We start from the raw sequence: 115,033 nt of genomic DNA, 5'->3' as shown, positions 1-115,033 counted from the left end.
CTCCGGGCTGGCGGCCACGCTTAACAGGCCGAGGCTGAGGGTCATGGAACGGGTAAAGGGCGCGAACATCGCGGAAGACTCCTTGTCGTCTTTGCGGCCTTCTCAGTAAGAAAAGGCCATGGCTCAAAGACGAAAGGAGAAGGGGAACTTTAGGCTTAAACGAGAATGATTGTTATCTTTCTGTTACAGATCTGGCGGTTCCTGAAGCACGACATCGGTCGGATTGACCTTCTTGGGCTTGATCAGGCTGAAGTCGATCAGCGGCTTCTGCTGGCGCAGATAGGGGTTGCCGATCATCTGCGGGCGCGGCCTGAAGTTGTCGCTTACCAGGCTTTTTGTACGGTCCAGCTCGTTGAAACTCAAGCCGGCGAGGTCCGCCCAGGTGTGGATCAACTGTGAGCTGCTGTAAGGCCGCTGCAAATCGCCCGCAAAGCTCCAGTTGTGGGTTTCACGCCATTTCGGCGAGGCGTAGGCCATGAACGGGATCGTGTACATCGGTGCCGTCGGGTTGGCTTCATTGCGACCCAACGTACTGTGGCCGGCCGAGTCGAACACGTCTTCGCCATGGTCTGACAGGTACAGCAGGAAGCCGTTCGGGTCGGTCTTGGCGTAGTCCTTGATCAGGCTCGACACCACGAAGTCGTTGTACAGCACGGCGTTGTCATAGCTGTTGTAGGTAGGCAGTTGATCGTCGCTCACACCCGCCGGTACGCCCTGGCGGTCGGTGAATTTGTCGAAGGTCGGCGGGTAGCGGTACTGGTAGCTCATGTGGGTACCCAACAGGTGCACCACAATGAATTTGCGTTCCGCCGGGTCGGCCAGGGCCTTGGAAAACGGTGCCAGCACATCACCGTCGTATTGGCGGGCGTTCTGGTTGCGGTTGTTATTCAGGTACACCTGCTCGTCGGCCTGTTCGGAAAAGGTCGTGAGCATAGTGTTGCGCTTGGTCATGGTCTGCTGGTTGGTGATCCAGTAGGTCTTGTAGCCCGCCTGTTTCATCACGCTGACAATCGAAGGGGTCTTGAGGTACAGGTCCGGGTTTTCTTCGTCGGCGAAGGTCAGTACCTGTTGCAGTGCTTCGATGGTGTAGGGGCGTGGGGTGATGACGTTGTCGAACACCGCCAGTTGGTCGCGCAGCTTGTCCAGCTCTGGCGTGGTGTTGCGCGGGTAGCCGTAGAGGCTCATGCGCTGGCGGTTGGTGGACTCGCCGATCACCAGCACCAGGGTCGACGGTTGGCCGGCCATGGTGTCCTTGAGGTTGGTCAATGGCGGAATCTGGCTGGCGCTGTCGAGCATGCCTTGCATGTTGTCCAGTTGCTCGGTGTAACGGCGGTAGGCGACGATCATCTGCCACGGCACGGCGGGCTCGATGCGCGATTCGAAGCGGTCCAGGGCATCGTCGAGGGTATCGCTGCGGGCGATCTGCTTGACCAGCGGGTAGCCGATGATGCCCACCAGGATCGCGGTCGCCGCCAGCAGTGCCTGGCCACGCGGCAGGTAAACGGGGCGTACGCGGGTCCAGAGGAAAATGGCGACGGCGGTGTGGGCAATGAACGCCAGCACGATCCACCAGGCGAAGTATTGTGTGGCGTATTCACCTGCCTCGGAGATGTTCGACTCGAACATGATGAAGATGACGCTTTGGGAAAATTCCTGCTGGTAGATAAAGAAATATCCCAGGCTGGCCATGGAGCAGGCCCACAAGACCACACCGATCAAGGCGGCGATCAAACGTGTACGACGAGGAAATATCAGCAGCGGCGCCAGCCAGATCGCGCTCATGAAGAACGCTTGGCGAAAACCACTGAAACCGGCAGTGCCGCTGAGTTGGATCAGCAGTTGGGTAATACCCGAGAAATACCAGAAAAACAGGAATAGCCAGCCAAGGCCGGCCCAATCAAAGCCTTTCGCAGACTTGGTGCTGCGTTCGAACATCGCCATCCAGCGCTCCAACCCGGTAATTTTTCAGTCGACACGCAGGGCTGCGCGCAACAGAGGCCACCCTTGCATGGGGTGGCCCTTCGGGCGGGAGTATCGAGAGGGGCGTGTGAAAACTTTGTGAGATTTGTGTAGACGTTATCTTACAAAGTGATGACCAGGCTTAGCAGAGTGCAGGCTGGGCGCCGATAGGCTGGTCCAGCTGGGCTTGGATGATGTGCGAACGCAGGCGCATGACTTCCTGCTGCAGCTGTTCGCGTTCGTCTTTCAACTGGCGCAGCTCGTCACGGCGGATGGTGACGTAGAGGGTCTGTGGCGGACGGTTCATCTGTGCAGTGCTCATTGCTTACCTCGCAAATAGCCGGTGTATCGCGGTGTGCCAGAACGCTTGAGTCGAGGTTCTCGGCAGCAGTCGGAGGTAATTCTGAATTCTTTTTGCGGGCAAGGGAACTTTTTTATTTTTGATGGTCGTGTGACTTTTTGTGCCGTGATGGTGAAACGATGGCAACTTTTTTCCATGAAACTACACGTAACCGCGCTGGACTAACCCTCATTAGCCTCATTGCGCTATAAACTATGTCACACATTTTTTAGTAGTTAGGAGCATCAGCACATGCAACTGGGGATTATCGGACTAGGCCGCATGGGCGGGAATATTGCACGGCGCCTGATGCTCAATGGGCATACCACCGTTGTTTACGACCGTAACGAAGCATTTGTAAAAGGCCTGAGCGAAGAGGGCGCCACCGGCGTCGCCGACCTCAAGGCCCTGGTTGCCGGGCTGCAAAAGCCGCGCACCGTGTGGGTCATGTTGCCAGCGGGCGCGCCCACCGAAGACACCATCAACGAATTGAGCACGCTGCTGGAAGACGGTGATGCAATCATCGACGGCGGCAACACCAACTATAAGGACGACGTTCGCCGGGCCAAGGCCCTGGCTGAAAAAGGCCTGCACTATGTCGACGTCGGCACCTCCGGCGGCGTCTGGGGCCTGGAACGTGGCTACTGCATGATGATCGGTGGCGACGCCGAGACCGTGCAGCGCCTTGATCCGATCTTCAAGAGCCTGGCCCCTGGCCTGGGCAGCATCCCGCGCACCAAGGACCGCTCCGCCAGCGCCGACCCGCGTGCCGAGCAGGGCTACATCCACGCCGGCCCTGCGGGTTCCGGGCACTTCGTCAAGATGATCCATAACGGCATCGAGTACGGGATGATGCAGGCGTTCGCCGAAGGTTTTGACATCCTCAAGACCAAGAACTCGGAAAACCTGCCGGAAGACCAGCGCTTCGACCTCAACGTGGCTGACATTGCCGAAGTCTGGCGCCGTGGCAGCGTGGTTTCGTCCTGGTTGCTGGACCTGACTGCCGACGCCCTGGCCACCGACCCGAAACTCGACGGTTACTCCGGCTCGGTCGCCGACAGTGGCGAAGGCCGCTGGACCATCGAAGCCGCCATGGAACAAGCCGTGCCGGTACCGGTGCTGTCCACTTCGCTGTTCGCCCGCTTCCGCTCGCGCCAGCAAAGCACCTACGGTGACAAAATGCTCTCTGCCATGCGCTTCGGCTTTGGTGGTCACGTGGAGACTTCCAAAAAATGACCGCCAACGGCAAGAAACCCAAGGCCGAACCCGCTCCGCCCACCACCCTGTTTCTGTTTGGTGCCCATGGTGATCTTGTAAAGCGCCTGCTCATGCCGGCGCTGTACAACCTCAGCCGTGACGGCCTGCTGGGCGACGGCTTGCGCATTGTCGGCGTTGATCACAACGCCATCAGCGATGCCGACTTCGCCAAGAAGCTCGAGGACTTCATTCGCACCGAAGCCGCGAGCAAGGTCAAGGGCAATGCCGATAACGCGTTGGACCCTGAGCTGTGGGCGCAATTGGCCAAGGGCATCAGCTACGTCGAGGGCGATTTCCTCGACGACAGCACCTATGCCGACATCGGCAAGAAGATCGCCGACAGTGGCACCGGCAACGCGGTGTTCTACCTGGCCACCGCACCGCGCTTCTTCAGCGAAGTGGTGCAGCGCCTGGGCAGTGCCGGCCTGCTGACGGAAACCGACGACAGCTTCCGTCGCGTGGTCATCGAGAAGCCCTTCGGCTCCGACCTGGCCACCGCCGAGGCGCTGAACGCCAGCCTGCTCAAGGTGATGAGCGAGAAGCAGATCTATCGCATCGACCACTACCTGGGCAAGGAAACGGTGCAGAACATCCTGATCAGCCGTTTCTCCAACGTGCTGTTCGAAGCGTTCTGGAACAACCATTACATCGACCACGTGCAAATCACCGCCGCCGAAACCGTCGGCGTTGAAACCCGGGGCAATTTCTTCGAAAAAACCGGCACCCTGCGCGACATGGTGCCCAACCACCTGTTCCAGTTGCTGGCGATGGTGGCCATGGAGCCGCCCGCGGCCTTTGGTGCCGACGCTGTGCGCGGTGAAAAAGCCAAGGTAATTGGTGCGGTACGCCCCTGGTCGCTGGAAGATGCGCGGGCCAACTCGGTGCGCGGGCAGTACACCGCCGGTGAAATCGGCGGCAAGCAACTGCCGGGCTATCGCGAAGAAGCCAATGTGGCGCCTGACAGCAGCACTGAGACCTTTGTCGCCCTCAAGGTGATGATCGACAACTGGCGCTGGGTCGGCGTGCCGTTCTACCTGCGCACCGGCAAACGCATGAGCGTGCGCGACACCGAGATCGTCATCTGCTTCAAGCCGGCGCCCTATGCGCAGTTTCGCGACACCGAGGTGGAAGAGCTCAAGCCCACCTACCTGAAAATCCAGATCCAGCCCAACGAGGGCATGTGGTTCGACCTGTTGGCGAAAAAGCCCGGGCCGACCCTGGACATGGCGAATATCCAACTCGGCTTTGCCTACAAGGACTTCTTCGAGATGCAGCCATCGACCGGGTACGAAACCCTGATCTACGACTGCATGACCGGCGACCAGACCTTGTTCCAGCGCGCCGACAACATCGAAAACGGCTGGCGTGCGGTACAGCCGTTCCTCGATGCCTGGAAGGAAGACGACGGCATCCAGGCCTATAAAGCGGGTGAAGATGGCCCGGCAGCCGCCGACGCCTTGCTGGCCCGTGATGGCCGTACCTGGCATAGCCTCGGATGAGTGACGCAGCGATTCATCCCATCCGATTTATCCTCAGTGACGTGGATGGCACCTTGCTGCATCCGGATCACAGCCTCAGCCAACGCACAGCCGACGCAGTGCGTGCGCTGCGCGACAGCGGGGTGTTTTTCAGCTTGGCCAGCGGGCGACCGCCCAAGGCTATGCTGCAGCTGGTCGAAACCTTCGGTATCGATGTACCGGTGGCGGGCTTTAACGGTGGCACCCTGATTAACCCGGATGGCAGCATCCTGGTTGCCCATCATCTGCCGGCGGAAGCGGCGCTGGTGACGCTGGCGTTGTTCTCGGGCGAGCCGGACGTGGAAGTGTGGGTGTTTGCCGATGGTGACTGGTTGCGTCGTGATCCGCCGGGGCCCATGGTGCAGCGCGAGGCTGATGGCCTGGGCTACGGACCGGTGGTGGTGGAGAGTTTCGAACCTTACCTGGACCGGGTCGACAAAATCGTCGCCGCCAGTAACAACACGCAGTTGCTGGTGGAACTGGAGGCGCAATTGCAGCCCAAGGTGCAGGGGCTGGCCCATGTGTCGCGTTCACAGTCGGTGTATCTGGACGTTACCGCGATGCTGGCCAACAAGGGCGAGGCCTTGAAGACCTTGGCCGCGCACCTGGGCGTGCCTATTGAGCAGACGGCAGCGATTGGCGATGGCGGCAATGACCCGGCGATGTTTCACGTGGCGGGGTTTTCGATTGCGATGGGGCAGGCGGAAGAAGCCGTCAAGCGCCAGGCCAGTGTGGTGACCGGCAGCAACATCGAGGATGGCGCGGCGCAAGCCATTGAACGGTTTATCCTCGCCGCCCAATAAGCGACTGACGCTCTAACACTGAACTTGCGCACCATTAATCCACGGCGCGCAAGTTACAGTGCCGACTTACTTCGGCATTACCCAGGATTGCAACTGGTGGCCATCTTTATCGAGTTCGGCGCGGGCCTGCAACAGCAAGTTTTCCAACTGCGCCGGGTCGCTATAGGTGCTCGACGACAGTTGTTTGCTGCCAATACGGGTATTGGTGCGGTCGATGACGCTCAGGCTGAGGGCGCCATTGCCATCGTGCCAGGCCACGCACTGAAAGGGCTGGAAGGCACGGTCTGCGATCAAAAGAGCTTCGTTGATGCGGAGCGGGGCGTTCATGTGGGTTCTCTCTCATTGCCCATTCAAGTGAGTGCCGGCGGTTGGGCTGACCGTGCGGCGGGTTACTTGTACTGATGCACGATGGCGGGGTACGGGTCACATGTTAGAGCAACTATTTTCGATGTTTAGTGATTAACGTCATGTAAGCGGCTGTTTTGAAAGCTGATTGAAAGTTTCGGTAACCCTGAACTCTTTTGCGCTAAGCGTGGCGAAGTGGCTTTTTGCCCAGACTTATAGCAAAACGGTACAAGGACCGCGTCAAGACCTTGCTAGTGTTAGCGCCAGGCGTCACAAACCGTTGTTTCTAAATAACTTTAACAATTTTGACGCCAAGGAATAGTCATGGTTGTTACACCTGTGCAGCGTCGCTTGCTCGTGGTCGACCCCTGTGACGACTGCCACGGGCTATTGCCCGGTTTGCGCACCGCCGGGTGGGAGGTGGACAGCTGTGCCCTGGAGGCCGTAGGCGAGCGCTCCTGCGACGTGGGGTTGCTGCGTTTGCAGCCTTACCACCTGGAGCGCCCCGAGGCGGTCAAGGAACTGATCGGCCGCAGCGGCACCGAGTGGATCGCCGTCCTCAGCCAGGATGTATTACGCCTGCAGAATGTGGGCGACTTCGTCTGTGAGTGGTTTTTCGACTTCCATACCTTGCCGTTCGATGTCGCCCGCGTGCAGGTCACCCTGGGCCGCGCCTTCGGCATGGCGCGCCTGCGGGGCAAGGGCCACACCCCCGTGGATGAGCCCGAGCATGAGTTGCTGGGAGACAGCCGGCCGATCCGCGAATTGCGCAAATTGCTGGCCAAACTGGCGCCCACCGAGTCCCCGGTATTGATCCGCGGTGACAGCGGCACCGGTAAAGAATTGGTCGCCAAGACCCTGCATCGCCAATCCCAACGCCACGCCAAGCCGTTTGTGGCGATCAATTGCGGGGCGATTCCGGAACATTTGATCCAATCCGAACTGTTTGGCCATGAAAAGGGCGCGTTTACTGGCGCCCATCAGCGCAAAGTCGGGCGTATTGAAGCGGCCAACGGCGGCACGCTGTTTCTCGATGAGATAGGCGATTTGCCGATGGAATTGCAGGCTAACCTGCTGCGGTTCCTGCAGGAGAAACAGATCGAGCGCGTGGGTGGCAGCCAGCCGATTCCGGTGGATGTACGGGTGCTGGCGGCGACTCACGTGGACCTTGAGGCCGCAGTCGAGAAGGGCACCTTTCGCGAAGACTTGTACTACCGCCTCAACGTCTTGCAAGTGGTCACCGCGCCCCTGCGTGAGCGCCATGGCGACGTGGCGATGCTGGCCAACCACTTTTCACGTTTCTACAGCCAGGAAACCGGCCGGCGCCCGCGCAGCTTCAGTGACGAGGCGCTGGTCGCGATGGGCGAACACGCCTGGCCGGGCAATGTCCGCGAGTTGGCCAATCGTGTACGCCGAGGCCTGGTACTGGCCGAAGGGCGTCAGATAGAAGCCGTTGATCTGGGATTGCATGGGCAACAGGCAATTTCGCCGCCGATGGCTACACTGGAAGACTATAAACACCGCGCCGAACGCCAGGCGCTGTGCGACGTGCTCAACCGGCACAGCGACAACCTGAGTGTCGCGGCCCGCGTGCTGGGGGTTTCCCGGCCCACGTTCTACCGGTTGCTGCACAAACACCAGATCCGCTAGGGCGGGTAAACCGAAAAGCCCCGCAACGACCCTTATCGTTGCGGGGCTTTTCCTTTTGGCTGCGGGCAATGGTGATCTTGAGGCCGCCATCGCCGGCAAGCCGGCTCCTACACTTGGAGCGCATGCCCCTGTAGGAGCCGGCTTGCCGGCGATGAGGCCCTCAAACACACCACTAGAAGTAGTACGGAAATTTCAGACTAAACGTGAAGTCTGGCGCATCATCCGTCATGCCGATCGCCAGGTTCGGCACGATCGTCAGGTTATCCGACGCAGCAATGGTCATGCCCACGTTGAAGTAGCCGGCGTTGGCATCGCTGGACACCACCGATTGCCAGTCCCCGCCATTGGGCTTGAGCTTGCTTTTACGCTGGATCAGGTCGGAGACCGAAAACGACATACTCATCTTCTCGTTCAGCGCAAAGGCCACGCCGACACCCAGTTGGAAGCTGTCACCCAGGCTGACTTTGCCGCCGACTTTCTGGTTGACGTCACTGCTGATGTCGTCGAACGACTCTTCGAAGTTGTGGGTGTAGGAGAACGAGCCAAACAGCACGGCGGGGTCGAAGGTCTTGACCAGCGAGATCCCCGGGGTGATCGACCAGACTCCATTGCCCGTCGGCAGGTTTTCAGGCACGTACAGGTTGTCGTTGGCGGTTGAGCGCACCAGCTTGATGCCGAACGGTTCTTTACCCGTCGGCGCCTTGACGCGCACCGACACCACAGCATCCGGCAGGGTGGGGGTTTCGTCGAGGAACTTGTAGGCCACACCGAAGTTGACGTCGCCGATGGTCGGGTCGCGGCTCACCGACTCTTCCGAGGTGGCGTTGGCGTTGTTACCCGCACCGCCGGACTGGTAAGTCGATTCGCGGTACACCACCGGCACGTTCACGTCGAACTGCCAGCGGTTGTCGAGGTTATAGCGACCGGTCAGGTCAAGCGTCCAGTTATCCGCCTTGATTCGATCCAGGTTGATATTGCCGAGGAAGATCGAGTCCAGCGCCAGGAAACCGTTGAGCGTGAGCTGGCGTGCATCGTAGCGCGCGTAGGTAATACCGGTTTCAAAGCTGAACTTGCCGTTGCCAAAGAAACCGCTGGCTTCGTTGTAGAGGTTGCTCACGCTCTGCGCCGGCGCCGAATCATCCTTGAGCGACTGGCCGTAAGAACTGCCGCCGCCGCCCGCACCACCGGAGGCCGCTGCCGCGCCAGTACCGGCGACGGTGGCGCCGCTGGCTTTCTGGAAGTCCGCTGGGGATTTGGCCAGGCGTTTCGGTGGTGGGGCCGCCGGTTGATCTTCCACCTGACGCACCCGTTGCTCCAATACTGCCAAGGCTTTTTGCTGCACTTCGTACCGCTGCTTGAGTTCCAGAAGCTCCTGTTTGAGAGTTTCGATATCGGCGTCCGGCGCGGCATACAGAACGGATGCGGGCAAGAGCGTACTTAAACAGACCACCGCACGTAGCGATAACGATCGATGCATGAAATAAGCCGTCCTTTTCTAATGCGTAAGTGTCGAGGGTCAGCGTAGTTCAATAACCGAGAGTGCGTAGGCCTTTGAGTTGATCAAGATTGCAATTGAGCGCCGGGTTGTTCAAACCGTTGTTCATCACCACATTGAGCTGGGTCATGTTGCTGACGAAGTTTCTATCCCCCGTCAGAACAGTGCCTTGCAGCACTTGGCCGCCGCCAATCTGCTGGAGACTATTGCCTTGGTTATGGTTGCCCTGGATCGCCATCTGCAAGCCGCCATTGTTGGCCGACACACTCACGCGGCCTGCCGCGCTATCGCCGGTCACGGTGCCGCCGGCAACCAGCACATGGCCCGATTGCACGATGTTGGAAGGGGCGAAGCCGTTCTCGGTGACGTTGATGCCGACATTGTTATAGGCAGTGTTGCCGTCGCCGGCGGTGCGCACGCTTTGGGTTACGCCCGAACCGGTGCCCAGGCCGGCCCCTCCGCTGACGTTACCCGTGCCCGTGTTGGGGTTTGTCCCGTTACCTGTCGAGCCGGTGGTCTGTACGTAGAACTGCGGGGTGATGGTGGACGAGTCGACTTGCATGCTGGCCTTGCCGGTGATGGTGTCGCCCACGGCATTGGTCCACGTACTGCTCATGACAATACCGAAGCTGATGATTCGCCCCGGCATCACGTAGCGGCCGCGCAGTTCGGCCATTTCCGAATCCTTGAGTTCGATCGGTTTGAATCCCGACGAAGCATAAGCGGGCATTGAGGCTGCCAGACACAAGACCGTCAGCCAACGGGAAGTGTTCATCTTTTGCTCCTGGAGCGTCCTGCCCCTTATTGCGCTTCTTAGAAGAAGTCGCTTTGGATGAAACCGAAGTCCATCAGCTCGGCATCGCCTACGGGCCTGAACTCATTCAACTGGTTCTTGGCGGTCAGGGGCATGGGCGGGTCGAGCAGGGCGTTGGCCTTGTCGTAACCTTCACCCAGCACGGCGAAGACGATGCCATTCCAACCTTTGATGAAGTCGTCATGTGAGTAGCGCTTGTGGCCCAGTACGGGGTCGCCGATATAGACCCAATCCTTGTCCGCGCGCTGAAGTACCACGAAATGCTTGTAGCCACGAATCTCGAGCAACACCACCACAGGGATTTTCACGGTCACCAGGGTGTCTGGCCCGATCTTGTAGCCCCGGGCACGCATGCCGATGCTTTCGAGGTAGCGCTTCATGTCCAGCATGGAGAAGCCCTGGGTACGTACCAGGTCCTGGTCTGCATTGACCAGCATGCCTTTGATGACGTGGTCTTCGTCGACGTCCAGCCAATAACCCTGGCGCAGAATGGTGGCGAGTGCCGCAGCACCGCAGCTGAAATCGGTTTTCTGTTCCACCAGGTTGGCGAACCGGCGTTCACGGATACTCTCGACCTTCTTGTAGATGACTGCACCGCCAGGCATGGCGGAGATCGCCATGGTGCCTGCCCAGGTCGGGCCGGTGAGCAGCATCAAGAGGGTGAGGGTCGCGAGGCGCATGATCGTCTGACCTGATGGACACTGAAATAAAAAGGGCCTTGTTGCCAAGGCCCCGTTGGATCAGAAGCGCACGCCGCTGGTGCAGACGGTGCAACCTTGGCTGACCGACAGTTTGTTGGCCGCTTGGTTACCCGAGCCAGATTGGAGGACTACCCCAATGTTGCCGGAGTTGCCGTTAACCGAGCTGTCGAGGCTGGAGTTGTTGGATACGTACTGAGGTTTGCTGCCATGGCCATAACCATTGCTGGTTGCAGCGGCATTGAGGTAGCTGTTGTTGAGCGAGGTTTGCTCAGTGTTGGTGGCCGCCGCGATGTTTTTGCCGTCAGCGGTAGAGATGGCCAGGCTGTTTTTGGCCTGGTTGCCTTGGCCTGCTTGGCCGACATAACCCACGTTGCCCGAGTTGTTGTTGACGGCGCCATCCAAAGAGGCATTGTTTTGCGTGCCTTTATTGATGAAGTTGTTGTGCTGGCTGCTTTGGTCCGAATCGATGACGGAGAATACGGTCAGGAAGTCGCCTTTACCGCTCATGATGGCGACATCATTGTCGCCTTGGTTACCACTGCCAGCTTGGTTGACTACGCCAACGTTACCGGAGTTGTAGGTTACCGAGCCATCGGCAGAAGCGTTGTTCTCGGTTTTAGTGTCGTCGAACTTATTGTGTTCGCTTTTTTGAGTGTCAGTCACAACCGCGGCGCCAGTGCCGGTAGGTTGAGGCGCAGGGTGCCAGCCACCACCTGCTTGAGCAGCAGCAGCCATGAGTGCGGCGAGAGCGAAAACCATTGGTTTCAGGGCCATTTGAGGTTTCATGGTGTTTCTCCTTGCTTCTAATTAGTTGGTTAAGTGTTGGTACGGTCTAACTAGTGCTACCAAGCGGTTACTTGATAGTGATGCCCAGGGTGTTAGCCACTCGGTTCCCCACCCCAGCACTCTGGTTCACCTGAATCACTCCTCGGCTGCCGGTGAAGGCCTGGTCGCTTGTCACGACCTGGCGGCTGCCAGTGGTGGAGGTGAGCCCTGAGTCGGTTGCCAGCGTCGTCGTGTTCTGTTGCAACAGGACGCTGTCGTCGATGCTTTGCGGGCCAGGGTTGACGCTGATCCGCACCGCATTGACTGATTGGTTATTGGCCCCGGCCGATTGGTTGATGCCCAACATGCCGTTGCCATTGGTAAAAGAAGTGCCCTCGATTGCCGCCTTGGCGTTCAGGGAGGGGTCGACCTTGCCGTCCATCCGCTGGATATTGCTGGTGGTCGCCTGGCCACCGAGCGCAACGGCGCGGTTATTGGCGGTCTGCTGCTGGTTGCCGGCTGCCTGGTTGATCATCAGGTTGCCGTTGTAGGCTTGGCCGCTGTTGTTCATCACAGCGGTGTTGTCTGCCATAACCGAGGCGCTGCCCAGCAGGGCCAGCAAGAGAAGGGAACGGTTCATTATTTGCCCCCCATCATGCTGCCGATGTTGTTGAGGGGCGCCAGGCCACGCTGGATCGAGTCGCTGATCTGACCACCCATGCTGCCGCTGCCCCCCGAGCGGCTGGCGGCTGCGCCAGCCCCCAAGGTAGACATGCTGTTCTGTGTGGCACTCAAGCCGGTGAGGTTGCCGTTGGGCTGCATGGCCCGAGTGATGCCCAAGCCGCTATTGATGTTTCCGAAGTCACGGTCACTCAACTCGCCCGACAGGGCGCCAACGATTTCTCGGCTGGGATTGGCATTGGCGGTCTGGGGATAAGGGTCGGGGCCGAAGGAGGCTCGGCCATACATGTGGCCTTGTACGTCGCGGCCTGTCACGATCACGCCGTCACCTGCCAGGGTCGGAAGACTGATACTGGCGCTGAGTACACAGCTGGCCAGCAGTACGTTCATCGAACCTTGAGTGAGTGTGATCACGGCGGCATTCCTTATTCTTCACGCTGACCCTAAACAGCGTTGTCAGAGAAAGAGCAGAAGCCGTGCCGCTTTTGATTTATTGTTGTTATTCAAGCGGTTGGGATTAACACAAGGCAATGTGATGGCAACCCTGTATCAACGGTGAGACAACACGCCCTCAAGCCACGCCTGCCGCGCCATTGCGCAACCGCTTCACCTCGCTGTATCAGCGTTGAAACACCGTGCATGACAAAACGATGAACGCGCCCACCGTGGGCGGTTCAGGGCAGGGGGGTGTAAAAAAATCGGACACTTCGGGCGTGCAAAAACCCGTGCCCGCTGGCAAGGGCTCAGCCTTTTGGGGTTTTACGCGGGATCGCGTTGAGTACAGGGTTGCCATCCTGGTTCTGGGTCAGGTAGACCGGCAGGACCTTGGGCAGGGAGGGCACGAGGTTGCTGACCTCGTTGATGTTGTAGATACCGCCGATGCGAATCGTGCCGGTGTTGGCGTCGGCCAGCATCACTGGTTTGCTCAGGTAGCGGTTGATCAGCGGCAGTGCGTCGGCCAGGGCCAGGTTGTCGAGAATCAGCTTGCCCTGGCGCCAGGCAAGCGCGGTGTCGTTGGGGTTGATCGCCTGGACGCGCGGCGTGGCGTCACCCTGCTGGAAGCTGGCTTGCATGCCGGGGGTAAGCGGCACGCTGCCATGCACCTTGTCGCTGGCGATCTGCACTGAGCCTTCGAGCAGCATCACGCGCACCTGGTCTTCGTACTTCCACACGTTGAACTGGGTACCCGTGACCCGCACCTGACCTTCGCCGGCGTGCACGATAAACGGGTGGGTCGCGTCATGGCTGACTTTAAAGAACGCTTCGCCTTTCTTCAGGGTCACGCGGCGCTGGTCTTTGTAATGGCTGTAGACCAACTCAGTGCCCAGGTTGAGTTCCACCTGGCTGCCATCGCCGAGCGTGACCTGGCGCAAACCGCTGGCAGCCTCGAAACGCTCATAGGAACTGGGCAGCCAGCCCGCTTCCCAGCCAGTGAACGCGGCCAGGGGCAGGGCGGCCAGGCAGATCGCTGCCGCGACCGCGTAGGTGCGCAGGCGACTGCGTGGCTTCTTGAAGGGCGCTAGCACCGGCGTGGGTTCATGGCGCGGCAGGTGGTCGGCGACGTCCCAGATCTCCAGCATCGCGGCGTATTCAAACGCGTGCAGCGGGTGGGAATCATGCCAATGCGCAAAAGCCTGACGTTCACCGGCCGTGCAGTCGCCCGCGTGCAGCCGCATGCACCAATGCGCGGCGGCGTCGGTGATGGCGTCATATTCGGCTTCTGAAAGGGACTTTTCGCTCATTAACTCATCCTGATTTCCCACATTCTAACCTCCCAGGGCGGGCGGCGAGAACAGCCATCATGGCGATTGCACATCAATTGGAACTTATTCTCGTTTGGGGCGACCTAAAAAATTCAGGACATCAGTCAGTCAATCCCCAATGGAGTACGAAAATGCTGAAGAAAACATTAATCGCCCTGTGTGCAACCTCTGCGTTGATGAGTGCCGGTGCAGCCTTGGCCGATAAACCGGGCGCGGGCTGGATCACCATTGAAAAGGCGATCGAGGTGGCCAAGACCAAGGCCGGTTATATCGAGGTTTACGCCGCCGAGGCTGATGACAACGGTTACTGGGAAGTCAAAGGCCGCAAATCCGATGGCACCGTTTATGAAGCGCGCATCGATGGTGCATCGGGCAACATCCTGCGTGACCAGAAAGACTGATCACCCAGGTTTCGAGGGTGCCGTTCAGGCGCCCTTGTCCAGCTCTCGTCCCAATTGCGTGATCAGGTAGGTCACGGAGTCTGCGTTCGCCAGGATGATGTCCATGCGTTTGTCTTCGTTGCTCATGAAGATCTTACGCGCATCGTCCAGCGTCTTGGCCCCGGTGAGTTTCAACACTCGCTCCTTGACTGGGCGGGTCAAGTGGCGGTCTCCGAGGTCTTCCCAGCTTTGCGAATAGGCGTCCCATGCCTTGAACAGCATGACGTCCGGGGTGAGCGTGGACAAGGCTGAACGGCGCAGTTCGGATAGATCGGAGCTGAGCGTCTGCGCGCCTTGAATATCGACGTTGATCAAGTCGTGGAACGGCCGCATGCTATCCAGATAGGCGATGTCTTCCGTGTCCGAGCTCAAGTGGGTGATCTCGTGGATCAACGTCGCCGCACGGGCGTGGGCCGAGAGGTCGAAGGGCGTGCTCAGACGGTTCTGATACACATCCACCATCGGATCGAAGAAACGGTCCACCAAATAGATTTTTTTCTCACTATCAGCCGGCAGCGTAAACCCGTAGGTATCTTCTGACCCCCAGCGGCTAGTGCCGGTGACAAAGCGCATCGAGTCGGGGTTTGTCAGGGTGTGGTCAACCAGCTCATTGAGCACTTCATCGATCCTTTTCTCTATTCGCGTGACTTGCTCAGCGGTCACCGTGTGTAAACCGAACAACTCGTTGAAAAAACGCCCCAGGCGACTGGCCGGGTCTCGCGTATCGGCGAACTTCAAGAGGTTGCGCTTGCAGTTGACCGTGTAATAGGTCGCCACATTCAGTGCTTCATTGATGCATTGGGCCTTCCAGCTCGACAGTGCGCCGATTTGCGCCATGCCTACCGCTTCGATATTGATGGCCTCGCGCTCGGCCAAGCGGGTATTCACGCGCATTGCGAAACGCGAAATGGATTTGCCGAAGCGGGGGTGATGGCGGTCGAGGTCGAGCACCCATTTATCCTGGGCATTGCGCTGTACATAGGGCCCCTCGTGCGGCGTGCGGTCCAGGCGCCAACGCTCGCCAGCCCGCTTCACCGGGTAGACTTTGCCTTCCACCGGCACGTAGAAACGCCCTGTCGCGGCGTGCTTGAACACGTGGCTCAAGGCACTTTTTTCCAGATCGGACAACGCTACGCTGTGATCCTCGAACACCTGCAATCCAGTACGCAACGGTTGGGTAAGGTCCATCGTTGCCAGGGTGGCGGCGGCGGGCGGCGGGGTGTTCAGCCATTCATCCACGGTGGGTTGGGAGGCCGATAGCACGGGTGAGTCGAGCAGCTTATCGAGCTCCTTGCGCAACGAAGCGAGACTGGCCACGCCCCGTGCGAAAGCCTTGAGCGCGGCGCCCCATTGGTGCTGCTGAAGATGCTCGGCGGAGTCCTTGAACAACTGGTAGCTGCGCCATACCACCAAGGGGTAAGCCAGCTTGCCCGCCATGAATTGCACTGCGTTGGGAATCCCTTTACCTACCATGCCAGTGAAGCGCTCCCACTGGGCTTGCCCCTCGGCATCGAATTGGCTTTCGAGCATTTTGCCCAGCATCACTCGGTTATCGTTGAACAGACGCAAAAGGATATTGCCGCGTACCGGCGACGTGCCAAAGCGTAACTCCGACGGCCCGGAGCGGGTCGGTCGTTGCCATAGGTTGCGATAGGTGGCCTGGTGCGCAGAGTCAAGGTGGCGCAGCACCCAGTCCTGCAGCGCCCCAGGGTTGCCGAGCTCGTGAAGCAGGTCATCTTCCGAGACGTATTCCTGCAGGGCCTGTTTGGGGCGGTAAGGCGTGTACAACACCAGTGGTCCGCTGGCGCCGGCCTTCGGGCTGATAAGGTACAAGCCTATGGCCGGCGCCGCCGTGGCCCCGGGCGTGGCGATCAGTTCCAGCGGGCGGATCATCGCGGTCACTCCGCTCACAGTGTCGCGCGCCAGCGCGTCGGGCATGTCGAAGATCTGCTGGATAAGGCTCCACGCGCTGCTGGACAGGCGTTCTTCCAGCCGTTCCTCGTGGGCATGACACAACAGTTGCCAGGGCAATTGCCGGCAGAACAATGCGCGCCGCTGCCTGGCGTCTTCAGTATCGGCATTGAGGTGGGTGTCGAACCAGTCGCGGTAAACGCTTTTGAGATCGAGCTGACGCACTAATTGCTCCACGGCGCTGCTGTCCAAGGCGGCGGGGAGGGCCACAGCCGTGCTTGAGCGTGGCTGGACATCCCCGGCGCTGAAGTCGGGCAAATGGCACATGGCCAAATCAACGAGTGTCTGTATCGGACTGGAAAGCGCCTGTCTTGCCGAAATCAGCACATGCTCGGGGTTGACGACGGCACTGGCGAAGCGAGCATTAAGCAAGGTGGCCAGGGCGCCCACGACATGTTCGCGCAACGGCGGGATGCCATGCAGGTAATCCTGCTCGTCCGGCGCGCTGAGACGGTATTGCTCCAGCAGTTCGGCGTGCAGGCGCTGCTCCAGCGGCGCGGCCATACCCAGCCAGGCCGGCAGGGCTTCCTGCTGGATGATTGACTGCGCGATGCCAGCGGCTCGGCGCAGGTTGAGGGGCGCCGGTTGGCGCATCAGGCTGTCGAGGCTGTCTTGCAGCCTTCGCGCGCCCAGGCCCATGGTCAGGCGGTAATCGATACTGTCGAGAACGTAGTCACGGTAAGAGCGCTGCCGGTTGTTCACCAGGTGGTCGTCAATGCGTTGCAGCGGTGCCAGTCGATAGGCCTGGTGTGGCGCGCGTTGGCGCACGGGCAGGTTTTCAAGCAGGTGCATTCGCCCGTCCGGGTGGGCCAAGTACTGTTGGAGCGTGGTGTACAGATGGGCCACCGACGCAAAGGGTTGGAACCCCAAGCGCGGCGTCCATAACAGTGCCTTGCCGGACAGTTGCGGATCGGTGCCGCCGCGTTCGGTGATGACAAAGCAGTTGGCCAGGGCATGCAGGTCAGTCTGGGCGCCAACGTGCAGCGCCAGGCTGAACACGTCGGGCAAAAAACCGTTCAAGCCATGGCGCGTCAGGCGGGTGAGGCTGTCGCCTTCAAGCACGGTGTGGATGATGGCATGGCTGCGTTCGTCGAGCGTGTTGCTCAAGTGTCGCAGCCGCGCCTCACTGCGCAGGCCCTCGAGCATGCCTTGGCTGAGCTTCCCCTGGTGGGTGTCCAGGAACAGGCCAGGCAACGTGCGCACATCATGCTGGACAAAGGGCACCATGGCCTGCTCGATCACCTTGTTGAAAATTGCCGGGGTCAGGCTGTTCAAGCGAAATACCCCACCTCGCTCACGGAGCCCATAGAAACCGAGGTGTGTACCCTTCATCACCGGGACGGCTTCCCCTGTGAGGCGCTCGAGAAAATGCTCGACCATATTCAGCGACACTTGCGGTTCGCGCTCTTCAAACTGCTGGGCTGCGCTGGCGTAGGTGTTGATATTCACCTCTTCAGCCTTCAGATCCAGTTCGTTGCTATCCAGTTGCGTGTTCAGCGCATGGGCCGCCAAATGCCGCAGTGTCGAGTGATTAGCCCGCTCGGTCGCCAGCGCTGCCTCGATGGCGCGCAGCGTCGGCAGCTCCTGTTTGGCGCGTTCTGCCTTGACCGTAGAGGGGTGGCCGTCGTGGCTGGCGATGGGGTTCAGGCTCCAGCGACCTTCGGCATCCAGATCGAGCAGGCGCGGGTCGAACAGACTGCGCACATCCAGGGCGCAGTCGAGCAGGGCCGCCAGGTCGACTGCGCCATCACTGCGCCGGAACAGCGCCAGGGCATGTTCCAGATTACTCAGTTGCTTGACGGCGATGTCTGCAGCAAGGGTGGCAAAGACATTTCCGTTTATCGGCACGCCGCTGATCTGCAACGGGTCCAGGCCAATAAACACCGTGCGTTCTTCTCGCGAGAGGAAGTTGAGCAATTCGTCCTGGTGGCCGGCAGCCTTGAGCATGCTGATCAGCGTGTCCTTGAGGTCATCCTGGTCCTTGAGCACTTGCAGGCCGCGCGGCTGGGTGTACAGGTAGGCATTCTGGTCGGTAATCATCAGTGTGCCGGCCAGTTCAACGTGATGTTGGTAGGGCGCATGAATACGTACTTTGTCGATGTGCAGCAGGCGCTCGGGGTTCGTCACTACCGCGGGGTTTGGCAGTAACACTGCGAGCAGGTGCTGGCTTTCGTCGGAGCTGATTATGCCGGCCTGGCGCTTGAGCAGCAGGTCGGTGCGGAATGTGTCGCGCATCACTTGGGCAAAAAACGCCAGGCGCGACTGACCGTCGCGGGCATCGGCATTCCAATAGGTCTTGAGCAGGCTGCCAAGGACCTTCGACAGTACGCCACTGGCTTGTTCAACCAGGCTATGCCAGTGCGCCAGGTCCTGGGCCAGTTGCTCTGGGCTGAACCCCGTGGTGACGTGGCGCGGGTTGAAAAAGGTGCGGGTTTGCCCGCTGGGCCAGGCTTGACTGAGGTAAAACTGCAGCAAGGTTTCGCTTAGCGTCAGCGACGCTACCCAGCGCTGATCCTGTTGCGACGCAGTGCCTGGCGGGGCATCGGCGTAGCAATTGACGCGGGTGTCGCGTTGATCCAGCTTAGGAAAGTACGTGCGCGCCATAATGCCCAGTAGGGTTTGCAGCATCCACTCGAGTGTCGGCGTCTGGCGCAACTCGTTGAGCAAGGCCAGCAGATTTTGCTGTTGGGCAGCCAGGATGGTCTGTTCTTGAAATTCCAGTACCGCGCCGTCGATGGTGAAGTGGGTGAGTGACAGTGCCGTATCCGCCTGCAATGCCTTGCGCGAATCTATTGACAAAAAACTAAACAAATCATTGCCTTGAGACTTGTTATTAATGCGATTTATAAGTTCTTGCATGGCGGAATCACGACCGTCGAATACCTCCATGCCGCCATACGGTGTATAGAGCACTGCCTTTTGCCCGTCCGGGCTGGGGCTCATCAAGAACACCCCGGCCAGTGCTGTGGTGGGCTGGTTGGCTCCTTTGATCGTGAAGGACTCGACGACCATGGGCGCCGCGCGCAGTTGGGCATTCTGGCGTGCATGGTCGGTGGCGTAGTACAGCGTGTGCAGCCAGTCGAGGTCCTTCAGGGACAAACCCAAGGCGCGTTCGCGTGGCGACGGCTCGTCACGGCGCACCGGTAACAAAAACTCATCAAAGAAATACGGCGGTGTGACCCGGGCCATCGTGTGCGTCCTTGACATCAAAAAGGTCTCACAGGCTAGGTGCGACTGGCTCGAGACAGGGGGTACATAGCTGATACGCATCAATCACCGATTGACAGTGGCAGCAGGCTGCGTTGTTTAATCAGCGGGCTGGATTCACGCTGTTTGCCCCTTCCAATCATAAAATCGGAGCTTCAGATGCCTGCCCAGTCTTTTTCTGGTGAAAGCCCTGTCACTGCAATCGGCTTTGCTGAATTGGTGGCGTTGCTGCACTCGATATTTGTCAGTCACGGCACGTCGTCGACGGTTGCGCAGATCCTGGCGCATAACTGCGCCAGCGCCGAGCGCGATGGTGCCCACAGCCATGGCATTTTCCGCATTCCGGGTTACCTCAGCACGTTGGCCAGCGGCTGGGTCAATGGTAAGGCCGAACCCACGGTCACCGATGTGGCGTCGGGTTTCGTGCGGGTGGATGCCGCCAATGGCTTCGCCCAGCCTGCGCTTGAAGCGGCGCGGCCATTGCTGGTGCAGAAGGCGCGCAGTGCCGGCATTGCCTTGCTGGCGATTCATAACTCCCACCACTTCGCCGCCCTGTGGCCGGACGTCGAGCCCTTCGCTGAAGAAGGCCTGGTAGCCCTGAGTGTCGTCAACAGCATGACCTGCGTGGTACCCCACGGCGCCGACCGCCCGCTGTTCGGCACCAATCCCATCGCCTTCGCGGCACCCCGCGCCGACGGCATGCCCATCGTGTTCGACCTGGCCACCAGCGCAATTGCCCACGGCGACGTGCAAATCGCTGCGCGCAAAGGTGAATTGCTGCCGCCGGGCATGGGCGTCGACAGCCTGGGGCAGCCGACCCGCGACCCCAAGGCTATCCTCGAAGGCGGCGCATTGCTGCCATTTGGCGGGCACAAAGGCTCGGCGTTGTCGATGATGGTTGAGCTGCTGGCGGCGGCATTGACTGGCGGCAACTTCTCTTTTGAATTCAATTGGGCCGACCACCCCGGCGCGCGTACGCCCTGGACCGGCCAGCTGTTGATCGTCATCGACCCGAGCAAAACCGCCGGGCAAAGCTTTGCCGAGCGCAGCCAGGAACTGGTGCGGCAGATGCATGCGGCGGGGTTGCGACGGTTACCGGGGGATCGACGTCATCGCACGCGGGTGCGTTCGGACGAGCAGGGCATCCAAGTGGATGCGCAGGAACTGGCAGGGCTGCGTAAGTTAGTCGAGCAATAAGACAGGCTGCGCCAGTGCTGGCGCAGCCCGGTTCGATCAGTTACGGCGACCCAGCAGCAGGCCAACGACCAGGCCGAAACCTGCGGAGATCGCGACGGTCTGCCATGGGTGGCCACCGATGTAGGTCTCGGTGGCATCCACCACCGGCTTGCTGCGTTCACGAACGTTGGACACGGAGTCCAGCGCTTGCTTGAGTTTGATGGCGACCTGCTCGCGCAGGGTTTCACCTTCTTCACCGACCAGGGAGGCGCTGCTTTTGAGCAGTTTGTCCGACTCTTCGATCAGCGCGGTGAGTTCGCTGAAGGCTTGGTCCTTGATCTGGTCTTCGACGGCTTGGGCAGCGGTTTTGCGGGCCATTGTGTGACTCCTTGCGAGTGAATGTGACAGTGAACAATGGAGTATCGGCGTGTGGCAAAAGTTGCAGTTTTTTTGCTGCCGCCGCGTCTGGAGCGAAATCCAAATCAGGAAATTTCGACCTACAGTGTAAGATGTCGCCTATTTGTGCAGCAGGTAAATCAACATGAGCTTCAATCTGGCCAACAAGACCCTCGCCGAACGCGCCGAGCTGGAAGATGAAAAGTCCCGTCTCTATGACCTGTGGCAAACCAACCTGGGCAAGGCCAAGGGCGAAGCGGCACGCCTGTTCGGTGAGCGCGCCAAGCGCAAGGGCAAGTGGGCCGAGTGGGTGCGCGCGGAACTCGACGGCATGTCGCCGCCGGAGTTCTCCAACATGGTGCGCAGTGAGGTCAACAAGTTGATGGCCGCGGCTAAATAAAGCTCGCCACAATCGCCTCACGGACTTTCAGCAACATCGGATCAAGCTGCGCCTGGGTTCTCCAGCCCAGCTCCACGGGGTAGTGTGGCAGGGGCAGCGGGCAAGGCAGCACACGCAGGCCGGTCATGTCAGCGATGGCCTGCGCCGCGTGCCCCGGAATGGTCGCCACCGCCTGGCTGCCCTTGAGCAAAAAGGGCAGTGCGGCGAAGTGGCTGGTCGACGCGCACACGTGGCGGCTCAGCCCTTGCGCGGCCAAGCCTTCGTCGGTAATCCCGATAAACCCGCCTGAAGACACCAAGACATGGTCGCGTGCGACGAATTCTTCGAGACTGATGCGTGTCTGGTCTGAATCAACCAGGCAACGATAATCACCTTCCCCCAGCACTTGGCGGCTCAACCGAATGTGTGCGAACCCACCGGCGGTGATCGCCAGGTCCAGCGTGCGATCAAGCAAGGCGCCGGCGACGATCTGGCTGTGAGTCTGACGGAAGATCACCCGCAACTTCGGCGCTCGCTGGGCGATTTCAACGATCAGCCGGCGGCCGTAGGCAATCTCGAAATCATCGGATAACCCCAGCACCACCGACCGACCCTGGTACTGCTGGTTATCCGGGTTGACCAACGCCAGGCTTTGCCGGCAGCGGTCCAGCGCCTCACTGATCAACGGCTTCAACTGATTGGCCCGCAATGTCGGCGCCAGGCCGCGCCCGGTGCGCACGAACAACTGATCGCCATACACCTCGCGCAAGCGCCGCAGACCGGCGCTGATCGCCGATTGCGTCACGCCCAGGCGCACCGCTGCGCGGCTGGCGCTGGACTCGTCATGCAGGGCTTCAAAGGTTTTCAGCAGGTTGAGATCGACCTGGGTGATATTGATTGGGTTCATATCATTCAATCATGAGGAGGGCTTTATTCATGATCGAGGCTGGCGGGAGAATGGGCAACCCCCCTTACTCGGAGTCATCACGATGCCTGTCTCAATAGTGGCAGCCCTGCAAATCGGTTCCTTGCCCGGTGGCAAGGATGAAACACTGGCGCAAATCCTGGCCTATGAAGACGAGATTTCGCGCAGCGGCGCGCAACTGGTGGTCATGCCGGAGGCGCTGCTCGGTGGTTATCCCAAAGGTGAAGGCTTCGGTACGCAACTGGGTTACCGCCTGCCGGAAGGGCGTGAAGCCTATGCACGGTATTTCGCCAATGCCATCGACGTGCCGGGTGTCGAGACCGATGCATTGGCCGGTCTGTCCGCACGTACGGGGGCCAGCCTGGTACTCGGCGTGATCGAGCGCAGTGGCAGTACGCTCTACTGCACCCTGTTGTATTTCGAGCCAACGGGTGGCTTGGTGGCCAAGCACCGCAAGCTCATGCCCACCGGCACCGAACGGCTGATATGGGGCAAGGGCGACGGCTCGACCTTGCCGGTGATCGACGCAGCGGTCGGCCGTATCGGCGGCGCGGTGTGCTGGGAAAACATGATGCCGCTGTTGCGCACGGCGATGTACGCCAAGGGCGTGCAAGTGTGGTGCGCGCCAACGGTGGACGAGCGCGAGATGTGGCAGGTGAGCATGCGCCATGTGGCCCATGAGGGGCGGTGCTTCGTGGTCAGCGCCTGCCAGGTGCAGGCGTCGCCCGAAGCCTTGGGCATGGAAGTGGCCAACTGGCCGGCGGACCGCCCATTGATCGCGGGAGGCAGTGTGATTGTCGGCCCGATGGGCGACATTCTCGCCGGGCCGCTGTGGGGCGAAGCCGGGCTGCTGACGGCGCAAATCAACACGGATGACTTGGTGCGCGCCCGGTACGACTATGACGTGGTGGGCCATTACGCCCGGCCGGATGTTTTCGAATTGGTAGTGGATGAACGCGCCAAGCCAGGCGTGCGCTACATCACCGACTAGAACACGGTAACCCCGTAGGCGCCCGGCTTGCCGGCGATAGCGGTGTACCGGCCCACAGATGCAGTGGCTGACTGGCCGCCATCGCCGGCAAGCCGGCGCCTACAGGGGGTGTGTGGCCAGCCATTCCTTGCGGGTCATTTCCCAGATGTCGCGTGGGAATGTGCCTTCGACGAAGTCGCCTACATCCGTCCTGATCAACCGCATGCCCGTGCGCTCGGATATCCGCCGCGACCCCAGGTTCGGCGCAGCCTTGGGCACGCGCATCACAGGTCGCTTGAGTACGCCGAACCAGTAGTCGGTCACCGCCGCGCTGGCTTCGGACATCAACCCCTGGCCCTGCCACTGTGGGCCCAGCCAGAACCCGCGGTTGTTATCCACCTCATCCATCAAGCTGACATTCCCGATCAACTGCCCGGGCGCGCTTTTCAGGCGGATCGACCAGTGCCACTCCTCGCCACGGGCCATGGCGGGCAGGGCAACTTCTTGCAGGTAAGTGCGCGCGCCGTGAGCCGGGTAGGGCCAAGGCACCAGGGCGTTGAGGTAGCGCACCACGTCCCAGTGAGGAAATTGCTGCTGGACCCCCTCGGCATCGTCCAGGGTCAGTGGGCGCAAAATCAGGCGCTCGGTAAAGAGTGTCGGTTGCATGGCGGTTACCACGTGACGGTATTCGGCAGGTCCAGCGTGCCACGGTCCACAAAGCGCATCGTGCCGAACAGGCCACCCGCGAGTTTGCCCCGCAGCACGTAGGGCAGGTTGTTCAGGCTCTGGGTCTGGCTCAGGCCCAGGGTCTGACGCAACACAGAAAATGCCGAAACACTCACCGGCACCATCAGCACGGCCTCGGAAAAACGTGGGATGGATCCGCTTTGATCACTCACCCCAGAGGCCAACGGCCGGCCATTGACCTCCAGGTCCAGGGCCACGCCGTTATAGTCGATCGCCGTTTCATTGGGGTTCTGCACCCGCAGCTTCACGGCGAAGCGCACTTCCAGGTCCTGGCTTTGCAAGGGCTCGATGCCCACTACGTTGATATTCACCGGGTCGCGGTTGGGGAACAGGGCGCAGGCGCTCAGGGTCAGCAGCAACAACGATAGAACCATGAGCTTGCGCATGTAAACAGTGCTCCTATTTCGTGACGTCCGGGTCCTGCATCACTTTGAGGGTAGAGGACTCCGGATCAAATTCATCTTCTTCCAGTTCTATGAACTCTTCCGGCAGGAAAATGTTCAGCAGGATTGCACAGAACGCGCCCACGGTGATTGGCGATTCAAAGATGTTATGCAGCGCCTTTGGCAGGTCGCGCAGTACTTCCGGCACGGCGGCAACGCCCAGGCCCATGCCGAGGGAGATCGCCACGATCAGCACATTGCGTCGGTGCAGCCCGGCTTCGGCGAGGATCTTGATCCCGGCCACGGCCACGGTGCCGAACATGATCAGGGTCGCGCCGCCCAGTACCGGCTTGGGCATCAGTTGCAGCACCGCGCCGATCATCGGGAACAGCCCCAGCAGCACCAGCAGCCCGGCGATAAAGTACGCCACATAGCGGCTGGCCACGCCGGTCAACTGGATCACGCCGTTGTTCTGGGCGAAGGTCACCATCGGCAGGCTGTTGAACGTCGCGGCCATCGCCGAATTGAGGCCGTCGGCCAGCAGGCCGGACTTGATGCGCTTGATATACAGCGGGCCCTTGACCGGCTGTTGGGAAATCATCGAGTTGGCCGTCAGGTCACCGGCCGCTTCCAGGGGCGAAATCAGGAAGATCACCGCCACCGGGATAAACGCCACCCAGTCGAACGAGAAACCGTACTTGAACGGCACCGGCACGCTGATCAATGGCACTTGGGGCAACGCCGCCATGTCGACACGGCCCATCAGCCAGGCCACCACGAAGCCCAGGGTCAAGCCGATCACAATCGAGCCCAGGCGCAGGAATGGGTTGTTGAAGCGGTTAAGTACCACGATGGTCAGTAGCACCAGTGCGGCCAGGCCCATATTGCTGGCGGCACCGAGGTCGCTGGCACCAAAGCCGCCGGCCATGTCGGTGACGGCCACCTTGATCAAAGACAAGCCCATCAACGTGATGATGGTGCCGGTGACCACCGGGGTGATCAGCTTGCGCAGCTTGCCGATGAACTGGCTGAGCACCACTTCGATAAACGCCGCGAAAAAGCAGATGCCAAAGATCGTCGAGAGGATCTCATCGGTGCCGCCGCCCCGGGACTTGACCATGAACCCCGCGCTGAGAATCACGCTGATAAAGGAAAAACTCGTGCCCTGCAGGCACAGCAGCCCCGAACCGATCGGGCCGAATGTGCGCGCTTGCACAAAGGTGCCGAGCCCCGACACAAACAGCGCCATGCTCACCAGGTACGGCACTTCGCTTTCCAGGCCCAGCACACCGCCGACGATCAACGTGGGGGTGATGATGCCGACGAAACTCGCCAACACATGCTGCAACGCGGCAAAAATCGCCGCGGTGAAGTGCGGGCGATCTTCCAGGCCGTAGATCAGGTCGGATTTATAGCGCGGGCGGGGGGCTTGAGCGTCAGACAAAATACGGGCTCGGGTCAGAAAATGGAGGCGCAGGATGCCAGAAACCTCCGGTCGTCAGAAGTGTAAAAAAATATTTATGAATGCCCTGTGGGAAACCTTTGACCCTGCCGATACCGAGGATAGGCCCACAAATCAATGACAACAGTGGTGGCCAAGGTCCGAGCAGCGCGTTGACGCTGACAGATCGTTTCGCAGCAGGGACGCTCGCAAACACTACTTCTGAGAGCACCCCCTTATGTCCCTCCGCCAGTTGAATATTGCTCCTCGAGCGTTTCTCGGTTTTGCGTTCATTGCGTTATTAGTGGTTTTACTGGGGGTGTTTGCGGTCAATCGCATGACGCAGATCCGCCAGTCTTCGGTGGACATGAGCCTGACTCAACTGCCCAGCGTGACGTCACTGGCCGTTATCACAGAAAACGTGCTGCGCCTGCGCATCCTGTCTTTCCGTGTGCTAGTCAACCGCGAGCCCGCCAGCCTGCAGGAAGCTGAAACCCGCATGGGCGTGCTCGCCGACAAGGTCAAGAGCGCCCAGGCCAGCTACGCGGCGCTGCCTGCGGGCCCGGAGGAAGCGGCGTTGTACAAGACGTTCGTCACCACCCTGGACAATTACTTCAAGGCCCAGGCCGACATGCTGGCGCTGTCCAAGCAGGGCAAGGTCGATGAAATGCGTGCCCTGATCAACAGCCGCATCAAGGACGGTACCGACCAGATGGGCGAGCAGTTGAACAAACTGATCGCCATCAACGCGGCCGACGCCAAGCAAGCCGATGATGAAGCCGGGCAAAGCTACCAGGGCGCTATCACCGGTGTGATCGGCGTGTCGGTCGCCGCCGCATTGCTCACCGTATTGCTGGCCTGGCTGCTCACCCGCAGTATCGTCACGCCGCTGCGCAAGGCCGTGGAAGTCGCCGAAACCATTGCCGGTGGCAACCTCAGCAAACTGATCGAAGACGATGGCAAGGACGAACCTGCGCGTTTGCTCAGCGCCTTGTCGACCATGCAGGCTAATCTGCGCCAGACCATCCAGCACATTGCCGGCTCGGCGACGCAGCTTGCCTCAGCAGCGGAAGAGTTGAGCGCGGTGACCGAAGAAGCCTCCAAAGGCTTGCAGCAACAGAACAATGAAATCGACCAGGCGGCGACGGCGGTCAATGAAATGACGGCGGCGGTGGAAGAGGTGGCGCGCAACGCGGTGTCGACCTCCGAAGCGTCCGGGCAGTCCAACCAGGCCGCGCGCGAAGGCCGCGACCGCGTGATGGAAACCGTCGGTGCGATCCAGACCATGACCCAGGACGTGCAAAACACCGCCGCAATGATCGAAGGCCTGGCCACGCAGGGGCGCGACATTGGCAAGGTTCTGGACGTGATCCGCGCGATTGCCGAACAAACCAACCTGCTGGCGCTCAACGCCGCCATCGAAGCCGCGCGTGCCGGTGAAGCTGGCCGTGGCTTTGCGGTGGTGGCCGACGAAGTGAGGGCGTTGGCCCATCGCACCGCGCAGTCGACTCAGGAAATCGAGAAAATGGTCGCCGGTATCCAGAACGGCACCGGTGAAGCTGTGCAATCGATGCAGCAGAGCAACCAACGCACCCAGACCACCCTGGAAATGGCCCGCGCCGCCGGCGTTGCCCTGGAGCAGATCACGCAATCCATCAGCCTGATCAACGAACGTAACCTGGTGATCGCCAGCGCTTCGGAAGAACAGGCCCAGGTATCCCGCGAAGTGGACCGCAACCTGGTCAACATCCGCGACCTGGCGACCCAGTCGGCGGCGGGTGCCAACCAGACCAGCGCAGCCAGCCATGAACTGTCGCGCCTGGCGGTGGATTTGAACGGGATGGTGGCGCGGTTCGTTATCTGACCTGAAATGAGGTCAACCTGTGGGAGCGGGCTTGCTCGCGAATGCAGTGGATCAGTCAAGGAGTCTATCGACTGACACACCGCATTCGCGAGCACGCCCGCTCCCACATTGGTTTTGTGGTGTGTGAGGAATCAGCGGTTCCAGGCGTTGGCGTTCACCAGGTTCTTCGGTCGTTCACCGGCCAACGCCTGCAACAGATTGTCCACCGCACACTGGGCCATCGCTTCCCGCGTCTCATGGGTCGCCGAGCCGATATGCGGCGTGGCCACCACATTGTTCAGGCGCAACAACGGTGAGTGGTGATCCAGCGGCTCCCGCTCGAACACATCCAACCCCGCCGCCCGGATGGTGCGCTGTTGCAGCGCCTCCACCAAGGCAGCTTCGTCCACCACCTTGCCCCGCGAGATGTTGATAAAGATCGTCTCCGGGCCCATCCGTGCGAATTGTTCGGCGCCGATCAGCTTCTCGGTTTCGGCGGTGAGTGGCAGCGTCAGGCAGACAAAATCGGCTTGTTGCAGCAGGTCGTTCAGGCTTCGGTATTGCGCGCCAAAACGGGCCTCTACCGCCGGCTTGGGCGAATGGCTGTGGTAGATCACCGGCATGCCAAAGCCAAAATGCCCGCGCTGGGCCAGGGCTTCACCGATGCGGCCCATGCCAATGATGCCGAGGGTCTTGCCATGCACGTCGGTGCCAAAGTGCGCCGGGCCAATGTTCTTGCTCCATTGGCCGGCGCGTACCATGTCGGCCAGCTCGACCACGCGGCGGGCGGTGGCCAGGATTAAGGCAAAGCCCGTGTCGGCGGTGGTTTCGGTGAGCACGTCCGGGGTGTTGCTGAGCAGGACGCCGCGCGCTGTCAGGTAGTCGATATCGTAGTTGTCGACCCCCACGGACACGCTGGCCACGGCCTCCAGCTTGGGCGCAAGGTCCAGCAATTTGGCATCCAGGCGCAGGCTGGCACCCAGCAGGCCCTGGGCCGTGGGCAGGGCGTCGCGCAGCTTGGCCAGGCCGGCTTCGTCCAGGGCTTCGATCAGCGTGACCTCAGCCTGTTCATGCAGGCGGGCCATCAGCGGCGCGGAGAGTTTCTTGTACAACACGACAGACTTTTTCATGAGGTCTTTACCTTCAACTCCAGGGTGGGCACCGGCGTGCGATCACTGGCGCCGGGCTTGAGGAAAATCGTCAACACCACCGACAGCATCAACGCACCGCTCATCAACAGGTACGAGGCGCCGGGCGAGCCGGTGCTGCTATTGAGGTAACCCACCAGGTACGAACCGCCGAACGAACCGAGGGCGCCCATGCTGTTGATCAGCGCCATGGCGCCGCCGGCGACGTTGGCCGGGAGGATTTCCGGGACGATGGCGAAAAACGGACCGTAAGGCGCGTACATGCACGCGCCGGCAATTACCAGCAGGGTGTAGGACCACCAGAAGTGCTCGGCACCCAGCACGTAGGACGCGTAGAACGCTATGGAGGCAACCAGCAGCGGTGGCCACACAAAGCGTTTGCGTTTTTGCAGCTTGTCCGAGCCCCAGGACACCACCAGCATGCCAATCACTGCGGCCAGGTAGGGCAACGCCGACAACCAGCCGGCCTCGACCATGTCCATCTGCAAGCCTTGCTTGAGGATCGACGGCAGCCACAACACGAAGCCGTACACACCAATGCTCCAGCAGAAGAATTGCAGGGCCAGGATGATCACCTTGGGCGAACGGAACGCTTCGGCGTAGTTTTTCACCGCTTTGATACCGACTTGCTCGGCGGCCAGCGCTGTTTCCAGGTCCTGTTTCTCGGTATCGCTCAGCCACTTGGCATCCTTTGGACGCTCATCGGCCAGTTTCCACCAGATAAACGCCCACAGCACCGCCGGCAAGCCTTCGATGATGAACATCCAACGCCAGCTGAAATGCTGCACCAGGTAGCCCGACACCACCGACATCCACAGCATGGTCACCGGGTTGCCGAGGATCAGGAAGGTATTGGCGCGCGAGCGTTCGGCACGGGTGAACCAGTGGCACAGGTACACCAGCATGGCCGGCATCACCGCCGCTTCGACCACGCCGAGCATGAAGCGGATGACGATCAGCATGTAGGCGTTGGAGACCACGCCGGTCAGGGTGGCGAGGCCGCCCCAGAGGATCAGGCTGACAAAAATCAGCTTCTTGACGCTGCGCTTTTGCGCGTAGATCGCCCCCGGCACCTGGAAGAAAAAGTAACCGAGGAAAAACAGCGCCCCCAGCAATGACGACATGCCGGGGGTGATCATCAGGTCTTCGGCCATCCCGGAGGCGGCGGCGAAACCGTAGTTGGCGCGGTCCAGGTAGGCCAGGCTGTAGGTGATAAAAACGATGGGCATGATGTACCACCAACGGCGGGTGGCGAGTTTCGCGGTGTCCATGGAGTTGCTCCTGAGCTTGTTGTAGTTGTGGCAACAGGTAATGGGTTAGGCAACGGATCGACTGGGTAACTCTGAACGAGTGGGCAGGCCTTCCATGTCGCCACGGCTCTGCACGGCGCGGCTGCCGATCCAGTTGCCGCGCTGTACCGCCTCGCGGAAGCTGAGGTTTTCCAGCAGGGCGCTGATCATGCCCACGGCAAAACCGTCACCGGCGCCGACCGTGTCCACTACGTTGTCCACGCGCACGGCGGCGACAAAGCCCTGGTCCATGTGAGTGCGGTAGTAAGCGCCGTCGGGGCCAAGCTTGATCGCCACGGCTTCGGCGCCCTGGTCGAGGTAAAACGCGGCGATGTCGGCCGGGTCATCGAAGCCGGTGAGCAAGCGACCTTCGCCCAGGCCCGGCAGGACCCAATCGGCCAGGCCGGCGAGGGCGTTGATTTCGCGAATCATCGTCTGTGGGTTGGCCCACAGCGAGGGGCGCAGGTTGGGGTCGAACGACACGCTGCGCCCGGCCTTGCGCATCTGCGTCATCAGCTCAAAGGACAGCTCGCGCGTCGCCTCGGACAACGCTGGCGGAATACCGGTGGCGTGCAGGTGTCGGGCTTGCAGCAGCGCGGGGCTGATCGCCGCGACGGACAAGTGACTGGCTGCCGAACCCTTGCGGAAGTACTCCACCTGCGGATCGTCCCCGGCTTCTTCGCGAGACTTGAGCTGAAAGCCGGTGGGGTGCAGTGGGTCGACCGCCACATGCTGGCAATCCAGGCCTTCCTTGCTCAGGGTGTCGACCACAAAGCGTCCGAGGGAATCATTGCCGACCCGGCTCAACCAGGCCACGTTGAAGCCCAGGCGCGACAGGCCGATGGCGACGTTGCTGTCGGCCCCGGCAATGCGTTTGTGAAACTGCGCCACTTGCGCCAGGTCGCCGGTCTGCTCGGCGACAAACATCGCCATGGTTTCACCAAACGAGAGGATATCGATCTCAGACATGCGCATTCTCCGCACGAGGTTGGCCCAACTGGGCGAGGGCGGCGACTTGCTGCGCGGTGACCGCCACCAGGTCATCGCCCTGCAACGGAAATTCCACCGCCCGGGTAATACCTTGAGTCATGTGCTTGAGCAGTTGTTCCCACAGATGCAAGTCGGTGGCGCCAGGCGGCAGGGCCACCAGCTTGCCGTCTGCGCGGCGAGCCACGGCCTTGCAGTGCAGGTAATCCACATGCCGGCCCAGCAGGCGTGCGGCGGTAAGGGCGGACTGGTCCTGCCACTGCCAGTTGCCGATATCGAAGGTCATCTTCACCGGCAGGCCCAGGCGTTCCACCTCGGTGAAGAAGCGTTGCATCGGCTCGATACGGCCGCCTTGCAGGGTCTGGTCGTTTTCCACCAGCAAGCGGACCGGGTGGCGGTTGAGCAGGGCATGCAGGCTTTCCAGGTCGTTGGTGTCGGTGAAGTAACCGAGGGACACCTTGAGCCAGCGTGCGCCAAAAGCCTGCGCACGATCCAGGGTCGCTGCCAGCTCGGCATTCGGTTGGGCGCGGCCGGCGACCCACAGTTCCAGGGGCGATGAGAACACCGACTCGAGGCCATGCTCGGCCGCAGCCTCGGCCAGTTCGTGGGGTTGCTCGGTGGTCAGCAATTCTTCACGCCACTCGATACGTTGGGCGCCGGCGGCCGCCAGCAGCGCGACAAAACTCAACTGGCGCTGTTGGCGGACAAGGTCGGCGCCGTAACTAGAAAGGCTGATGGAGACGGGGTACTTATGCATTGTTGTTTACCTCTGAAACCGGTTTCATTTTTATGCGCAAACCAAAACCTGTAGGAGCCGGCTTGCCGGCGATGGCGTCCTTGAAATGGACGCTTGCCTCAAGGGCCTCATCGCCGGCAAGCCGGCTCCTACACGGGGTTTGTGGAGCCTCGGATGATCAGTTGTGGCAGGAAGTCCAGAGTGCGGGTCGGGGTGGTGTCACCGCGCAGGCGCTTGAGCAAACAGTCGAAGGCGCTGGCGCCGATCGCTTCGGTTGGCTGGGCGAGGGCGGTAATGCCCGTGCCCACCAGCGGGTACCAATCAAGGTCATCCAGGGCGATCAGGCCCACGTCCTCGAACAGGTGGCAGCCCAGGTTTTTCAGCGCTCGGGTGCAGGCCAGCGCGGCGACGCCGTTGGCGCAGAACAGCGCCTTGGGGCCGGGCTTGTTCAGAAAGGTTTGCAGGTGGGCTTGCAGTCTGTCATCCAGTTCCAGCACCGCACCGGTCATCGTCGGACGGTGGGTAATTTCGGCCTTGAAGCTCTCCAGACGCTCCAGTCGCGAGCTGGTGCCATCGGTGGCTTCGCTTACCAGCAACACATCGCGATAACCCTGCTGTTGCAGATGTTCCACCGCCATGCGCACCGCTGCCGGGTTGTCCAGGCCGACGAGGTCGCTGTGCAGCGGCTCGACCTTGCGGTCCACCAGCACCAGCGGCATTTCCCGTTGCAACTCCAGCAGTTGGTCGAGGTGATGACCCAGGGTGTTCACAATCAGCCCTTCGATGTTGTACGAGCGCAGCGCCGCCAAATGCTGGCGTTCTTGCGCGTCGTCACGGTCGGTGTTGCACACCACCAGGCTGTAGCCGTGCTGGCGGCAGGCGGTCTCAACGCCGTGCATCACGGCAATGGAATAGGGGTTGCGGATATCGGCCACCAGCATGCCGATCAGGCGGGTGCGGCCGCGTTTCAAACCACGGGCCATCTGGTTGGGGCGGTAGCCAAGTGCCTCGATGGCCTGTTCGATGCGCAGGGCAATGGCATCGGAAAGCAGGGCGCGGTCGTCGCCGATAAAGCGCGACACGCTGGCTTTGGAGACGCCGGCGTATTGGGCCACGTCGAGCATGGTCACACGGCTGCGCTGGGCGGCGGAAAAAGTGCTCACGGTCATCGACCTTCTGTTTTTATTGGAATGACTGAAACCGGTTTCAGGAAACCATCAAATGAGGAAAGTCGTCAAGCTGTTGTCGGACAAAGTCGGATGGCCGGTGCGTCAAACCACCACACTCAGCCAAGTCGCCACCAGCAGCAACAGCGCCATGCCCCGGTTGAAACGCTGCATCGCCTTGGCCGAACGAAACAGCCGTGCCGACCCCACGCCCAGCAACGCCCAAGTGCCCAGGCACGGCAGCGATATCAGGAAAAATACCAGGGACAGGTACACCACCTGGCTTTGGCGCTCAGCACCGTTGTCAGCGAATACGCTGACCACCGCCAGGGCCATCATCCAGGTTTTCGGGTTGATCAACTGCAGGCTGGCGGCGCCGATCAGGCCAAGGGGCTTTTCGCTGGCTTGCACGTGGATGGCTTGGGCGGGCGCGCTGAAGATCTGCCAGGCCAGGTAACTCAACCAGGCGATGCCGATCCATTGCATGGCCATTTGCACCTTGGGCACATGCACCAACGACTGGCCAAACCCGCTGCCCACCACCAACACCAGGCCCGCAGCACCTGCGCAGGCACCCAGAATGATCGGCAAGGCCGCCTTGAAGCCATGACGTGCGCTGTTACTCAGCACCAGGATGTTGGTGGGGCCGGGGGTGATCGACGCCACAAAGGCGAACAACATAAACGGCAACATGACGGCAGACTCCAATAAACCAATCGATGGAGTCGATCTTCACAAGCCCGCTTGCTACCTGTCTGGAAGATTTGAGCAGCGCTTGCGGTAGGCCGCAGGTGTGAGGCCGTAGGCGCGTACAAACCAACGCCCCAAGTGGCTCTGGTCGGCAAAGCCCAGGGCAATCGCGACGTCCGCCGGTTGTTCGCCCCTGGTCAGCAAATGTCGGGCGCGGGCCAGGCGCAGTTGCACCAGATAGGCGTGAGGGGGCAGGCCAAATGCGCTCTTGAACGCACGGGTCAGGCGGAAACGGTCGACGCCACAGGCCAGGGCCAGTTCGTCCATGCCCACATCAACGTGCAGATGGGCGTGCAGGTATTCTCGTGCCTTGTGGGCCACCAGCGGCAGACGCGGGTCTTCGCGGTAGCGGGTGCGCCAATAGAGTTGGCCGGTGAGGCGCTCCAGCAATTGGTCCATGGCCCGCTGACGTACGATGCGCAGTTCGCCGCTGTGCAGGGTCTGGAAAGCTTGACTGGTGGCGATGGCCAGGCGCGGGTCGCTGGTCAAGGTGTTGGCGAAACTCAGTTGGCTATCGAGTGGCGCCTCTTCAAACACCGCACTCACTTCCCGCGCCAACCACTGTGGGTCGAGATAGAGCATGTGGTAAGTGAAGCCGTCGGCAGTGGGCGCGTCGCCGTCATGCAGTTCGCCGGGCTCCACCAAGAACACCTGGCCGGGCACACTGTGGTGGCGAGTGCGGCGGCAGTTGAATTGCTGCACGCCTTGCTCGGTCACGCCGATCAGGTAGCTGTCGTGCCAATGCGGGTCGTACGCATGGCCTTCGAAATGCGCGCGCAGGGTCTCGATGCCGGTGTCGGCGTCCTGGGACAGGTCGATCCAATTGTGCGCGGCCATAAAACACCGAGGCGGAATAGGTGAGGCCATTAACGCCGAGCTGGGCATAAGCGTCTAGAAGGTTTGTGCAGCCTCAACCGAACAAGCCAGCGGCGATATTGATCGAGAACCCCAGGATCGCCGTGTTGAACAGAAAACCGATCAATGATTGACCCAGCACTACCTTGCGCATGCCTCGGGTGGCAACCCCGACATCCGAGGTCTGCACCGCCACGCCGATGGTGAAGGAAAAGTACAGGAAGTCCCAATAGTTGGGGGTCTGCAAACCTTCGGCAAAGCGCAGCGCCGGCTCCTTGCCGTCCCAGGTGTAATAAAGGCGCGCGTAATGCACGCTGAAGATCACCCCGATCAGCAACCACGAACCGATCACTGTCAGCCCGGTGAAACCATAGTGCAGCAGGCGTTCCGAGGTGGCCAGGTCTTTGCTGCCCACCAGTTCGAAGGTGATGGTTGCCAGGCTGGCGAGAGCGGCGATGCACACCGTGAACAGCACCAGCCCGGCATTTTCATCTTCGATTTCGGCGATGCGCTTCACATCCTCGGCCTTGGCCCGCCGGGTCAGCCATAGCATCAGTACCAGGTAGGTCCAGACCCCGGCATTCCAGCCGATGAGGATTTTGCTGATGAGGCCGTCGGCGGGGACCAGGATACCGACGGCAAGGCCGAGCACGGCGGCGGCGGAGAGGCGAGGGTGGGTGCGGGCGAGGAACGGCATGGCGGCTCACAATGAAATGTCTCTGCGAGCACCATAGCGCATTCTTTAGTCCCTGACTGACTGCGTCGAACACTCCTTTTTGTCAGTTGCACGTCCTGGCCATCAAACATGGCGGTTACAGCCGTGCTTATTCAAAGTAACGGATAGCGCCGTCCGTGAGTTTGACTGCGGGGTAGTGCGCGACAGGAACCAAGACGGCTTCAAACGTCGCATCAAGCGTTTTACGTGTAGGGTCCCACACGAAGGTTATGCTTCCGCTACCGGCATGGCGGGTAGGATAGCCGTACCGTTCGTAGGTGAGCTGCGAAGGGTTGCCAGGACCAACCGGTATGGCTGTTCCACCATTCCCAGGGTTATTGACCGTGATGATGAATTTTCCGGCTGAGTTTCCAGTGCCCGGTGCCTCAATACGCAGCAATTGGCTCGTATGGATTACTGTTAAGTCTTCGCTGACAAAAAAACTGTTTCCAATGCCTACCGCCAGGTACCCGTTGGAAAGCAGTAAGCCTGAGTGTTCGCTCATGGGAAGCTTCTCTTTACTGATCGTTCGGATTGAACAAAGGCACACTAAAACGAAAAAGAACCCTGCGAAACTGTCAACATTGACAGTTTGTAAGGGCTCTTTTCAGTGGGCTTGCGTCGGTTGACGTCGATCAGTCGCGGCGCTTTTTAACCAACTTCATCACCACCACAAAAAACACCGGCACAAACACCACTGCCAGCGTCGCGGTGATCATCCCGCCGATAACGCCGGTACCAATCGCCTGTTGGCTTGCCGAGCTGGCCCCGGTGGCAATCGCCAACGGCACCACGCCGAGGATAAACGCCAGGGACGTCATGATGATCGGCCGCAGGCGCAACCGCGCGGCCTTCAAGGTGGCGGTGATCAGGTCTTCGCCCTGGTCGTACAGGTCCTTGGCGAACTCGATGATCAGGATCGCGTTCTTCGCCGAGAGGCCGATGATGGTGATCAAGCCGACCTTGAAGAACACATCGTTGGGCATGCCGCGCAAAGACACAGCCAGTACCGCACCGAGTACGCCCAGCGGCACCACCAGCAGCACCGAGGTCGGGATCGACCAGCTTTCATACAACGCCGCCAGGCACAGGAACACGATCAGCAGCGACAGGCCGAGCAGCAACGGCGCCTGGGCGCCGGACAGGCGTTCCTGCAGCGACAAGCCCGTCCATTCCTGGCCCAGGCCGGCAGGCAGTTGGCTGACCAGGCGCTGGATCTCGTCCATCGCCTCGCCGGTACTGTGGCCCGGTGCCGCTTCGCCGGAAATCGCGATGGCCGGGTAGCCGTTGTAGCGCGTCAACTGGGTCGGGCCCTGGGTCCATTTGGCTTCGACAAAGGCCGACAGTGGCACCATCTTGCCGGCGTTGTTGCGCACATTGATCTTCATCAAGTCCGCCACTTGGCTGCGCTGGTCGCCTTCGGCCTGCACCACCACGCGCTGCATGCGTCCCTGGTTGGGGAAGTCGTTGATGTAGGCCGAACCGATGGCTGAGGAGAGCACATTGCCCACATCGGCAAATGACACGCCCAGCGCATTGGCCTGCTTGCGATCGACTTCCAACTGCACTTGCGGCGCTTCGGCCAGCGCGCTTTCACGCACGTTGGCGAGTATCGGGCTTTTCTCGGCGGCAGCCAGCAACTCGGTGCGGGCTGCCATCAACGCGGCATGGCCGACGCCACCACGGTCCTGCAGGCGGAACTCGAAGCCGCTGGACGTGCCCAGGCCATCCACGGGCGGTGGCAGGATCGCATAGGCAATCGCGTCCTTGAGTTCGCTGAACGCCATGTTGGCGCGGTCGGCAATCGACGCTGCGGAATCATCGCTGCCGCGTTCCGACCAATCCTTGAGCGTGGTAAACGCCAGTGCCGCGTTCTGCCCCGAACCGGAGAAACTGAAGCCCATGATCATGGTGGTATCGCCCACCCCAGGCTCCTCGGCGTTATGCGCTTCGATCTGCTCGGCCACCTGCACCGTACGGTTCTTGCTCGCGCCAGGTGGCAGCTGGATATCGGTGATGGTGTAGCCCTGGTCTTCCACCGGCAGGAACGAGGAGGGCAGGCGGCTGAACATCCATCCCAGGCCGACCAGCAGCACCAGGTAAATCAACAGGTAGCGGCCGCTGCGCTTGAGGGCATACGCCACCCAGCCTTCATAGCGGTCGGTGAGGCTTTCAAAGCGCTGGTTGAACCAGCCAAAGAAACCGCCCTTGGCATGGTGTTCGCCTTTGGCGATCGGCTTGAGCAAGGTGGCGCACAGGGCCGGGGTCAAGGTCAGGGCGAGAAACGCCGAGAACAGGATCGAGGTGGCCATCGACAGCGAGAATTGCTGGTAGATAACCCCCACGGAACCGGCCATGAACGCCATCGGCAGGAACACCGCCACCAGCACCAGCGTGATGCCGATGATGGCCCCGGTGATCTGGCCCATGGCTTTTTTCGTCGCTTCCTTGGGCGACAGACCCTCGGTGGCCATGATGCGTTCGACGTTCTCCACCACCACAATGGCGTCGTCCACCAGGATGCCGATGGCCAGTACCATGCCGAACATGGTCAGTACGTTGATCGAGAAACCCAGCAACAGCATGGTGGCAAAGGTGCCCATCAGGGCAATCGGCACCACCAGCGTCGGGATCAAGGTGTAGCGCACGTTCTGCAGGAACAGGAACATCACCGCAAACACCAGCGCCATCGCTTCGAGCAGGGTGTAGACCACCTTGGTGATCGAGACTTTGACGAACGGCGAGGTGTCGTACGGAATCTTGTATTCCACATTGGCCGGGAAGTAGCGCGACAACTCGTCCATCTTTGCCCGCACCAACGTGGCGGTGCTCAGCGCGTTGGCACCGGGCGACAGTTGCACGCTGACGGCGGTGGAGGGCTTGCCGTTCAGGCGCGTGGAGAACTGGTACTCCTGGCTGCCGACTTCCACCCGCGCCACATCGCCGATACGCACGGTAGAGCCGTCCGGGTTGGCCTTGAGCACGATATCGGCAAATTCGGCCGGCGTGGACAACTGGCCCTTGACCAGGATCGCCGCGGTGACTTCCTGGGTGTTGGTACCGGGCAGATCGCCGATGCTACCCGCCGATACCTGGGCGTTCTGCGCGCTGATCGCGGCATTCACATCGGCGGGCGTCAAGTTGAAGCCGATCAGCTTCTGCGGGTCGATCCAGATACGCATGGCCCGCTCGGCGCCATACAACTGCGCCTTGCCCACGCCGTCCAGGCGCTTGAGCTCGTTCATCACGTTGCGCGCCAGGTAGTCGCTGAGCGCCACGTCGTCGAGCTTGCCGTCGCTGGAGGTCAGGGTGACCAGCAGCAGGAAGCCGGCGGAAACTTTTTCCACCTGCAAGCCTTGCTGGGTCACGGCCTGCGGCAGGCGCGGTTCCACGGCCTTGAGGCGGTTTTGCACGTCCACCTGGGCCATTTCCGGGTTGGTGCCCGGTTGGAAAGTGGCGGTAATGGTGGCCGAGCCCAGGCTGCTCTGGGATTCGAAGTACAGCAGGTGGTCGGCGCCGTTGAGCTCCTGCTCGATCAGGCTGACCACGCTTTCGTCCAACGTCTGCGCCGAAGCGCCGGGGTACACGGCATAGATTTCGACTTTCGGCGGCGCGACGTTGGGGTACTGGGCCACCGGCAACTGCGGGATGGCGAGCGCACCGGCCAGCAGGATAAACAGGGCCACCACCCAGGCGAAAATCGGGCGGTCGATAAAGAACTGCGGCATGGCGTTTGATTCCTTTCCTTAGCGGACAGAGGCCTGGGCATTCGGCGCGGGGCTGTCGTCCACTTCGACTTTTTCACCGGGGCGCGCGTGTTGCAGGCCCTCGACGACGATACGGTCGCCAGGCTTGAGGCCACTGCTGACGATCCAGCGGTCTTCGATCACTGCGCCCAACTCCACCGGCTGCTGGCTAACGGTCTGCTCGGCGTCCAGCAACAGCACCATCGGGATACCGGCGCTGTCACGGGTGATGGCGCGTTGCGGCACGCTGATGCCTTGCTTGTCGACGGCTTGCTCCAGGCGCACCCGCACAAAGCTGCCGGGCAGCAGGTCGAGATCGGGGTTGGGGAACTCGCTGCGCAGGATGATCTGGCCGGTGCCGGGGTCGACGCTGATCTCGGCAAAGAGCAATTTGCCCGGCAACGGGTAGAGGCTGCCGTCGTCCTGGATCAGCGTGGCCTTGGCCTGGTCCTGGCCGACCTGCTTCAAGCTGCCGGCGCGGAAGGCGCGGCGCAGGTCATTCAGCTCGCGGGTGGACTGGGTCAGGTCGGCGTGAATCGGGTCCAGTTGCTGGATGATCGCCAGCGGCGTGGCCTCGTTCTGGCCAACCAGCGCGCCTTCGGTCACCAGCGCACGGCCAATGCGCCCGGAAATCGGGGCGGTGACGGTGGCGTAGCCCAGGTTTAGCTTGGCGCGCTCGACGGCGGCCTTGTTGGCGGCGACTTCGGCGTTGGTCTGGCGCACGGCGGCGCGGGCGTTGTCGTAGTCCTGGCCACTGATGGCGTTGCCTTCCACCAACTGGCTGTAGCGCTGCTCTTGCAGGCGCGCCTGGAAGGCATTGGCCTCGGCCTTGCTCAGGTTGGCCTGGGCGCTGTCGAGGTCGGCCTTGAAGGGTGCAGGGTCAATGCGAAACAGCACGTCGCCCTGTTTCACGTCGTGGCCTTCCTTGAACACCCGTTGCATGACGACGCCAGCGACCCGTGCACGTACCTCGGCAATGCGCGGCGCGGCAATGCGCCCGCTCAGTTCGCTGGTGATGGACAGGGGTTTGGCGGCCAGGGTTTCGATGCGCACTTTGGCCAGCGGCATTTCCGGTGCCTCGGCGGCGGACTTGTCGCACGCGCTCAGGGCAAGGGTGAGGGCCAGCAGGCAAAACGGCGCAAACAGATTCTTCGACATGCTCTTATCCCAATATTGACCGGCGCATCCTAAAGTCACCTGCGCCGTGGTGCTGTGAAGCTGTGTAGGTGGTGTGTGAAGAAATGTAAGGTGCGGCGCGCGGGGCGCCGGGGGCGTATATCCTTGCACAATCCTGCACCACACCAACAAACCGCATTATTTGGAAACACCATGCCCAACATCCTCCTGGTGGAAGACGACGCCGCACTCTCCGAGCTGATTGCCAGCTACCTGGAACGCAATGGCTACCACGTCAGCGTGCTCAGCCGTGGCGACCACGTTCGCGAACGCGCGCGCCTCAACCCGCCGGACCTGGTGATCCTCGACCTGATGCTGCCCGGCCTTGACGGCCTGCAGGTCTGCCGCCTGCTGCGTGCCGACTCGGCGGGCCTGCCGATCCTGATGCTCACCGCACGCGACGACAGTCACGACCAGGTGCTGGGCCTGGAGATGGGCGCCGACGACTACGTGACCAAGCCCTGCGAGCCGCGCGTGCTGCTCGCCCGTGTGCGTACGCTGTTGCGCCGCAGCAGCCTGTCCGAGCCCCAGGTGGCGAACGACCAGATCATCATGGGCAACCTGTGCATCGACCTGTCGGAGCGCACCGTGACCTGGCGCGAGCAGGCGGTGGAACTGTCCAGCGGCGAATACAACCTGCTGGTGGTGCTGGCCCGGCATGCCGGCGAAGTGCTCAGCCGCGACCAGATCCTGCAACGTCTGCGCGGTATCGAGTTCAATGGCACCGACCGTTCGGTAGACGTGGCCATCTCCAAGCTGCGCCGCAAGTTCGACGACAACGCCGGTGAAGCGCGCAAGATCAAGACGGTGTGGGGCAAGGGCTACTTGTTCAGCCGTTCCGAGTGGGAATGCTGACCCATGTTTCGTGTCTTGCTGCGTCTCTACCTGATCACCATCGTCACCTACAGTGCGGCGATCTACCTGATCCCCTCGTTGGTGATCCAACTGTTCGAACACCGCTACATGGACTACAACATCGAGCAGACACGCGGCCAGCAGAAGCTGATCGTCAAGCAATACCTGCGCGCGCCGGTGGAGCGCTGGTCACAGGTGACCGAGCAACTGGGCCGTGACTTCGCGCCGCTGAAAGTGCAATTGCTGCTGCGCCAGGACGCCAGCTACACCCCCCTGGAAGAACAGTTGCTGGAGCAGGGCAAGCCGGTGGTGCGCCTGGGAGAGTGGGGCTGGATGGAGGAAATCAGCTCGCCGATCAACGAGCAATTCGTGGTCAAGCTGACGGTGCCGCCCGATCCGATGGACATGAACGTGCTGTACTGGGCGATCAACGTGCTGATTGTTGCTGCGCTGCTGGCCTGCCTGCTGGTGTGGCTGCGCCCGCACTGGCGTGACCTGGAACGCCTGAAAAGCACCGCCGGGCAACTGGGCCAGGGCAACCTGGCCGAGCGCACGCGCATTCCGGCCAGCTCCAGCATCGGCAGCCTGGCCTCGGTGTTCGACACCATGGCCGACGACATCGAACACCTGCTCAATCAGCAGCGCGACCTGCTCAATGCCGTCTCCCACGAACTGCGCACGCCGCTCACTCGCCTGGATTTCGGCCTGGCCCTGGCGCTCTCCGAAGACCTGCCCGAAGCCAGCCGCGAGCGCCTGCAAAGCCTGGTGGCGCATATTCGTGAGCTGGATGAGCTGGTGCTGGAGTTGCTGTCCTATAGCCGCCTGCAAAACCCGGCGCAATTGCCCGAGCGGGTCGAGGTGATGCTCGACGAGTTTATCGACAGCGTGCTCGGCAGCGTTGATGACGAACTGGAGAACCCCGAGATCGTCATCGACGTGGCGCTCGATTGCGCCGTGGAGCGCTTCAGCCTCGACCCGCGCCTCACCGCCCGTGCCTTGCAGAACCTGCTGCGCAATGCCACGCGCTACTGCGACAAGCGCATCCAGGTCGGCGTGAAGGTGTGTGCCAAGGGCTGTGGAATCTGGGTGGATGATGACGGCATTGGCATCCCGCTGGACCAGCGCGAACGCATCTTCGAGCCGTTCTACCGCCTGGACCGCAGCCGCGACCGCGCCACCGGCGGTTTCGGCCTGGGGCTGGCCATCAGCCGGCGCGCCCTGGAAGCCCAGGGCGGCACCTTGACGGCGTTGGCCTCGCCCTTGGGCGGCGCGCGGTTTCGCGTCTGGTTGCCCAACGTCGCCTGATCAGAGCACCTTGACTGCGCGGCCGATGGCCTGGATCGGCCCGGTGGGCTTGCCGGTCGGCGAGCCACGTGGGTCTTCCAGGGTCAGCTCGAACAGTTGGTTTTGTGTCAGCGGCGGCAGCTTGTCCAGCGGCACCGACAGCGTCTGGCCCGGCTTGACCAGGCCCAGGGACACCGGGCCTTGCCAGCCGTCGCCTTTGGTCCAGAACTGCAGGGCCTTGTCGGATGGCACTTCCATCACGCCCAACGGGATCAATTGGATTTGCTGATCATTGCTCGCCTGGATCACCCAGCCCGGCGCCTGGCTTTGCGGCGCCACCAGCACCACGACAAAACGGGCCTCGGTGCTGGGCGGGCGCGTCAGCAGCAGCGCCGCCAGTGCCAGTGTGGTCAGCAGCCCGGCACCGGCCAGGCCACGCCACACCGCCAGCAGGTCCCACCAGGGTGTACGGGCGCTGGCGGTGTGGCGTTCGATGCGTCGCCATAATTCAGGGGAGGGTGGCACCGGCTCCGCCAACGCCGTCAGGGGCAGCAGGCGGTGCTCCCAGGCGTCCACGGCGGCGCGTAACTCGGCATCGTGAGCGAGGCGTTGTTCCACGTCGGCGCGCTGTTCGCCGGGCAGGGTGCCCAGTACATATTCGCTGGCCAGTTCGTCCAGTGGGTTGCTCATGCCATGCACTCCCGCAGCGCGGCGAGGCTACGTTTGATCCAGGCTTTGACGGTTCCCAGCGGGGTGTCCAGTTTCCGGGCGATTTCGCTGTGGGAATAACCGTCGACATAGGCATGCAGGATGCAGGTGCGACGGGCCGGGTCGAGCTGCTCCAGGCAGGTGTGGACTTGCCCGGGGCGCGCGCCGAATTCAAATGAATCGGTGCTGACGGATTCGTGCTCGTCGCCCAGTGGCACTTCACGGTAGTGATTGCGCACGACATTCAGCGCCAGGTGCCGGGTGACACTGAACACCCAGCCACGGGCCGAGCCGCGACCGGGGTCGAAACTGCCGGCGCCGCGCCAGATCTTGATGAACGCATCATGCACGATGTCTTCTGCCAGGGACTTGTCCCTGACGATGCGCAGCGCCACGCCGAGCAAGCGGCTGCTGTCTTGCTCATAGAGCTGGCGCAACGCGCGTTGATCGCCACGGGCGCACGCTGTCAGACAGGCGTCGTAATCAAAATCCACATCAGGCAAGGACACGTATTTCCACCACCTTAATCACCAGCGCCATCCCCTGTAGGAACCGGCTTGCCGCGATAGCGGCGGGGCAGTCACTGATGTGTCGACTGACACGTCGCCATCGCCGGCAAGCTACAGGGGGCAGCGTAGCCGACTTTGCTCAGTTGGCCGCCCAAAAAATGTAGTCGGCCTGGTACTTGACCACTTCTTGCTTGCCCTTGTTGGCTGCGGTGCATTCACTGCTCGGCGCCACGCCACCTTTAAGGGCGACCCGCTGGATGTAGCTCACGCCACTCATCGCACCCTTGCCTTCGGCCGGGTTAGCCTTGACCAGCTGATAGGGCAGGTTGCCCGCACCGGACGGCGCTACAGCCAGCTGGGTGCCGGTGATTTTCGAACCGTCCTTGGCCTGCCACGTAGCCGGTGGGCCGAAGTAGGTGCCCACTTGCTTGCCGCTGCGGTCATTCAATACCGCCTTGGGGCCGACAAAGGTCCACTCGGTCTGGCCGGCGGCGTTGGCCTTGTCACGGCACTCATAGGTGATTTCGCCGACGCCGGTGGTTTCCAGCGCGACCTTGTGGCCGTCCGGCACCTTGATGCTGTCGGGCAAGCCGGTCTGGGCAAAGGCGACAGGTGCCGCAGCGAGCAGGGTGGTGAGGCAGAACAGTGCTTTAGCGTTCATGGGTACTTCTCCATTTCAGTAAAACAGCGGGGTGACTGAAAGGACTACCCACGGCACGCAGGATTGGATGCAGCGATTAGAAAATAAAGTCGGGAGGGCGCACACTGTGCCCCCGCTTTACCCGAGGAGAGATTGGCAATGGCTGGTGTACACACGTCTGCTCAACAAGGTTTCTCTACCCAGGCCGTCACCTACGCCCAAGGCCGGCCGGACTATCCTAGGCAACTCACCGGCTGGCTGGCCGAGACATTACGCATCGATGCCCAGTCGAGTGTGATTGACCTGGGCGCCGGCACCGGCAAGTTCACCCGTTTGCTCAGCACCCTGGCACCGACGTTGACTGCCGTCGAGCCCGTGGCGGCCATGGGCGCGCAGTTGACCAAACTGCTGCCCGATGTGCGCTTGGTCAATGGCACCGCTGAGTCCATCCCATTGCCCTGCGCCAGCGCGGACGCGGTGGTGTGTGCCCAGGCATTCCACTGGTTTTCCACCGAGGCGGCCCTGGCGGAAATCCACCGCGTGCTCAAGCCCCAAGGCCGCCTTGGCCTGGTGTGGAACGTGCGGGATGAATCGGTGGATTGGGTCGCGGCCATCACCGACATCATCACCCCCTATGAGGGCGATACCCCGCGTTTTCATACCGGGCGTTGGCGTGAAGCCTTCACCGGCAAGTACTTTTCCGAGCCCGAAGTGACCTGTTTTCCCTACAGCCATGTGGGCAGCCCTCAGGAAGTGATCATGGACCGGTTCCTCTCCGTGAGCTTTATTGCCGCGCTGGCAGATGGGCCCAAGGCCGCTGTCACCGCACAGTTGCAGGCGCTGATCGAGACCCATCCGGCGTTGAAGGGGCGGGACACGGTGGCCTTCCCGTATCAGACCCAGGCCTACGTCTGTCACCGCCTGAGCTAAAAGGCATAAAGTCAGATCATATTGATATAAGTCGTTATAAGAAAAATCGCTATCCTGCGGCCAGAAATTTATAAGGCCGCAGGTAGCTGTAATGGATGTGGGTAATGTTGGGTTTGTGGTTGCTGGCCTGATCGTTGGTTTTATCGTGGGAATGACCGGTGTGGGTGGGGGCTCGTTGATGACCCCGATCCTGCTGTGGTTCGGCATCAACCCCGCCACGGCGGTGGGCACCGACTTGTTGTACGCGGCCATCACCAAGTCCGGTGGCGTACTGGTGCACAGCAAGAACAAGAATATCGACTGGACCATCACTGGCTGGCTGACCTTGGGCAGCGTGCCTGCGGTGTTGCTGACCCTTTGGTTCCTGGCCAGCTTGCATACCGACCCCAGTGCCATGAACGCGGTGATCAAGCAGGCGCTCGGTGTGGTGTTGCTGCTGACGGCCTTGGCGATTCTGTTCAAGAAAAGCCTGTTGGCGTTTGCCCAGCGGCACGCGGGTGATGACTATCACATGAGCCCGCGCAATCTGAATGTGCTGACGGTGGTGACGGGGGCGATCCTCGGTACCATGGTGGCGCTGACCTCCATTGGCGCGGGGGCGTTGGGGACTGTGGCGTTGTTTATTCTGTATCCGTTCCTGGCTACGCGGCGGTTGGTGGGGACTGAGATCGCGCATGCTGTGCCGCTGACCCTGGTGGCGGGGCTTGGGCATGCCAGCATGGGGAACATGGACTGGCATTTGCTCGGGTTTCTGTTGATGGGGTCGTTGCCGGGGATCTACATTGGCAGTCATATGACTGGCAAGCTGCCAGATGGGGTGTTGCGGCCTTGTTTGGCGGTCATGTTGATGGCCATTGGTTATAAGTTGGCGTTTTGATTTGGGAGCATATCCGTTATTTGGGTAACGGCGGCCTATGGTTCCGCTCTTACAGCGGCTCACTTTGGAAAAGCCCCAAAGTAAGCAAAGGGCTCTTGCCCCAACACTCGGCACCTCGCTTAGGCTCGGTGTGCCCTCACTCCGGCTTGAATCCGTGGGCCGCCGTCATGGGCCATCCTTGGCCCAGGACGGCTAACCCGGCGTCCTGCCGGGTTACCCACGGATTCAAGCCTGCGTTCGGCCAGCGTGTTTGACGGGGCGCCTCAGATCAAGATCAAGATCAAGAGCGACTCGCTTCGCATCGTAGATACGCGGTCCCTGTAGGAGCCGGCTTGCCGGCGAAAAACGTGAGATCGCCGCGTTTTGTCTGGTGCCCAAGCGTCATCGTTGAAGACCATCGCCGGAAAGCCGGCTCCTACGGGACCGCGTTTGCTTCTGCCTTTGCTCTACACCACTCAAGCCGGCTGTCAGGCCGCTGTGCTTTTGCTTTTGATTTTGATCTTAGGCGCCCCGTCAAACACGCTGGCCGGAATTCGGCAGGGATTTGGGGGGTAAACCGGCAGGGATGCCGGTTTAGCCGCCCCGCGCCATGGATGGCGCGTGGCGGCGGCCCCCCAAATCACTGTCGGATTACGGGCACACCGAGCCTAGGCGAGGTGCCGAGTGTTGGGGCAAGAGCGTTTTGCTTACTTTTGCGCTGTTCAAAAGTGAGCCGCTGTAAGAGCGGAACCATAAGCCGCCGTGACCGCAGCAACGGATATACCCTCAAAACCCAGGCTCAACCCCGCCCATTCCCAATCTGCCAAACAAACGGCGGCTCAACCCCATTCACCACCCAATCCCCCACAATCCGCGCCTTGTAAATCACCGGATTGTGCGACGACACCGTCCGTGCATTACGCCAATGCCGATCCAGCGCCTTACCCTGACGCACATCCGAAGCTCCCAGTGCATTAAACAACTCACTGGTCGCACGCTGTATCAACTCCGACACCACCACCTGCGCCGTAGCCGACTCAATCTCAGCCGCCACGTTGGCCTCACGCTCCACCCCCTCATCCCCACCAAACCGCGCCACATACGCCCGTTGCGCCGGCAGCGTCGCTTTCAGCGCGCTGGCCTCGGCGGCGTACACCAGGGCAGCCACTTCGCCCACCACCTGTAGAATCTGCGAATCCTGGCTGACATGAGCCGCATTGCCATGGCTGTAGATACGCTTGCGGCTGCGCACCTGATGCGCCACGTCACGCAGCGCCGCGCGGCCGATACCGGCCAGGCTGGCCAGTAGCACCAATTGGTAAAACGCGGTCTGGTATTTGAACCGGGTAGAAAAGTCGATGACGTTGTCCGCCTCTACCACCGCATCGGTAAAGCGCGAGGTGCCGCTGCCCGTAGTGCGCTGGCCAAAGCCGTCCCAGTCGTCGCTGTGCACCACCCCAGGCTGGCGGGCGCGGGTGGCGGCGATCACGTCCGCGCCGGTGTCGCTGCGTTGGGCGTACACGTCGATCCAGTCGGCGAATAGACTGCCGGTGCTGTAGAACTTTTCGCCGTTGAGCTTCCAGCGGTCGCCGTCGGGGCTGACCTGGGTGACCACGTCGCCGATGGCCACGTTGCCGATTTCGGTCCAGGCGCAGCCGACGATATCGCCGTCCACGAAACGCTTGAACCACAGGTCGCGGCCGGCGCTGGGCGGTGCATTCAGGCGGTCTTCGGCAAAGGCAAAGTGCCCACGCAGGGCCTGGGGTACGTTGGAGTCGGCTTCGGCCAGTTCGATCAGCAGCTCGAACAACTGCGGCAGGGAGGCGCCGCCCCCGCCGTATTCCGCCGGCACGCGCACCGCGCCAAAGCCGGCCTCTTTCAGCCACTGGATCGGTGCGTAGGGCAGGGTGCGTGTGTGTTCACGCTCTACGGCGCCTTCTGCGATGCGCTGGAAAATCGGCCGGAAGCGTGCGGCCAGGGTCGGGTAGTCGACGCCGGTGGACAGCGGGTTGATGACGTGTTGTTCGGTCATGGGCAAGGTTCCTGGGCAGTGATCAATACAGGGTAGATTGCACAGTCCGTGCCGGGTGTCGGCGCCCGTGTTTGCGGGGTAAAGTCTCCAGCCACTGTTGCCCTGGCAACAGCTGATCGACAAACCAGCACAGTATGCGACATCGGCGTCGGCACCCGGCATTGCGCGCCGCGCACCTGGCACGGGCGTTTCCCGGGCCTGGCACGCTTGCTGCTCAAGCGCTAGGTACATCCCTTTGTGCGAGGTACTGTTAGATGAGTCAGCAAGCCGTGAAATTTGCCTATTGGGTGCCCAACGTCAGCGGTGGGCTGGTGGTCAGCAAGATCGAGCAACGCACCCACTGGGGCATCGACTACAACCGCAAACTGGCGCAACTGGCCGAAGCCGCCGGCTTTGAATACGGCCTCACCCAGATCCGCTTCACCGCCGGCTACGGCGCCGAAAACCAGCATGAGTCCGTGGCGTTCAGCCATGCGCTGCTGGCGGCGACCACCACCCTCAAGGTGATCGCTGCGATACTGCCTGGCCCATGGCAACCGGCGCTCGCAGCCAAGCAACTGGCGACCATCGACCAGCTCACCAACGGCCGCATCGCGGTGAATATCGTCAGCGGCTGGTTCAAGGGCGAATTCCAGGCCATCGGCGAACATTGGCTGGAGCACGACGAACGCTATCGCCGTTCCGAAGAATTCATCCGCGCCCTCAAAGGCATCTGGACCCAGGACGACTTCACCTTCAAGGGCGATTTCTACCGTTTCAACCATTACACCCTCAAGCCCAAGCCACTGGGCCAGCCGGAAGTGTTCCAGGGCGGCAGTTCACGGGCGGCACGGGACATGGCCGCACGGGTGTCGGACTGGTACTTCACCAACGGCAACACCCCGGAAGGCATCAAGGCCCAGGTCGACGATATTCGCGCCAAGGCGGCGGCCAATAACCATTCGGTCAAGGTCGGCGTCAACGCTTTCGTGATCGCCCGCGACACCGAGGAAGAAGCCCGCGCCGTGCTGGCGGAGATCATCGACAAGGCCGACCCGGAAGCCGTGAATGCCTTTGGTGATGCGGCCAAGCAGGCCGGCAAGGCCTCACCCGAAGGCGAGGGCAACTGGGCCAAGTCCAGCTTTGAAGACCTGGTGCAGTACAACGATGGCTTCAAGACCAACTTGATCGGCACACCGCAGCAGATCGCCGAGCGCATTGTCGCGCTGAAGGCGGTGGGGGTGGACCTGGTGCTTGCGGGTTTCCTGCACTTCCAGGAAGAAGTCGAATACTTCGGCAAACGCGTGTTGCCGCTGGTGCGCGAACTGGAAGCCAAGGCTGCGATCAAGCAGGTGGCTTGAAGACCACCACCGCCGCGCGCAGTTTGTTGTTGCCAAACCGGCACATGCGCTCGAACTCCCCATGGCTGACCGGCAAATGCTGGCAGTCCAGGGGTTGGCGGTGCTGGCTATGGTCCACGTCCGGGTCGTGAAGGTAGACGAAGTCTTCGTCGCAATCGGTGACCATCACCCAGTGCGGTGACTTGGACCGTGTGAGGCGGTAGCTGCTGATCAACACCAGCGGCTGGCCGCCGTCGCGCAGTACCTGGGGCAAGTCCAACGCGCCGCCGAACACTTGCTCGACACCACTGCCGGCCAATTCCTCTTCGAACGCCTCGTGTACCAGGCGCATGACGTCCTTTTTATGTGCATCACGCACACCGTCCAGAAACAGCGGCCCGCGCACATTCACCTGCATGCGCACCGCGAAGCCCCGGCGCCAGGCAGCGAGCGCCAGCCCTTGGGGGCTGCAGCCGCCATGGCCGGCGGTCATGAACACGGTGGTCGCTTCGCGCCAGATCTGCAGCTCTTCACGCCGTTGCGCCACGCGCGCAGGCACCAGCGCGCCCATGGCCATCAGTAGGCAGGCGGCGCCACAGGTGAAGTCGGTGGTCTGCTGGTAATACGGCACGCTTTGCGGGCGCGCATCCTGATGCTGGACGATGCGTTTCTCCAGGCGCAGGGCGGCGGTGTGGTCTTCGTAGTAGTCGTTGATGAGGGCGAAGCGCCGGTAGCCATTGCGCTCATACAAGGCAAGGGCGCCGGGGTTATCGGCGCGCACTTCCAGGCGCAGGTAGGCGCAGTCGTGGTCCACGGCAATGGCTTCGATGCGGGCGAGCAACTGTTTGCCCAGCCCCAAGCCGCGCGCGTGCGCGGCGATGGCGATGGAATACAGGCGCGCCAGCGAGGTGCCCCGGTGGAACAGCACCAGCGCGTAGCCAAGCAACTGCCCGTCATTTTCCGCCACCAGCAACTGGCCGTGGGCGCGGCTGATCATCCACTGGAAACTGCGCGTAGACAGCCGGTCGGTGGTGAAACAGTGCTGTTCCAGTGCCACCAATTCGGGCACATCGCAGGGGGTTGCAACGCGAAAGCAAAGAGCCATATGACCGCCGTAAAAGTTGCGTAACGAAACGGGACTTCTCTAAAAGATCGTGCTTAATAGAAAAGGTCGAGTTCTCTAAAGCGGATCAAATATTATGTCGGCGGTACAAGGTCATTGGCGTGAAGTATCCGAGCAAACGCTCGCGGCGACAATAACTAATAAAGGTTATTTTTCCGCCCCCCTCAAAGGAGCCAGTCAAGTAGTGATTATTGTCGAGCGCAAGGAAGATTGGGCCTCCTACTTCCCCAGCGAAGACATCGTCACCGCCCAGGAGTACCTGGAACAGACCCGGGAAAACGAGACCAGCAAGCGTGTACAGGTGATCAACCTGTGCCGCAGTTACAAGTACCTGGGGCACGGTTATTACTGCTCGCTGCTCGCCGAAGCCCGTGGGCACAAGGTGATTCCGTCGGTGCGCACCATCAGCGAACTGACCAGGAAGTCGCTGTACGGCCTCGCGTTGGACGACCTGGACAAGACCCTTGATAAAGCCCTGAGTCATCATCTTTACAGCAATACCGAAGGCTTTACCCTGACACTTTACTTTGGCCGGACCAATATAGAACCGTTGCAGGATCTGGCCCGTCAGTTGTTTGAGGCGTTCCCGTGCCCTATCCTGTTAGTTGATTTTAAAAAGAATAACGGCTGGCATATCGAAGGGGTCAAGTCGGGTGTGTTGCACAAGTTGCGCGATGACCAGGAAGATCAATTTGCCCACGCCCTCGACAACTTCAGCCGCAAGATCTGGCGCCAGCCACGTTCACGGCGCCTGGCCCGTTACGACCTGGCCATCCTGCACGATCCCCAGGAACAATTGCCGCCGTCAAATGCCAAGGCGTTGGAGAATTTCATCCGCGTGGGCAAGGGCCTGGGCATTGATGTGGAGTTGATCGAGCGCAAGGACTATTCGCGCCTGGCCGAATACGACGCCTTGCTGATCCGCGAGACCACCAGCGTCGACAACCACACCTACCGCTTCGCCAAGAAAGCCGAAAGCGAAGGCCTGGTGGTGATGGACGACCCGGCGTCGATCCTGCGCTGTACCAATAAGGTGTACCTCACCGACCTGCTCAACAGCCATCAACTGGGCATGCCCGCCACCGAGATTCTGTACAAGGAGCGACCGGAAGATTTCGAGCGGGTCGGCGAGCGCCTGGGGTTCCCGCTGGTGCTGAAGATCCCCGACGGTTGCTTTTCCCGTGGGGTGATCAAGGTGGAAAGCCAGGAAGCCTTGCTCAAGGCGACTGCCGAGTTGTTCGAGCATTCGGTGTTGCTGCTGGCGCAGGAATTCTTCTACACCGAGTACGACTGGCGTATCGGCGTACTCAACCGCAAGCCGATCTTTGCCTGCCAGTACTTCATGTCCAAGGGCCATTGGCAGATCTACAACCACAAGGCCATCGGCCAGGACATCAACGGCGAGTGCCGCACCCTCGCGGTCCACGAAGCACCCAAGGCCGTGGTAGAGCTGGCCGTGAAGACCGCCAACCTGATCGGTGATGGGCTCTATGGCGTCGACCTCAAGCAGTCCGGCGACAAGGTGGTGGTGATCGAGGTCAACGACAACCCCAACCTGGACGCGGGCATCGAGGACGCCTATTTGCAGGACGACCTCTACGGCCTGGTGCTGGAAGAGTTCGTGCGGCGCCTGGAGTTGAAGCGCCAGGGCCAGGTCTGGTGAGCCGGCGATGATCCAGCGCTTTGAACTGGCCGATGGCAAGCTGCGCAGCGGGGAACATGACGATGCCCCGATCCTGTTGTTCAACAACCCTGACCTGGCCGAGCGCGAGTGGCTGCGTGACCACCACAAGCTGGACGAACACGCCCTGGCCTCGGCGCTGGACCCTGACGAAGTTTCGCGTATCGAGTTTCACCCAGACAATCTGTTCCTGATCTGGAAACGCCCGGAGAACTACTCCGGTGGCGGCAACCTGGTGTTCGAGGTGTCGTCCTGCGGCCTGCTGTTTTCGCCCAGCCGCCTGCTGGTGATCGCCACCGACGAAACCCCGCTGACCGGCCTGGGCCAGCGCCGCCCGCTGCACACGCCGCTGGACGTACTGCTCGACCTGCTGCTCAACAACATCCATCACTACCTGGGCCATCTCAAGGTGATCAAGCTGGTCGCGCGGGAGTTGCAGCAGCAGTTCAATGCGTCCATGAGCAACCACCACCTGATGCAGATGTTCAGCCTCAGCGAAAGCCTGATCTATTACATCAACGCGCTGCACAGCAACGGCGCGGTGCTGTCGCGGTTGCGCAACCATGCCGAGAAGGAGCATTTCAGCGCAGAGACGCTTGGCCTGATCGATGACCTGATCATCGAGAACCACCAGTGCTACAAGCAGGCGGAGATCTATTCCAACGTGTTTTCCGGGTTGATCGATGCGCGTGGCAACCTGATGAACAACAGCATGAACAACCTGTTGCGCAAGCTGACGTTGATCAACGTGGTGTTCCTGCCGCTGAACTTGATTGCGAGCATTGGTGGTATGTCGGAGTTCAGCATGATGACGGCGGGGACGCCGTGGTGGGTGTCGTATCCGTTGTTCCTGCTGGCGATGGGGCTTGGGGCGGGGTTGATGGTGTTGGGGCTCAAGCGAATAGCCGGCGGCGCCAATGTGGTGTGAACGCTGTAGGCGCCTCAATACCCAGAAAGGAATGCGAACAACTATCTACCGTCGCCCCTGTCTTGTTGGCCGTTAACGTTGGTGCCTCAATCATTTGAGTTCCAAGGGGAACAGACATGGATATAACCGGTAACGCCTTTCTTGCTTTATTCGTACCCTTTTTTAGTTTGATCGACGCCTTTAAAACGCAGGCTGATGACAGCTGCACGCCTAATCCCGATGAGTACGACACTCAAGTTTACCAGCTTGAACAGCGTCCCGATGAAGATAATTTGAGGGTGGAGTTCAAGGTAAAAAAGAGTGTCAGACGTGACTGTAATGCATTGATGTTGTGGACAACCCTTCAAAAAACCGAGGATGGCCATTATGTGATCAAAGAACCGTCAGGTTTATCCTCTGCTGCGGCGTGCGAGTACCGCTACACGGAATTGTTCGATGTAAGAGTGAAGGACGCGGTGATTGACTATGACAGCCATGCGCCGATCGTCATTCATGCGGCAAAGGGCTTGATGGTGTCCTACGAGGTGCAAACCAAGTCGGTCACGATTGCTTCTAGCTCCACTCCGGGCGAACGGACTTTTGTTCCCGAAGTGGACAACGGATTTAAGTTTGCGTCCTCACCGGAGTGAGACCTTGTAGGGGATCGCCGGGGGGGGCGAGTGTCGTTTGAGTGTGTTGATTTGTGGACATATCCGTTATTTAGGTAACGGCGGCCTATGGTTTCATTCTTACAGCGACTCACTTTTGGAAAGGCCGGGATGCCGGCCCAGCAAATGGCCTTCGCCCCAAATCAAAAGCAGCAGCGCGGCGGCGTTCAGAGCCGACCGGTAGTGCAAGTCGACCGCGGTCAACCTGTAGGAGCCGGCTTGCCGGCGATGGCATCACTTCGGTGTACCTGATGTACCGAGGTGCCTGCATCGCCGCCAAGCCAGCTCCTACGCATACCTGCTTTTGATTCAACCACTCAGGCCGGCTCTCAGGCCGCCACTGGACAAAACCCCGCACCTGCTAACTCTGCAACGTCAACACCTCAAACCCATCCGCCGTCACCGCCACCGTATGCTCCCACTGCGCCGAGAGGCTGTTGTCCTTGGTCACCACCGTCCACCCATCCTTCAAGCTGCGCACTTTAGAACTCCCCTGGTTCAGCATCGGCTCCACGGTAAACACCATGCCTTCACGCAACTCCAACCCGGTACCAGGGCGGCCAACGTGCAGGACCTGCGGTTCTTCATGCATCTGCCGGCCAATGCCGTGGCCACAATACTCACGCACCACGCTGTAGCCGTTGGCCTGCGCATGGCTCTGGATCGCATGGCCGATATCACCCAGGCGCGCACCCGGCTTGACTTGGCGGATGCCGGCCCACATCGCTTCGAAAGTCATCTCCACCAGGCGCCGGGCCTTGGGGGCGACGGTGCCGATCATGTACATCTTGCTGGAATCGGCGATGTAGCCGCCTTTTTCCAGGGTGATGTCGATGTTGATGATGTCGCCGTCCTTGAGGATGTCCTTGGCGCTGGGCATGCCGTGGCACACCACCTCGTTGATCGAGGTGTTGATGGAGAAGGGGTAGTCGTATTGCCCCAGGCTGGCGGGGCGGGCCTTGAGGTCATTGCGGATGAAGGCTTCGACGGCGGCGTCCAGCTCCAGGGTGGAGCGGCCGGCGGCGACAAAACCGTCGAGCATGGTGAAAACCTGTGCCAGCAGGCGCCCGGATTCACGCATCACCGCCAGTTGTGCGGCAGTCTTGATCATCAACTGCGCCCCCGGATCAGGTCGGGCTTGTCCAGCAACAGTTTGTTGATCAGCTCGTTGTAGGGCAGGTGCGGATTGAGTTCGGCGAGCAGGCCGATCTTGATCCAGAATTCGGCCTGGGCGTTGATGGAGCGGTCCATCGCAGCGCTGGCCAGGCGCAGTTGTTCGTGCAGTTGGTCGGTGATCTTGACGATGCCCATGGTGTTCACTGTGTGGTGGCAATATACAAAGCGTATATGTTTCGTATATCCATAGTAAACCCCCGCCCGCTAAATGGCGCTTGGCCATTGACTTGCCCGCAGGCCGCCGGTTAGTTTCGTCACATGACATTTCAAGCCTTTCGCAGCCAGCCAAGCATTATTACCGCCATTCCTCATTTGGCGGGATAGCGCACGGCTGTACCCAAACCCGCCCTAGAGGCGGGTTTTGTTTTTCCGTCTCCAGGGTCTTTGACAAGAAGCCAGGAGACACCCATGAGCACCTGCACCGCGCCTCACACCGCCGACCCGGGACTGCTTGAACATTACGTGAAGAAGATTCTTGCCGCCCCGGTGTACGACCTGGCGGTGCGCACGCCGTTGCAGGTGGCCCCGGCCCTCTCGGCACTGCTGGGCAACCAGGTGTTGCTCAAGCGCGAAGACCTGCAACCGACCTTTTCCTTCAAGATTCGCGGCGCCTACAACAAGCTGATGCAACTTACGCCTGAGCAAAAAGCCCGTGGCGTGGTGACCGCGTCGGCGGGTAACCACGCCCAGGGTGTGGCCCTGGCGGCGCGGGAACTGGGGATCGAGGCACGCATTGTAATGCCCGCCAGCACCCCGGAACTCAAGGTGCTGGGCGTGCGTTCACGCGGCGCCGAAGCGGTGCTGCACGGCGCGAGCTTCCCGTTTGCCCTGGCCCACGCGCTGCAATTGGCAGAGTCGTCCGGGTGCACCTTTGTTTCGCCCTTCGATGACCCGGACGTGATCGCCGGCCAAGGCACCGTCGCCATGGAGATCCTGCGCCAGCAGCAAGGGCCGCTGGACGCGATCTTCGTGCCGGTGGGCGGTGGTGGCCTGATCGCTGGCGTTACCGCCTACGTCAAATACCTGCGGCCCGAGGTGCGCATCATTGGCGTCGAGCCCGAAGGTTCCAGCTGCCTGTTGGCGGCACTGCGGGCCGGTGAACGGGTGGTGCTGCCCAGCGTCGACGGGTTTGCCGATGGCACGGCAGTGGCGCAGGTCGGCGCGTATGGCTTCGAGATCTGCCGCGACTGGGTGGATGAAGTCATCACTGTCAGCAACGATGAACTGTGCAGCGCCATCAAGTTGATCTACGACGACACGCGGTCCATCACCGAGCCTTCCGGTGCGTTGGCGGTAGCGGGCATCCGCCACTACGTGGCCCGTCATCAATTGCGCGGGCAGACCCTGGTAGCGATCAATTCCGGGGCGAACATCAACTTCGATAGTTTGCGACATGTTGCCGAAAGGGTGGCGGCACAGGGCGCCGTTTAACTTGAAGCCCAGGGTTAAACGATTAATCGCAGCGGTTCGACGACGATTCCGTCGACACTGTTCAACCTCTATAACAATGCACAGTGCTTATGAGGAAAGGTTACAACGAGGGCCGTTTTTGCCGAGTAGGCTTGGGAGTTACAAGCGTCTGCCAGGGTCGGCAAGACGTGGCGGGCACGCGCCTGCCAGGTTCATAACAATCTGTTGGCAGTCTCAGAAAAGGAGAGGTTGACCATGCTTTCGGAACTAGAGCTTCGCAGCATCATTGAAGGAAGTTTCCTGCCTAAACGGTGCGAATGCACCAAAGCCGAAGATGCCTCGCTGACGATCAAGGTCTATGACGACCGCGACCGTGACCGGGTGGATTTGGAAGTCAAAGGTATCAACGCGGACAAACTCGACAGCAGTCGAGCGATTTGCAACCTGATCGCCGGGTTGCGCGAAGACCTCAAGCACACCCATGCACCCGCCCTGCAACGAGCGGGAGGGCGCAGCCTCTACTAGCTTGACGCTTGAGTGTGAGGGACCGAAGACCTGTGGGCCTGGATAAACGCCAGGCCCAATACGGTTTCTGTTGCCACCGCCAGCAGGATGCCTGGCCCCGCATTGCCATTGATCCACTCACCAAACCCCAATAGCGCCAGCACCAGGCACCCGGTGATAAACCCGGTCGTCAGGGCGCGGCGCGTGTCCGAAGGAGGCGCGTGACGGGCGCGGTAGAACATGATGCCGATGCCCAGGAAGAGCGCGGCGTTGCGGCGCGACACCATCCCGGTGGCGTTGGAATACTCCACGCTCCACAACCACAGCAGCAGGTCGGGACGCAGGCCCCAGACCAGTGCGAGGGCGAAGCACAGCAGGGCGGTGAAGGTGGCGAGGGTACGGAAACTCAACAGCATGGCGAATCCTTTCAGCCTTATGACAAGCCCGCAAGCGTACGCCTATTTGTGCGGGCCTGGCTCTATTGTTTCAACGCCTCAGTTCTGGAAGTCGCAGGCTTCGGACATTTTCCGGTAGGTCACGTCTTCCACCTTGCCTGCTTTATCCAGGAACTTGATATCCGCCTTGATGACCTTGCACTCATCAGTCGGGGTTTCGTTCATGGCCAGCACCTTGTCGATATTCATCGGCAGGCCGTAGTGGTAAGGCACGGGTTTGACGGCGGCTGTTTGATCGTCGGCCTGGGCCAGGCCAGACGCAGCCGCCAGTGCAAGGGTGGCACCGAGCATCAACGTGCGCAGTTTCATGGTGTTTCTCCGCAACAAGTGGGTACAACTTCACTCTCGGCTTGCGGGATTAACCATCGATTAAAGTTTGCCTGGCTGACAAAAGCTTCATCCAAGCTGGTGGCGATACGGCAGGTCCGGCCCGGTCTTGCCGCAGGTCAACGCCGCGGCGCGAATGGCAAAGCCCAGCATGGCGTCGATCTGTGCCCGCGTGAGCTGTTGCAGGCCCTCTACCGAGTCAAGCTGCTGCTCGGTCAGCCAGGCAATCAACGCGGCCTGGAAGGTGTCGCCGGCCCCCACCGTGTCGGCCATCACCACCTTGACTGCCGGTTGCGACCAGTTGCCGTGCTGGCGGCTGAACACACTGGCACCGTCGCCGCCACGGGTCAGGAATACCAGTTGGCAACGGTGTTGCAGCCAGCCCTGCAGCACGCTTTCCGGCGACTGGTCAGGGTAGAGCAGGTGCAGGTCTTCGTCGCTGACCTTGATCAGGTCGGCATGCTTGACCAGTTCCGCCACTCGGTCGCGCCACAGCTGGATATCCGGCTGCGGGTTGAGGCGCACGTTGGGGTCGAGGCTGATCAGGCGTTTGCCGCTTTCGCGCTTGACCAGGTTCAGCAGGGTGTCGCCAATCGGCTGCACCACCAGGGAAAACGAGCCGATATGCAGGCCGCGAATGTCAGCCCCCAGCGCGGGCAGGTGGGCGACTTCCAGCAGGCGGTCGGCACAGCCTTCGCCCCGGAAGTTGTACTGCGGTGAGCCATCGGCACCCACGGCGACCATCGACAGGGTGGTCGGTGCGGCGAACTCCACCAGGAACTGCTCGCTGACGCCCTCATCCTTGAGCACCTGCAACAAGCGACGCCCAAGGAAGTCGGTTGACAAGCCGCCGAACAAGCCCGCCTCGATACCCAGGCGGCGCAAGCCTACCGCGACGTTGAACGGCGAACCGCCGGCAATTGCCTTGTAATTGACTTTGGAAGCCTGCCCGCTGGCATCTTCCTCGCTGAAAAAATCAAACAGCGCTTCACCACACACCAGATACATAGTCGTTCGCTCTTAAAGGGTTGCCACAAGCTGCTGGTAGCGCTCGTAGGCTTGTTGATACGCACTGACACTGGCCGCTACCGGCAGCGTACGGCTGGCCGGGTCGACGCTCACGCATTTGTCGCACAGGCTGGCCAGGGGGTCGCCGGACTGGCTCCAGGCCGCCTGGATCGCCGCGCCCAGGGCGGCGGCTTCGCTTTGTTCGGTGCAGATCACTTCGGTGTTCATGATATCGGCCACCATCTGCCGCCAGACCGGGCTTTTCGAACCACCGCCGATCAGGCGGATGCTCTGGCTTTGCAGGCCGGTCTGGCGCAGCAGGTCGAGACCGTAGCGCAGGCCAAAGGTGGTGCCTTCGACGACCGCGCGGCACAGGTTGGCACGGGTCAGGTTGGTCATGGTCAGGCCGTGAAGGCTGCCGGTAGCGTGGGGCAGGGCGGGCACGCGCTCGCCGTTGAGGAACGGCAGCATGCTCACGCCGTCGGCCCCGATAGGAGCGTGTTCGACCAGCGCATTGAACGCGGCCAGGTCGAGGTCGAACAGCTCGCGGATCACCCCGGTGGCGTTGGTCAGGTTCATGGTGCAAATCAGTGGCAGCCAGCCGCCGCTCGACGAGCAGAAGGTCGCGACCGAGGCCTGCGGGCTGACGTTGGGCAGGTCGGCAAACGCATACACGGTGCCCGACGAGCCCAGGCTCATGGTGATCACGCCGGGGGCGATGTTACCGGTGCCGATGGCGCCCATCATGTTGTCGCCGCCGCCGCTGGAGACGATGGCGTTGGGGTTGATGCCCAGGCGCTCGGCGATGGCGGGCAGAATCGTGCCGACTGCCTGATCGGCCTCGATCAATGGCGGCAAGGCCCGTTCCAGGCGACCGCTCGGGTCGATGTGCTGGAGCAGTGCCACATCCCACTCACGGCGGCGCACGTTGAAATAGCCAGTGCCCGACGCATCGCCATACTCGGCGACGGCGCGACCAGTGAGCCAATAGTTGAGGTAATCGTGGGGCAACAGGATATGCGCGATGCGCGCGAAGATGTCCGGGTGCTGCTCGCGGGTCCACAGCAGTTTCGATACGGTGTAGCCCGGTGCAATGGCGACGCCCAAGCGCTCCAGGGAGCCACTCTCGCCGCCCAGGTACTCCAGCAAGCGGTCGTTCTCGGGGGCGGTTTCGGTGTCGCACCACAGTTTGGCCGGGCGCAGCACTTGGCCCTGGTCATCGAGCAGCACCAGGCCGTGTTGTTGGCCGGACACCCCAATACCGAGGATATCCTGGCCGTCCACGCCGGCCTGCTGCAGGGCGCGGTGGGTGGCTTCGGTAAAGGCGTCCAGCCACTCCTGGGTGTGCTGCTCGCGACGGCCATTGGCGCCGCTGATCAAGGTGTGCGCAGCCGCGCCGAGGCCCAGTACCTTGCCGCTGAAGGCGTCGAGGACGATGGCCTTGGTACCTTGGGTGCCGCAGTCGATGCCGAGAAACAGGTTTGTCGTTGTCATTGTGCATCTCGAATGCAAAGGCAGGCTGTTTACCTGTAGGAGCCCGGCTTGCCGGCGATGAGGTCCTTGAATTCAGCACAACATTCAAGATTGCCATCGCCGGCAAGCCGGGCTCCTACAGGTGCGGTGTGGTTCAGTGGAGAGGGGCCAGGAGTTGTTCAAGGGTTTTTGTGACGCCCTTGTCGCGCAGACTCACATAGCACCGCTCGAACGCTGCCACAAACTCAGGCGAATTGGGAATAGCCGTGCCAAAAATCTCTTCCACCCCCAGCAGCCGTTTGCTGATCAACGCCTCATCACTCACCAGCCCCTGGCAAAACTCTGCACGCGGATCGGGGATCTTGTAGCTCACGCCATTCTCGTCCACACCCTTGAGGTACAACGCCCACGCCGCTACTACCAGCGCCGCACGCTCAGTCTCGCGGCCATCGGCAATCAGGCGATTGATGGTCGGCACGGTGAACTTGGGAAACTTCGACGAGCCATCCGAGCACACGCGTTCCAGCTGGTCGGCAATCGCCTGGTTGGAGAAGCGATCCACCAGCGTCTGCTTGTACTCGGTCAAATCGATGCCCGGCACCGGCGCCAGGTTTGGCGTGACGTCCAGGTCCATGTAGGCGCGCATGTAAGCCACGAACACCGGGTCGTTCATGGTCTCGTGCACAAACCGATAGCCCTTGAGAAAGCCCAGGTAGGTCAGCGCCAGGTGGCTGCCGTTGAGCAGGCCGATCTTCATTTCTTCATAGGGCGTGACGTCATCGGTGAACTGCACGCCGACCTTTTCCCAGGCTGGGCGACCGTTGACGAACTTGTCTTCCAGCACCCACTGCACAAAGGGTTCACAGACCACCGGCCAGGCGTCGTCGATGCCGTGATCGTCGTGCAGTTGCAGGCGGTGGGCGGTGCTGGTCATCGGTGTGATGCGGTCGACCATGGCGTTCGGGAAGCTGACGTTGGCCTTGATCCAGTCATGCAGCTCGGCATTGTGCAGGGCGGCGAAGGCCAGCAGGGCCTTGCGCGTCACGGCGCCGTTGTGTGGCAGGTTATCGCAGGACATCACGGTAAATGCCGGGGTGCCGGCGGCGCGGCGTTTGGTCAGCGCAGCGCAGATAAAACCGAACACGGTTTTTGGTGCGCTCGGATGCGCCAGGTCGTGCTGGATCTGCGGCAGGTGGGCCATGAACTCGCCGTTGCTATCATCGATGCAGTAGCCGCCTTCGGTGATGGTCAGCGAGACGATACGGATCGCCGGGTTGGCGAGTTTATCGATCAGCGCCTGTGCGCCATCTTCGGCCAGCAGCATGTCACTGATCGAGCCGATCACGCGCACTTCAGTGTCGTCGGTGTCGCCCAGTTCATACAGGGTGAACAGGTAGTCCTGGCCGGCCAGGTCGTCACGGGCCTTGCGGTCTTCGGCCCGCAGGCCGACGCCGCAGATGCTCCAGTCCAGGGCTTCGCCGGTATTCATCAACGCATCGGTGTAATACGCCTGGTGCGCGCGATGGAAACCGCCGACGCCGATATGGGCAATGCCCTGGGTGGTGCTGGCAATGGCGTAGGCCGGCAGTTTCACGTGCGGCGCCAACTGGGTGAGGTTCTGCTTATTCAGTTTCATCACGACTCTCGCGAAATCAGGCGGCGGCGCGCAGTGGGCGGGCCACGGCTACACCGTCGGTGTCGAACAGGTGGCAGTGCGCCGGGTCCAGGTGCAGGTGCAGCGTCTCGCCATACTGGCTGGCCATGTCGCCGCGAATCCGCATGGTCAGGGGCTCGCCGTTGGCGGTGATGACGTGGCAGAAAGTGTCGCTGCCCAGGCGCTCGCCGACGTCGGCGGTGACGGTCAGGGTGGTTTGGCCCGGGGAAGCAATTTCCAGATGCTCCGGACGAATGCCCAGGGTCACTGCACTGCCCACGCTCAGGGTGGCGCCACTCAGCGGCAGGTTGATCAAGGTGCCAGCGTCCAACTGCACTTCGCAGCGTTGGCTTTCAACACGGGTGACTTTGCCCTTGAGGAAACCCATCTTCGGCGTGCCGAGGAAACCCGCCACAAACAGGTTGGCCGGCTGGTGATACAGCTCCAGCGGCGAGCCGACCTGCTCGATACGGCCACTGTTGAGCACCACCACCTTGTCGGCCAGGGTCATCGCCTCAACCTGGTCGTGGGTCACGTAGATCATGGTCGCTTGCAGCTCTTTATGCAGGCGCGCCAGCTCCAGGCGCATCTGTACGCGCAGGGCGGCGTCGAGGTTGGACAGAGGTTCGTCGAACAGGAAGATCTTCGGGTTACGCACAATCGCGCGGCCGATGGCCACACGCTGACGCTGGCCGCCGGACAGTTGCTTGGGCTTGCGCTCTAGCAGCGGGCCCAGCTCGAGGATGCGCGCCGCTTCGCTGACCTTGCTTTCCACCAGCTTCTTGTCGACACCGGCAAGGTCCAGGGCAAACGACATGTTTTTGCGCACGCTCATGTGCGGGTACAGCGCGTAGGTCTGGAACACCATTGCCAGGTCACGCTTGGCCGGGGTCACTTCGGTGATGTCGCGGCCGTCCAGTTCGATGGTGCCTTCGCTGACTTCTTCCAGGCCGGCGATCAGGCGCAGCAGCGTGGATTTACCGCAGCCCGACGGGCCGACGAACACCACGAATTCCTTGTCGTTCACTTCCAGGTCGATGCCTTTGATGATCGAGAAGCCTTCGAAGCCTTTTTGCAGATTCTTGATTTTCAGGTTGGCCATGATGAGCCTCCGCTAGGAATTATTATTTAACGGCGCCGAAGGACAAACCGCGCACCAGCTGTTTCTGGCTGATCCAGCCAAAAATCAGGATCGGCGCGCAGGCCAGGGTCGAGACGGCAGACAATTTGGCCCAGAACAACCCTTCGGGGCTGGAGTAGGAGGCGATCAGCGCAGTCAACGGCGCGGCGGCGGACGAGGTGAGGTTCAGCGACCAGAACGCCTCGTTCCAGCACAGGATCAGCGACAGCAACACCGTGGAAGCCAGGCCACCCTTAGCGATCGGCAGCAGCACGCGGACCATTTCCTGCCACAGGGTCGCGCCATCCAGGCGCGCGGCTTCGAGGATGTCCTTGGGGATGTCCTTGAAGTAGGTGTACACCATCCACACCACAATCGGCAGGTTGATCAGGGTGTAGATGATGATCAGCGCAATACGCGTATCCAGCAGGCCAAAGCTTTTGGCTAACAGATAGATCGGCATCAGTACGCCCACCGGCGGCAGCATCTTGGTGGACAGCATCCACAGCAGCGTGCCTTTGGTGCGCTGGGTTTCGTAGAACGCCATGGAGTAGGCGGCGGGCACCGAGATCAGCAGGCACAGGGCGGTGGCGCTGAAGGAGATCAGCACTGAGTTCCACGCATAACTGAAGTAGTTGCTGCGCTCGTTGATATGCAGGTAGTTCTCCAGCGTCGGCGTGAAGATGAACTGCGGCGGCGTGGCGAACGCGTCGATTTCGGTCTTGAAGCTGGTCAGCACCATCCAGAAGATCGGGAAGAAGATCAGGATCGCGATGGCCCAGGCCAGGGTGCCGAGCAACAGGCTTTGCAGGCGGCGGGATTGTTGAAGCGTCATGGCGCGGCCCTCAAGGCTTGTCAGTCAGGTTTTTGCCGATCATCCGCACCAGGATGATCGCCGCGATATTGGCGATGACCACGGCAATCAAGCCGCCAGCCGACGCCATGCCCACGTCAAACTGCACCAGCGCCTGGTTGTAGATCAGGTAGGCGAGGTTGGTGGACGCGTAACCGGGGCCACCGTTGGTGGTGGTGAAGATTTCGGCAAACACCGAGAGCAGGAAGATCGTCTCGATCATCACCACCACGGCAATCGGGCGGGCCAGGTGGGGCAGGGTCAGGTGCCAGAAGATCGCGATGGCACCGGCACCGTCCAGGCGCGCGGCTTCCTTTTGTTCCTGGTCGAGGGACTGCATGGCGGTCATCAGCAGCAGAATCGCGAAGGGCAGCCACTGCCACGACACAATGATGATGATCGACAGCAACGGATAGTGCGCCAGCCAGTCCACCGGCTCGGCGCCGAACAGCTTCCACACGGCGGCGAGGATCCCCGACACCGGATGGAAAATCAGGTTCTTCCAGATCAGCGCACCGACGGTGGGCATGATGAAGAACGGCGAGATCAACAACACCCGCACCAGCCCGCGACCGAAGAACTCGCTGGCTTCAAGCAGGGCGCTGATCAACACGCCGAACACCACGCTGATCAGCAGCACGCTGCCCACCAGCAACAGGGTATTGGTGGCGCCGGGCAAGAAGCCCGAGTCGGTCACGAAATACGTAAAGTTCTCCAGCCCCACGAACTGGTTTTCACCGGGGTAGAGCAGGTTGTAGCGGATCAGCGAAAAGTACAGGGTCATGCCCAGCGGCACGATCATCCACAGCAGCAGCAAGGCGACCGAGGGGCTGACAAGGAACCAGCCGGGGTTGGCCAGGCGGTTTTTGCCTGGTTTGCCCGACACGGCGGTTTGCACTTGGGCAGTGTTGGTATTCATAGGATCAGAACCAGTCAGGTACATGCAGAACTAGAGTCGAAGCGCGGTCAGTGTGGGAGCGGGCTTGCTCGCGAATGCGGTGCGTCAGTCACGGATACATCAACTGGAAGACTGCATTCGCGAGCAAGCCCGCTCCCACCTTTACAGTGGTGTACCCACTTTATTTGGGATAACCGGCCCGCTTCATCTCACGCTCGGTGGTGGTCTGCGCGGCGGTCAATGCAGCATCCACCGTCTGCTGACCGGTCAGTGCGCCGGAGAAGAATTTGCCGACCTGGGTCCCGATCGCCTGGAATTCAGGGATGGTCACCAACTGGATACCGATATACGGCACCGGCTTGAGCGTCGGTTTGGTCGGGTCCGCGACTTTCAGCGATTCGAGGGTCACCTTGGCAAACGGCGCGGCCTTCATGTACTCGTCGCTGTAGGTCGACTTGCGCGTGCCTGGCGGTACGTTGGCAACGCCGTCGGTCTTGGCAACCAGGGCGCCATATTCCTTGGAGGTGGCCCAACTGGTGAAGACCTTGGCAGCGTCCTTGGCCTTGGAACTGGTCGGGATCGCCAGGCTCCAGGAGTACAGCCACGACGTACCTTTGTCGGTTTTTTCGTGAGGGGCAAAGGTGAAGCCGACGTGGTCAGCCACTTTGCTCTGGGTCTTGTCGGTGACGAACGAGCCGGCCACGCTGGCATCGACCCAGATGGCGCACTTGCCGCTGTTGAACAGCGCCAGGTTCTCGTTGAAACCGTTGCTGGAAGCACCCGGCGGGCCGGACTTCTTCATGTTGTCGACATAGAAGTTCAGCGCGTCCTTCCATTCAGGGCCGTTGAATTCAGGTTGCCACTTCTCGTCGAACCAACGTGCACCGTAGCCGTTGGCCAGGGTGGTGATCAGCGCCATGTTCTCGCCCCAGCCGGCTTTGCCGCGCAGACACAGGCCGTACTGCTCTTTGCTCTTGTCGGTGAGTTTGGCGGCGAATTCGCCGATCTGGCTCCAGGTTGGGTGCTCGGGCATGGTCAGCCCGGCGTCCTTGAACAGGTCGGTGCGGTAATAGGTGATCGAGCTTTCGGCGTAGAACGGCAGGGCGTACAGCGAGCCCTTGACGGACAAACCGTCACGCACTGAAGGGAATACATCGTCGAGGTCGTAGGACGCCGGCAGGTCCTTCATCGGCTCCAGCCAACCCTTGGCACCCCAGAGTGCAGCTTCGTACATGCCGATGGTCAACACATCGAACTGCCCGCCCTGGGTGGCGATGTCAGTGGTCAGGCGCTGGCGCAGCACGTTTTCTTCGAGCACCACCCAATTCAGCTTAATGTCCGGATGCTCGGTCTCGAAGGTTTTCGAGAGCTTTTGCATGCGGATCATGTCGCTGTTGTTGACGGTGGCAATGGTCAGGGTCTGCGCGCCAAAGCTGACGGCGCTGAGGGTCATGCAGGTGGTCATGCAGGTCGAAACAAGCAGTGCTTTTGCTGTGAACTTCATCGCGCACTCCATTTCCGCGCCCAGGGGGCTACAGAAGGACAGTTATTGTTGTTGTGTCTTCCTACAGGTCGTCAGGAAGAGTGTGCGTTGATTACAGCCTTCAAATGGGGTTATGACAAATCCTTGGGCGCACTTGGACTGATACTTTTTTGCACTCGCGCTGCCGAGGGCTGAAACGATTCGCCCAGTGTGCCCCCTGTAGGAGCCGGCTTGCTGGCGATGGTGGTCAACGATAACGCGCAAAACCGGGTAAACGTGGCGTTTGCAGCATTTTCGCCGGCAAGCCGGCGCCTACCGTTCAAGCCAGGTTCTGTTCGGTAAGCCGCTGCACCGCCAGGCGCCGGTAGTGGGAAGGGGTCATGCCCTTGAGTTGCTGGAAACGCCGGTTGAAGTTGGAAATGTTGTTGAACCCCGACTCGAAACACACATCCGTCACGGCCTTGTCGCCATCGGCCAGCAGTTCGCAGGATTTGCTGATACGCAGGCGATTGACGAATTCGATAAACGTCCGCCCGGTCGCCTGCTTGAACACGCGGGAGAAATACGTCGGTTTCATCCCCAGGTATTCCGCCACTTCTTCCAGCGACAGCTCCCGCGCGTAATGCGCAAAGATGTAGTCCACCGCGCGGTTGGTGCGGTCGATGCTGTGTTCGTCGGCCAGTTGCGGCGTGGTCACGCCGGACAGCAACTGGTAGTCGTCACAGGCGCTCAGTACTTCCAGCAGGATAAAAAAATGCCCCAGCCGCGCCATGCCCTGGGCGTCCTCGATACGTTGCATCAAGGTCATGGCCTGGGCGATGGTTTTTTTGCAGCGGAACTCGATGCCGTATTGTGCGCGCTCCAACAACGGCGCCAGGCTCCTGAGTTCGGCAAAGATGTGGCTGCCTTGCTCGAACAGTTCATCGGTGAAGTTCACCAGCATGTCGCGTTTGGGCACCACCTCGTCTTCCTCCACCTGGCTGATCCAGTTGTGGGGCAGGTTGGGGCCGGTGAGAAATAGGCTTTCCGGGTAGAAGTTGCCGATATAATCGCCGATGAACACCTTGCCGGAACTGGCGACGATCAGGTGCAGCTCGTATTCCTTATGAAAGTGCCAGCGCACCAGCGGGCAGGGGAAACCGTGCTGGCGATAGATGATGGACAGGCCGTTATGGTCGTCCATCAGTTCGTAGGAAGGATCGGTGATACGCGTTGCTCGGGTCATGCTGCCGTCGCTTTATTGTGGTTGCTGCGTAGGATAATGCCCCCTCACGCGCAACCTCGCCAGCGCCGCTGTCTAGACGTTGCGGTTTTTCGCCTCGATCCACTGCGACATGTACTGGGTACTTTTATGTGCATGGTGGCGCAGCATGCTGCCGGTGAAGTTGTCCCGGCGATGGGCCGTGAGGTGGCTGCGGCACTGCTCCAGGCACGCCACCAACGCCGGGCCGTGGACCTTCTGGTCATAACGGCGGGCCAACAGTTGGCGACCGTCTTCCTGGGCCTGGGTCCAGCGTTCACGGTCTTGATACAAGGCTACCGCCGCCGCCGCGAGGGCAGGGGCGCTGTGTTCTACCACGCCAGGCCATGGCTGCTCGTCACCCATGGCTTCGGCGCCCATCGGCGAGGTAACGTTTGGCGTACCGCAGAGCATCGCATCGGCCAGCTTGCCCTTGATGCCGGCACCAAATCGCAGGGGGGCCAGGCAGATACGCGCGGCGGTCATCACCTGCAAGGCGTCTTCAGCCCAGTTCATCACATGAAAACCCTGCGCCGGGTTATGCAAGGCGGTGGCTTTGGGCGGCGTGTAGGCGCCATAAATGTGCAACTGCGCTCCCGGCAATTGCTGGCGGATCAGCGGCCACAGGCTGTTTTTCATCCAGAGCACCGCATCCCAGTTGGGCGCGTGGCGAAAGTTGCCGATGCTGAGAAAGTGCGCGCGGTCTTCAAAGGGGGCGAAGGGCTCGGTCGGCGGCTCCAGCATCAGCGGGCACCAGTGGAGCAGGGCAGCTGGCACCTTGAAGTGCTCGGTGAGCAGGCGGATTTCCACGTCGGAAATCATCAGGCTGATATCACAGCGGTAAATCGCCGCGATTTCGCGCTTGGCCAGGTCGGTCTCGGCCATCAGTCGGAACTCTTCCTGCAACGCCGGGGAAAACAGGGCGCTGAAGTCGTCGCTGTCGGGGTGCGCCTTCAGGTGATCCTTTAAACGCTGGTGACGTGCGTCGCGCAGGCTTTGCAGGTCGGAGGTTTCCAGCACGCGCAGGGCGTCGGGGCAGCATTTTTCGACGCGCCAGCCAAACTGTTCCTCCATCATGAAACGGTCGAACAGCACGATATCCGGGGCCAGTTCGCAAATAAAGTCATCGAAACTGCTGTTATTGAGCTCGATGGCGCATTCGGCGATACCCAGCGCGGGCAAATCGGCTTTGTGTTCGCCAATGGTCGCTGGGCTGCTGAAGGTGATGTCCCAACCTTGCGTAAGAAAACTCTCAAGGATTTGCATCATATGCCCACCTGCGGCCGAAGAGCGGGGCTCCGGCCAGACGTAACCAATGACCAGGACTTTGGTGGCAGGGGCATTCATCGACATCGTGTTCCTTGAGGGGCAGGGCGCAAAGCGCGCAATTAAACCATAACCTGCGACATGACAATTTATGTTTGGCGGTAGGTAGCGAACGCACTTTGTGGTTAACTTCGGCCTCTCGAATTCGTTAAACCCAAATCAGCATAAGGATTCCGTTCATGGCTCAAGTCACCCTTCGTGGTAACCCTGTCCAGGTTGAAGGCGAATTGCCGAAAACCGGCACCCAAGCCCCTGATTTCACCCTGACTGCCGGCGATCTGTCGGACGCAACCCTGGCGACCTTCGCAGGCAAGCGCAAAGTGCTGAACATCTTCCCAAGCGTCGACACCCCGACCTGCGCGACCTCGGTTCGCAAGTTCAATGCCCAGGCTAACGAGCTGAACAACGCTGTCGTACTGTGCATCTCCACCGACCTGCCATTCGCCCAAGCCCGTTTCTGTGGCTCCGAAGGTCTGGAAAACGTGAAGAACCTGTCCGACTTCCGTGATTCGGATTTCGCGGTGGACTACGGTGTTTCGATTGCTGATGGCCCGCTCAAAGGCCTGACCGCACGCGCCGTTGTCGTGCTGGACGAAAACAACAACGTGCTGCACAGCGAACTGGTCAGCGAGATCGGCCAGGAGCCGAACTACGAAGCAGCCCTGGCTGTTTTGAAGTAACTGTTTCGGTACGTTACTGTCGTTTTGCAGTAACACGCTTGATGCATGATTGCGGCCTGGCCTAGTCCAGGCCGTTTTTATTTGTCGGTCAGCGGCTTAGCGAAATAGCCGATGAACTAAGGTCAGAAGTTAAAAGTTGTAAGCCCAAGGTAAATAGCCGGTAAAGGCGCTTTTCTTAATGCGCCCCAGTGCTTATCTTTCAGCCTCCCAAAGAAGAAGCTCTCGCGCCCAATGGTTGATCACTCCATGCAATCCTCCCCCCGTAAGTCCCGCCGCTGGCTGTTCGCCCTGCTCGTGCTGGTGGTTATCGCCGGCCTCTGCTGGAAATTCTGGCCCGGCAGCCACAAGGACGCCACCGCGCAGGCGCCAGCCGGACGTGCCGGCAAGTCGGGGATGATGCGCCCGGGCTTTGGTGGCTCCACGGGCCCGGTGCCAGTGCGCGTGGCCCCGGCGGTACTGGGGGAATTCCCGGTGTACTACAAGGCGTTGGGCACGGTCACCGCGCTCAACACCATCAACGTGCGCAGCCGGGTGGGTGGTGAGCTGGTGAAGATCGCCTTTGAAGAAGGCCAGATGGTCAAGGCCGGCGACCTGCTCGCCGAGATCGACCCGCGCAGCTACCAGAACGCCTTGCTCCAGGCCCAGGGAACGCTGATGCAGAACCAGGCCCAGCTGAAGAACGCCCAGGTCGACGTCCAGCGTTATCGCGACCTGTATGCCCAGGACAGTATCGCCAAGCAGACCCTGGACACCGCCGAAGCGCTGGTCTTGCAGTACCAGGGCACGGTCAAGACCAACCAGGGCGCGGTGGATGATGCCAAGCTCAACCTCGAATTCACCAAGATCCGCGCGCCGATCAGTGGCCGCGTCGGCCTGCGCCAGGTAGACGTGGGCAACCTGGTGGCAGCCAACGACACCACGTTCCTGGCCGTGATCACCCAGACCCAGCCAATCAGCGTGGCCTTCACCTTGCCGGAGAACACCCTGGAAACCGTGCTCGCCCGCTACCACGCCGGCAACAAACTGCCCGTGGAAGCCTGGGACCGTGGCGACGTGAAGCAACAGGCGACCGGCGTGCTGCAGAGCCTGGACAACCAGATCGACGTGACCACCGGCACCCTGAAATTCAAGGCGCGTTTCGATAACAAGGACCAGGCGCTGTTCCCCAACCAGTTCGTCAATGTGCACCTGCTGGCCGACACCCTGCACAACGTGGTGCTGGCTCCGTCGGCGGCGATCCAGTTCGGCAACACCGGCACCTTTGTCTACGTGCTGGACGGCGACAAGAAGGTCAAGGTGCAGCCCCTGGTGGTCGGTGACACCGATGGCGACAACACCGTGATCAAAGAAGGCCTGAAGGCCGGCGACCGCGTGGTGCTTGAAGGCACCGACCGCCTCAAGGACGGCAGCGAGATCGAAGTGGTCAACGACAGCAGCGAAGTACCGACCACCCCGACCGAACACCTGCAAGGCAAGCCTGCGGCTAAAGGGGAGACCGGCACCACCGCCGGCAAGGCGCAAAAGGTCGGTTCATGAACCTGTCGCGGCTGTTTATCCTTCGCCCGGTCGCCACCACGCTGAGCATGCTGGCCATTGTGTTGGCCGGCATCATCGCGTATCGCTTGTTGCCGGTGTCGGCCTTGCCCCAGGTGGATTACCCGACCATCCGCGTGATGACGCTGTACCCCGGCGCCAGCCCGGATGTGATGACCAGCGCGGTGACCGCGCCACTGGAACGCCAGTTCGGGCAAATGCCCGGCCTCACGCAAATGGCGTCCACCAGCTCCGGCGGTGCGTCGGTGCTGACCCTGCGATTCAACCTCGACATCAATATGGATGTCGCCGAGCAACAGGTGCAGGCCGCGATCAACGCCGCCACCAACCTGTTGCCCAAGGACCTGCCGGCGCCGCCGGTGTACAACAAGGTCAACCCGGCCGATACCCCGGTGCTGACCCTGGCGATCACCTCCAAGACCATGCTGCTGCCCAAGCTCAATGACCTGGTCGACACGCGCATGGCGCAGAAAATCGCGCAGATCAGCGGCGTCGGCATGGTCAGCATCGCCGGCGGCCAGCGCCAGGCCGTGCGCATCAAGGTCAACCCCGAGGCCCTGGCGGCCAATGGCCTGAACCTGTCGGACGTGCGCACCCTGATCGCCGCCTCCAACGTCAACCAGCCCAAGGGCAACTTCGACGGCCCCACCCGGGTGTCGATGCTCGACGCCAACGACCAGTTAGTGTCGCCCCAGCAATACGCCGAGTTGATCCTGGCCTACAACAATGGCGCGCCGCTGCGCCTCAAGGACGTGGCACAGATCGTCGACGGCGCCGAAAACGAACGCCTTGCCGCCTGGGCCAATGAAAACCAGGCCGTGCTGCTGAACATCCAGCGCCAGCCGGGGGCCAACGTGATCGAGGTGGTGGACCGCATCAAGGCGCTGTTGCCGAGCATCACCGACAACCTGCCGGCCGGCCTCGACGTAACGGTACTCACCGACCGTACCCAGACCATCCGCGCCTCGGTCAAAGACGTGCAGCACGAATTGCTCATCGCCATTGCCCTGGTGGTGATGGTCACGTTCCTGTTCCTGCGCCGGGTCAGCGCCACGATTATCCCGTCCATCGCCGTGCCGCTGTCGCTGGTGGGCACCTTTGGCGTGATGTACCTGGCGGGGTTCTCCATCAACAACCTGACGCTGATGGCCCTGACCATCGCCACTGGCTTCGTGGTGGACGACGCCATCGTGATGCTGGAGAACATCTCCCGTTATATCGAGGAAGGCGAGACCCCGCTGGCCGCCGCGCTCAAGGGCGCCAAGCAGATCGGCTTCACCCTGATTTCCCTGACCCTGTCGCTGATCGCCGTGCTGATCCCGCTGTTGTTCATGGCCGACGTAGTGGGGCGCCTGTTCCGCGAATTCGCCATCACCCTGGCGGTGGCGATCCTGATTTCCCTGGTGGTGTCCCTGACGCTCACGCCGATGATGTGCGCACGCTTGCTCAAGCGTGAGCCCAAGGAGGAAGAGCAGAGCCGCTTCTACAAGGCCAGCGGCGCCTGGATCGATTGGTTGATCGCGCGTTACGGGGGCATGTTGCAGTGGGTGCTCAAGCACCAGCCGCTGACCCTGTTGGTGGCCATCGCTACCCTGGGCCTGACCGTGTTCCTCTACCTGGTGGTGCCCAAGGGCTTCTTCCCGGTGCAGGACACCGGCGTGATCCAGGGCATTTCAGAAGCGCCGCAGTCGATTTCCTTCGCGGCCATGAGCCAGCGCCAGCAACAGTTGGCCAAGATCATCCTGGCCGATCCTGCCGTGGAAAGCCTGTCTTCCTATATTGGTGTGGACGGCGACAACGCCACCCTCAACAGCGGGCGCCTGCTGATCAACCTCAAGGCCCACGGCCAGCGCGACCTGAGTGCCGCCCAGGTGATCACCCGCCTGCAACCGGAAATCGACAAGCTGGTGGGCATTCGCCTGTTCATGCAGCCGGTGCAGGACCTGACCATCGAAGACCGGGTCAGCCGCACCCAGTACCAGTTCAGCATGTCGTCGCCGGACGCCGAGCTGTTAGCGCTGTGGAGCGAAAAACTGGTCCACGCGCTGAGCCAGTTGCCCGAACTTACCGACGTCGCCAGCGACCTGCAGGACAAAGGCTTGCAGGTGTACCTGGTGATCGACCGCGACGCGGCTTCGCGCCTGGGTGTCAGCGTGTCGACCATCACCGACGCGTTGTATGACGCCTTCGGCCAGCGGCAGATCTCCACCATCTACACACAGGCCAGCCAGTACCGCGTGGTGTTGCAGGCCCAGTCCGGCGAAACCCTGGGGCCGGAGGCACTGAACCAGATCCACGTGAAGACCACCGACGGCGGCCAGGTGCGCCTGTCCAGCCTGGCCCATGTGGAGCAGCGCCAGGCCCAGTTGGCAATTGCGCATATTGGCCAGTTCCCGGCGGTGATGATGTCGTTCAACCTGGCCCCCGGCGTTGCACTGGGCAAAGGCGTAGAGTTGATCAACCAGACCCAGAAAGACATTGGCATGCCGGTGGGCGTGCAGACTCAGTTCCAGGGCGCGGCCCAGGCGTTCGAAGCGTCGCTGTCGAGCACCTTGCTGCTGATCCTGGCGGCGGTGGTCACCATGTACATCGTGCTCGGCGTGCTCTACGAGAGCTATATCCACCCGATCACCATTCTCTCGACCTTGCCGTCGGCGGCGGTGGGGGCCTTGCTGGCCTTGCTGCTCAGTGGCAATGACCTGGGCATGATCGCGATCATCGGCATCATCCTGCTGATCGGTATCGTCAAGAAGAACGCGATCATGATGATCGACTTCGCCCTCGATGCCGAGCGCAACCAGGGCCTTGACCCGCAGACCGCCATCTACCAGGCGGCGCTGCTGCGTTTTCGGCCGATCCTGATGACAACCCTGGCGGCGTTGTTCGGCGCGGTGCCGTTGATGCTGGCCACCGGTTCCGGCGCGGAATTGCGTCAACCGCTGGGCCTGGTGATGGTCGGCGGCCTGCTGGTAAGCCAGGTGTTGACGCTGTTCACCACGCCGGTGATCTACCTGTATTTCGATCGCCTTGGCCGCCGCTGGCGCAAAGAGCCGCAAAGCCTGGAGCCGGTTGAGTCATGAACCTGTCCGGACCTTTCATTCGCCGGCCGGTCGCGACCATGTTGCTGAGCCTGGCGATCCTGTTGCTGGGCGGTGTCAGCTTCAACCTGCTGCCGGTGTCGCCGCTGCCGCAGATCGACTTCCCGGTGATCGTGGTGTCGGCCAGCTTGCCCGGCGCCAGCCCCGAGGTGATGGCGTCTACCGTGGCCACGCCGCTGGAGCGCTCGTTTGGCGCGATTGCCGGCATCACCACCATGAGCAGTTCGTCGAGCCAGGGCTCGACCCGAGTGATCCTCGCGTTCGATTCCGACCGCGATATCAACGGCGCGGCGCGGGAAGTGCAGGCGGCGATCAACGCCTCGCGCAACCTGTTGCCCAGCGGTATGCGCAGCATGCCCACCTACAAGAAGATCAACCCGTCCCAGGCGCCGATCATGGTGCTGTCGCTGACCTCGGACGTGCTGCAAAAGGGCCAGCTGTACGACCTGGCCTCGACCATTCTGTCGCAAAGCCTCTCGCAGGTGCCCGGTGTGGGTGAGGTGCAGATCGGCGGCAGCTCCCTGCCAGCGGTACGCATCGAGCTGGAACCCAAGGCCCTCGACCAGTACGGCGTGGCCCTCGACGACGTGCGCAACACCATCGCCAACGCCAACCAGCGCCGGCCCAAGGGTTCCCTGGAAGACAGCCAGCGCAACTGGCAGATCCAGGCCAATGACCAGTTGGAAAAGGCCAAGGACTACGAGCCGCTGCTGATCCGCTACCAGAATGGCGCGGCCCTGCGCCTGGGCGACGTGGCCAAGATCAGTGACGGCGTGGAAGACCGCTACAACAGCGGTTTCTTCAACAACGAACCGGCGGTGCTGCTGGTGATCAACCGCCAGTCTGGCGCCAACATCATCGAGACGGTCCGGCAGATCAAGGCGCAGTTGCCGGCGTTGCAGGCGGTGCTGCCGTCCAGCGTCAAGCTGAGCCTGGCCATGGACCGCTCGCCGGTGATCACCGCCACCTTGCACGAAGCCGAGATGACCTTGCTGATCGCCGTGGGCCTGGTGATCCTGGTGGTGTACCTGTTCCTCGGTAACTTCCGCGCTTCGTTGATCCCGACCCTGGCAGTGCCGGTGTCGCTGGTCGGCACCTTTGCGGTGATGTACCTGTACGGGTTCTCGCTGAATAACTTCTCGTTGATGGCGTTGATCCTGGCCACCGGCCTGGTGGTAGACGATGCCATCGTGGTGCTGGAAAACATTTCCCGGCACATCGACGAAGGCGTGCCCCCGATGAGGGCCGCGTACCTGGGCGCCCAGGAAGTCGGCTTTACCTTGCTGTCGATGAACGTGTCGCTGGTGGCGGTGTTCCTGTCCATCCTGTTCATGGGCGGGATTGTCACCAACCTGTTCCGCGAGTTTTCCATCACCCTGTCGGCCGCGATCATTGTGTCGCTGATTGTCTCGCTGACCCTCACCCCGATGCTATGCGCGCGCTGGCTCAAGCCCCATGTCAAAACCCAGATGACCGGTTTGCAGCGCTGGAGCCAGAAGATCAACGACCGCATGGTCGCCGGCTACGCCACCAGCCTGGACTGGGTCTTGCGCCATCGTCGCCTGACTCTGCTCAGCCTGTTGCTGACCATCGGCATGAACGTGGCGCTGTACGTGGTAGTGCCGAAAACCTTCATGCCCCAGCAGGACACCGGCCAGTTGATCGGTTTTGTGCGCGGCGACGACGGGCTGTCGTTCAGCGTGATGCAGCCGAAGATGGAAACCTTCCGCAAGGCGGTGCTCAAGGACCCTGCGGTGCTCAGCGTGGCCGGTTTTATCGGCGGCAATAACGGCACCAACAACGCGGTGATGCTGGTACGCCTCAAGCCCATCAGTGAGCGCAAGATTTCTGCCCAGGCGGTGATCGAGCGCCTGCGCAAGGACGTGCCGCTCGTACCGGGCGGTCGGCTGTTCCTGATGGCCGACCAGGACCTGCAATTTGGCGGCAGCCGCGACCAGACCAGTGCGCAATATTCCTACATCCTGCAAAGCGGCGATCTGGCGGCACTGCGCCTGTGGTACCCCAAAGTCGTGGCGGCCTTGCGTGAACTGCCGGAGCTGACCGCCATCGACGCCCGCGAGGGCCGGGGCGCGGCGCAAGTCACGCTGGTGGTCGACCGCGACCAGGCCAAGCGCCTGGGCATCGACATGGACATGGTCACGGCGGTGCTCAACAACGCCTACAGCCAGCGGCAGATTTCGACCATCTACGACAGCCTCAACCAGTACCAGGTGGTGATGGAGGTCAATCCCAAGTACGCCCAGGACCCGATCACCCTCAACCAGATGCAGGTGATCACCGCCGAAGGTGCGCGGGTGCCGTTGTCGACCATCGCTCATTATGAGAACAGCCTGGCCGACGACCGCGTGAGCCACGAAGGCCAGTTCGCCTCGGAAAACATCGCCTTCGACATGGCGCCCGGTGTGACGGTGGAGCAGGGCACGGCCGCCATCGAGCGGGCGATTGCCAAGGTTGGCTTGCCGGAGGACGTGATCGCCAAGATGGCCGGCACCGCCGATGCCTTCGCGGCCACGCAGAAGGGCCAGCCGTTCATGATCCTGGGCGCGCTGGTGGCGGTGTACCTGGTGCTGGGTATCCTGTATGAGAGCTACATTCACCCGTTGACGATCCTCTCGACCCTGCCGTCGGCGGGGGTCGGCGCCATGCTCGCCATCTACCTGACGGGGGGCGAGTTCAGCCTGATCTCCTTGCTGGGCCTGTTCCTGTTGATCGGGGTGGTGAAGAAGAACGCGATCCTGATGATCGACCTGGCGTTGCAGTTGGAGCGCAACGACGGCCTGGGCCCGCTGGAGTCGATCCGCAGCGCCTGCCTGTTGCGCTTGCGCCCGATCCTGATGACCACCCTGGCAGCCATCCTCGGCGCCTTGCCGTTGCTGCTGGGCGCGGGCGATGGTGCGGAAATGCGCCGTCCGTTGGGCCTGACGATTATCGGCGGCCTGGTGTTCAGCCAGGTCCTGACCCTTTACACCACCCCGGTGGTCTACCTCTATCTCGACCGCGCGCGCCATCGCTTCAACAAATGGCGCGGCGTGCGTACCGATGCTGCCCTGGACACTGCGCTATGACCGATTCAACTCACGCCAATGCACCACGTCCGCGCGATTCAACGACGCCCGGCGTACCGCATTCCCCTGCAGGAGCCGGCTTGCCGGCGATAAACGCCCAGGCACCGCGTACCTCCCGGTTGGGCGCATTATCGTTGACGACCTTCGCGAGCAAGCTTGCACCTACCGTGGGGTTGGCGTTGTTGCTCAGCGCCTGCGCCGTCGGCCCGGACTACCACCGGCCAGAGGTCATCGAGCCGGCGCAATTCAAGGAAGCCCAGGGCTGGCGCCAGGCTACCCCCAGCGACTCCCTGGCCCGTGGCGCCTGGTGGGAATTGTACGGCGACCGCCAACTCAACGACCTGGTCACGCGCCTGAACACCTCCAACCAGACCGTGGCCCAGGCCGAAGCGCGTTTTCGCCAGGCCCAGGCCTTGGTGCGCAGTTCACGCGGGGCGTTTTACCCCACCGTTGACCTGAGCGCCGGGAAAACCCGCGCCAGCCAAGGCACCGGCAGCAGCAACGCCAGCCTCAGCAGTTCCAGCAGCGGTATCCGCGACACCCTCAATGCGCAGCTGGGCGTGAGCTGGGAAGCCGACATCTGGGGCAAGTTGCGCCGGGGCCTCGAAGCCAATGAGGCCAGCGCCGAAGCCAGCTCGGCGGACCTGGCGGCGATGCGCCTGAGTCAACAGTCGGAGTTGGTGCAAAGCTACCTGCAACTGCGCGTCATGGACGAACAGACACGCTTGCTGCAGGCCACGCTGGAGACCTATCAGCGTTCCCTGCAAATGACCGAAAACCAATACCGTGCAGGGGTTTCCGGCAAGGACGCGGTGGCCCAGGCGCAAACCCAACTGAAGACCACCCAGGCCAGCCTGATCGACCTGATCTGGCAGCGCGCCCAACTGGAAAACGCGATTGCGGTGTTGATCGGCGAGGCGCCGGCGAACTTCAACCTGGCGGTGAGCAAGGACATACCCGCGTTGCCGCAGATCCCGGTGAGCCTGCCCTCGCAGCTGCTGGAGCGCCGTCCGGACATCGCCTCGGCGGAACGCTCGGTGATCGCTGCCAACGCCAATATCGGCGTGGCGAAGGCTGCCTACTACCCGGACCTGAGCCTGAGCCTGGCCGGGGGTTATTCCAGCAGCACCTACGCCGACTGGATCAGCCTGCCGAACCGCTTCTGGTCGGTGGGGCCGAAGCTGGCCATGACCTTGTTCGATGGCGGCCAGCGCTCGGCGGAAGTCGACCGTACCGTGGCCTCCTATGACGAGACGGTGGCCAAGTACCGCCAGACCGTGCTGGACGGTTTCCGTGAAGTGGAAAACTACATGGTGCAGCTCAAGGTGCTGGAAGACGAGGCGGTGGTCAGCAACGAAGCGCTGGAGGCTGCGCGTGAGTCGCTGCGCCTGACTCAGAACCAGTACAAGGCCGGCCTGATTGCCTACCTGGACGTGGTCACCGTGCAGGCCACGGCGCTGAGCAACGAACGTACTGTGTTGACCTTGCTGCAGACGCGCTTGGTGGCCAGTGTGCAATTGATCGCGGCATTGGGCGGTGGCTGGGACGGGCAGACGCCGATTGCCGAGAAAGACTGACTCTGCAACGCCGATCATCTGTAGGAGCCGGCTTGCCGGCGATCGCGGTGGGTCAGTGTGCATCTTAGTGCCTGATCCGACGCCATCGCCGGCAAGCCGGCTCCTACAGGGGGGTGAAGGTCGACCTCCGCGCAGTGCAAAGGCGCGGTCGGCGAGGGTATTTTGAGTCGGTAGATTGGCGTCAAAATGCCACTAGTGGCGCTCTGATAATTAATCAACTGCTCAAGAATTATTCTCGCTACAATCGCCCGCTTTGCCACCTGGCACGGGCGTCTCAGGCCCGTTGCGCACGAGAAGTCCCATGCTCATCGGTAGTTATTCACCCTCACTGGTCGTGATCTCGCTGTTCGTCGCGATCCTGGCTTCCTACACCGCGCTGGACCTGTCCGGCCGCATCGCCACTGCCAAGGGCCGCGCTGTCTATTTATGGATAACCGGCGGCGCCATGGCGATGGGCGTAGGGGTGTGGTCCATGCACTTCATCGGCATGCTGGCGTTGCGCTTGCCGTTTGCCCTGGGTTTCGACCTGTGGATCACGGCGCTGTCGCTGTTGATCGCGGTGCTGTCCAGCGGTTTCGCCTTGTGGCTGGTGAGCCAGCCGCGCTTGCCTGCCTGGCAACTGGCCTTGGGCGCGCTGATCATGGGCACTGGCATTGCGTGTATGCACTACACCGGCATGGCCGCGATGCGCATGACCCCTGGCATCGACTACGACCCGACCTTGTTCGGCGCGTCATTGCTGATCGCCGTGGGGGCGTGCGGCGCGGCGCTGTGGATCGCTTTCAACCTGCGTCGCAATACCCCGTACGTGCGCCTGGCACGCGGCGGCGCTGCGGTGGTGATGGGCTTCGCCATCGTCGGCATGCACTACACCGGCATGGCGGCAGCGCGTTTCGCCGATGAAAGTTTCTGCGGGGCGGCGTTGAACGGGCTGAGCGGCAAGGGCCTGGATAACCTGGTGCTGGTGACCACCCTGGCGGTGCTGGCCATCGCCTTGCTGACCTCGCTGCTGGATGCGCGCCTGGAAGCTCGCACTGCGGTGCTCGCCGATTCCCTGACCCAAGCCAACCAGGAACTCACCCACCTGGCGCTGCACGACATGCTGACCGGTCTGCCCAATCGCACGTTGCTCGCCGACCGTATTCAGCAAGCCATGCAAGCGGTGAAGGAGCAGGGCGGCTGTTTCGCACTGATGTTTATCGACCTGGACGGCTTCAAGCCCGTCAACGATGCATTTGGTCATCATATGGGTGACCAGTTGCTGCGCGAAGTCGGCCTGCGCCTGCGCGAAGATTTGCGTAGCCACGACACCCTGGCGCGCATTGGCGGAGATGAATTTGTATTGCTGGTGCAACTGACCCAGCCGGATGACGCCCTTGGCCTTGCCGAGCGCCAAGTCGTGCTGATCAACCGCGCGTTCCAAGTGGCCGAACATGAGCTGAAGATCTCCGCCAGTGTCGGTATCGCCATGTTTCCGGGCAATGGCAACAGCCCCCAGGAACTGCTGATGAACGCCGACGCCGCGATGTACCACGCCAAGGGCATGGGCAAGAACGGCTACAGCTTCTTTGATGCCTCGATGAACACCAATGCGCGCAAGCAATTGCAACTGTTGCAAGACCTGCGCAACGCGGTGGAGCAGGAGCAATTCCGCCTGTACTACCAGCCAAAGTTTGACGCGGTCAGCGGTATCCCGGTGGGGGCCGAAGCCCTGTTGCGTTGGGAGCACCCACAACAGGGCCTGTTGCTGCCGGCGATGTTTATCGAGCTGGCGGAAAAGACCGGGCTGATCATTCCCATCGGCGAATGGGTCCTCAACGAAGCATGCCGTCAGATGAGCCTGTGGTATGCCCAAGGCTACGAAGACTGGCGCATCGCGGTTAACCTGTCCGCGCTGCAGTTCTGCCACGCCGGGCTGGTCAAGAGTGTGGCTGCAGCGCTGGAGCGCCACCAGTTGCCGGCCAACAGCCTGACCCTGGAGATCACCGAAACCACCGCCATGAGCGATGCCGATGCAAGCATGACGGTATTGCAGCAGCTGTCGGACATGGGCGTCGACTTGTCCATCGATGACTTCGGCACCGGGTATTCCAGCCTGATGTACCTCAAGCGCTTGCCGGCCAACGAGCTGAAGATCGACCGAGGCTTTGTGCGCGACCTGGAACACGACAGCGACGACGCGGCCATCGTTTCCGCCATCGTCGCCCTCGGCCAGGCCCTGGGGCTGCGCATTGTCGCCGAAGGTGTGGAAACCGATGTGCAGCAGAGTTTCCTCACGCGGCTGGGGTGTAACTCCTTGCAGGGTTATCTGCTCGGCCATCCGTTGCCGGCGGAGGGATTCATGGCCGATATCCAGCGCGCCGAAGACGCGGTAGCGCCTGACAAAAGCCGTGCGTGACGGTTATTCTTGGATCCAACCCTAAACATCAGGTTGAATCAGGAGACCGCGCGCATGGATAAAGTCCTCATCATCACCGGGGGCAGTCGTGGGATTGGCGCCGAGACGGCATTGCTGGCCGCTCGCCAGGGCTATCGCATCTGCATCAACTACCAGTCCGACGAAGAGGCGGCCCATCGCGTACTGGAACAGGTGCGCGCGCTGGGCGCCCAGGCCATTGCCGTGCGTGCGGACGTGAGCATCGAAGATGAAGTGATCGCGTTGTTCAACCGCGTGGACGCCGAGTTGGGCCGTGTCACGGCACTGGTCAACAATGCGGGCACGGTGGGGCAAAAGTCCCGCGTTGATGAGATGTCCGAGTTCCGCATCCTTAAAGTCATGAAGACCAATGTGCTGGGGCCGATCCTGTGCGCCAAGCACGCGGTGCTGCGCATGTCGCCCAAGCATGGTGGGCAGGGCGGCAGCATCGTCAATGTGTCTTCGGTGGCCGCGCGCCTGGGGTCGCCGGGTGAGTATGTCGACTATGCCGCGTCCAAGGGGGCGCTCGATACGTTCACCCTGGGTTTGTCCAAAGAAGTCGCCGGTGAAGGCATTCGCGTCAATGCGGTACGGCCTGGCTACATCTTCACCGACTTCCATGCCCTGAGCGGCGACCCGGACCGCGTCAGCAAGCTCGAGTCCGGCATCCCCATGGCCAGGGGCGGGCGCCCGGATGAAGTGGCGGAAGCGATTATCTGGTTGCTCTCGGACAAGGCGTCGTATGCCACCGGGACGTTTCTGGATTTGGGCGGTGGACGTTAAACGCGGGCACCCTCAGGTCCGCAAACCACGCAGCGCTTCATAGCCATTGAGTGAAAATGCCTGGAGCAGGCTGATTTCCGAATTGTCTATGATGCTGTAGCCATTGCTGGCGACGCCGTCGATCTGTCCGTTGAGGCTACGGCTGGCGTTTAGATGGCGGTCGTCCAGGTTATCGAGAAATCTCAACACCTTGTCCAGGTCGTAGGCCGCATTGGCCCGGGCTTGCGGATCCGGATTGGCTTCGGTCCAATCACCGACCTGACGCTTCAGGTCGTCGAGCAAGTGGTAATTGTAGCGGTTGTCCAAAAAGTGCCTAAGTATGGGGCTCTGCTCAATAATCCTTTCTGCCGTTCGGTGATCTCCGGTAGGACGTCCCATTGGGCCTGTCATCTCGCGTATCTGCTGCTGCTCTGCTACACGCATGTAATTGGGAGGGATGTGTAACTGGTTGGGGTTAGCGGACATGTTCATGGGAAAACTCCAGGCGGAATCAGGGAGAACGCACATGCTCATGTGAGAAATGTGCGCTTCCTTATGTGGCTCCCCGTTTAATGGGGGTTCGTTTCAAAACGACCGCACAATCCGCCCCAGCGTCTCCATGGCCTTTTCCGACGCCTCGGTCCACGGGCTGCCGTAGTTCAGGCGAATGCAGTTGCGAAAGCGCTGGGTCGCCGAGAAGATCGGCCCCGGCGCAATACTGATGCCTTGCGCCAAGGCCATCTGGAACAGCTTCAATGAATCCGTCTGCTCCGGCAGTTCCAGCCACAGGAAGTACCCGCCGGCCGGCTGGCTGACGCGGGTCTGCGCCGGGAAGTAGCGCGCGATGGCGGCCAGCATAGCGCTTTGCTGTTCTTCGAGGGCATAGCGCAATTTGCGCAGGTGCCGGTCATAGCCGCCGTGCTGCAGGTAATCGGCGATCGCTGCCTGGGCCGGCATGGACGGGCACAGCGAGGTCATCAATTTCAAGCGTTCGACCTTCTGCGCAAAACGCCCGGCCGCGACCCAGCCCACGCGGTAGCCGGGGGCGAGGCTCTTGGCGAAGGAGCCGCAATGCATCACCAAACCTTCGGTGTCGAAGGCCTTGGCCGGCTTGGGCGCCTGTTGGCCGTAGTACAGCTCGGCGTACACATCGTCTTCGATCAATGGCACCTGATGGCCACGTAGCAGTTCTACCAGCGCCTGTTTCTTGGCTTCCGGCAGGGTCGCGCCCATCGGATTCTGGAAGCTGGTCATGGTCCAGCAGGCTTTGATCGGGTAGCGCTCCAGGGTTTGCGCCAGGGCATTGAGGTCAATGCCGTCGCGCGGGTGCACGGGGATTTCCACGGCCTTGAGCTTCAAGCGTTCCAATACTTGCAGGCAGGCATAGAACGCCGGCGCCTCGATGGCCACCAGGTCACCCGGCTCGGTGACGGCTTGCAGGCACAGGTTCAAGGCCTCCAGGGCGCCATTGGTGATCAGCAATTCCTCCATGGGCAACATCAGCCCGCCGACCATGTAGCGCAGGGCGATTTGCCGACGCAGTTGTGGGTTGCCCGGCGACATGTCGGTGACCACCAGGCGCGGGTCCATCTCACGGCTGGCGCTGGCCAGGGAGCGCGCCAGGCGCGGCAGTGGGAACAACATGGGGCTGGGGAATGCCGAGCCGAAGGGCACGGTGTTGGGGTCCTTGATCGAATCGAGCACCGAGAACACCAGTTCGCTGACATCCACTTCGGTGGACTCATGCACCTGTTCGCTCACCACCGGCTCGGAAAAAGGGCTGGGCGCATGGGTGTTGACGAAGTAGCCGGAGCGCGGCCGCGCGCGAATCAGGCCACGGCGCTCCAGCAGGTAATAGGCCTGGAATACCGTGGACGGGCTGACGCCGTAAGTCTGGCTGGCATAGCGCACCGAGGGCACCCGTTGGCCGGGGCCGAGGACGCCGGTGCGGATCAGTTCTGCGATGTCATCGGCGAATTTTTCGTAGCGTTTCATGGGTGCCTAATTAGCGTTTGAAAATGTACGCAAGTCCATTGTAGGAGCCGGCTTGCCGGCGATGGCGGTGTATCAGTCACAACTTTATTAGCTGCAAGACTGCTATCGCAGGCAAGCCAGCTCCTACAGGTGTTTTTCAGCGATTCAGCGGCGCCACGAAGCGGCTATCGGCGGCGCTGTAGATCCATGGCTCGTGCACGTCCGAGACCTTGAAGCGCAGGGTCTGCGAACTGCTCACCGGTTTATCCGCCAGCAGCGCCACCGACACCGGCACGTCGCTGATTTCTCCCGGCGCCAGGCTGATCTCGGTCTTGCCTTGCAACTGGAAGCCGTCGGCGTCGACCAGCTCCAGGCGGTAGTCCTGGCGTTGCTGGGTCTTGTTGATCACCTTGAGGCTGTAAATGTTTTCTATCTGGCCCTGGGCGTTCTCGCGGAACATGCCACGGTCCTTGGTCACGTCCAGCGACACCATCGGCCGTTCCACCAAGGCCACCACCAGGGCCGCGATCATCACCAACAGCACGGCACTGTAGCCGATCAGGCGTGGCCGTAGCAGGTGAGTCTTGCCGCCTTGCAGTTGATGTTCGCTGGTATAGCTCACCAACCCACGTGGGTAGCCCATTTTGTCCATGATCGAATCGCAGGCGTCGATGCATGCCGCGCAGCCGATGCACTCCATTTGCAGGCCGTCGCGGATGTCGATACCGGTGGGGCACACCTGTACGCACAGCTGGCAGTCAATGCAATCGCCCAGGCCGACGTCGGCGGGGTTGACCTCACGTTTGCGCGGGCCACGGTGTTCGCCGCGGGCCACGTCGTAGGAAATGGTCAGTGTGTCCTTGTCGAACATCACGCTCTGGAACCGCGCATAGGGGCACATGTGCATGCACACCGCTTCGCGCAACCAGCCGGCATTGATGTAGGTGGCGCCCGTGAAAAACAGCACCCAGAACAGGCTGACGCCGCCCATTTGCCAGGTCAGCAACTCGGCGGCCAGGGGGCGGATCGGCGTGAAGTAGCCGACAAAGGTCAGCCCGGTCAGCACGCTGATCCCCAACCACAGCGTGTGCTTGGCCGAGCGCCGCGCCACTTTGTTCAGGCTCCAGGGCGCCGCTTGCAGTTTGATGCGCTGGTTGCGTTCGCCCTCCGTGACCTTTTCGCACCACATGAACAGCCAGGTAAACGAGCTTTGCGGGCAGGTGTAGCCGCACCACACGCGACCGGCAAACACCGTGATTGCAAACAGGCCGAACGCGCAGATGATCAGCAGCGCCGACAGCAGGATGAAGTCCTGGGGCCAAAACGTGGCACCAAAGATGTGGAATTTGCTTTCAGCCAGGTCCCACAGTACTGCTTGCCGACCGCCCCAGTTCAGCCACACGGTGCCGAAAAACGCCAGGAACAGAAAGCCTGCACCGCCCACCCGCAAGGTGCGGAACAGGCCGGTGAAACTGCGGGTATGAATCAGGTTGTCGCTGGATTTGGCCTTCACCTTCTTTGGGTGTATGGGCTCAAAGGTGTCCACGGTTGGGATTCTTTCGCTCATGGTCGTTCGCTCATCAGCCTCCATCAGGCGGATGAACTATGCTCGTGGGGCTGTTTGCATAACAGACTCAGGTATGGCGATAAAAAGCAGATCAGATGGCGTGCGGGCGGGGCGCTGCGACAATGTGCTGCACCCCGTGGTTATTGAGGGGCAGCGTTATTGCGGGCGTGCTGATACAGATCAATCAAATCAGCGAACCAGGTTCCTCGGCCTTTACATGCTGGCGCCCATCGTGGGCCCCGGCAACGGTCAGGGCGTCGGCCTCGGTTTCAGTGATATAGATGCGCTCGGCCGCCAATTCCACATACGACATGGATTTGTCGGTGTCGGTCACGATATTCACCCGGGTCGCTGGCACGCTTTGTTCCTGCCCGTTGTCGTCGAGCATGAAGTAGCACAGCTGGTTTTCGATACGAATGGGCATGCCGTTCTCCTTATCTGTGAGCCATGTAAGGTTAGGGCCCACCGATGTGTAGGGGTTCCAGGCAACTGACTGGCGGTCGCCGCTGTCAATCCTTTACCAACAATGACAAAGGACGACATCCATGGACGCCTGGTGGCATGAAGTGTTGCAGACCCTGCAGGCTGAGTTTGCCGATATCGGCGACGCCAGGCAGCTCACACAGATTACGGTGCGCCTGCTGATCGCCGCGATCCTGGGCGGCATCCTCGGGTTTGAGCGCGAAAGCAAGGGCAAGGCGGCAGGGGTGCGCACTCATATGCTGGTGGCTTTGGGCGCCGCGCTGTTTGTGATGGTGCCGCAGATGTCCGGTAACCAGGCGGACGCCATGAGCCGGGTGGTGCAAGGCGTGATTGCCGGGATCGGCTTCCTGGGCGCCGGCACCATCATCAAAGGCAAGGATGACGAAGAAGGCCATGTCAAAGGGCTGACCACCGCCGCCGGCCTGTGGATGACCGCTGCGATTGGGGTCTCGGCCGGGTTGGGCCGGGAATCGACAGCGGTACTGAGTACATTGCTGGCCTTGGCGGTGTTCAGTGTGATGCCAAAGATCGTACGGGCGTTGGAGAAGTAGCGTTCAGTTCTACTGCACAATATCACTCGGTTTCAGGCGCCCATGGACTTCGATTTCCAACCCCGGACCTTCTCCGTCAAAGACCCGCAGCGTGCTGATATTTTCTTGTGGGTCATAGGAAATGCTGGCGTCGCCGGCCTCCATCACCTCATCGTCAGCGTCGACGAATCGCAAGGGTTCAGGACCGATTTTACTGCGTATACCCGACACATCGATTCTGTCCTTGCCGCTCTCGAAGTCCATGACCTTGTCAGTGCCATCCAGGCTGTTTGACTCAGTCGAGCTACCGTAGACAAAAGTGTCGGCACCGTTTCCACCCCACAGCTTATCTGCGCCGTTGCCGCCATAAATAACGTCGCTGCCGTCGCCACCCTTAAGCTCGTTATTAGCGTCATTGCCTATCATCAGGTCATTGCCTTTGCCACCTATCGCATTTTCGATAATGGTGCCGTGGGCGATAGAGACGTTTCTATCGCGGCCATCGACATTGCTGAAAGTGCCGGGGACCAGGCTGATTTTTTGGCTGTTCTTGTAGCCGGAAAGATCCAGTGTGTCGTTACCACCACCATCCCAAATGGAGGTCCTTAGCTGATCTTTATCGCTCTTGAGCCTAAGGTAAGCTCGATCCGCATTCGAGTTGAAACCATAGGTGGTATCACCTTTGCGGGTTTCATAGTTGGCACCATATTGCCGTTGAGCGGCAGTGATATCGTCCAGCTGCGGACCTGCCGGTGGGGAACCATGGTGTCGGTAGCTCATGATGCTATGAGTCTTTCTATCTTCGGCATAACCCCATTTACCCGCGTTGTGCTTACCGTTGTAGTCACCTGGATGGTCCAGCCCCAGCGAATGACCGATCTCGTGGGTCATGGTGGCAAAGCCATGACGAGGGGATTTGAACGTGCTGGCAGGCGTATAGAGGGTGGTACTGCGTGGGTCTTGGGGGGAGCGTGTAACGTTCGGGCTTATAGGGGAGGATCGACCTTTTAAATCTGTATAGGTCTCAGCATTTTTTAAGTGAATGTGTCCTTCGCTGTGCTGGTCGAATGGCCGCTCGACGAACTTTACGTTGGCCACATCTTCCCAGGACGTCAGCGCTTCGCGGGTGATTTTTTTCTGCCGGTCCGTTATTGGCGAGAAACCATGGTGGCCTGGTTTACTTTTATCTTTTTCAGGGCCAGGGGTGGGGTAAGAATAGGAAACATCGGTTTTCCCGTCGCCATTCACGTCATGCCAGCCGGTTTTTGACCTTAGAAGCTGCGTGGACGCTTCATGAGTGGTCTTGGAGGGAAGCCCATCGGCTGTTTTGCCTCCTCCGCGATCATCTCGGTGTTTGAACTGCTCGACTTGTTGGTACATGTTGCTGCCGTGAGGTGTAGATCTGCTGACCGACATAATTGCGCTCGTGTATTCAAGGGTGCCAGGCACACGAGATTATTAACGTCGAGTTCGCGACGCCCTAAGCACTTTCTTCATGTATCGAAGGAAGTCTTGCTTCGTGGTTGTAGGACGCCGCTGCACCCTGCGCCAGCGGAGCGTTACACGATCACGGGCGGCATAGTTGTCGGCGGCTCCTCCACGGGTGGCGGCTGGTTTTCCGGCGGTTCCTTTTCCGGAATCGGTTCCGGTTCGGTGGGCGGCAGGGTGGGGTTGTCGATATTCGGGTCCGGTGTTTCAGCCGGGATCGGGATATTCATCAGTGTGGCCTCCTTTGTGCTTTGCTCTATCGGTGGACAGTCGCGCGGGCAAATTGATTCCCCGCCCAATGGCGGCATATCCACCTGAACTTTTGTCGACGGCACAGGCTCGGACCTATTACGGCCATGCTCAGGAAGAACGCGGCTGCCTGAAGAATTCGGATCAAGCAAAGAGCGTCCACAGGGCGTAAGGGGAAGATGCTCGATGACTGCTGAAACACAGGTTCCAGACACCTCTCTATTGCCGCTGTCCCAGGCGCTGTTGCTGCCCAGGATCGCGATCGAAAGCACCACCCCCGTGATCGACGGCGGCGAATTCGCCGTCAAGGCCGTGGTCGGCCAACGGGTCAATGTCACCAGCAAAGTGTTCGCCGACGGCCACGACAAGCTTGCCGTGCTGATCCGCTGGCGCCCGCTGCAGGACGAAAGCTGGCACAGCGTGGTGATGACCGATGTGGGTAACAATGGCTGGGAGGGTGCGTTTACCGTCACCCAGCAAGGCCCCCACGAATACTGCATCGAAGCCTGGATCGATACCTTCGCCAGCTTCTGCTACGAACTGCGCAAAAAGCATGAGGCCGGCGTGCCGGTCAGCCTGGAACTGCAGGAAGGCCGCAGCCTGGTGCTGCAGGCCGCCGAGCGCAGTGACAATGAGCTGCGTGATCGCCTGATGCTGCTGCACCACGAACTGTCCGGCCTGCTGGAAACCGAGCAGGTCGCGCAGTTCCTGCACGAAGACAGTGCACACCTGATGACCCAGGCCGATCACCGCGCCTATCTGAGCATCAGCACGGTGTACCCCATCGATGTGGAGCGCGAAGCGGCGCTGTTTGCCAGTTGGTACGAGCTGTTCCCGCGCTCGATCACCGACGATCCCGCGCGCCACGGCACCTTTAATGACGTGCACTCGCGCCTGTCGATGATCCATGACATGGGCTTTGACGTACTGTACTTCCCACCGATCCATCCGATCGGCCGCAGCCACCGCAAAGGCAAGAACAACTCGCTGACCGCCGGGCCCGACGATCCAGGCAGCCCCTACGCGATTGGCAGCGAGGAGGGCGGGCATGAGGCCATCCACCCGCAATTGGGCAGCCGCGATGATTTCCGGCGCCTGGTGCAGGCCGCCGCCGAGCATGGCCTGGAAATCGCCTTGGACTTTGCCATCCAGTGTTCCCAGGACCACCCGTGGCTCAAGGAGCATCCGGGCTGGTTCAACTGGCGCCCGGACGGCACGATCAAATACGCGGAAAACCCGCCGAAGAAGTATCAGGACATCGTCAACGTCGACTTTTACGCGGCGGACGCCATTCCGGGCCTGTGGACCGAGCTCCGCGATATTGTGGTGGGTTGGGTGGAAGAGGGCGTGAAGACCTTTCGCGTCGACAACCCCCACACCAAGCCGCTGCCGTTCTGGCAATGGCTGATCAGCGATGTGCGCGCCAAGCACCCCGAGGTGATATTCCTCGCCGAGGCATTCACCACGCCGGCGATGATGGCGCGCCTGGGCAAGGTCGGCTATTCCCAGAGCTACACCTATTTCACCTGGCGCAATACCAAGGCCGAGCTGAGCGAATACCTGACGCAACTGAACCAATCGCCGTGGCGCGAATGCTACCGGCCGAATTTTTTCGTCAATACGCCGGACATCAATCCGCCGTTTTTGCATGAATCCGGTCGTCCGGGCTTTCTGATCCGCGCCGCGCTGGCAACCATGGGCTCGGGCCTGTGGGGCATGTATTCGGGGTTCGAATTGTGCGAAGCGGCGCCGGTGCCGGGCAAGGAGGAGTACCTGGACTCGGAGAAGTACGAGATCCGCCCTCGGGACTTCACCGCGCCGGGCAATATCATTGCCGAGATCGCCCAGCTCAACCGCATTCGCCGGCAAAACCCGGCGTTGCAGACGCACCTGGGGCTCACTCTCTATAACGCCTGGAACGACAACATCCTGTATTTCGGCAAGCGCAGCGAGGATGGCAGCAACTTCATCCTGGTTGCAGTGAACCTTGATCCCTTCAATGCCCAGGAAGCCCATTTCGAGCTGCCACTGTGGGAGTTGGGCCTGCCGGACGACGCCCAGACCCAGGGCGAAGACTTGATGAACGGCCATCGCTGGACCTGGTATGGCAAAAGCCAGTGGATGCGGCTGGAGCCGCAGATGCCGTTTGGAATCTGGCGTATTACCACTTCTTGAAACCGGACCTGTAGGCGCCGGCTTGCCGGCGATAGGGCCCCTGGCATCGCTGCATGGCTCAAGTACGCCATCGCCGGCAAGCCGGCGCCTACAGTGACCGCGTTTCTCTCGTTCGAATATTCCAGGAGTTTCCAATGGCGAAGAAACCCAACGCTGCCACGTTCATCAAAGACCCGCTCTGGTACAAGGACGCGGTGATCTATCAAGTCCACGTCAAATCCTATTTCGACTCCAACAACGATGGCATCGGTGACTTTCCTGGCCTGATCGCCAAGCTGGACTACATCGCCGACCTGGGCGTGAACACCATCTGGTTGCTGCCGTTCTACCCCTCGCCACGTCGCGACGATGGCTATGACATTGCCGAATACCGTGGTGTGCACAGCGACTACGGGACCATGGCCGACGCCAAGCGCTTTATCGCCGAGGCGCATAAACGTGGGCTGCGGGTGATCACTGAGCTGGTGATTAACCACACCTCCGACCAGCACCCTTGGTTCCAACGGGCGCGCAAGGCCAAGCCCGGCTCGGCGGCGCGGGACTTCTACGTGTGGTCGGACGACGACCAGAAATACGACGGCACCCGCATCATCTTCCTCGACACCGAGAAGTCGAACTGGACCTGGGACCCGGTCGCCGGCCAATATTTCTGGCACCGTTTCTACGCTCACCAGCCCGATCTCAACTTCGACAACCCGCAGGTGATGAAAGCCGTGCTGTCGGTGATGCGCTACTGGCTGGACATGGGCATCGACGGCCTGCGCCTGGACGCCATCCCGTACCTGATCGAGCGTGATGGCACCAACAACGAAAACCTGCCTGAGACCCACGACGTACTCAAGCAGATCCGCGCCGAGATCGACGCCCATTACCCCGACCGCATGCTGCTGGCCGAAGCCAACCAGTGGCCGGAAGACACCCAGTTATATTTCGGTGACAAAAAGGGCGACGACGGCGATGAATGCCACATGGCCTTCCACTTTCCGCTGATGCCGCGCATGTACATGGCCCTGGCCCAGGAAGATCGCTTCCCGATCACCGACATCCTGCGCCAGACCCCGGAGATTCCCGCCAATTGCCAATGGGCGATTTTCCTGCGCAACCACGATGAACTGACCCTGGAAATGGTCACCGACAAAGAACGCGACTACCTGTGGAACTACTACGCCGCCGACCGGCGCGCGCGCATCAATCTCGGCATTCGCCGCCGCCTGGCGCCGCTGATGGAGCGTGATCGCCGGCGTGTCGAGTTGCTCAATAGCCTGCTCTTGTCGATGCCTGGCACGCCGACCTTGTATTACGGCGATGAAATCGGCATGGGCGATAACATCTACCTCGGTGACCGCGACGGCGTGCGTACGCCGATGCAGTGGTCCATCGACCGCAACGGCGGCTTCTCCCGCGCCGACCCGGCCAGCCTGGTGTTGCCGCCGATCATGGACCCGCAATACGGCTACCAGTCGGTGAATGTCGAGACTCAGGCCCAGGACCCGCATTCGTTGCTGAACTGGACCCGGCGCATGCTCGCAGTGCGCAAGCAATCCAAGGCATTTGGGCGCGGCAGCCTGAAAATGCTCTCGCCGAGCAACCGCCGCATCCTGGCCTACACCCGTGAGTTCACCGGTGAAGACGGGCGCAACGAGATCATCCTCTGCGTCGCCAACGTGTCGCGCAGTGCCCAGGCGGCCGAGCTGGACCTGTCGGCGTTTGCCGGCATGGTGCCGGTGGAGATGCTGGGCGGGAATGCCTTCCCGCCCATCGGCCAGCTGAATTTCCTGCTGACCCTGGCGCCTTACGGCTTTTATTGGTTCGTGCTCGCCCCGGAGAACCAGATGCCCAGCTGGCATGTGGAACCGGCCCAGAGCATGCCGGACTTCACCACCCTGGTATTGAAAAAGCGCATGGAAGAATTGCTCGAAGAACCTTGCCGCGCCTCCCTGGAACAGACCGCACTGCCGGCCTGGCTGCCCAAGCGCCGCTGGTTCGCGGGCAAGGACACGGCCATCGACAGCGTGCGCATTGCCTACGGTGTGCGCTTTGGCGACCCGCAGCACCCGGTCTTGCTCAGTGAACTGGAAGTGACAGCCGGTGGCCAGGTCAGCCGTTATCAGTTGCCGTTTGGCTTCCTCGGGGAAGACCAGTTCACCAGCGCCTTGCCGCAGCAATTGGCCCTGGCCCGTGTACGCCGAGTGCGTCAGGTGGGGTTGGTAACCGATGCCTTCAGCCTCGAACACTTTATCCGCGCCGTCATCCAGGGTTTGCAGGCGGGTACCGTGCTTAACACCAGCGAAGGCGAACTGCGCTTTGCCGCCACGCCGCACCTGGCCAAGCTGCAACTGACGGATGAGTCCGAAGTGCGCTACCTGTCGGCCGAGCAGTCGAACAGCTCGGTGGTGGTGGGCGAGAGCCTGGTGCTCAAGCTGATCCGCAAAGTCGCCTCCGGCGTGCACCCGGAACTGGAAATGAGCGCCTACCTGACCGAAGCCGGCTACCCGAATATCTCGCCGTTGCTGGGCTCGATGATTCGCCACGACGCCGAAGGCCAGGACAACTTGCTGATGATTGCCCAAGGCTATTTGAGCAACCAGGGTGACGCGTGGGGCTGGACCCAGAACAACCTGGAACGCGCGATTCGCGACGAACTGGCCGAAGCCATGTCCGAACAGGAGCAGCACTACAACGCCCTGGGCGAGCTGGCGGATTTTTCCGGGTTGCTCGGCCAACGCCTGGGTGAAATGCACCTGGTGCTCGGCGCGAAAACCACCAACAAGGACTTCAAGCCCGAAGCCACCACGGCCAAGGACACCCAGGCCTGGGCCAAGGATGTCGGCGCGCAGCTGGACCGCGCGTTGCAATTGCTCAAACTTCATCAAAGCCAGTTGAACCCCGCGGATCAAGCGCTGGTCAGTGAATTGCTGGCGCAGAAAAAAGCCATCGCCAGCCATGTGCAGGCCTTGGCGAAAGCCACGGCCGGCGGGTTGCGTATTCGGGTCCACGGTGATTTGCACCTGGGCCAGGTGCTGGTGGTGAAGGGCGATGCCTACCTGATCGACTTTGAAGGTGAGCCGGCGCGCCCATTGCACGAACGACGCGGCAAGCACAGCCCGTATAAAGATGTGAGCGGCGTGTTGCGCTCCTTCGACTACGCGGCAGCCATGGCCTTGAATGTACAAGGGGTGGACCATTCGCCCGAAGCGGACCAGGCGCGCAAACGCGTGACTGACCGTTACCTCAAAGAAGCACGCCAGGCCTTTATCCAGGCTTATCAGTCCGCTACGTCTACACTGGCGCATGACTGGCAGGATGCCAAAGGCCAGGACGCAGCGCTGACGTTGTTCAGCCTGGAGAAGGCCGCGTATGAAGTGGCCTACGAAGCGGAAAACCGCCCGACCTGGTTGCCGGTGCCCCTGCAAGGGTTGCACGGACTGTTGAGCGGGCTTGCACCTATATCGAAAACTGCACGCGGTGGGGAGACGTCATGAGCTTTACAAATAAAGAACCGCTGCAACCGAAGTTGACTGCATTGCCGGCGTCCAAGGACGTCGAAGCGCTGGTACGCGCCGAGCACCATGACCCGTTCTCGATTCTCGGGCCACACGATGATGATCACGGCGGCCAGTTTATCCGCGCGTTCCTGCCGGAGGCCTTGAGCGTCCAAGTGCTGGCGCGCGACAGCGGCGAGCCGATCGGTAGCCTGGACGCGAGCCAGGTCCCGGGGTTGTTTGTCGGGCAGTTCAAAACCCGGCAGCCGTACCTGTTGAAAATCCAGTGGGCCGGCGGTGAACAGATCACCGAAGACCCTTACAGCTTCCAGCAACTGTTGCTGGGGGAAATGGACCTGTACCTGTTCGCCGAAGGCAATCACCGCGACCTCAGCAGTTGCCTGGGGGCCCAGGTGACCCGTGTCGATGGCATCGAGGGTGTGCGTTTCTCCGTGTGGGCACCGAATGCGCGGCGCGTGTCGGTGGTGGGCGACTTCAATATCTGGGACGGTCGCCGTCACCCCATGCGCCTGCGCCATCCTTCCGGCGTGTGGGAGATCTTTATCCCACGCCTGCAGCCGGGTGCGGCCTACAAGTACGAGATTCTAGGCGCCAACGGGATCCTGCCGCTCAAGGCCGACCCGATGGCCCTGGCCACCCAGCTGCCGCCAGACACCGCGTCCAAGGTTGCCCAACCATTGCAGGTGGACTGGCAAGACCAGGCATGGATGCAATCGCGGGTCGACAAGCAAAAGACCACGGCGCCGCTGTCGATCTACGAGCTGCACGTGGGCTCCTGGCAATGCGAGTTGGACGAGGCGGGCGAGGTGGCCCGCCAGTACAACTGGCGTGAACTGGCCGAACGCCTGATTCCCTATGTGCAGCAACTGGGTTTCACCCACATCGAGCTGATGCCGATCATGGAACACCCGTTCGGCGGCTCCTGGGGCTATCAGGCACTGTCGCAATTCGCGCCGACGGCGCGGTTTGGTTCGCCGGAAGATTTCGCCTATTTCGTCAATGCCCTGCACCAGGCGGATATCGGCGTGATCCTCGACTGGGTACCGGCGCATTTCCCCACCGATACCCACGGCCTGGCGCAATTCGACGGCACTGCGCTGTACGAATACGCCAACCCGCTGGAAGGGTTCCATCAGGATTGGGACACGCTGATCTACAACCTGGGCCGCACCGAAGTGCACGGTTTCATGCTCGCCTCGGCGCTGCATTGGCTTAAACACTTCCACATCGACGGCCTGCGCGTGGATGCCGTGGCCTCGATGCTCTATCGCGATTATTCGCGCAAGGCCGGCGAATGGGTGCCCAACCGTCATGGCGGCCGCGAGAACCTGGAGGCTATCGACTTTCTGCGCCATTTGAACGACGTGGTGGCCCTTGAAGCCCCCGGCGCGCTGGTAATTGCCGAAGAATCCACGGCCTGGCCAGGCGTGAGCCAGCCGACCCAACAGGGCGGCCTGGGCTTCAACTACAAATGGAACATGGGCTGGATGCACGATTCCCTGCATTACATCCAGCAAGACCCGGTCTACCGCGCCCACCATCACAACGAACTGAGTTTTGGCCTGGTGTATGCCTGGTCCGAACGTTTCATCCTGCCCATCTCCCACGACGAAGTAGTGCACGGCAAGCACTCGCTGATCGACAAGATGCCCGGCGACCGCTGGCAAAAGTTTGCCAACCTGCGCGCCTACCTGGCGTTCATGTGGATGCACCCTGGCAAGAAACTGCTGTTCATGGGCTGCGAATTCGGCCAATGGCGCGAGTGGAACCACGACCAGCAACTGGACTGGTACCTGCTGCAGTACGCCGAACACAAAGGCGTGCAAAAGTTGGTGGGCGACTTGAACCGCTTGTACCGCGAAGAACCGGCCCTGCACGAGCAGGACGACGCGCCCCAGGGCTTCCAGTGGCTGATCGGCGACGATGCGATCAACAGCGTCTATGCCTGGCTGCGCTGGAGCAAGGATGGCAAGCCGGTGCTGGTGGTCGCCAACTTTACCCCAGTGCCGCGTGAGGGTTACGCCGTCGGCGTGCCGTTTGGTGGGCGTTGGAGTGAAGTGATCAACAGCGACGCGGACATGTACGCAGGCTCCAATTACGGTAATGGGGGCGAGGTGTTTACCCAGGACGAACCCAAGCATGGGCAGCCGGTGTCACTGTCGTTGAATCTACCGCCACTGGGCGTGCTGATTCTGCGGCCGGAATCGCTTTAAGGGCTCTACCGTGCTGGATTCTGTTGTCCACGCTGGTGGCAGGGTGCCACAATGGCGCCTTTGTCGTGGCAGTCGAATCAGGCGGATTTCATGAATGGCCTTGGGCGTGGGCAGGACCAGGATTGCTTTATAGAAGAGCAGGTGCGGACTGATCGTTTGCACCAGCTGTTCAGGCAATCATTTGCCGCGATTTTCGGCAGTTACCTGGCGGCCTTGATGCTCTGCTGGCTGTGCTGGGACCGGTTTGACCATCAGGTCATCCTGGTCTGGCTGGTGGTGCTGGCGGTGTCGTCGCTGCTGCGCGTCAAGATGTTCATGGAGTGGTTTCGCTGCCCCCACGCCGAGCGCACGCCCGATCGTTGGGAGCGCCGCTACTGGCTCACGCTGGTGCTGTCGGCCGGGATCTGGGGTGCTGGCGCCTTGGCGGTGATGCCCACCGATGACCGCCTTTCCCAAGTACTGGTGATGCTGTTTACCGTGGGCATGTCGGTCAGCGCGGTGTCGTGTTATTCGGCTTACCGCTACTTGACCCTGGCCTCCATGGCGTTGGTGCTGCTGCCGTGTACGCTGTGGCTGCTGTTCCAGCCTTCTTCCATGCAAGTGGGCGTCGCCATTGCGGTGCTGGTGTTTTCCACCTTTGTGGTCAGCGCTACGCGCAAACTGTCGGATGCCCTGGAAAAAGCCTTTCGCCTGACCCGGCAAATGGAACGGGCCCACACTATTTCAACCCGCGCCGCACAGACCGACGAACTCACCGGCCTGATGAACCGCCGTGCGTTTTTCGAGCATGCCCAGGTGCTGTACGAACAATGCCGTCACAACCGTCAGCCGCTGTGCGCATTGATGATGGACATGGACCACTTCAAGCAAATCAACGACACCTACGGCCACCAGGCCGGCGACCAGGTGTTGCGCCAGATTGGCGGGGTGATCAGCGCCTCGTTCCGCCAGGCCGATGTGTTCGGGCGCCTGGGTGGCGAAGAGTTTGCGGTGTTGCTGCCCAACACCTCACTGGACACGGCACGGGCGATCGCCGAACAGTTGATCAAGGCAATCTCGGGGCTGGCATCGGAGCCGGTGCATGGGTTGTCGGCCAGCCTGGGTGTGGCATTCACCCATACCCAGGATCAAGACCTGCATGGCCTGATGAATACCGCCGACAAAGCGCTGTACCGCGCCAAGGCCCAGGGGCGCAATCAGGTGGCGGTGGCGGAGTAACTCAGGCCATCGCCCTGGCCAAGGCCCGCGCCACCTGATCGGCGGAGTAGGGCTTGGGCAGGAACTCAAACCCTTCATAACCACTGTCGGCCAATTCTTCGCTGTAGCCCGAGGTGAGCACCACCGGCAAGTCCGGGCGCCGTTGGCGCAGCAACTTGGCCATGGTAACGCCGGTCATGCCGGGCATTACGACGTCCGAAAAAATCCCATCGAACGCCACGGCGTCCGCGCCGGCGAGGGCGAGTGCCTGTTCGGCGTCGGTGGCCCAGGTGGTCTGGTAACCCAGGTCCTGGAGGATCTGAGTGGCGAAGCGGCCTACCTCAAGGTTGTCTTCGACGATCAGGATATGACGTTGCGCGGCATCGTGCGTGGGCAGAGGGTCGTCCTGCGGTTGCTCGGAGGGTATCGCCTGGGGTGCCGCTTCTGGCAGATACAGCGTAAATACCGAGCCTTGCCCTGGGGTGCTGGAGACATCGACGTTGCCGCCGGACTGCTTGGCAAAGCCGAATACCTGGGACAGCCCCAGCCCGGTGCCTTTGCCTACGGCCTTGGTGGTAAAGAATGGCTCGAAAATGCGCTCGACAGCATCGCCAGCAATACCGCTGCCGGTATCGGCCAGGGAGATGCTCACAAAGGGCTGGCGGGCCTCCCCATCCCCCCGGATGCGTGGCAGTGCGTCCACCTTGACCACGCGCAGGGTCAGGGTGCCTTGCCCCTCCATCGCATCCCGGGCATTCAGGGCGATATTGATCAGCGCGGTTTCAAACTGGCTGGCGTCTACCCGCACATGGCAAGGGTGTGCGGGCAATTGCACCTGCACGTGGATACGTGCGCCGGTGACGCTTTCGAGCATTTCGCCGATGTTCTTGACCCGCTGGCCCACATCGAAGACTTCCGGGTTGAGCGGTTGGCGCCGGGCAAAGGCGAGCAGTTGGCTGGTGAGTTTGCTGGCGCGCTCGACCGTGTCGGATACAGCGCCCATGTAGCGTTGACGCCGCTCTTCGGAAAGCCCGGGTTGGCGCAGAAAGTCCACCGAGGAGCGAATGATCGTCAGCAGGTTGTTGAAGTCGTGGGCGACGCCGCCGGTCAACTGGCCGATGGCTTCGAGTTTCTGTGACTGGTGCAGCGCGGCTTCGGCCTGGGTGAGGGCAGTGGTGCGCTCCAGCACGCGCTGTTCGAGGGTGGCGTTCAGCTCGGTGAACGCGGCCAGGCCTTCGCGCACGGCGGCGTCGGCGCGTACCCGCTCGATATGGGCCCAGGAGCGTTCGGTGACTTCGCCCACCAGCGCCAGGTCGTAGGGTGACCAGACGCGCGCCGTCTTGTGATGCACTGCCATCAAGGCGGTCAGGCGGCCCTCCTTGATCAGTGGGAAACACACCGTCGCCAGGGCGCCCAGGGCCTGATAGCTGGCGGCATCCTCCGGCGCGAATTCCACCCGGTTGTCCTCCACCACCAGCGGCTCACCCGCGCGCAACTGGCGCACGGCCCGTGCGCCGAACGAGGCGAGGCTGTAGCGCCCCACGATGCTGGGCGAGCCCGGTGCCGCCCAATTGCCGCGAATGGTGAAGCCGTCTTCGTCGGCGTCCATGTCCGCGTAGGCGCAATTGGACACCTGCAAATGCTCAGCCAGCAAGCGGGTGGTGGTGGACATGATGGTTTCGGCGTCGGTGGCATTGGCCACCGCACTGCCGACGGCATCCAGCACGGCCAGGCGGCGGGCGAGGAACACGGTGGCGGTGGTTTCGGTGACGGTGTCGAGCATGCCCACGACCTTGCCGAGAGGGTCGCGGATCGGGCTGTAGCAAAAGGTGAAGTACGCCTGTTCGGGACCGTTGCCGCGCTCGATCAGTAGGGGGAAGTTCTCGACGTAAGTGGCATGGCCTTCGTACGCCGCCTTGGCGATGGGGCTGACGTCCGCCCAGACCTCTTTCCACACCTCGCTGAATGGGCGGCCCAGCGCGTAGGGCTTGTCGCCCAGGATCGGAATGAAGGCGTCGTTGTACAGCATGGTCAACTGCGGCCCCCACACGATGGCTTGCGGGAAGCTTGAGGCAAAGCACAGCGCCACGGTGGTCTTGAGCACATCCGGCCACTGTTCCAGCGGCCCCAGGGGCGTGCTCGCCCAATCATGCTGGCGAACCCGCTCAGCCATGTCGCTGCTGCTTTGCAGCCAATTCATCATTGCGAGAGCACCTTGTTTGCCACCGTCCGTCGAACGCCTGAAAGGGTCAGGTTAACAATCAACAGACCGGAATGACCGCTGCCAAGTTCAGCGGCATTATCCATGAGATGGCGATTTGATGCTGCAACCGTTTGATGAGCCTGCACATTGATTTACTGCGCGCCGAAAACCCCCGTCCAATAGATCCCTGCATCACTCTTCGGGTCCATGGCATACGCCGCACCCAGCTCGCGAAATTGCGGGTTCATCAGGTTGGCGCAATGGCCCGGGCTGGCCAGCCAGCCGTCCACGACTTTGCGTGGGGTATCCAGGCCGGCGGCGATGTTTTCGCCGATGTTCTTCGCGATGTACCCGGCCAGTTCGGCACGGTCACCAGGGGTACGGCCGTCATGGTCGAGGTGGTCGAAGAAGTTACCGTTGGCCATGTTGCGCGTATGGCTGTTCGCGGCGCCGGCCAGGTCTTCGTTCCACGACAAGGGTGTGGTCGCGGTAAAGGCCTGGGTGCCGCATTGGCGCGGTTGCGAGCGCGCGGTGTTGATCAGGTTCAGCACCTGCTTGCCTTCGGTCTGCCAGTCTCCCAGGCCACTGGTGAGCAGTGGGCGGGCGAGCACGATGCGCCAGTCCTGGCCACTGTTGCTGACGCCGATGTCGACGAATTGCGGGTCCAGCACCACCCGGCAGAAGCTTTCGCGCACGGCCTTCATGGCTGCCTGGGCATCCTTGGGCCCGGACAGGCTGATGGCCTGCACGTTGACCATCGGGTACGCGGCACGCGCCAGCGCTTGCTGCAGGTCGCCCACATTGTTGGCCGGCAGCACCAGCCGCGTATCACTGGCCAGTGGCGGCAGTTCCTGGGAACCCTGGTCGCCGCAGCGTTGCACCTGGCTGCGGTATTGGTTGATCTGTTGTACCAACTGACTTTCTTCATTCGCCATCGCGCTGGCGCAGAACACCGTAGTGGCGGCCAGCGTCGTAAGACCCATCATCAATGACAGAACGCGCATGGACGTTACCCTTGAGCTTGAAAGTGCCCATGATGCGCGATGTAACCCGGTCTGGCGCAACGCCTTTTTTGTTTTTTTGCCTCAATGGGTGTTCTAAAGCCTGTTACAAGCGCCAAAGCGGCGCCATGCCATCACACTGGCCAGCAGGATCAACCCCAGCGCCACGCTGAAGGTTGCATGCAGGCCAAAGGCCACGGCTTGCGGCAGGGCGCGGGTCACATCCGGGCTGGCCCAGGCAAAGACCGCACCCAGCACGGACGCGCCGAAGATCAGCCCGAGGTTGCGCGACAGGTTCAGCAGCCCCGAGACGGTGCCTCGACGCGAGCCGTCCACATCGCTCATGACCGCCGTGTTGTTCGCGGCCTGGAACAGGCTGTAGCCCGTCGTCAAGATGACCAGCGAGGCCAGGTAGGCGACCAACCCTGACGCCAGCGACAACAGCAGCGCACCGCAGGCCAGCAGCCCCAGCCCGGCGAGGGTCATGCGCTGGCTGCCGAAGCGGTCGGTGAGGCGGCCGGCCGGTACGCCAGTGAACGCCGCGACACAGGGGCCGAGCGCCATCGCCAGGCCCATCCACTCGGGGTCGAGGCCCAGGCCGCGGGACAGATAGAACGGCCCGACCACGAAGGTAGCCATGATCACCGCGGCCACCAAGGCACTCATCGCCAGGCCCGCGCGCAATGCTGGCGCCTGCAAGGATGACCAGAAACCCGGGCCTGTGGACGCTGGCGCGCGAGGGTGATCAACCGGCAAATAATGGTAGGCGAGGGCAACCGCCACCGATCCAAGCGGTACTCCGACCAGGAAAATCGCGCGCCAGCCCCACAGGCTCAGCAACACGCCCCCCAGGCTCGGCCCCATGGCGGTGCCAACCGCTGACATCGTGCCCAGCAAGCCCATGACCCGGCCGGTACGTTCCTTGGCAACCGTATCACCGACCATGCCCAGCGCCATGGCCATCATGACGGCCGCGCCCAGGCCTTGCAGGATGCGCGCGGCAATCAGCCATTCAAGCGCCGGCGCCACACCGCACAGTCCACACGCTACGGTGAACAGCAGCAAGCCCGCCAGCAGCAACCGCCGGCGGCCCAGGTGGTCGCCCAGGCGTCCGGCACTCACGATCACCGCCGTGATTGCCAGCAAATAGGCCAACACCACCCACTGCACGGCGTGAAACGAGGCCTCGAACGCCTGCGCCAGGCTGGGCAGGCCGACATTGGCGATGCTGGTGCCCAGGGAGGCGAGCAACATGGACAGGGACAGGCCGACAAGGCTGCCGCGTGAGGTAGTGAGCATGGGAAATCCTTGGATGAAGGCAACTGTCACAACTCTACGGCGTCGCCTACTATGGCGGTAGGCGCATGGGTTGCAGTAAATACATGCGTGTAACGCCTGATAAGGAATGCCGATGCCCGATCTCAACCTGCTGACCACCCTGGATGTTTTACTCGCCGAAGGCAGCGTGGCCGGCGCGGCCAAACGCCTGCGCCTGAGCCCTTCGGCGATGAGCCGTGCTTTGGCGCGTTTGCGGGAAACCACCGGCGACCCGCTTTTGGTACGCGCCGGCCGTGGCCTAGTGCCCACGCCCAGGGCAGTGGCGTTGCGCGAACAGGTCAGCCGGCTGGTGCAGGACGCCAACGCCGTGTTGCGGCCGATGCAGTCGCTGGACATGGCCCGGGTCGAGCGCACCTTTACTCTGCGTACCAGCGAAGAATTCGTCGAGCATTTCGCCCCGGCACTGTTGGCGCGGATCGCCCGGGAAGCGCCGGGCGTGCGCCTGCGCTTCATCAACAAGACCGACAAGGACAGCACCCTGCTGCGCGAAGGCAGCGTCGACCTGGAAACCGGCGTTATCGATCCCACTGCCAGCCCGGAAGTGCTGACCCAGGCGCTGTTTCGTGACCGTTTGGTGGGCGTGGTACGCAGCGGCCATCCCTTGAGCCAGGGCGACGTCGACGCGCGACGCTATGCCCAAGGCCAGCATGTCTACGTGTCGCGCCGTGGCCAGGACCGTGGCCAGATCGACGATGCTCTCGAAAAGCAGGGCCTCACGCGACAGATCACCACCATCGTCGCGGGTTTCGCCACGGCGATCGCCCTGGCCCGCACCACCGACCTGATCGCCAGCGTGCCCGAGCGTTACATCGCCCATGCGCGTGAAGGCCTGCACTGCTTTGCGCTGCCGCTGACATTGCCGACCTTTACCGTGGCGATGCTGTGGCACCCGAGGCTGGATGCCGACCTGGCCCATCGTTGGTTGCGCGCGTGTTTGCGCGAGGTGTGCGCCGAGCAGGTACAATCGGCGCTGCCTTGACGCTGAACCCCAGGAATTTGCATGTACAGCCTTACCCGCTACACCACACCGTGCCCGGAGCCTATCAACGGCCAGATCCTGCAACTGGTGGTGGACAACCTTACCGACATCAGCAGTGTGGCGCTGCCGCCGAGCAACCTGCTGTACAACATCTACCAGTACGCTACTGGCTTTGAGGTGCACCTTTACCTGGAAGCGCTGGACGGTGCCAAGGGCATTGCGGTCGAGTTGGTCGTGGCGATGGAAGAGGAAAAACTCATCGGCTTTTGCCTCTACCTGCCCGTGAAGGATGATCCAGAAGCCTGCGGCGTTGCGTTCATGGCCGTGCAAGTCGGCTACCGGCGCCAGGGTGTGGCGCGTGCAATGATGCGCGACGTGCTGGGCCGTTATCCCCATGCGGAATTGGCGTGCTCGGTGGAGAAAGTGCCGGCATTCGAGGGCATGGGCTTCCAGGTGCGCGGCGCGCGGGGCACGCAGGTGCTGATGAATACGCGGGACTACGGCACTGACGGCCTGATGGGCGTGCTGGACGTGGCGTCGATCTACCGCTCACTGGAAGTGCAGCAGATTCATACCTACCTGCTGCAAAAGCACGGCAAGCGCGCCATGATTGATGCAGAGAAACAACGCGATCGACACCTCGACCAACTGACCCGCAAGGTGCAACTTTTTGTAGCCGGGCGTTAGGCGGCGTTCTTTCTTCAGGGGTGAGTGGGCTGTTGTGGTGAGCGGGCCCATTGCTTGCCGTACTCAGGTAAACACCGGTCGCGCCGGTTTATTCCTCACCTGTCAGTGATTATTTGAACGCGCCGCGATTGACCATCGCCAGGATGGTCGCGAGCAGCTCCTGCTGCGCCTCTTCGCGGCTGATCTCACCGCTGGCTGCGGCCTGGGACAAGGCTTCCGCCGCCCCCAGCATCGCCCTTAAACCGGCCTGGGTGACGCGGCCAAAAGGCGACAGCGCGTCGCGGCACTTGTCGAGGAAGATTGCCTCGTACTGGCGCTTGAGGGCTTCCAGTTCCGGCGAACTGCTGAGCGCCGCAATCACCCCCGGGATTTCCCGACCCTGCAATAACACGCAATCCACATAGGACTCGGCGATCACCCAGGCACGCTCGTCCAGGGTGTCGCCACTGGCTGCGATGGCGTTGGCGAAGACCTGATCCTGGCGGGCATCGAAGTCCTCATACAACGCCGCCAGCAAACCGCTTCGCGTGACGAAATGGTCGTACACCACCGGCTTGGTCACGCCCGCCAACTCTGCCAGGCGGCCAAGGGTCAGGGCTTCGGTGCCTTCATCACGAACCAGTTGCCAGGCCACCTCCAAGAGTTGGCGCAGGCGATCTTCACGGGACAGTCGACGACGAGGGGCAGGGGATTCGCTGCTTGACATGCTTATATACCAAAAGTAACTTACTAATCGTAACTTAAGCCTAGGCTAACCCCAAAGGGAGTCAATGTCATGCATGCACTTATCGTTGTTGCTCATCACGATCCGCAATCCCTCACCCACAGTGTGGCCGCGCAGGTGGCCGCCGGCGTTACTGCATCGGGCCACACCTACGAAATCGCCGACATTGCCGCCGAAGGTTTCGACCCGCGCTACACCGCCGCCGACCACTTGGTGCATCGCACCCGCGCCACGCCACCGAGCGATGTGTTGGCCGAACAGGCCCGTATCGACCGCGCCGATGCGCTGGTGCTGGCGTTCCCGATTTACTGGTGGTCGTTGCCGGGCCTGCTCAAGGGTTGGATCGACCGCGTTTTCGTCAACGGTTGGGCCATCGACTACGGCCCCGACACCCCAGTGGTGAAAAAGCTGCGGCACCTGCAGGTGCATCTGCTGGCCCTGGGCGCAGCGGACGACGATGCGTTTGATCGACACGGTTACGCCAAGGCAATGCGCACGCAAATTGACTACGGGATCTTCGATTACTGTGGCGCGCAGGTGGTGACGTCGGCGTTGTTGCTGGAGTCGGAAAGCGGCGGGGCGCAGGCGCATCTGGACAAGGCCAGGGCCGTGGGCGAGGGGGTGTTCGACACCGAAACCATCGCCGGTTGATTCAACCTTCGCGAAACAGGTCGTGGGCGTCCAGCAGGCGGTAGGCAATTTCCGGACGTTTCTCCATGCCCCGGCGGATGGCGGCCGGGATGGATTGGCGGGTCTTGCGGCACATGCCTGGCAGTTCGTCGATCACGATCTGGATGCCGCGCATGCTCTTGACCTCGGTGTGGCCGGGGGCGACATGCACGCGGATGCCCAAGAGCTCGTACATCCGCTGCTGCATGTGTTCCAGGTCTTGCAGGCTCTTGAGGTCTTCAAGCCGGTCGAGCAGTTTTTTCTCTTCCTGGCGTGTGAGGTTGAGGATACGCAGGTCGGCGCCGGGTGCTTGCAGCAGTTGCTCGCGGTCGCAGACACAGGCGCCGGGTGGGCAGGGTTGGCGAATTGTCATGTGCAGTGCCTCCCCATTCCGACGCCGAGCCGTTAGTAGCTCAACTGAACCCCGAGACTGCCCAGGGCCTTCCAGTAGTCAGGATAGGTCTTGGCCACGCAGTCCGGGTCCTGAATGCGGATGCCCGCGACTTTCAGCCCTGCCAGCGCAAAGCACATGGCGATGCGGTGGTCGGCATGGGTGTCGATCAGCGCGTTGCACGACGTACCCGCCAGGGCCGGATCGCTGGCCACCAGCAGGTCGTCGCCTTCGATGGTCGCCAGGCCTGGGCGGATTTCGTTCAGGCCGTCATGCAGGGCCTGTACTCGGTCACATTCCTTGACCCGCAGGTTGGCCAACTCGGTGAAGCGCACCGGGGTGTTGTTGAACGCGGCGAGCACTGCCAGGGTCGGGATGGCGTCCTGCATCTGCGAGCCGATGACCGTGGCTTGCATGTTCGGGAACTGCGCGATCACGGCCTGGGCCTTGGCGTCGGGCTGGGTGAAGTCTTGCGCAGCCACGCCGATGTCGATGCGCCCACCGGTCAGCACTTCGGCAGCCCACAGGTAGGTGGCGGCGGAGGCGTCGGGCTCAATCAGGTAATCGTGGGCAGTGTAGCCGGTCGGGGCCACGCGCCAGGTGGTGTCGTTGACGGCTTCCACCTGGGCACCGAAGGCGCGCATGCAGTCCAGGGTCAGGTCCACGTAGCCACGGGCGCCGATGTCCTTGCCGGTCAGCGCCACTTCAATCGGCGCTTCGCCGCAGGCCGCGAGCATCAGCAGGGCCGATACGTATTGGCTGGAAAGGCCACCGTCGATCTCGAAGCGCTTGGCCTTGATTTTGCCCACGCCGTGCACGGTGACGGGTGGGCAGCCGGTCGGGCTGTCGACCTGGATGCCGTTTTGGCCGAGGGTTGCCAGCAGTGGGCCGATCGGGCGTTTTTGCATGTAGTCGTCGCCGTCGAGCACCACGGTGCCTTCGACGGTGGCCACAGCGGCTGTGAGGAAGCGCATGGCGGTACCGGCATTGCCGAGGAACAGTGGCTGCGGTGGCAGTTGCAGTTTGCCTTGGCCGGTGACGACGAAGGTGGTGTCGTCGGGTTCGTCGATGGTGACGCCCATTTGGCGCAGGGCCACTGACATGTGGCGGGTGTCATCGCTCTTCAGGGCGCCGCTGAGGCGGCTGGTGCCCTTGGCCAGGGCTGCCAGCAGCAGGGCGCGGTTGGTGATGGATTTGGAGCCTGGGGGTGCGACCTTGCCGTTGAGGGGGGCGTTGGGCGGTGTAACGGTCACGGTTTTCTGCGAACTCAAGGTACAAGGCTCCTGATTCAAGGCAAGGTGGTATGGAGTGGCCGACGGGCGGACTCGAATGATCGGGTATAGATGTGGTGCTTGTCGAGCTTGGGGGCGTTGTCGCTGATATTTATTGGGTGTACGTCGATCTGAATGTGGGAGCTGGCTTGCCTGCGATGGCGGTCTTCGGGTCGCTGTCGAATTCCGGCCAGCGTGTTTGTTTGATGGGGCGCCTCAGATCAAGATCTACAGCACTCAGGTCTGACAGCCGGCCTGAGTGGTTCGGGCAAAAGCCGGTACGTCCCGCAGCCTTTATCGCTTTGCCAACCAATAATCATGCAGCGCCCGCGCTGCCGGTTCGAGTTCGCTGACGCGCTGCTGGTGTGCTTGCACGTCCAGGTCGGCGGGCAGTTCGAAGTTGTCCTGTTCGGCGCACCAGGAGATTTTTTCCAGCAGTGCGGCCTGTTCTGGCGGCAGTTCCGGCCAGTTGCCAATGGCGGCGCCGCGGATGTAGCCGAAGCACCATTCTTCGGCCAGGGTGACGTCCCGGCCCTGGTGTTCGGTTTCATCGAAACGGGCCTTGAAGGCCTGGGCATCGGTGGCCAGTTGGCCTGCCAGGGTGTTGATGTGGCGCACGCACAGTTCGAGGAAGCCCTGGGCTTCGTCCATGTTGTCCCACTCGGGGTTCTGGCCGCCCCAGATGGCCGGGAACCACTCTGCCACGTCCACCTGGACCAGGCTGGACACCAGCGCGGTGAAGTAGCCGTCGAGTTCGGCCAGGTTCAGCACCGAATGGTCGTCGCCGTACTTGAGCAGGGTGTTTTCGATGAATTCGAATTCGGCGGGGGTGAGGGGTTGGGCGTGCATGGGCATATCCTTTAAACGTCGAGCGCCGCAGAGGGGGCGGCTTAAAGCGCGAAGGATGGCGCGTGTGCGGGGTTTTATCCAGCGTTTTCCCAGCGCTGGCACAGCTTGCTCACGCAGACGGCACCGACCACTGCGAGGATGATCGGCACCAGGAAGTCATGGTCAATGCGGGTGAATTCCGCCACCAGCACAATCGCGGTCAGCGGCATGCTCATGCTGGCGGCAAGGAAGGCCGCCGCGCCGATGATCGCAAAGGCGCCAAGCGGCACGCCGGGCCAGGCCAGGCTCCAGGCGCCGCCGAGGATGATCGCCAGCAGCGCGCCATTGGCCAGGCCGGGGGTGAGTAGCCCGCCTTCGGCGCCGGCGCGCAGGCTGCTAGTCGTGATCAGCACCTTGACCACCAACAGCAGCGCGGCCAGGCCGATGCTCAGTTCGTTGTCGAACCCCAGTTGCGCCGGGCCTTTGCCATTGCCGAGGATCTGCGGCAACAGCATCGCCAGGCCGCCGATCACGCTGAAGTTGATCAACGCCAGCACCGGCAGGCGCCACCCGCGTGCGGCATTGGCCCGCGCGGCGCCGGTCAGGCGGGTAAAACCATAGGCGGCCAACCCAAATACTGGACCGCATACCACCGCCCAGGTGATCAACGCCGGGCTCAGCACAAAATGCGGCACAACGTATTGCGACTCCGCCCCCAGGCCGAGCCACGCCACCGACGCGCCAATCGCCGAGGTGGCGAGTGCAATCAGCGCCGCTGGCCAACTGAACGCGCCCACCAGCACTTCCAGCACAAACACCGCGCCGCCCAACGGCACGTTGTACACCGCCGCGAGGCCCGCGCCGGCACCGCAGGCGACGATCAAGCGGTGCTGTTCCGGGGTCAACCGGGCGCGCTGGGACAGCCAACTGCCCGCCAATGCGCCGACCTCCCGTGGCGCCACCTCGCGGCCCAGGGGCGAGCCAAGGGCCACGGTGATGATCTGCAGCAAGGCGTGGGCGAGGGTGGTCTTGGGCGGCATGATCGGCATCTTTTCCGACACGGCTTGCTTGATACTCACCAGCGGGCGGCCATAGCGGTACACCGCCCACCAGCCCAGGCCGGCCACCAGGCCGCACGCTACCAGCACCGCCAAGCGTCGTTCGGGCGCGGCGGCGGTCACGCCCCACAGGAAGGTTTCATGGCTGACCAGGCTGTCGAGGCTATAGCCGTAGGCCAAGTGCTGGATGCCGTGCAGCAGCAGCGCCAGCAGCATTGCGCCGAGGCCGGCGCCAATGCCGGTGAACACGACCACCAGGGCCAGCATCAAGGATGAACGGAACGTGGACGGCATAAACGGCTCCAGGCAGTGGCCCAGAGTTTATAGCCGATCATCCATGGCTTCTGGATGAAATGTATCGGCCTGCCCTGAACCCCGCGCCTACAACATTTCATTACGTTTGCCCGTCCCGTTTTTGGCCGATGTGCCGTCGCGCACCCTTGTTATAGTCTGGCCTTTATCACTCGCCAGTCAGGGATCACTGCCATGTCCGAATACCAAGCTTTCGTCGTCGAACTCACCGGCAACGTTGCCCATGTGCAGATCAACCGCCCGGAAAAGATCAACGCAATGAACGCGGCGTTCTGGACCGAGATCATCGACATCTTCCAATGGGTCGAAGACACCGACGCCGTACGCGCCGTGGTGCTCAGCGGTGCGGGCAAACATTTTTCCTCCGGCATCGACCTGATGATGCTGGCCTCGGTCGCCAATGAGTTCGGCAAGGATGTGGGCCGCAATGCGCGTCTATTGCGCCGTAAAATCCTCGAGCTGCAAGCCTCGTTCAATGCCGTCGACAACTGCCGCAAGCCGGTGCTGGCCGCAATCCAGGGCTATTGCATCGGCGGCGCCATCGACCTGATCAGCGCATGTGACATGCGCTACGCCGCCGAGGGCGCGCAATTCTCGATCAAGGAAATCGACATCGGCATGGCGGCCGACGTCGGCACCCTGCAGCGCCTGCCGCGCATCATCGGCGACGGTATGCTGCGCGAGCTGGCCTATACCGGCCGCCAGTTCGGCGCCGAGGAAGCGCGCAACATCGGCCTGGTCAATCGCGTCTATCCCGATCAGGACAGCCTGTTGGCCGGCGTCATGGAAATCGCCCATGAAATCGCCGCCAAGTCGCCGATTGCGGTCACCGGCACCAAGGCCATGATCAGCTACATGCGTGACCATACCGTCAATGACGGCTTGGAATACGTTGCCACCTGGAACTCGGCTATGTTGCAATCCAACGACCTGCGCGTGGCCATCGCGGCCCATATGAGTAAGCAGAAACCCGAATTCGTGGATTGACTGACATGACCCCAGGCTGGATTACCACAACGCTGCTGGACAACGACACTCCCGGTGGATGGGCCGTTGCCCGCAGCCGCGACGGCTTTTTGCATGACACCAACGGCCCCTTGTTCCCTCGGGAATGGCTCAAGCGCCAGGACCTGTCGGTGTTTGCCGAACACGGCATCGGCCACCTCGACGGCGAGCCGGTGTACCTGCTGGAACTCGATAGCGCCGGGGACGTGCCGGGTTGCAGTTGGCAGGGGTTGCGCGGTTTCATGCTGCAAGGCGATCACACCCTGTACAAAGTGCTGGGTTATGCCGCGCAGATCGGCACCTGGGCACGGGAGCACAGGTTTTGTGGGAGTTGCGGCCAGGCCATGGTCCAGGTGCCGCGCGAACGCGCGATGCATTGCCAGGCCTGCGACTTGCGCAGCTACCCGCGGATTTCGCCGAGCATGATCGTGCTGGTGACCCGCGGCGACGAGATCCTGCTGGCGCGTTCGCCACGCTTTGTGACAGGGGTGTACAGCACGTTGGCGGGGTTTGCCGAGCCGGGAGAGTCGGCCGAGGACTGCCTGATCCGCGAGGTTCGCGAGGAAGTGCAGGTGGAGGTCAAGAATATCCAGTACATGGGCAGCCAGTGCTGGCCGTTCCCCCATTCGATGATGCTCGGCTTCCATGCCGAGTACGCCGGTGGCGACATCGTGCCCCAGGCCGATGAGATCGAGGACGCGCAGTGGTTCAACATCCACGACTTGCCGCCGCTGCCGGCGTCACGCTCGATTGCGCGTTACCTGATCGACCTCTACCTGGCCCGTCGCCTAGGCCACGCTGAACCAGTGTTGCCAGGCTAGGCGCACCGTCAGGCCGAGGACCACGGTGATAAACACCGGGCGAATGAATTTGGCGCCGCCGCTGATCGCGCTGCGTGCGCCAAAGAACGCGCCACACATCACCGAAACGCCCATGGCCAGGCCGACGATCCAGTCCACCGAACCATTGATGATGAACACCGTCAGCGCCGCCGCGTTGCTGACGAAGTTCATGCTGCGCGCCACGCCGCTGGCCTTTACCAGGTCGATGGGGTGCAACAGCATCGTGCTGACCGTCCAGAACGCCCCGGTGCCCGGGCCCGCCACGCCATCGTAGAAGCCCAGGCCGAAGCCCTGGGTGGACTGCCACTTCTTCTTGATCGGCGCGTCGGCGTCCAGCGGCGCCTTGGGCGTGCCGCCGAACAAGAGGTAAAGGCCGCAGCCGAACACGATCACCGGCAGCATCTTGTTCAGGGTTTCAGCCGGCAGGTAGTGGGCGACCACCGCCCCCGTGAGGGCGCCAATCAGCGTGCCGACGATGGCGTGCACCCACTGGCGCGGGTGGAACAGCTTGCGGCGATAGAAGGTAAAGCTGGCGGTCGCCGAGCCGAACGTGGAACTGAGCTTGTTGGTGCCCAGCACCAGGTGCGGTGGCATGCCGGCGGTGAGCAGGGCAGGCGTGGTGAGCAGGCCACCGCCGCCCGCAATAGCGTCGATAAAACCGGCGATAAAGGCAACAACCGCCAGGATGGCGAGGGTGGTGAGGTCTACGCTGAGTTCGAAGGGCATTGGCAGGGGCTTTTAAGGCAGGCGCTAAGCGAAAGGCTGCCATCTTACCCGCCAGATGTACGCAGATCCAAATGTGGGAGCGGGCTTGCTCGCGAAATGCGGTGGATCGGATAGCACATTCAGTGACTGACACACCGCATTCGCGAGCAAGCCCGCTCCCACATGTTTAACCGTGCCGACTTACTATCGGCGTGCTTCGAGCCACTCCAGCGCCGTGCGCCAGATACAAATCCCCAGGAAGTACGCCGACATCAACGACCACAACCCAAAGGTCCACGGGTTGGTGTTCGGGTAATCCACCACCATCAAGAAGCTGCACAGCAACCAGATAGTGGTTACGGCGATATTGATCGGCATAAAGCGCTTCACCCGGAACGGGTGCAGGAACTTCATCGGCGTCACGGTCAGCAGCGCCAGGCCAATCACGGTGAGCAGGGTTACCCAGGCTTCCGGCTGGATGATGTAGACGCACAGCGCAACCACGTTCCACGCGGCGGGGAAGCCGACGAAGTAGTTGTCCTTGCTCTTCATGTTCACATTGCAGAAGCAGAACAGCGACGACACCAGGATCACCGACACGGTAAACAGGTGGGTAAAGTCCGGCAGGTCAATGTAGCGATAGATGAACAGTGCGGGAATGAACACGTAGGTGAGGTAGTCGATCACCAGGTCCAGCACCGAGCCATCAAAGCTTGGCAATACCGTGCTGACATTCACCCGTCGCGCCAGTGAGCCGTCGACACCGTCCACCACCAGCGCCAGGCCCAGCCACAGCAGGCAGGCCTTGGGTGAGTTTTCCAGCAGCGCCAGGGTGGCCAGGAAGGCCAATACCACACCGGTGGCGGTAAAGCCGTGGGCGCCCCAGGCTTTGAGTCTGGCTACATGCAGGGTCGATATCACGGGCGGTTCTCCAAAAGGTGAAACAGGGCAGCCGACAACGTGACGCCGTCGAGTCTGGCCGGGGAATGCAGGTATCGACCGGGAAGCGGGTAAGAAGGTTCACCACCCCGGTGTATCACTTAGCGTAGCAAGCGTAGGACGTTTCGGCATCAGCCCTGGCGGAACACCAGTGCCTTCAAGCCACTTTGTGGGTCGATATCCGGGAATTCCGGCGGATTTTGCAGGCGCTCCACGAAGCGCAGGCCGGGTGCCTCGCGGGTCACGCCGTCGATCAGGAAGTCTTCGCCGAAGGCCGGGTCGTTCATGCACGCCAGCACGGTGCCCTGTGGCGTGAGCAAATCCGGCAGGCGGCGCAGCACACGCTGGTAGTCCTTGGTCAGCAGGAAACTGCCTTTCTGGAACGAAGGCGGGTCGATGATCACCAGGTCATAGGGGCCGCTGTTGGTGACCTTGGCCCAGGACTTGAATAGGTCGTGGCCCAGGAAGCTGACCCTGCCCAGGTCATGACCGTTGAGCCGATGGTTGTCGCGGCCACGGCTCAGGGCACCACGGGCCATGTCCAGGTTCACCACATGCTCGGCGCCGCCTTCGATAGCGGCGACGGAAAAACCGCAGGTGTAGGCAAACAAATTGAGCACGCGCAGGCCCTTGGCCTGCTCGCGCACCCAGTTGCGGCCGTAGCGCATGTCGAGGAACAGCCCGCTATTCTGTTTTTTACCCAAATCGATCAGGTAGCGCAGGCCGCCTTCGGTGATCGTCAGCGCGTCGACAGGACTGCCCGCCAGCCACTCGGTGGTGCTCTGTGGCAGGTAGCGGTGCTGCAGTGCGACGGTGTAACCGCCGAAGTGCGTCTGCAGCAGCTGTTTCAAGGCCTCCAGCGCTGCAGCGTCCGGCTCCTTGAACAACGACACCAGCAACACGCCTTGCAACCAGTCCACCGTCAGTTGCTCCAGGCCCGGCCAGCAACGGCCACGGCCGTGGAACAGGCGGCGGGTTTCCGTCGGCGGGGTCGCCAGGGCGTTGAGCAAGTGGGCGTGCAGGGTGGCGAGTGCGTCTGGGGTCATCGTTAAACGTCAGTCATTGAGCGGGCGGCATTTTAAACACAATTGCGAGTGGAACGGGTGCTTGAGCACAACGTGCTGGGAAAAGGCCGAATGGCAGTGATTCATGCTCAAAATTCAGGTTGGGGCGCCGGATAACAGGCAAAAAATCCTCAGGCGCCGACATAAACTGGAAAAAAAGCCCGGAGGTGCCCATGAACGGTTTCACACGTGCAGTGACTGATCAGCAAGAACTGGATGAGTGGCGCGACGCCCTGGCTTCACTGGTCGCCAATGCCGGCCCGGCGCGGGCGCGACAGATCCTCGACCTACTGGCCGAAGACGCCAGCGCTGCGCACATCGACTGGAAACCGCGGCACGGCACGCCGTACATCAATAGCATCAGCGTGGAGCAGCAACCGGCGTTCCCCGGCGACCTCGCCACCGAAGAACGCCTGGCCTCGCTGGTACGCTGGAATGCGCTGGCCATGGTGGTGCGCGCCAACCAGGCCTACGGTGAACTCGGTGGGCATATCGCCAGTTATGCCAGCGCGGCGGATTTGTTCGAAGTGGGCTTCAACCACTTTTTTCGTGCCCGACACGAAGGGTTTGGCGGCGACCTGGTGTTCTACCAGCCGCATTCCGCCCCCGGCATTTATGCCCGTGCGTTTCTTGAGGGGCGCTTGAGCGAAAACGACCTGGCCCACTACCGCCAGGAGATCGGTGGGCCAGCCGTCGGCGCACGGGGCCTGTCGAGCTACCCGCACCCGTGGTTGATGCCGGACTTCTGGCAGTTCCCCACCGGCTCCATGGGCATTGGTCCGATCAGTTCGATTTTCCAGGCGCGCTTCATGCGCTACCTGCAGCATCGCGGCTTGCAGGACACCACCGGCCGCCACGTCTGGGGCGTCTTCGGCGACGGCGAGATGGACGAACCGGAAAGCATGTCAGCCCTGACCCTGGCCGCCCGCGAAGGCCTGGACAACCTCACTTGGGTGGTCAACTGCAACCTGCAACGCCTCGACGGCCCGGTGCGTGGCAACGGGCGCATCATCGATGAACTGGAAGCCTTGTTTGCCGGCGCGGGTTGGAACGTGATCAAGCTGGTCTGGGGCTCGGACTGGGACGCCTTGCTGGCCAAGGACACGGACGGCGTGCTGGCCGAGACGCTGTCCAACACCGTCGACGGGCAATTCCAGACCTTCGCCGCCAAGGACGGCGCCTACAACCGCCAACACTTCTTTGGCCAGAGTGAATCGCTGGCCCGGCTGGTCGAGGGCATGAGCGATGAGCAGATCGACCGCCTCAAGCGTGGCGGCCACGACATGGTCAAGATCCACGCGGCCTATCACGCGGCGCGTCGGGTCAAGGGCAAGCCCACGGTGATCCTGGCCCAGACCAAAAAGGGTTTCGGCATGGGCGAAGCCGGGCAGGGCAAGATGACCACCCACCAGCAGAAGAAACTCGACCGCGACGCATTGATCGCCTTCCGCAATCGCTTCCAGTTGCCGCTAAGCGATGAACAGACCGAA

At 61.5% G+C, this 115,033-nt stretch carries 98 protein-coding genes and 2 pseudogenes (2 of these 100 only partly in view); 37 read left to right on the top strand and 63 right to left on the bottom strand.

Annotated features, from left to right (window positions below):
• The 3 genes from AC0IYN_RS27695 to AC0IYN_RS27685 all read right to left on the bottom strand — a co-directional run.
• Positions 1–69: the beginning of a TonB-dependent siderophore receptor gene (locus AC0IYN_RS27695; protein ID WP_471844255.1), read on the bottom strand. It extends 2,157 nt beyond the left edge of the window; only the first 69 of its 2,226 coding nucleotides appear in the window; it begins with the start codon at positions 67–69; its stop codon lies off the left edge, out of view.
• 114 nt (positions 70–183) lie between these two features.
• Positions 184–1,941 (bottom strand): phosphoethanolamine transferase CptA, encoded by a 1,758-nt coding sequence (locus AC0IYN_RS27690; RefSeq protein WP_471844253.1) that lies wholly within the window; start codon positions 1,939–1,941, stop codon positions 184–186.
• A gap of 160 nt (positions 1,942–2,101) precedes the next feature.
• The gene (locus tag AC0IYN_RS27685; protein ID WP_471844251.1) at positions 2,102–2,281 is read right to left on the bottom strand and encodes a DUF6026 family protein; all 180 of its coding nucleotides are present in this window, start codon (positions 2,279–2,281) and stop codon (positions 2,102–2,104) included.
• 270 nt (positions 2,282–2,551) lie between these two features.
• On the opposite strand from AC0IYN_RS27685, the gene gnd reads away from it, so the two are divergent.
• The 3 genes from gnd to AC0IYN_RS27670 are packed head-to-tail and all read left to right on the top strand — an operon-like array spanning position 2,552 to position 5,876.
• On the top strand, positions 2,552–3,535 hold the full coding sequence (gene gnd, locus AC0IYN_RS27680; protein WP_034104618.1) for a phosphogluconate dehydrogenase (NAD(+)-dependent, decarboxylating): 984 nt from the start codon (positions 2,552–2,554) through the stop codon (positions 3,533–3,535).
• On the top strand, positions 3,532–5,055 hold the full coding sequence (zwf, locus tag AC0IYN_RS27675) for a glucose-6-phosphate dehydrogenase (RefSeq protein WP_471844249.1): 1,524 nt from the start codon (positions 3,532–3,534) through the stop codon (positions 5,053–5,055). The genes gnd and zwf overlap by 4 nt, the downstream gene beginning before the upstream one ends.
• A complete protein-coding gene (locus AC0IYN_RS27670) occupies positions 5,052–5,876 on the top strand; it encodes an HAD family hydrolase (RefSeq protein ID WP_471844247.1) in 825 nt (274 codons plus the stop codon). Before zwf ends, AC0IYN_RS27670 begins: the two co-directional genes overlap by 4 nt.
• A gap of 66 nt (positions 5,877–5,942) precedes the next feature.
• Here the strand turns inward: AC0IYN_RS27670 and AC0IYN_RS27665 are convergent, their stop codons facing one another.
• Complete coding sequence (locus AC0IYN_RS27665) at positions 5,943–6,203, bottom strand: hypothetical protein (protein ID WP_406597424.1); 261 nt, start codon at positions 6,201–6,203, stop codon at positions 5,943–5,945.
• 342 nt (positions 6,204–6,545) lie between these two features.
• On the opposite strand from AC0IYN_RS27665, the gene AC0IYN_RS27660 reads away from it, so the two are divergent.
• On the top strand, positions 6,546–7,871 hold the full coding sequence (locus tag AC0IYN_RS27660; RefSeq protein WP_406597423.1) for a sigma-54 dependent transcriptional regulator: 1,326 nt from the start codon (positions 6,546–6,548) through the stop codon (positions 7,869–7,871).
• Positions 7,872–8,043: 172 nt separating this feature from the next.
• Here AC0IYN_RS27660 and AC0IYN_RS27655 read toward each other — a convergent pair whose 3' ends face one another.
• From AC0IYN_RS27655 to AC0IYN_RS27625, 7 genes are all read right to left on the bottom strand, one after another.
• A complete protein-coding gene (locus tag AC0IYN_RS27655; RefSeq protein WP_457239647.1) occupies positions 8,044–9,348 on the bottom strand; it encodes a hypothetical protein in 1,305 nt (434 codons plus the stop codon).
• Positions 9,349–9,397: 49 nt separating this feature from the next.
• Positions 9,398–10,141, bottom strand: coding sequence for a hypothetical protein (locus AC0IYN_RS27650; protein ID WP_406597421.1), 744 nt, complete (start codon positions 10,139–10,141; stop codon positions 9,398–9,400).
• Positions 10,142–10,179: 38 nt separating this feature from the next.
• Positions 10,180–10,860, bottom strand: a complete 681-nt coding sequence (locus AC0IYN_RS27645; protein ID WP_406597420.1) for a C39 family peptidase — start codon at positions 10,858–10,860, stop codon at positions 10,180–10,182.
• Between the two features lie 60 nt (positions 10,861–10,920).
• Positions 10,921–11,667: a hypothetical protein gene (locus AC0IYN_RS27640; protein WP_406597419.1), complete on the bottom strand. Its 747-nt coding sequence runs from the start codon at positions 11,665–11,667 to the stop codon at positions 10,921–10,923.
• Positions 11,668–11,734: 67 nt separating this feature from the next.
• Entirely contained in the window at positions 11,735–12,286 is a 552-nt protein-coding gene (locus AC0IYN_RS27635; RefSeq protein WP_471844243.1) for an adhesin, read from the bottom strand.
• Positions 12,286–12,741, bottom strand: a complete 456-nt coding sequence (locus AC0IYN_RS27630) for a hypothetical protein (protein ID WP_471844241.1) — start codon at positions 12,739–12,741, stop codon at positions 12,286–12,288. The genes AC0IYN_RS27635 and AC0IYN_RS27630 overlap by 1 nt, the downstream gene beginning before the upstream one ends.
• 329 nt (positions 12,742–13,070) lie before the next feature.
• Positions 13,071–14,069: a FecR family protein gene (locus tag AC0IYN_RS27625; protein ID WP_406597416.1), complete on the bottom strand. Its 999-nt coding sequence runs from the start codon at positions 14,067–14,069 to the stop codon at positions 13,071–13,073.
• Between the two features lie 152 nt (positions 14,070–14,221).
• Between AC0IYN_RS27625 and AC0IYN_RS27620 the strand changes: the two genes are divergently transcribed.
• Complete coding sequence (locus AC0IYN_RS27620; protein ID WP_406597481.1) at positions 14,222–14,491, top strand: PepSY domain-containing protein; 270 nt, start codon at positions 14,222–14,224, stop codon at positions 14,489–14,491.
• Between the two features lie 24 nt (positions 14,492–14,515).
• Here the strand turns inward: AC0IYN_RS27620 and AC0IYN_RS27615 are convergent, their stop codons facing one another.
• Positions 14,516–19,690 (bottom strand): dermonecrotic toxin domain-containing protein, encoded by a 5,175-nt coding sequence (locus AC0IYN_RS27615; protein ID WP_471844239.1) that lies wholly within the window; start codon positions 19,688–19,690, stop codon positions 14,516–14,518.
• 177 nt (positions 19,691–19,867) lie between these two features.
• Between AC0IYN_RS27615 and AC0IYN_RS27610 the strand changes: the two genes are divergently transcribed.
• The gene (locus tag AC0IYN_RS27610; protein WP_406597414.1) at positions 19,868–20,905 is read left to right on the top strand and encodes an Ldh family oxidoreductase; all 1,038 of its coding nucleotides are present in this window, start codon (positions 19,868–19,870) and stop codon (positions 20,903–20,905) included.
• 36 nt (positions 20,906–20,941) lie between these two features.
• On the opposite strand, the gene AC0IYN_RS27605 is transcribed toward AC0IYN_RS27610, so the two are convergent.
• Complete coding sequence (locus tag AC0IYN_RS27605) at positions 20,942–21,262, bottom strand: ElaB/YgaM/YqjD family protein (protein WP_016979401.1); 321 nt, start codon at positions 21,260–21,262, stop codon at positions 20,942–20,944.
• A 163-nt stretch (positions 21,263–21,425) separates the two neighbouring features.
• On the opposite strand from AC0IYN_RS27605, the gene AC0IYN_RS27600 reads away from it, so the two are divergent.
• Entirely contained in the window at positions 21,426–21,680 is a 255-nt protein-coding gene (locus AC0IYN_RS27600) for a hypothetical protein (protein WP_003190904.1), read from the top strand.
• Here AC0IYN_RS27600 and AC0IYN_RS27595 read toward each other — a convergent pair.
• Positions 21,673–22,566, bottom strand: a complete 894-nt coding sequence (locus AC0IYN_RS27595; protein WP_471844236.1) for a LysR family transcriptional regulator — start codon at positions 22,564–22,566, stop codon at positions 21,673–21,675. The two genes, AC0IYN_RS27600 and AC0IYN_RS27595, sit on opposite strands and share 8 nt — an antisense overlap.
• Positions 22,567–22,648: 82 nt before the next feature.
• Here AC0IYN_RS27595 and AC0IYN_RS27590 point away from each other — a divergent pair, with 82 nt between their 5' ends.
• Positions 22,649–23,575, top strand: coding sequence for a carbon-nitrogen hydrolase family protein (locus AC0IYN_RS27590; RefSeq protein WP_457239650.1), 927 nt, complete (start codon positions 22,649–22,651; stop codon positions 23,573–23,575).
• A gap of 99 nt (positions 23,576–23,674) precedes the next feature.
• On the opposite strand, the gene AC0IYN_RS27585 is transcribed toward AC0IYN_RS27590, so the two are convergent.
• Genes AC0IYN_RS27585 through AC0IYN_RS27575 form a run of 3 tightly spaced genes read right to left on the bottom strand, consistent with a single transcriptional unit; the run spans position 23,675 to position 26,128 of the window.
• On the bottom strand, positions 23,675–24,220 hold the full coding sequence (locus AC0IYN_RS27585; protein WP_471844233.1) for a GNAT family N-acetyltransferase: 546 nt from the start codon (positions 24,218–24,220) through the stop codon (positions 23,675–23,677).
• A gap of 5 nt (positions 24,221–24,225) precedes the next feature.
• Positions 24,226–24,687 (bottom strand): LEA/WHy family protein, encoded by a 462-nt coding sequence (locus AC0IYN_RS27580; protein WP_406597410.1) that lies wholly within the window; start codon positions 24,685–24,687, stop codon positions 24,226–24,228.
• 13 nt (positions 24,688–24,700) lie between these two features.
• Positions 24,701–26,128 carry a nucleobase:cation symporter-2 family protein gene (locus tag AC0IYN_RS27575; RefSeq protein ID WP_406597409.1) on the bottom strand — a complete coding sequence of 476 codons (1,428 nt, stop codon included), beginning with the start codon at positions 26,126–26,128 and terminating at the stop codon, positions 24,701–24,703.
• 235 nt (positions 26,129–26,363) lie between these two features.
• Here AC0IYN_RS27575 and AC0IYN_RS27570 point away from each other — a divergent pair, with 235 nt between their 5' ends.
• Complete coding sequence (locus AC0IYN_RS27570) at positions 26,364–27,989, top strand: methyl-accepting chemotaxis protein (protein ID WP_406597408.1); 1,626 nt, start codon at positions 26,364–26,366, stop codon at positions 27,987–27,989.
• Between the two features lie 131 nt (positions 27,990–28,120).
• Here AC0IYN_RS27570 and AC0IYN_RS27565 read toward each other — a convergent pair whose 3' ends face one another.
• From AC0IYN_RS27565 to AC0IYN_RS27515, 11 genes and pseudogenes are all read right to left on the bottom strand, one after another.
• On the bottom strand, positions 28,121–29,098 hold the full coding sequence (locus tag AC0IYN_RS27565; RefSeq protein WP_406597407.1) for an NAD(P)-dependent oxidoreductase: 978 nt from the start codon (positions 29,096–29,098) through the stop codon (positions 28,121–28,123).
• Positions 29,095–30,387: an MFS transporter gene (locus AC0IYN_RS27560; RefSeq protein ID WP_406597406.1), complete on the bottom strand. Its 1,293-nt coding sequence runs from the start codon at positions 30,385–30,387 to the stop codon at positions 29,095–29,097. The genes AC0IYN_RS27565 and AC0IYN_RS27560 overlap by 4 nt, the downstream gene beginning before the upstream one ends.
• Positions 30,388–30,432: 45 nt before the next feature.
• On the bottom strand, positions 30,433–31,374 hold the full coding sequence (locus tag AC0IYN_RS27555) for a sugar kinase (RefSeq protein ID WP_406597405.1): 942 nt from the start codon (positions 31,372–31,374) through the stop codon (positions 30,433–30,435).
• On the bottom strand, positions 31,367–32,149 hold the full coding sequence (locus AC0IYN_RS27550) for a sugar phosphate isomerase/epimerase family protein (RefSeq protein WP_457267638.1): 783 nt from the start codon (positions 32,147–32,149) through the stop codon (positions 31,367–31,369). Before AC0IYN_RS27550 ends, AC0IYN_RS27555 begins: the two co-directional genes overlap by 8 nt.
• A 30-nt stretch (positions 32,150–32,179) precedes the next feature.
• Positions 32,180–33,291, bottom strand: a pseudogene (locus tag AC0IYN_RS27545) (LacI family DNA-binding transcriptional regulator).
• A gap of 108 nt (positions 33,292–33,399) precedes the next feature.
• On the bottom strand, positions 33,400–33,987 hold the full coding sequence (locus AC0IYN_RS27540; protein ID WP_406597403.1) for a LysE family translocator: 588 nt from the start codon (positions 33,985–33,987) through the stop codon (positions 33,400–33,402).
• A 54-nt stretch (positions 33,988–34,041) separates the two neighbouring features.
• Complete coding sequence (locus AC0IYN_RS27535; RefSeq protein ID WP_471844228.1) at positions 34,042–34,881, bottom strand: AraC family ligand binding domain-containing protein; 840 nt, start codon at positions 34,879–34,881, stop codon at positions 34,042–34,044.
• Positions 34,882–34,954: 73 nt separating this feature from the next.
• The gene (locus AC0IYN_RS27530; RefSeq protein WP_406597401.1) at positions 34,955–35,596 is read right to left on the bottom strand and encodes a DUF1345 domain-containing protein; all 642 of its coding nucleotides are present in this window, start codon (positions 35,594–35,596) and stop codon (positions 34,955–34,957) included.
• A 127-nt stretch (positions 35,597–35,723) separates the two neighbouring features.
• Positions 35,724–36,119 carry a hypothetical protein gene (locus AC0IYN_RS27525; RefSeq protein ID WP_214497656.1) on the bottom strand — a complete coding sequence of 132 codons (396 nt, stop codon included), beginning with the start codon at positions 36,117–36,119 and terminating at the stop codon, positions 35,724–35,726.
• 130 nt (positions 36,120–36,249) lie between these two features.
• Positions 36,250–39,342 carry a multidrug efflux RND transporter permease subunit gene (locus tag AC0IYN_RS27520; protein ID WP_406597400.1) on the bottom strand — a complete coding sequence of 1,031 codons (3,093 nt, stop codon included), beginning with the start codon at positions 39,340–39,342 and terminating at the stop codon, positions 36,250–36,252.
• Positions 39,343–39,360: 18 nt separating this feature from the next.
• A complete protein-coding gene (locus AC0IYN_RS27515; protein ID WP_406597399.1) occupies positions 39,361–40,518 on the bottom strand; it encodes an efflux RND transporter periplasmic adaptor subunit in 1,158 nt (385 codons plus the stop codon).
• A 171-nt stretch (positions 40,519–40,689) separates the two neighbouring features.
• Here AC0IYN_RS27515 and AC0IYN_RS27510 point away from each other — a divergent pair, with 171 nt between their 5' ends.
• Positions 40,690–41,391 carry a response regulator gene (locus AC0IYN_RS27510; RefSeq protein WP_159959117.1) on the top strand — a complete coding sequence of 234 codons (702 nt, stop codon included), beginning with the start codon at positions 40,690–40,692 and terminating at the stop codon, positions 41,389–41,391.
• 3 nt (positions 41,392–41,394) lie between these two features.
• The gene (locus tag AC0IYN_RS27505; RefSeq protein WP_471844224.1) at positions 41,395–42,696 is read left to right on the top strand and encodes an ATP-binding protein; all 1,302 of its coding nucleotides are present in this window, start codon (positions 41,395–41,397) and stop codon (positions 42,694–42,696) included.
• On the opposite strand, the gene AC0IYN_RS27500 is transcribed toward AC0IYN_RS27505, so the two are convergent.
• The 3 genes from AC0IYN_RS27500 to AC0IYN_RS27490 form a co-directional block, all read right to left on the bottom strand.
• Positions 42,697–43,365 carry an anti-sigma factor gene (locus AC0IYN_RS27500; protein ID WP_406597397.1) on the bottom strand — a complete coding sequence of 223 codons (669 nt, stop codon included), beginning with the start codon at positions 43,363–43,365 and terminating at the stop codon, positions 42,697–42,699.
• On the bottom strand, positions 43,362–43,886 hold the full coding sequence (locus AC0IYN_RS27495; protein WP_406597480.1) for a sigma-70 family RNA polymerase sigma factor: 525 nt from the start codon (positions 43,884–43,886) through the stop codon (positions 43,362–43,364). The genes AC0IYN_RS27500 and AC0IYN_RS27495 overlap by 4 nt, the downstream gene beginning before the upstream one ends.
• A gap of 145 nt (positions 43,887–44,031) precedes the next feature.
• Positions 44,032–44,553: a DUF3455 domain-containing protein gene (locus AC0IYN_RS27490; protein ID WP_406597396.1), complete on the bottom strand. Its 522-nt coding sequence runs from the start codon at positions 44,551–44,553 to the stop codon at positions 44,032–44,034.
• 138 nt (positions 44,554–44,691) lie between these two features.
• Here AC0IYN_RS27490 and AC0IYN_RS27485 point away from each other — a divergent pair, with 138 nt between their 5' ends.
• On the top strand, positions 44,692–45,462 hold the full coding sequence (locus AC0IYN_RS27485; RefSeq protein WP_457248608.1) for a class I SAM-dependent methyltransferase: 771 nt from the start codon (positions 44,692–44,694) through the stop codon (positions 45,460–45,462).
• Positions 45,463–45,553: 91 nt separating this feature from the next.
• A complete protein-coding gene (locus AC0IYN_RS27480; RefSeq protein WP_457248609.1) occupies positions 45,554–46,339 on the top strand; it encodes a sulfite exporter TauE/SafE family protein in 786 nt (261 codons plus the stop codon).
• A gap of 778 nt (positions 46,340–47,117) precedes the next feature.
• On the opposite strand, the gene AC0IYN_RS27475 is transcribed toward AC0IYN_RS27480, so the two are convergent.
• The gene (locus AC0IYN_RS27475) at positions 47,118–48,350 is read right to left on the bottom strand and encodes an acyl-CoA dehydrogenase family protein (protein ID WP_406598288.1); all 1,233 of its coding nucleotides are present in this window, start codon (positions 48,348–48,350) and stop codon (positions 47,118–47,120) included.
• A 254-nt stretch (positions 48,351–48,604) separates the two neighbouring features.
• Here AC0IYN_RS27475 and sfnG point away from each other — a divergent pair, with 254 nt between their 5' ends.
• Positions 48,605–49,690, top strand: coding sequence for a dimethylsulfone monooxygenase SfnG (gene sfnG, locus AC0IYN_RS27470; RefSeq protein WP_078048157.1), 1,086 nt, complete (start codon positions 48,605–48,607; stop codon positions 49,688–49,690).
• On the opposite strand, the gene AC0IYN_RS27465 is transcribed toward sfnG, so the two are convergent.
• Positions 49,674–50,774, bottom strand: a complete 1,101-nt coding sequence (locus tag AC0IYN_RS27465; protein ID WP_457249097.1) for a GNAT family N-acetyltransferase/peptidase C39 family protein — start codon at positions 50,772–50,774, stop codon at positions 49,674–49,676. The genes sfnG and AC0IYN_RS27465 overlap by 17 nt on opposite strands.
• Positions 50,775–50,868: 94 nt before the next feature.
• On the opposite strand from AC0IYN_RS27465, the gene AC0IYN_RS27460 reads away from it, so the two are divergent.
• From AC0IYN_RS27460 to AC0IYN_RS27450, 3 genes are all read left to right on the top strand, one after another.
• Positions 50,869–52,455, top strand: a complete 1,587-nt coding sequence (locus AC0IYN_RS27460; protein ID WP_471844219.1) for a RimK family protein — start codon at positions 50,869–50,871, stop codon at positions 52,453–52,455.
• Between the two features lie 7 nt (positions 52,456–52,462).
• Entirely contained in the window at positions 52,463–53,401 is a 939-nt protein-coding gene (locus AC0IYN_RS27455; protein ID WP_406598285.1) for a magnesium transporter CorA family protein, read from the top strand.
• 116 nt (positions 53,402–53,517) lie between these two features.
• On the top strand, positions 53,518–54,030 hold the full coding sequence (locus AC0IYN_RS27450) for an ecotin family protein (protein ID WP_471844216.1): 513 nt from the start codon (positions 53,518–53,520) through the stop codon (positions 54,028–54,030).
• A gap of 379 nt (positions 54,031–54,409) precedes the next feature.
• On the opposite strand, the gene map is transcribed toward AC0IYN_RS27450, so the two are convergent.
• Positions 54,410–55,159: a type I methionyl aminopeptidase gene (gene map, locus AC0IYN_RS27445; RefSeq protein ID WP_471844213.1), complete on the bottom strand. Its 750-nt coding sequence runs from the start codon at positions 55,157–55,159 to the stop codon at positions 54,410–54,412.
• On the bottom strand, positions 55,159–55,359 hold the full coding sequence (locus AC0IYN_RS27440) for a ParD-like family protein (protein WP_003190946.1): 201 nt from the start codon (positions 55,357–55,359) through the stop codon (positions 55,159–55,161). Before AC0IYN_RS27440 ends, map begins: the two co-directional genes overlap by 1 nt.
• A 273-nt stretch (positions 55,360–55,632) precedes the next feature.
• Here AC0IYN_RS27440 and ilvA point away from each other — a divergent pair.
• Positions 55,633–56,631: pseudogene (gene ilvA / locus AC0IYN_RS27435) on the top strand (threonine ammonia-lyase, biosynthetic); the annotation flags it as partial.
• Positions 56,632–56,889: 258 nt separating this feature from the next.
• Positions 56,890–57,159, top strand: a complete 270-nt coding sequence (locus AC0IYN_RS27430; RefSeq protein WP_406598281.1) for a DUF1652 domain-containing protein — start codon at positions 56,890–56,892, stop codon at positions 57,157–57,159.
• Here the strand turns inward: AC0IYN_RS27430 and AC0IYN_RS27425 are convergent.
• The 11 genes from AC0IYN_RS27425 to AC0IYN_RS27375 form a co-directional block, all read right to left on the bottom strand.
• Positions 57,156–57,554: a hypothetical protein gene (locus tag AC0IYN_RS27425; RefSeq protein WP_406598280.1), complete on the bottom strand. Its 399-nt coding sequence runs from the start codon at positions 57,552–57,554 to the stop codon at positions 57,156–57,158. The genes AC0IYN_RS27430 and AC0IYN_RS27425 overlap by 4 nt on opposite strands.
• Positions 57,555–57,632: 78 nt before the next feature.
• A complete protein-coding gene (locus tag AC0IYN_RS27420; protein ID WP_406598279.1) occupies positions 57,633–57,902 on the bottom strand; it encodes a DUF2790 domain-containing protein in 270 nt (89 codons plus the stop codon).
• An 87-nt stretch (positions 57,903–57,989) separates the two neighbouring features.
• Complete coding sequence (locus AC0IYN_RS27415; RefSeq protein WP_406598278.1) at positions 57,990–58,928, bottom strand: carbohydrate kinase family protein; 939 nt, start codon at positions 58,926–58,928, stop codon at positions 57,990–57,992.
• Positions 58,929–58,940: 12 nt separating this feature from the next.
• Positions 58,941–60,422 carry a xylulokinase gene (gene xylB / locus AC0IYN_RS27410; protein ID WP_471844210.1) on the bottom strand — a complete coding sequence of 494 codons (1,482 nt, stop codon included), beginning with the start codon at positions 60,420–60,422 and terminating at the stop codon, positions 58,941–58,943.
• A gap of 133 nt (positions 60,423–60,555) precedes the next feature.
• On the bottom strand, positions 60,556–62,037 hold the full coding sequence (locus tag AC0IYN_RS27405; protein ID WP_457268028.1) for a mannitol dehydrogenase family protein: 1,482 nt from the start codon (positions 62,035–62,037) through the stop codon (positions 60,556–60,558).
• Positions 62,038–62,053: 16 nt separating this feature from the next.
• Positions 62,054–63,157: an ABC transporter ATP-binding protein gene (locus AC0IYN_RS27400; RefSeq protein ID WP_028615939.1), complete on the bottom strand. Its 1,104-nt coding sequence runs from the start codon at positions 63,155–63,157 to the stop codon at positions 62,054–62,056.
• 22 nt (positions 63,158–63,179) lie between these two features.
• Positions 63,180–64,010: a carbohydrate ABC transporter permease gene (locus AC0IYN_RS27395; protein WP_003173672.1), complete on the bottom strand. Its 831-nt coding sequence runs from the start codon at positions 64,008–64,010 to the stop codon at positions 63,180–63,182.
• 10 nt (positions 64,011–64,020) lie between these two features.
• On the bottom strand, positions 64,021–64,947 hold the full coding sequence (locus AC0IYN_RS27390) for a carbohydrate ABC transporter permease (RefSeq protein WP_406598275.1): 927 nt from the start codon (positions 64,945–64,947) through the stop codon (positions 64,021–64,023).
• 160 nt (positions 64,948–65,107) lie between these two features.
• The gene (locus tag AC0IYN_RS27385) at positions 65,108–66,391 is read right to left on the bottom strand and encodes an ABC transporter substrate-binding protein (protein ID WP_457267624.1); all 1,284 of its coding nucleotides are present in this window, start codon (positions 66,389–66,391) and stop codon (positions 65,108–65,110) included.
• 337 nt (positions 66,392–66,728) lie between these two features.
• Positions 66,729–67,634 (bottom strand): helix-turn-helix domain-containing protein, encoded by a 906-nt coding sequence (locus tag AC0IYN_RS27380; RefSeq protein ID WP_457239496.1) that lies wholly within the window; start codon positions 67,632–67,634, stop codon positions 66,729–66,731.
• Positions 67,635–67,706: 72 nt separating this feature from the next.
• A complete protein-coding gene (locus AC0IYN_RS27375; protein ID WP_457267623.1) occupies positions 67,707–68,996 on the bottom strand; it encodes a glycosyltransferase in 1,290 nt (429 codons plus the stop codon).
• Positions 68,997–69,154: 158 nt separating this feature from the next.
• On the opposite strand from AC0IYN_RS27375, the gene tpx reads away from it, so the two are divergent.
• The 7 genes from tpx (at position 69,155) to AC0IYN_RS27340 (ending at position 82,169) form a co-directional block, all read left to right on the top strand.
• Positions 69,155–69,655, top strand: a complete 501-nt coding sequence (gene tpx, locus AC0IYN_RS27370) for a thiol peroxidase (protein ID WP_406598272.1) — start codon at positions 69,155–69,157, stop codon at positions 69,653–69,655.
• Between the two features lie 231 nt (positions 69,656–69,886).
• On the top strand, positions 69,887–71,191 hold the full coding sequence (locus AC0IYN_RS27365; RefSeq protein ID WP_406598271.1) for an MdtA/MuxA family multidrug efflux RND transporter periplasmic adaptor subunit: 1,305 nt from the start codon (positions 69,887–69,889) through the stop codon (positions 71,189–71,191).
• Positions 71,188–74,289, top strand: a complete 3,102-nt coding sequence (locus AC0IYN_RS27360; RefSeq protein ID WP_471844205.1) for an MdtB/MuxB family multidrug efflux RND transporter permease subunit — start codon at positions 71,188–71,190, stop codon at positions 74,287–74,289. The genes AC0IYN_RS27365 and AC0IYN_RS27360 overlap by 4 nt, the downstream gene beginning before the upstream one ends.
• Positions 74,286–77,393, top strand: a complete 3,108-nt coding sequence (locus AC0IYN_RS27355; protein WP_457239499.1) for an efflux RND transporter permease subunit — start codon at positions 74,286–74,288, stop codon at positions 77,391–77,393. Before AC0IYN_RS27360 ends, AC0IYN_RS27355 begins: the two co-directional genes overlap by 4 nt.
• On the top strand, positions 77,390–78,970 hold the full coding sequence (locus tag AC0IYN_RS27350; RefSeq protein WP_457248499.1) for an efflux transporter outer membrane subunit: 1,581 nt from the start codon (positions 77,390–77,392) through the stop codon (positions 78,968–78,970). Before AC0IYN_RS27355 ends, AC0IYN_RS27350 begins: the two co-directional genes overlap by 4 nt.
• A gap of 301 nt (positions 78,971–79,271) precedes the next feature.
• The gene (locus AC0IYN_RS27345; protein WP_457248500.1) at positions 79,272–81,368 is read left to right on the top strand and encodes a putative bifunctional diguanylate cyclase/phosphodiesterase; all 2,097 of its coding nucleotides are present in this window, start codon (positions 79,272–79,274) and stop codon (positions 81,366–81,368) included.
• A 54-nt stretch (positions 81,369–81,422) separates the two neighbouring features.
• Positions 81,423–82,169: an SDR family oxidoreductase gene (locus tag AC0IYN_RS27340; protein ID WP_406598266.1), complete on the top strand. Its 747-nt coding sequence runs from the start codon at positions 81,423–81,425 to the stop codon at positions 82,167–82,169.
• A 12-nt stretch (positions 82,170–82,181) separates the two neighbouring features.
• Here the strand turns inward: AC0IYN_RS27340 and AC0IYN_RS27335 are convergent, their stop codons facing one another.
• The 4 genes from AC0IYN_RS27335 to AC0IYN_RS27320 form a co-directional block, all read right to left on the bottom strand.
• The gene (locus AC0IYN_RS27335) at positions 82,182–82,640 is read right to left on the bottom strand and encodes a hypothetical protein (protein WP_406598265.1); all 459 of its coding nucleotides are present in this window, start codon (positions 82,638–82,640) and stop codon (positions 82,182–82,184) included.
• A gap of 93 nt (positions 82,641–82,733) precedes the next feature.
• On the bottom strand, positions 82,734–84,143 hold the full coding sequence (gene mapR, locus AC0IYN_RS27330) for a GntR family transcriptional regulator MpaR (protein ID WP_078048180.1): 1,410 nt from the start codon (positions 84,141–84,143) through the stop codon (positions 82,734–82,736).
• A 136-nt stretch (positions 84,144–84,279) separates the two neighbouring features.
• Positions 84,280–85,689, bottom strand: a complete 1,410-nt coding sequence (gene ccoG / locus AC0IYN_RS27325; RefSeq protein WP_406598264.1) for a cytochrome c oxidase accessory protein CcoG — start codon at positions 85,687–85,689, stop codon at positions 84,280–84,282.
• 184 nt (positions 85,690–85,873) lie between these two features.
• Positions 85,874–86,113 carry a DUF3203 family protein gene (locus AC0IYN_RS27320; protein WP_078048182.1) on the bottom strand — a complete coding sequence of 80 codons (240 nt, stop codon included), beginning with the start codon at positions 86,111–86,113 and terminating at the stop codon, positions 85,874–85,876.
• Positions 86,114–86,234: 121 nt separating this feature from the next.
• Between AC0IYN_RS27320 and AC0IYN_RS27315 the strand changes: the two genes are divergently transcribed.
• Positions 86,235–86,723, top strand: coding sequence for an MgtC/SapB family protein (locus AC0IYN_RS27315; protein ID WP_252994076.1), 489 nt, complete (start codon positions 86,235–86,237; stop codon positions 86,721–86,723).
• Positions 86,724–86,732: 9 nt separating this feature from the next.
• Here AC0IYN_RS27315 and AC0IYN_RS27310 read toward each other — a convergent pair whose 3' ends face one another.
• Both AC0IYN_RS27310 and AC0IYN_RS27305 read right to left on the bottom strand, forming a co-directional pair.
• Positions 86,733–88,082 (bottom strand): M10 family metallopeptidase C-terminal domain-containing protein, encoded by a 1,350-nt coding sequence (locus tag AC0IYN_RS27310; RefSeq protein ID WP_471844200.1) that lies wholly within the window; start codon positions 88,080–88,082, stop codon positions 86,733–86,735.
• Positions 88,083–88,261: 179 nt separating this feature from the next.
• Positions 88,262–88,420 (bottom strand): hypothetical protein, encoded by a 159-nt coding sequence (locus AC0IYN_RS27305; protein WP_406598262.1) that lies wholly within the window; start codon positions 88,418–88,420, stop codon positions 88,262–88,264.
• 205 nt (positions 88,421–88,625) lie between these two features.
• Here AC0IYN_RS27305 and AC0IYN_RS27300 point away from each other — a divergent pair, with 205 nt between their 5' ends.
• The 4 genes from AC0IYN_RS27300 to AC0IYN_RS27285 all read left to right on the top strand — a co-directional run bounded on the left by AC0IYN_RS27300 (position 88,626) and on the right by AC0IYN_RS27285 (position 97,548).
• Positions 88,626–90,614, top strand: a complete 1,989-nt coding sequence (locus tag AC0IYN_RS27300; RefSeq protein WP_458375142.1) for an alpha-1,4-glucan--maltose-1-phosphate maltosyltransferase — start codon at positions 88,626–88,628, stop codon at positions 90,612–90,614.
• Positions 90,615–90,748: 134 nt separating this feature from the next.
• Positions 90,749–94,096: a maltose alpha-D-glucosyltransferase gene (gene treS / locus AC0IYN_RS27295; protein WP_406598260.1), complete on the top strand. Its 3,348-nt coding sequence runs from the start codon at positions 90,749–90,751 to the stop codon at positions 94,094–94,096.
• Positions 94,093–96,330: a 1,4-alpha-glucan branching protein GlgB gene (gene glgB / locus AC0IYN_RS27290; protein ID WP_457239505.1), complete on the top strand. Its 2,238-nt coding sequence runs from the start codon at positions 94,093–94,095 to the stop codon at positions 96,328–96,330. The genes treS and glgB overlap by 4 nt, the downstream gene beginning before the upstream one ends.
• A gap of 51 nt (positions 96,331–96,381) precedes the next feature.
• Positions 96,382–97,548 (top strand): GGDEF domain-containing protein, encoded by a 1,167-nt coding sequence (locus AC0IYN_RS27285; protein ID WP_471844197.1) that lies wholly within the window; start codon positions 96,382–96,384, stop codon positions 97,546–97,548.
• A gap of 1 nt (position 97,549) precedes the next feature.
• On the opposite strand, the gene AC0IYN_RS27280 is transcribed toward AC0IYN_RS27285, so the two are convergent.
• From AC0IYN_RS27280 to AC0IYN_RS27270, 3 genes are all read right to left on the bottom strand, one after another.
• On the bottom strand, positions 97,550–99,730 hold the full coding sequence (locus AC0IYN_RS27280) for a GAF domain-containing hybrid sensor histidine kinase/response regulator (RefSeq protein WP_457248503.1): 2,181 nt from the start codon (positions 99,728–99,730) through the stop codon (positions 97,550–97,552).
• Positions 99,731–99,882: 152 nt separating this feature from the next.
• The gene (locus tag AC0IYN_RS27275; RefSeq protein WP_078048190.1) at positions 99,883–100,734 is read right to left on the bottom strand and encodes a CAP domain-containing protein; all 852 of its coding nucleotides are present in this window, start codon (positions 100,732–100,734) and stop codon (positions 99,883–99,885) included.
• Positions 100,735–100,827: 93 nt separating this feature from the next.
• Positions 100,828–102,030: an MFS transporter gene (locus AC0IYN_RS27270; RefSeq protein ID WP_457239507.1), complete on the bottom strand. Its 1,203-nt coding sequence runs from the start codon at positions 102,028–102,030 to the stop codon at positions 100,828–100,830.
• Between the two features lie 112 nt (positions 102,031–102,142).
• Here AC0IYN_RS27270 and AC0IYN_RS27265 point away from each other — a divergent pair, with 112 nt between their 5' ends.
• Together AC0IYN_RS27265 and AC0IYN_RS27260 are read left to right on the top strand one after the other, a co-directional pair.
• Positions 102,143–103,048 carry a LysR family transcriptional regulator gene (locus AC0IYN_RS27265; RefSeq protein ID WP_471844193.1) on the top strand — a complete coding sequence of 302 codons (906 nt, stop codon included), beginning with the start codon at positions 102,143–102,145 and terminating at the stop codon, positions 103,046–103,048.
• Positions 103,049–103,069: 21 nt separating this feature from the next.
• Positions 103,070–103,735 carry a GNAT family N-acetyltransferase gene (locus AC0IYN_RS27260; RefSeq protein ID WP_457248506.1) on the top strand — a complete coding sequence of 222 codons (666 nt, stop codon included), beginning with the start codon at positions 103,070–103,072 and terminating at the stop codon, positions 103,733–103,735.
• A 109-nt stretch (positions 103,736–103,844) separates the two neighbouring features.
• On the opposite strand, the gene AC0IYN_RS27255 is transcribed toward AC0IYN_RS27260, so the two are convergent.
• Positions 103,845–104,441, bottom strand: coding sequence for a TetR/AcrR family transcriptional regulator (locus tag AC0IYN_RS27255; protein ID WP_406598253.1), 597 nt, complete (start codon positions 104,439–104,441; stop codon positions 103,845–103,847).
• A 69-nt stretch (positions 104,442–104,510) separates the two neighbouring features.
• Here AC0IYN_RS27255 and AC0IYN_RS27250 point away from each other — a divergent pair, with 69 nt between their 5' ends.
• The gene (locus AC0IYN_RS27250; RefSeq protein WP_471844190.1) at positions 104,511–105,110 is read left to right on the top strand and encodes an NAD(P)H-dependent oxidoreductase; all 600 of its coding nucleotides are present in this window, start codon (positions 104,511–104,513) and stop codon (positions 105,108–105,110) included.
• Position 105,111: 1 nt separating this feature from the next.
• On the opposite strand, the gene AC0IYN_RS27245 is transcribed toward AC0IYN_RS27250, so the two are convergent.
• The 4 genes from AC0IYN_RS27245 to AC0IYN_RS27230 form a co-directional block, all read right to left on the bottom strand.
• Entirely contained in the window at positions 105,112–105,501 is a 390-nt protein-coding gene (locus AC0IYN_RS27245) for a hypothetical protein (protein WP_010210708.1), read from the bottom strand.
• A 32-nt stretch (positions 105,502–105,533) separates the two neighbouring features.
• Complete coding sequence (aroA, locus tag AC0IYN_RS27240) at positions 105,534–106,790, bottom strand: 3-phosphoshikimate 1-carboxyvinyltransferase (RefSeq protein WP_471844188.1); 1,257 nt, start codon at positions 106,788–106,790, stop codon at positions 105,534–105,536.
• 294 nt (positions 106,791–107,084) lie between these two features.
• Entirely contained in the window at positions 107,085–107,639 is a 555-nt protein-coding gene (locus tag AC0IYN_RS27235; protein WP_471844186.1) for a UPF0149 family protein, read from the bottom strand.
• 74 nt (positions 107,640–107,713) lie between these two features.
• A complete protein-coding gene (locus tag AC0IYN_RS27230) occupies positions 107,714–108,970 on the bottom strand; it encodes a chloride channel protein (RefSeq protein ID WP_457239510.1) in 1,257 nt (418 codons plus the stop codon).
• A gap of 192 nt (positions 108,971–109,162) precedes the next feature.
• Here AC0IYN_RS27230 and AC0IYN_RS27225 point away from each other — a divergent pair, with 192 nt between their 5' ends.
• Positions 109,163–109,975 carry a crotonase/enoyl-CoA hydratase family protein gene (locus AC0IYN_RS27225; RefSeq protein ID WP_406598248.1) on the top strand — a complete coding sequence of 271 codons (813 nt, stop codon included), beginning with the start codon at positions 109,163–109,165 and terminating at the stop codon, positions 109,973–109,975.
• 5 nt (positions 109,976–109,980) lie between these two features.
• Positions 109,981–110,814 (top strand): NAD(+) diphosphatase, encoded by an 834-nt coding sequence (gene nudC / locus AC0IYN_RS27220; RefSeq protein WP_078048201.1) that lies wholly within the window; start codon positions 109,981–109,983, stop codon positions 110,812–110,814.
• Here the strand turns inward: nudC and AC0IYN_RS27215 are convergent.
• The 3 genes from AC0IYN_RS27215 to AC0IYN_RS27205 all read right to left on the bottom strand — a co-directional run bounded on the left by AC0IYN_RS27215 (position 110,782) and on the right by AC0IYN_RS27205 (position 113,525).
• Positions 110,782–111,561: a TSUP family transporter gene (locus AC0IYN_RS27215; RefSeq protein ID WP_406598246.1), complete on the bottom strand. Its 780-nt coding sequence runs from the start codon at positions 111,559–111,561 to the stop codon at positions 110,782–110,784. The two genes, nudC and AC0IYN_RS27215, sit on opposite strands and share 33 nt — an antisense overlap.
• Positions 111,562–111,744: 183 nt before the next feature.
• Positions 111,745–112,461, bottom strand: coding sequence for a phosphatidylcholine synthase (pcsA, locus tag AC0IYN_RS27210; RefSeq protein ID WP_406598245.1), 717 nt, complete (start codon positions 112,459–112,461; stop codon positions 111,745–111,747).
• Positions 112,462–112,610: 149 nt separating this feature from the next.
• Positions 112,611–113,525 (bottom strand): class I SAM-dependent methyltransferase, encoded by a 915-nt coding sequence (locus tag AC0IYN_RS27205; protein ID WP_457240489.1) that lies wholly within the window; start codon positions 113,523–113,525, stop codon positions 112,611–112,613.
• A gap of 191 nt (positions 113,526–113,716) precedes the next feature.
• On the opposite strand from AC0IYN_RS27205, the gene mdeB reads away from it, so the two are divergent.
• A protein-coding gene (gene mdeB, locus AC0IYN_RS27200; RefSeq protein ID WP_471844184.1) for an alpha-ketoglutarate dehydrogenase crosses the window boundary here: on the top strand, positions 113,717–115,033 show its beginning. The gene runs 1,350 nt beyond the window's last position; 1,317 of the gene's 2,667 nt are visible here — the first part of the coding sequence; it begins with the start codon at positions 113,717–113,719; its stop codon lies beyond the right edge, outside the window.

The sequence above is a fragment of the Pseudomonas sp. AC112 genome, assembly GCF_979253545.1.
This window is presented reverse-complemented; position numbering and strand designations above follow the sequence as displayed.

Bases quoted from the DNA above. Each gene is read 5' to 3' on its own strand.
- AC0IYN_RS27265 (WP_471844193.1), top strand. From the start codon at position 102,143: ATGCCCGATCTCAACCTGCTGACCACCCTGGATGTTTTACTCGCCGAA.
- xylB (WP_471844210.1), bottom strand. From the start codon at position 60,422: ATGACAACGACAAACCTGTTTCTCGGCATCGACTGCGGCACCCAAGGT.
- glgB (WP_457239505.1), top strand. From the start codon at position 94,093: ATGAGCTTTACAAATAAAGAACCGCTGCAACCGAAGTTGACTGCATTG.
- AC0IYN_RS27405 (WP_457268028.1), bottom strand. From the start codon at position 62,037: ATGAAACTGAATAAGCAGAACCTCACCCAGTTGGCGCCGCACGTGAAA.
- AC0IYN_RS27400 (WP_028615939.1), bottom strand. From the start codon at position 63,157: ATGGCCAACCTGAAAATCAAGAATCTGCAAAAAGGCTTCGAAGGCTTC.
- AC0IYN_RS27590 (WP_457239650.1), top strand. From the start codon at position 22,649: ATGCCTGTCTCAATAGTGGCAGCCCTGCAAATCGGTTCCTTGCCCGGT.
- AC0IYN_RS27305 (WP_406598262.1), bottom strand. From the start codon at position 88,420: ATGAATATCCCGATCCCGGCTGAAACACCGGACCCGAATATCGACAAC.
- AC0IYN_RS27450 (WP_471844216.1), top strand. From the start codon at position 53,518: ATGGATATAACCGGTAACGCCTTTCTTGCTTTATTCGTACCCTTTTTT.
- AC0IYN_RS27365 (WP_406598271.1), top strand. From the start codon at position 69,887: ATGGTTGATCACTCCATGCAATCCTCCCCCCGTAAGTCCCGCCGCTGG.
- tpx (WP_406598272.1), top strand. From the start codon at position 69,155: ATGGCTCAAGTCACCCTTCGTGGTAACCCTGTCCAGGTTGAAGGCGAA.
- treS (WP_406598260.1), top strand. From the start codon at position 90,749: ATGGCGAAGAAACCCAACGCTGCCACGTTCATCAAAGACCCGCTCTGG.
- AC0IYN_RS27425 (WP_406598280.1), bottom strand. From the start codon at position 57,554: ATGCTGTTGAGTTTCCGTACCCTCGCCACCTTCACCGCCCTGCTGTGC.
- AC0IYN_RS27665 (WP_406597424.1), bottom strand. From the start codon at position 6,203: ATGAACGCCCCGCTCCGCATCAACGAAGCTCTTTTGATCGCAGACCGT.
- AC0IYN_RS27355 (WP_457239499.1), top strand. From the start codon at position 74,286: ATGAACCTGTCCGGACCTTTCATTCGCCGGCCGGTCGCGACCATGTTG.
- AC0IYN_RS27650 (WP_406597421.1), bottom strand. From the start codon at position 10,141: ATGAACACTTCCCGTTGGCTGACGGTCTTGTGTCTGGCAGCCTCAATG.
- AC0IYN_RS27625 (WP_406597416.1), bottom strand. From the start codon at position 14,069: ATGAGCGAAAAGTCCCTTTCAGAAGCCGAATATGACGCCATCACCGAC.
- AC0IYN_RS27610 (WP_406597414.1), top strand. From the start codon at position 19,868: ATGCCTGCCCAGTCTTTTTCTGGTGAAAGCCCTGTCACTGCAATCGGC.
- AC0IYN_RS27375 (WP_457267623.1), bottom strand. From the start codon at position 68,996: ATGAATGCCCCTGCCACCAAAGTCCTGGTCATTGGTTACGTCTGGCCG.
- AC0IYN_RS27690 (WP_471844253.1), bottom strand. From the start codon at position 1,941: ATGGCGATGTTCGAACGCAGCACCAAGTCTGCGAAAGGCTTTGATTGG.
- AC0IYN_RS27560 (WP_406597406.1), bottom strand. From the start codon at position 30,387: ATGGACACCGCGAAACTCGCCACCCGCCGTTGGTGGTACATCATGCCC.
- AC0IYN_RS27655 (WP_457239647.1), bottom strand. From the start codon at position 9,348: ATGCATCGATCGTTATCGCTACGTGCGGTGGTCTGTTTAAGTACGCTC.
- AC0IYN_RS27490 (WP_406597396.1), bottom strand. From the start codon at position 44,553: ATGAACGCTAAAGCACTGTTCTGCCTCACCACCCTGCTCGCTGCGGCA.
- AC0IYN_RS27245 (WP_010210708.1), bottom strand. From the start codon at position 105,501: ATGACAATTCGCCAACCCTGCCCACCCGGCGCCTGTGTCTGCGACCGC.
- AC0IYN_RS27270 (WP_457239507.1), bottom strand. From the start codon at position 102,030: ATGCTCACTACCTCACGCGGCAGCCTTGTCGGCCTGTCCCTGTCCATG.
- AC0IYN_RS27510 (WP_159959117.1), top strand. From the start codon at position 40,690: ATGCCCAACATCCTCCTGGTGGAAGACGACGCCGCACTCTCCGAGCTG.
- AC0IYN_RS27395 (WP_003173672.1), bottom strand. From the start codon at position 64,010: ATGACGCTTCAACAATCCCGCCGCCTGCAAAGCCTGTTGCTCGGCACC.
- AC0IYN_RS27485 (WP_457248608.1), top strand. From the start codon at position 44,692: ATGGCTGGTGTACACACGTCTGCTCAACAAGGTTTCTCTACCCAGGCC.
- AC0IYN_RS27345 (WP_457248500.1), top strand. From the start codon at position 79,272: ATGCTCATCGGTAGTTATTCACCCTCACTGGTCGTGATCTCGCTGTTC.
- AC0IYN_RS27255 (WP_406598253.1), bottom strand. From the start codon at position 104,441: ATGTCAAGCAGCGAATCCCCTGCCCCTCGTCGTCGACTGTCCCGTGAA.
- AC0IYN_RS27585 (WP_471844233.1), bottom strand. From the start codon at position 24,220: ATGCAACCGACACTCTTTACCGAGCGCCTGATTTTGCGCCCACTGACC.
- AC0IYN_RS27205 (WP_457240489.1), bottom strand. From the start codon at position 113,525: ATGACCCCAGACGCACTCGCCACCCTGCACGCCCACTTGCTCAACGCC.
- AC0IYN_RS27340 (WP_406598266.1), top strand. From the start codon at position 81,423: ATGGATAAAGTCCTCATCATCACCGGGGGCAGTCGTGGGATTGGCGCC.
- AC0IYN_RS27535 (WP_471844228.1), bottom strand. From the start codon at position 34,881: ATGGCCGCGCACAATTGGATCGACCTGTCCCAGGACGCCGACACCGGC.
- AC0IYN_RS27645 (WP_406597420.1), bottom strand. From the start codon at position 10,860: ATGCGCCTCGCGACCCTCACCCTCTTGATGCTGCTCACCGGCCCGACC.
- AC0IYN_RS27390 (WP_406598275.1), bottom strand. From the start codon at position 64,947: ATGAATACCAACACTGCCCAAGTGCAAACCGCCGTGTCGGGCAAACCA.
- AC0IYN_RS27215 (WP_406598246.1), bottom strand. From the start codon at position 111,561: ATGCCCTTCGAACTCAGCGTAGACCTCACCACCCTCGCCATCCTGGCG.
- ccoG (WP_406598264.1), bottom strand. From the start codon at position 85,689: ATGAGCGAAAGAATCCCAACCGTGGACACCTTTGAGCCCATACACCCA.
- zwf (WP_471844249.1), top strand. From the start codon at position 3,532: ATGACCGCCAACGGCAAGAAACCCAAGGCCGAACCCGCTCCGCCCACC.
- AC0IYN_RS27640 (WP_406597419.1), bottom strand. From the start codon at position 11,667: ATGAAACCTCAAATGGCCCTGAAACCAATGGTTTTCGCTCTCGCCGCA.
- AC0IYN_RS27525 (WP_214497656.1), bottom strand. From the start codon at position 36,119: ATGAGCGAACACTCAGGCTTACTGCTTTCCAACGGGTACCTGGCGGTA.
- gnd (WP_034104618.1), top strand. From the start codon at position 2,552: ATGCAACTGGGGATTATCGGACTAGGCCGCATGGGCGGGAATATTGCA.
- AC0IYN_RS27230 (WP_457239510.1), bottom strand. From the start codon at position 108,970: ATGCCGTCCACGTTCCGTTCATCCTTGATGCTGGCCCTGGTGGTCGTG.
- AC0IYN_RS27550 (WP_457267638.1), bottom strand. From the start codon at position 32,149: ATGCATAAGTACCCCGTCTCCATCAGCCTTTCTAGTTACGGCGCCGAC.
- AC0IYN_RS27520 (WP_406597400.1), bottom strand. From the start codon at position 39,342: ATGCCGCAGTTCTTTATCGACCGCCCGATTTTCGCCTGGGTGGTGGCC.
- AC0IYN_RS27315 (WP_252994076.1), top strand. From the start codon at position 86,235: ATGGACGCCTGGTGGCATGAAGTGTTGCAGACCCTGCAGGCTGAGTTT.
- AC0IYN_RS27420 (WP_406598279.1), bottom strand. From the start codon at position 57,902: ATGAAACTGCGCACGTTGATGCTCGGTGCCACCCTTGCACTGGCGGCT.
- AC0IYN_RS27660 (WP_406597423.1), top strand. From the start codon at position 6,546: ATGGTTGTTACACCTGTGCAGCGTCGCTTGCTCGTGGTCGACCCCTGT.
- AC0IYN_RS27335 (WP_406598265.1), bottom strand. From the start codon at position 82,640: ATGAACATGTCCGCTAACCCCAACCAGTTACACATCCCTCCCAATTAC.
- AC0IYN_RS27505 (WP_471844224.1), top strand. From the start codon at position 41,395: ATGTTTCGTGTCTTGCTGCGTCTCTACCTGATCACCATCGTCACCTAC.
- AC0IYN_RS27620 (WP_406597481.1), top strand. From the start codon at position 14,222: ATGCTGAAGAAAACATTAATCGCCCTGTGTGCAACCTCTGCGTTGATG.
- AC0IYN_RS27570 (WP_406597408.1), top strand. From the start codon at position 26,364: ATGTCCCTCCGCCAGTTGAATATTGCTCCTCGAGCGTTTCTCGGTTTT.
- AC0IYN_RS27285 (WP_471844197.1), top strand. From the start codon at position 96,382: ATGGCGCCTTTGTCGTGGCAGTCGAATCAGGCGGATTTCATGAATGGC.
- AC0IYN_RS27275 (WP_078048190.1), bottom strand. From the start codon at position 100,734: ATGCGCGTTCTGTCATTGATGATGGGTCTTACGACGCTGGCCGCCACT.
- AC0IYN_RS27605 (WP_016979401.1), bottom strand. From the start codon at position 21,262: ATGGCCCGCAAAACCGCTGCCCAAGCCGTCGAAGACCAGATCAAGGAC.
- AC0IYN_RS27460 (WP_471844219.1), top strand. From the start codon at position 50,869: ATGTCGGCGGTACAAGGTCATTGGCGTGAAGTATCCGAGCAAACGCTC.
- AC0IYN_RS27235 (WP_471844186.1), bottom strand. From the start codon at position 107,639: ATGCACGCCCAACCCCTCACCCCCGCCGAATTCGAATTCATCGAAAAC.
- AC0IYN_RS27430 (WP_406598281.1), top strand. From the start codon at position 56,890: ATGCTTTCGGAACTAGAGCTTCGCAGCATCATTGAAGGAAGTTTCCTG.
- AC0IYN_RS27600 (WP_003190904.1), top strand. From the start codon at position 21,426: ATGAGCTTCAATCTGGCCAACAAGACCCTCGCCGAACGCGCCGAGCTG.
- AC0IYN_RS27565 (WP_406597407.1), bottom strand. From the start codon at position 29,098: ATGAAAAAGTCTGTCGTGTTGTACAAGAAACTCTCCGCGCCGCTGATG.
- map (WP_471844213.1), bottom strand. From the start codon at position 55,159: ATGATCAAGACTGCCGCACAACTGGCGGTGATGCGTGAATCCGGGCGC.
- AC0IYN_RS27685 (WP_471844251.1), bottom strand. From the start codon at position 2,281: ATGAGCACTGCACAGATGAACCGTCCGCCACAGACCCTCTACGTCACC.
- AC0IYN_RS27280 (WP_457248503.1), bottom strand. From the start codon at position 99,730: ATGATGAATTGGCTGCAAAGCAGCAGCGACATGGCTGAGCGGGTTCGC.
- sfnG (WP_078048157.1), top strand. From the start codon at position 48,605: ATGAGTCAGCAAGCCGTGAAATTTGCCTATTGGGTGCCCAACGTCAGC.
- AC0IYN_RS27555 (WP_406597405.1), bottom strand. From the start codon at position 31,374: ATGTCTGAGATCGATATCCTCTCGTTTGGTGAAACCATGGCGATGTTT.
- AC0IYN_RS27385 (WP_457267624.1), bottom strand. From the start codon at position 66,391: ATGACCACCTGCATGACCCTCAGCGCCGTCAGCTTTGGCGCGCAGACC.
- AC0IYN_RS27320 (WP_078048182.1), bottom strand. From the start codon at position 86,113: ATGCCCATTCGTATCGAAAACCAGCTGTGCTACTTCATGCTCGACGAC.
- AC0IYN_RS27465 (WP_457249097.1), bottom strand. From the start codon at position 50,774: ATGGCTCTTTGCTTTCGCGTTGCAACCCCCTGCGATGTGCCCGAATTG.
- AC0IYN_RS27300 (WP_458375142.1), top strand. From the start codon at position 88,626: ATGACTGCTGAAACACAGGTTCCAGACACCTCTCTATTGCCGCTGTCC.
- AC0IYN_RS27540 (WP_406597403.1), bottom strand. From the start codon at position 33,987: ATGTTGCCGTTTATGTTGTTCGCCTTTGTGGCGTCGATCACCCCCGGC.
- AC0IYN_RS27500 (WP_406597397.1), bottom strand. From the start codon at position 43,365: ATGAGCAACCCACTGGACGAACTGGCCAGCGAATATGTACTGGGCACC.
- AC0IYN_RS27580 (WP_406597410.1), bottom strand. From the start codon at position 24,687: ATGCGCAAGCTCATGGTTCTATCGTTGTTGCTGCTGACCCTGAGCGCC.
- AC0IYN_RS27225 (WP_406598248.1), top strand. From the start codon at position 109,163: ATGTCCGAATACCAAGCTTTCGTCGTCGAACTCACCGGCAACGTTGCC.
- AC0IYN_RS27480 (WP_457248609.1), top strand. From the start codon at position 45,554: ATGGATGTGGGTAATGTTGGGTTTGTGGTTGCTGGCCTGATCGTTGGT.
- AC0IYN_RS27635 (WP_471844243.1), bottom strand. From the start codon at position 12,286: ATGAACCGTTCCCTTCTCTTGCTGGCCCTGCTGGGCAGCGCCTCGGTT.
- AC0IYN_RS27615 (WP_471844239.1), bottom strand. From the start codon at position 19,690: ATGGCCCGGGTCACACCGCCGTATTTCTTTGATGAGTTTTTGTTACCG.
- AC0IYN_RS27350 (WP_457248499.1), top strand. From the start codon at position 77,390: ATGACCGATTCAACTCACGCCAATGCACCACGTCCGCGCGATTCAACG.
- AC0IYN_RS27475 (WP_406598288.1), bottom strand. From the start codon at position 48,350: ATGACCGAACAACACGTCATCAACCCGCTGTCCACCGGCGTCGACTAC.
- AC0IYN_RS27415 (WP_406598278.1), bottom strand. From the start codon at position 58,928: ATGTATCTGGTGTGTGGTGAAGCGCTGTTTGATTTTTTCAGCGAGGAA.
- AC0IYN_RS27670 (WP_471844247.1), top strand. From the start codon at position 5,052: ATGAGTGACGCAGCGATTCATCCCATCCGATTTATCCTCAGTGACGTG.
- nudC (WP_078048201.1), top strand. From the start codon at position 109,981: ATGACCCCAGGCTGGATTACCACAACGCTGCTGGACAACGACACTCCC.
- mapR (WP_078048180.1), bottom strand. From the start codon at position 84,143: ATGAAACGCTACGAAAAATTCGCCGATGACATCGCAGAACTGATCCGC.
- AC0IYN_RS27260 (WP_457248506.1), top strand. From the start codon at position 103,070: ATGTACAGCCTTACCCGCTACACCACACCGTGCCCGGAGCCTATCAAC.
- AC0IYN_RS27250 (WP_471844190.1), top strand. From the start codon at position 104,511: ATGCATGCACTTATCGTTGTTGCTCATCACGATCCGCAATCCCTCACC.
- AC0IYN_RS27380 (WP_457239496.1), bottom strand. From the start codon at position 67,634: ATGACCCGAGCAACGCGTATCACCGATCCTTCCTACGAACTGATGGAC.
- AC0IYN_RS27310 (WP_471844200.1), bottom strand. From the start codon at position 88,082: ATGTACCAACAAGTCGAGCAGTTCAAACACCGAGATGATCGCGGAGGA.
- AC0IYN_RS27515 (WP_406597399.1), bottom strand. From the start codon at position 40,518: ATGTCGAAGAATCTGTTTGCGCCGTTTTGCCTGCTGGCCCTCACCCTT.
- AC0IYN_RS27455 (WP_406598285.1), top strand. From the start codon at position 52,463: ATGATCCAGCGCTTTGAACTGGCCGATGGCAAGCTGCGCAGCGGGGAA.
- AC0IYN_RS27530 (WP_406597401.1), bottom strand. From the start codon at position 35,596: ATGCCGTTCCTCGCCCGCACCCACCCTCGCCTCTCCGCCGCCGCCGTG.
- AC0IYN_RS27360 (WP_471844205.1), top strand. From the start codon at position 71,188: ATGAACCTGTCGCGGCTGTTTATCCTTCGCCCGGTCGCCACCACGCTG.
- AC0IYN_RS27595 (WP_471844236.1), bottom strand. From the start codon at position 22,566: ATGAACCCAATCAATATCACCCAGGTCGATCTCAACCTGCTGAAAACC.
- AC0IYN_RS27440 (WP_003190946.1), bottom strand. From the start codon at position 55,359: ATGGGCATCGTCAAGATCACCGACCAACTGCACGAACAACTGCGCCTG.